Below are 115,343 nucleotides of genomic sequence, written 5' to 3'. Positions count from 1 at the left end.
TTTATCGTCAATGGCGTACCGATTAATGCTAAAGGTGCCAACTGGATCCCTATTGACGCAATGCCGGGGCGAGAGTACGAAACACGTTATCGCAACCTTTTGCAAAGTGCGGTTGACGCCAACATGAACATGATTCGCGTATGGGGCGGTGGTCAGTACGAGAGTGAAACCTTTTATAACCTTTGTGATGAACTTGGCTTGTTGGTGTGGCAAGACATGATGTTCGCCTGCTCGTTGTACCCATCAAACGACGAGTTTTTAAAAGAGGTAGAAGAAGAACTTAGATTCCAAATCCCGAGGCTCAAGGAGCACCCATCAATCGCACTTTGGTGTGGTGACAATGAAGTGATTGGAGCTATTGGTTGGTATGACGAATCTAAGCGCAGTAAAGTCAAATACACGGTTAACTACGATCGCCTCAACCGCATGATTGAGAAGGAGATTACCGAGCAAGATAGCACTCGCCGTTTCTGGCCAAGTTCCCCATGTAATGGTGAACTGGATTTCGGTGATGCGTGGCATGATGATAGTAAAGGCGATATGCACTTTTGGGACGTTTGGCATTCAGGAAAATCATTCAGTGCCGACCTTGACGTGAATCCTCGTTTTTGCTCTGAGTTTGGTTTTCAATCTTGGCCATCTTTTGCTGAAGTTAAGCGGTTTGTCCCTGAGCAAGACTGGAATATTACATCCCCAACTTTCGAACAACATCAGAAGAACCCTCGTGGTAATAGTATTATCACAGAGATGTTCACGCGCTATTTTCGTTTTCCCTCTGGATTTGAGAGCATGCTGTATTTAAGTCAAGTTCAGCAGGCAATCGCGATCAAAACTGCTTGCGATCATTGGCGTGCCATTTCTCCAGTTTGTCGCGGCATGCTGTACTGGCAACTCAACGACAATTGGCCTGTCAGTTCTTGGTCTAGTTTGGAATACAGTGGTCGATGGAAGCAGTTGCACTACCATGCAAAACGCTTTTTTGCGCCGCAGTATTTGGTATTTTCCGAGCATACAGGCAAGTTGAGCCTACATTTGCTCAATGATGCAAAAGAGTCCGCAAGCGTCAACGCACTGCTTAAGTGGGTAGATTGGCAAGGGGAAGAAAAGCAATGTTGGAGCTTAGAACAAACAGTCATAGCAGACAGCAATACGATTTTGTGGCAGTTGGATGAATTGATCGAGAAGGATGAACTTACGTCAGGCTTCTTCTATGTTGAAGCGCAAATCGGTGAAGACAGAATAAGCAACACATGGTTTAGTACTCACGAGCTAAAAACCTTGCCGATAGCGAAAGCCAATATAGATGTCTCTATTGAAGGGAGGCGAATTACATTGATTGCGGATAAGCCTGCGTTTTTTGTTCATTTGGAGAGTGATGCTGATGGAAGGTTCAGTGACTCTAGTTTTACTCTGTTGGCCAAGGTTCCAATGACGGTTGAGTATTTAGGTGATCATGTTTCAGGTATGCAGCAGTCGTTGAGGGTATACCACCTTAATGATTAAAGCGGGCATAGAACATCTATATGCTGATAACTAAAAAGGGAGCATTTGCTCCCTTTTTAGTTATTAAGTATCCGTTATTAAGCTCAGGTTGAGACAGAAGTTTATTTAAGTTTCTGATGGACCCGATAGCTAACGACAAAGCCAATGTAGAATAGTGCAGCAAGAGTAATCACTGCCGTCGCGTACGCCAGCAGGCTGTTTAACCCTAAACCAAAAGCCAAAGTAAAGGCGATACCATGAATGGCTTCCGCAGGGATTCGGTACCAAGCAGAGTGGACGGAAGATCCGAAGAGGATAAAGGTACTAAGTAAGACAATCGTGCCGCCTATAAAGCCGACCCATCTGCTGTTGTTCATGTTGCAGTCTCAGGGGTTACCGAGGTAACGTAACAAAATATTTCAGGATCGTATTATACAACCGATCATCGCGAAAAGCGCTAGAGAAATTTCGCGGATAAAACAGAGTGTTTTAATTCGAACAAAAGAATACGACATAGCCAACTTAATACAGGAATAACAAAACATGTTGAGATTTATACAACGTCGCCGCATTAAGAAAGTGATTAAGCTAATGAGTACCAGATTGATAGTGGGATACGGCAGTCGTGAGTACTTTTCGGTTGGTCAGGTAAAGACGAGCACCAGTGAGTTAAGCGCGTGCCAACAAAAAATTGCGTTGGCATTATATGCGGATCCGCAAGATCTTGATTTGGAAAATCAACCAGAGTTGCAAGCAATACGCTCTGACGTGGCGCATGATTTCTTTTCTGGTGCCGACTATACCGCTCAAGATGTGCTTAATTTACTCGGCTCTGGTGGCTGGAAAGGCGGCCGAATGGAAGATGGAATGTCTCATCATTTTGGTATGCACAGTCGCTATTAAAAACATGCGTTAATTTTATAAATTCGATAAATATTTTTGCTGTTAAAGATTAATTAAATTTTCTTTCAATTGGGTAACAATTACCTAATTATGCACCCGAATCCCAGCGCGTCGCTGGACTGGTTGGATTGCATACCATGAAATTAATCATCAAAGGATTGGGGCTGAGTGCTCTTGTGCTCAGCATGTTTGCTCATGCAGATAGCAAAACGTTGAACGTTTATGCATGGGGTGGCTATTTGCCGGAAGCATCGTTAAAAGCGTTTGAAAAACAAGAAGGCGTTACGATTAATTATTCGACATTTGAGAATAATGAATCAATGTACACTAAGCTGAAATTGCTAAAAGGTTCTGGCTACGATGTGGTTTTTGCTTCTGCGTACTTCATTGAAAAAATGGGTCGAGAAGGGCTGCTTTCGAAAATAGATCACGCTCAAGTGCCAAACATGCAAGACACAATGGACGGCTTACTTGGCCAAGCGCACGATCCGAAAAATGATTACTCTCTGCCTTATATTTGGGGCATTACCGGGATCAGCTACAACGAATCCATGGTTGAGCAACCAGTGAAAAAATGGGCTGACTTATGGGAGTCGCAATACGAACAACAAGTCATGTTGATTGATGATGTCCGCGACGTGTTCGGTATGGCGCTGAAGAAAAATGGCCATAGCGTGAACACCAAAGATGAAGCTGAAATCGAGCAGGCTTTTGATTCTCTAGTCGCGCTGAAAAACAACGTATTACTGTATAACTCAGATGCGCCGCAAGTCCCTTACGTGTCCGGTGAAACATCGGTCGGCATGCAATGGAACGGCAACGCATTCCAAGGACAGGTTGAAATGCCTGAGCTGAAGTTCGTGATGCCGGAAGAGGGCGCGGTATTGTGGATGGACAACTTCACTATTCCGTCTGGCAGTAAAAACAAAGCATTGGCGCATAAATTTATTAACTTCATGTACCAATCAGAGAACCAAGCGGAAATCGTGACCAGTTTGGGTTATGCGTCGGCAACGAACGCTGGGCGTGACAAATTGCCAGAAGAATTGAAAAACAACCGTACTATTTTCCCTTCATCAGAAGACATGAAAAAAGGCGAGTTTATTAATGATGTTGGCGCAGAAACGTTAGCGATTTACGAAAAGTACTGGCAACGTTTAAGAACGCAATAAGCAACGCCTTTGCCTATTGTTAGGCTTAAAATCGTTCAAATTTGAATTCCCCTCATCACGAAAGCGGTGAGGGGAATTTTTTATGGGCTTTGTACTTCGAGTGTTACTACGCGGCACGCTTCACGACGCAGAAGTGCTTTTTACCGCGTTGCAGTAACCAATATTGATCAAACAGTGGGAAGCTTAAACTCGGGTTATCAGCCGCCACTTTTTCACCGTTTACACTGATGGCGTTGTTGCTGATGTGTTCGCGTGCAACACGCTTCGAACTTGCTAAGCCCGACTCAATCAACAGCTCAACCAAATCTTGTTGTGTGCTCTCAATGCTTGGTAAACCATCCAACTCCAACTGTTTTAATTCACCCAAACTCAGTTGTTGCACATTACCGCTGAATAAAGCTTGAGTGATACGCTCGGCACTGGCTAGGCCGTCTTCGCCATGAACAAATCGCGTCATTTCCTCAGCGAGAATACGTTGTGCTTGTGGCTTGCTTTGGCTTGCTTGGTCTTGCGCTTCAATGCTGGCAATTTCTTCGCAGCTCAAGAACGTGTAGTAACGCAAGAAGTGGTAAACGTCGGCGTCTTCTGCGCCAAGCCAGAACTGGTAGAACGCGTAAGGAGAGGTTTTGCTAGGATCTAGCCATACTGCGCCGCCTTCGGTTTTGCCAAATTTGGTACCATCGGATTTGGTGATCAGCGGCAGAGTTAAGCCAAATACTTGCTCACCATTTTGACGGCGAGTTAAATCGATCCCGCTGACGATGTTTCCCCATTGGTCATTGCCACCGATTTGCAAACGGCAACCGTATCGACGGTTTAGCTCGGCAAAATCGTACGATTGCAGTAGGGCGTAGCTAAATTCGGTGAAGGAGATACCTTGGTCAGGTCGTTGCAGGCGTTGTTTTACCGATTCTCGGTTGACCATAGTATTGATCGAGAAGTGCTTACCCACATCGCGGAAGAAGTCGATCACATTGATCGCTTTCATCCAGTCAGCGTTGTTCACCATGATCATCGGCTTGGTCAGTTGGTGGTTCATCAACTGCTGAATTTGATTAGAAAGATCGTTTACCCAGCCTGAGACGATTTCCTCTGAGTTCAGACTGCGCTCAGTCGCTTTAAAGCTTGGGTCGCCAATCATGCCCGTTGCACCGCCAATCAAGGCAACAGCTTGGTGTCCGGCATCTTGAAAGCGCTTAAGCATAATCAAAGGCACGAGGTGGCCGATATGCAAACTGCCAGCTGTAGGATCGAAGCCGCAGTAAACGGTTTGTGGCTGTGAGAGAAGTGTCTGAATTTCTTCCAAATCGCTGGCTTGTGCAATCAAGCCACGATCTTGTAAATCTTGCAGTAATGGTGTCGTCATTCTTCTTGTCTGTCTTAGTGGTTGTTACATTCAGACTAAAACGCGACACCTTTTCTCGATATATCCCTTAAGGGACAGTTTTTTATCTTGAATGGAGAATGAGGTGATTGAGGAAAAGCTGGAATAACTCACTCAATGAAGACACATTTAATTGCGAGTAAATTCGCTTTCGATGATTTTTGACCGTGCCTTGAACTAAGTGTAACCGCGCGGCAATTTCTTTTGTGTCAAACCCTTGAGCGAGAAGCGAAGCTACCTCTTGTTCGCGACGGGTGAGTGATTCTACGCCAAACGTTGCTAAAGCTTGCTCAATGGCTAATCGCATACTGCCAGAATAAGCACTCTGTGCAAAAACAGGCTCAGAAAAGGTAAATTCCGTTTGTTTCCAATGCTGCTGACAAAGCGACTGAATTATCGGGAAATAGGGCTTTAGCTTATTGATTTGTTGCTGAGAAAAGTATTTTCCATCAGTCATATATCCGAAGTACAGCATGACCCAACGGCCAGATTCAACTTCGACTAGCATGCTAAGCTCGTCTTTCCACCCTGTTTGATGATAGAACTGCTCGCAGTATGAGGTGAAGTCAACGCCTTTACGCGCCACGTCTTTGAGCGTAAATACGCCTTGTTGCTTTGTCTCGTTTAGTTTGAGAAAAAAAGGGTCATTTTGAAATGAGTCAGTAAGGTAGCGTTGAAAAAGTAACTCTCGCTCGTTCTCAATTGAGTCGTAGAGATAAATAGGATGTTTACCTTCTCGGTAACCTAAAATAACTGCGCAATCAAAATGAAAAAGAGTGCGAATGACACGCATAAGTTTAGGAGTAAAGTTAGGCGTGTTAAGAGCAGAAATTGCTTCTGCTAGCAGATTATTAAAGTTATTGTCAGGCATGGGATACCGAATTGCAGGTGGTTTTGCGCAAGCATAACCAAAACCAATCCAACGAGAAAGGGAAGTCGCCATCTTCTGGTGACTTCCATAGAGAAAGTTGTGTAAGTGCTCAGTTTTGAGGAATCATAGCCCCGTTAACTTATTGATAAGGGTGCATAACAACGGTTTTATTTAAGCAATTAGTTGCTATGCATTACTGCGAGTTAGTGAGCTCTTCATTAACCCAATATTTAGAACCAGACACGTTAGCATCGATGAGCAAACCTTTAGCGTTCAGCTGATAGACGGCGACGCCGCTGTTAAATTGTTTTGAAAGTTGCTCTGAATCTTCGCCCGCAACAGCAGAGGCTTCACTTGTGGCCTCCCATCCTTCGTTGACGAACGTATCAAAGTCTTCTTTGCTCTCAAACAGAACCACTTGTTGGTAAAATTTGCCGCCAGCCCCAAGTGCAACGCCCAAACCAAACATATTCATATAAGTGCGTTCTTCTGTTTCCTTATTCACTGCGACTCCTGACCCTGAGTTGGTGTGAAACAGCAAAGATAATTTACGAGAATCAAAGACCGCGTAGCCGTACGCGTTGTCGTAAATAGCTTTTGCCTCCGGCTTTTCATTAAATAACTTGAGCAAAGCGCTATCTGCCATTAAGTCCACGGCTTGGCGAGCTTCTTCTGGCGTATCGCCTTCCATCAGCTCATCAATTTTTTTGTCGGCAGCATCTATCCATTCTTTGCTTTTCTCGATGCTGGCTTCTGTCCATTCGCCTGCGGTATTGATCGCTTCCTCGGACCAATTCGTGAAATCTTGCCACGCTTGTTTTGAAAACGCTTTGGTGTCGTCCCAAGCATCTTGGGCAGTATCAGAAACTGCGTCGCCAAGCTCAGACATTTTATTGGAAATTTCATCCCAATCGGCATAAGCAGGGGATGCCAGGAGCATCAATGTAGTAAGGAGTGCGATAGGCTTTTTCATCAAATTCTCTCTGGAGTTATCGATATACCATTCATTTTAGGTCATCAGACTTTGATAATGAAATTGACTAAATGACGAACTTGAGAGAGGAATCACGAACTGATTGTGAAATGACGTGTGAATAACAAAGCCCTCACAAGGGGAGTGTGAGGGCTAGAGTTTATCGTGTGTTACTTGCTGCTAACTTTACCGAGTTTTAACCAAGTATCGATAACCGTATCTGGGTTTAGTGATACAGAGCTAATACCTTGATCCATTAGCCATTCCGCTAGGTCGTCGTGGTCTGATGGGCCTTGACCACAAATACCAACGTATTTGCCTGCTTTTGTTGCCGCATCAATCGCCATCTGAAGCATCACCTTAACCGCTGGGTTGCGCTCATCAAATAGATGTGCGACATCGCCAGAGTCACGGTCAAGACCAAGCGTTAGCTGAGTCATGTCGTTTGAGCCAATCGAGAAGCCATCAAAGTACTTCAAGAACTCATCGGCAAGGACCGCGTTGGATGGCAGTTCGCACATCATGATGACTTTAAGACCCTGATCGCCACGGCGCAGATCAAACTTCGCTAGCAAATCAATCACTGATGCTGCTTCGCTTGGTGTACGCACAAATGGGATCATGATTTCAACGTTTTTCAGACCCATTTCGTTACGAACGCGTTTGATTGCTTGAGTTTCTAGCTCGAAGCAGTCTTCAAACACTGGAGAAATGTAACGAGACGCGCCACGGAAGCCAAGCATTGGGTTTTCTTCATGCGGTTCGTATGCTTTACCGCCAACCAAGTTGCTGTATTCGTTAGACTTAAAGTCAGACATACGAACAATAACGCGTTTCGGCCAAAATGCCGCAGCAATGGTTGCGATACCTTCTGTCAGTTTGCTTACGTAGAAATCGATAGGATCTTTGTAACCACGAATACGCTGAGTGATTTCTGCTTTTAGCTCATCGCTTTGTGCATCAAAGTTAAGTAATGCTTTCGGGTGGATACCAATCATCTTATTGATGATGAATTCAAGACGAGCAAGACCAACACCTTCATTTGGAATTTGTGCGAAGTCAAACGCGCGATCAGGGTTACCCACGTTCATCATCACTTTTGTTGGTAGCAGTGGCAGTTCATCAACAGAAGAGCGTTTTACGTCAAACTCAAGTTCACCTTGGTAAACGTAGCCCGTTTCACCTTCAGAACAAGATACGGTCACGGTTGCACCATCGGTTAACTTGCTTGTCGCATCGCCACAGCCAACGATCGCAGGAATACCAAGCTCACGAGCGATGATGGCAGCGTGGCAAGTACGGCCACCACGGTTGGTTACGATTGCAGATGCTTTTTTCATCACTGGTTCCCAATCTGGGTCAGTCATGTCTGTAACTAGCACGTCACCTTCTTGGACTAGAGACATTTGGTCCAGAGAGTCAACCAAGCGAACCACGCCTTTACCGATGCGCTGACCGATTGCACGACCTTCAACCAAAACATCTGCTTTGTTTTGTAGTTCGTAGCGCTCAATCACATTTTGTTCCGTTTGCGAACATACGGTTTCAGGACGCGCTTGAACAATGTACAGCTTGCCATCAATGCCATCTTTTGCCCATTCAATGTCCATTGGACGCTGATAGTGCTTTTCGATGATCATTGCTTGCTTTGCGAGCTCTTTGATCTCGTCGTCGTTCAATGAGAACGTGTTGCGCTCTTCATCAGAAGTATCAACGATATCAACTTGTTTGCCGATTTCTTGGTTATCTGAGTAGATCATTTTGATCAACTTAGAACCAAATGTTTTCTTAACGATTGGGTGTTCGCCTGCTTCAAGCATTGGCTTGTGAACGTAGAACTCGTCAGGGTTTACTGCACCTTGAACGACCATCTCGCCTAGACCCCATGAAGAGGTGATGAAGACAACTTGGTCGAAACCCGATTCAGTGTCTAGTGTAAACATAACACCCGACGAGGCTTTATCTGAACGCACCATACGTTGGATACCCGCAGATAGCGAGATGCCACGGTGGTCGAACCCTTGGTGAACGCGGTAAGAAATCGCACGGTCGTTAAATAGAGAAGCGTAAACGTGCTTAGTTGCTTCTAGTACTGCGTCGATGCCTTTCACGTTCAAAAACGTTTCTTGCTGACCAGCAAAAGAAGCATCAGGTAGGTCTTCTGCCGTAGCAGATGAACGAACTGCGACTGAAAGCTCAGGATTGCCTTCGATCAGTTCTTGGTAATTTTCACGAATTTCTTGTTCAAGGTCCGCAGGGAAAGGGGCCTCTAATACCCATTGACGAATGTTTGCACCTGTCTTACGCAGAGCTTCTACATCTTCAACGTCTAGTTCATCGAGTAATTGGTGAATACGCTCATCCAAACCTTCGTGGTCAAGGAATTGGTTAAACGCGTATGAGGTTGTCGCAAAACCATTTGGTACAGAAACGCCTGCGTTTGCTAGGTTAGAAACCATTTCGCCAAGTGAAGCATTCTTACCGCCGACTTTGTCGACATCATCCATGGATAGGCCATTGAACCAGAGGGTGTTCTTTTGCATGTCTTTCTCCAGAAACATTGCAGCTTAGTAGGGGGACTTAAATCGATCTAAACAATCGCATGTTGGCTGTTATTACACGTTGACCATACATTGCTTCATTTAGATTGATATCAAAGGCAAACGATTACGTTCTGGCTGAAAAAAATTCAAAAGAATTTTTAAAGCTGTGGTGAACCTAACTGAAAGCCAAACTGATTTATTAATATTATGTGTACCATCCTACTCAAAAGATTTTGAAAAATTAAACAGAAATGCAAATAAATAACCAAAGTCGTGATGTATTCTATGTTTCTGACGGTACGGCGATAACATGTGAGACATTAGGGCATGTTGTTCTCGGTCAATTTCCGTTCATTCCTAACGAAAAAACCTTTCCGTTTGTAGAAAGCCAGGACAAAGCTACTGACGTAGTCAAAGAAATTGAAACTTCCTACCAGCGCAATGGCGTCAAACCTCTGGTCTTTTTCTCAATTGTCGTTCCAGAAGTACGTGAAATGCTGCTTGAAGCGCCGGCATACAGTTACGATGTGTTGGAGAGTATTGTGCAGAAAGTGCAAGACGACATTCAGATGGCACCAAAGCCTAAGTTGCAGCGTTCTCGCAGCGTGGGGAAAGATTCCGACACCTATTTTGACCGTATTGCGGCTATTGAATACACATTGGCGCATGATGATGGCATCACGCTAAAAGGGTTGGAACAAGCCGATATTATCCTGCTGGGAGTATCGCGCAGCGGAAAAACGCCGACTAGCTTGTACATGGCGATGCAATTTGGTTTACGTGTTGTGAACTATCCGTTCATTGCGGAAGATGTGAAGATGATGCGTTTGTTGCCTGAGTTTGAGATCCATCGTCATAAGTTGTTTGGGCTGACGATCGATCCCGAGCGCTTGACTGAAATCCGTGAGAATCGTTTGTCTGGAAGTGATTACGCTAGCACAGAGCAGTGCAAGCTGGAGCTAGACACTGTTGAGGCGTTGTTTAGAAGAGAGGCGATCCCATATATCAATACGTCCTCTCTATCTGTTGAGGAAATTACTACGCGTATTCTGGAAAAAGCAGGAATGAAGCGTCGCTTGTTTGGCTAACAAGAGACGCTCATGTCGCTATGTGTAAGAGGAGGTGAGGTGTGTACCTCCTCTATCGAATGAACCTTAGACAGAATTAATAGTATTGGAACATCTTTTGGATGTCTTGATAGTTTTTGGTCTGAGTCAGTGACAGCATCAGTAAGATACGTGCTTTTTGTGGGTTCAATGTACCAGCGGCAACAAAGCCGTATTTTTCGTCATCAATTTCAGCATCCAAAGTGGTTGAGCCGCTAGGCGTTCGGGAGCTTCTTACAACAACAACGCCATCTTTACTCGCTTTCTCTAGCTCATCAAACACAGTGTGGTACAAGTTACCATTACCGACACCAGCACTTACGATGCCGTCAAACTTCGCATCCACAAAGGCTTTCACTGGCAAATTGGAGGCATTTGCATAGTTATAAACAATACCGACCTTAGGCAACTTAGTAAGCTTTGATACATCGAATGGGGTTTCTGTCGTATGTTTACGCTCTGGGCTTCGTTGATATTTGGCATCGCTATTATGAATGTAGCCGATAGCACCAAAGTTGGGTGACTGGAAAGTGCTGACGGAGGTTGTATTGGTTTTTGTCACATCTCGCGCATCGAAAATCGTGTCATTCATTGCGACTAGCACGCCACGTCCTTCTGAATCTTCATCGGTGGCTGTTACGACTGCATTGTATAAGTTGACTGGTCCATCAGCACTCATTGCGGTGGAAGGACGCATTGCACCGACGATCACGACAGGCTTTTTGCTCTTGACGGTCAGATCAAGGAAGTAAGCGGTTTCCTCTAACGTATCCGTACCATGAGTAATGACGATGCCGTCAACATCATCTTGAGCGAGTAGCTCATTAACTCTTTTCGATAATTTTAGCCACACTTCATCATTCATATCTTGTGAACCGATACTGACCACTTGCTCTCCAGAAATATCGGCAATCTTGGTCATACTCGGCACCGCAGAAATCAATGATTCAACGCCGACTTTACCTGCTGTGTAGTTTGACTCTGTTGCAGATTGACCTGCGCCTGCTATGGTGCCGCCAGTGGCAAGAATTTTAATGTTCGGAAGATCGGATTGCGCGAAAGACAAAGAACTAAGGCACAAACCAAGGGTTATCGTACTGAGGCGGAAAAGATTTTTCGTCATGGGAATCACCTGCTGTTAGGTTGGATGTTGGGGAACTCATCTATCCTAAAAACAGCGGGTTAGATTTTTTGAGTACTAGTTCAACAAATTGCAGATGAAGATCGTGATCAACTAATCACTTAAAGAATATCAAATCAACCAGTTAACCTAATTGACGTGCTTCTTTAACAAGTGAGATGTGCTAGTAACGTGCACAACGTGTTAAGTCCTATAATTTATTGATTTATAAATAAAGGAGGTAGGAGTCTCGTGATGAGGTTATTAAACATGAATTTAGCCGTGCAATTTTCCAAAGTTTACAGTGTAAAAAAAAGCGGCTTTACCCCGGAACAGATAAAAGCCGCTTGCCAATGATGTGTTAATTCACATCTTATCGCATAATCATTTGTTCACGACCAGGACCCACAGACACCATTTTTACTGGTACGCCCATGAGTTCCTCAATGCGTAGAACGTATTTCTGTGCTGCTACTGGAAGCTCTTCAAACTTACGACAACCTGTGATGTCCTCGCTCCAGCTTTCCATCTTCTCGTAGATTGGCGCAAGAGAGGCAGTTTGAGGCCAGATTGGGTTTTCGCTGTGGTCGCCTTCGTAGCCAACACAGATTTTCAGATCGTTAAGGCCAGTCAAACAGTCTACTTTCGTTAGTGCAATTTCAGTTGCTGCTTGCAGTTCAACGCCATTTTTCGTAGCGACTGCGTCGAAGTAGCCCATGTCGCGTGGACGACCCGTAGTTGCACCGAACTCGCCAGCAAGTTCGCGGAAAGCGTCTTGCTCTTCCATTGCAGTGATCAACGTACCAGTACCCACTGATGAGCTGAAGGCTTTTGCAACCGCAATAACGCGTTCAGGACGCAGTGCCGGAAGGCCACTACCGATACCCGCGTACATTGATACAACGTTAGAAGATGTTGTCCAAGGGTACTCACCGTAAACAAGGTCACGACCCGCGCCAAGCTGCGCTTCGAACAATAGAGTTTTGTCTTTCGCTTGTAGTTCTTTTAGAGGAAGCGTTACGTTGCAAATTGAATCGCGCCAAGGTGCAGAGACTTCTAGCAGCCAGTTCGCCAGTTCTTCAGCGGTTTGTTCAAACTCGAACGTCGGGTAAAGTGCACGCAGTTGCGGCAGTTTCCAATCCATCATGAATTGAAGGCGTTCAACCAATACTTCTGGTTGCTTCAACCAACCAACTAGGATGCCTTTCTTCATTACGCGGTCACCGTAAGCAGGTGCAATACCTTGACGAGTTGAACCGTATGCTTTGTCGCCTAAACGTTGTTCTTCTAGCGTATCTTCTAGTGCGTGTAGCGGTAGACACAGTGTTGCGCGATCAGAGATGCACATATTCACTTTTACGCCTGCTTCTTCAACTTCCGCAATCTCCTGAGACAGCAACGCAGGGCTGATAACCATACCCGGACCTAACACTGCCAAACAGTCTGGGTTGAATACGCCACTTGGTAGCTGGTGCAGCTTAAACGTACCTAGATCGTTAACCACGGTGTGACCCGCGTTGTTACCACCTTGGAAACGAATGCTCGCAGAAGCTTGCTCTGCCAAAAAGTCAACGATGCGGCCTTTGCCTTCATCACCCCAGTTTGCACCCACAACAACGATAGACGACATAATTTAATCTCCAAAAACAGATGCAAAAATCTTAAGGTGTTCGCCATAATAAGAGAAATTAATTATACTCATTAACTTGATAAGAATCTCATATCGGAATTGGCAATGTTAGATTTGAACTGGCTGCGAACCTTCGTAACTCTTGCAGAGGTAAAACACTTTGGTAAAACAGCGACGGAACTCCACATGACACAGCCGAACGTAAGTTTGCATATCAAGCAGCTGGAGCAAGCCACGCGCACGAAATTGATTGAGCGAAATCCTGTGCAGTTGACGCAAGCGGGGAAGCGTTTGTTAGCTACGGCGCAGCGGATGCTTAATGAGCTGCAAATTTGTCAGTCGGATCTCAATGCCATCAACGATCTTACGCAGGGGACGCTTTCTATTGCGGCGAGCGATATTGTTTCACGTTTACTGCTTATCAAACCATTTCAGCAATTCAAAAGTGAATATCCGGGGATCGACTTGGCATTGTTCAATACCACATCTTCTCAAGCGGTGGATTTGGTGAAAAGTGCGCGTGCCGATATCGGCTTTGTTATCGCACAAAAAGAGAGTCAACCGCTGCATTTTACGCCTCTCACGCAAATTCACTGGTGTGCGTTTGGCGATAACATTTTTGAGTGGCAAGACAATCGAAAAGAGAGCCAGACGCTGATCCTGCTAGGGCACGATACTCGAACCCGAGAGCTGATTGATGCGTCTTTACCTGAACTAAATCTGCCTAAGCATCGCGTGATGGAAGTGGGCAGTGTGGAAGCACAAATCGACTGGGCGGAAGCGGGGTTTGGGACTGCTATTGTGCCGGATTTTTCGCTCGATCCGAGATTAAAGCTTTCTCGAGAAGTTACGCCTTTGCCAAGTTTTCCAAACACTGATTTCGGCTACATCGTGCGTCAAAATCAGGTGTTATCCAAAGCGGCAAAACAGTTGTTGGCTTGGGTTGGCGAGAATGTGTCGGTGGTTGAGGGCTAAGGCGATGAAAGAAAAGGCCATGAAAGAGACGAAGATTACGATTTCGCTCCCATCCTTGATTCACCGTATTGGGGGCGACCATGCCAAGCGAGCGAAAACACTCGCAGCAGAAAAACAGTGCGATCTTAAGCGAATTAGACGATCTCGTCATTGGCAAATCTCAGGCGAGGCTTTGGATGTAAAAGCGTTTTTAGAGCATCTCAAAAACGAAGAAGCAGAGACGATGCGATTTGCGATCAACAAGATCGAACAAGCTCTACTTGCTCACCAAGACAAATTGGAACCTTTGGACGTGAAGTTGATACGTTTGGTGAGACAAAACCCAAACATCACCTTAGCGGAGCTGATGGCTGAAACGAACTGCACGTTAGTTCAAGCTCGCACGGCACGATTTGATGCTGAGTTGCTTTAAGATCGGTTTGTGGTTTACTCACTTTATTAACAGATGTTAGGGTACCGATCAAAATCACTCACTAAGACCATTTTATTATGGATATTTGGCAGCTTCTCCTTTTTATCCCTGCTTGCTTTGCTCTAAATATGGCTCCAGGCCCAAACAATTTATTGGCAATGAATAATGCTCGTTGTTACGGCTTTAGGGCCGCGTTTACGGCCAGTTTAGGCAGAATTGCTGCTTTTTCAGCGATGATTGCGTTGTCTGCATCAGGTCTGGCTGTGATTTTGTATACGTCAGAAATGCTATTTTTGGCAATAAAGCTGGTAGGGGCGCTGTATCTACTGTGGATTGCGTTCAACCTTTGGCGTTCAGAGTCCAGCCCGATCTCTGACTTGGACAATTCGCGCAATTACGCAGGACTTGCGAAGCAAGAATTTACGCTTGCTGCTGGCAACCCGAAAGCGATACTTATTTTTACTGCATTCTTGCCGCAATTTGTTGATGCCAATGCCAACGTTCAAGAGCAGTTTTTTGCCCTTGGCTCCACGTTTTTGATATTAGAAATGGTCGCCATTTCAATCTATGCCATCTTTGGTTTGTACTTGAGACACTGGTTTTCAAATCCAAAAATGGCGAAACGTTTCAATCGCGGATGTTCGTTGTTTTTAGCAGCATCAGGTGCGAATTTGCTACTAAGTAAGCAATAACAACACATCATCTCTGTAGATTATTTTTCTATAAAAAGAGCCGCTGATGTTACATCAGCGGCTCTTTTCGTTGATGCATCGATTATTTATTGTTACCACATCAAATCGTCAGGCACGACGAAATCTGCGTATGGATCGTCTTCTGCTGGAATGTCAGATTCTGCTTCTTTCTGTTCGATGATGACGGACTCATCACGTTGAGCAATTTTATTCGCTACTCCACGTGGAATGACAACATAGCTTTCACCAACAATTGCGATTGCCAAAATACCTTTGATCAACTGCTCGCGGATAAGTGAATCTACATAAAGTGATTTCACTAGCGTACCGTGAGTGAAGTTGTATTTGATGTCGCCATCTTTTAAGTCGATCTTGTTCATCTCAATCAATTGATTGATCTGCGCTTTGATCTCTTTATTTAATCGCTCAGCATTTTGTTGCTCGCTCAATTGTTTATCACGCTCTAACTGTTGGCGTTTATTCTCTTCAACCGCCGCTTTTACTTCGCGTGCTTGAACGCGTGATTTTTTTGAGCCTTTCTTCGCTTTCTTTAGTTTCTTTTCATTAACTAAGCCAGCTTTCAGCATTTGTTCTTGAAGGGTAAGTTTTGCCATGTTTCATCCAGTTAGTGCGCAATTTTGGGCATTTTACCCACTATTGCCACTTGTAGTAAATAATAGTGCTTTCTATGGGTCTAAAATGTTTGGTTGGCTTGTTGTCTCTTTAATGGAAAGTGCAAAGCGGGCCTTCTCCAAAGCCCGCGAGCATTACTGAAATCTAGGTGGGTTATGGCTGCCACTGTTTAGATGTGACGAGGTTATCCATCACTTTGTTTACCGCTTGATGCGCTTTGTCGACAATGGTGTCTATATCGTTACGGTTCGCGATAAGCGGTGGAGCAAATCCGAGGATGTCACCATGTGGCATGGCGCGAGCGATTAAGCCTTGCTCTAAACAGGCCGCCGCGATTTGCGGGCCTACTTTCAAGTTTGGATCAAAGTGTGCACGGCGGAGCTTGTCTGAAGAAAACTCCAACGCATGCAACAAGCCAACGCCACGAGTATCACCGACCAATGGATGATCGTTAAACGTCTCCGCCATGCGTTGCTGCAAGTAAGCGCCGACTTCGGCTGCGTTTTGCACCAGGCCTTCACGTTCAATGATATCGAGGTTGCAGTTCGCGGCTGCCGCTCCCATTGGGTGACCAGAGTAGGTATAACCGTGTCCGATAGCACCCCATTGGTCGGTGCCGTTTTCTAGCGCACTCCAAACTCGTTCACCGACGATCACGCCAGACAGCGGTTGATACGCTGAGGTTAACCCTTTCGCTACCGTGATGAGATCTGGTTTCATGTCGTAGTGGAGTGAGCCAAAATCGGAGCCGAGGCGACCAAAGCCACACACCACTTCATCCGCAATCAAGAGTACATCGTATTTGTCGAGTACTTTGCGAATCGCCTGCCAGTACCCTGCTGGTGGTGGCACAATACCGCCAGTACCGAGCACTGGTTCCGCAATCATTGCTGCTACCGTTTCTGGGCCTTCTTCCAAGATCATCGCTTCGAGTTGATCTGCGCAATATTGAGAGAATTCAAGCTCAGACATACTCTCGTCTTCACGGCGATAATAATATGGCGCGATGGTGTGTTTGATACGCTCAAGTGGTAAATCAAAATGGGCGTGGAACAGCGGCAAACCTGTCATTGAACCGGACGCGATACTTGAACCATGGTAGCCGCGGTCACGCGAAATGATTTTTTTCTTCTCTGGTAGACCACGAGCATTGTTGTAATACCACACCAACTTAAGTTGAGTTTCGTTCGCGTCGCTGCCTGACATGCCGTAGTAAACTTTGCTCATGCCTTCAGGCGCCATTTTGATGATGCGATCTGACAGTGTCACGAGCGCTTCGTTCGTATGACCGACGTAAGTGTGGTAGTACGCCAGTTCTTTGGCTTGCTCATAAATCGCATCGGCCATTTCGGTCCTGCCATAGCCAATGTTTACACAATACAACCCGGCAAAGCCGTCTATCAGCTCGATGCCTTCTGAATCGGTGATGCGTATTCCGCTTCCGCTCGAGATAATTCTTCCCGGAAGCTCCCCGGCCGCATACTGCTTCAGGTGGGTTGAGGCATGAAATACTCTCTGACGATCGATCTCTAAAAGTTGTTGGGTTTTGTTACTCATGATCCTTCTCCTCGAATAATTGGATATCCATATTTCGTGCCTCAACTGCCACTGACGGTTGGTAAAGCGCCTAAGCAGCAGTATTTGATTTCACTGTATTCTTCAAATCCGTGACGGCTTCCTTCTCGTCCAAGACCAGACTGTTTCACGCCGCCGAATGGGATAGGGTGCCCTGTCATTTTGACGGAGTTCACGCTCACCATGCCAAACTCCAAACCGCGCATGCAGTGCCAAATTTGGTGAATATCGTGACCATAAACATAGGCAGCTAAGCCGTACTCAGTGTCGTTGCTCATTTCAATCACGGTATCTAAGTCTTGGTAAGGCAATACGCCTGCCACAGGACAAAAATTCTCTTCGCGATACACCGCCATTTCAGGGGTGACATCGGCTAGCAATGTCGGCGCGAAGAAGTTTTCGCCTGGTACGGGCTGGTGGTATCCCGCTACCAATCGTGCGCCTTTGTCGAGCGCGTCACGCACCAAATCATGCGCTTTATCCACCGCAGTGCGATTAATAAGCGGTCCCATGGTGGTTTTTTCGTCTAAGCCACTGCCCAAAACGATGTGGCTCATTTTTTTGGCAAATGCTTCCAAAAATGCTTCGTACTTATCGTCAGGGACGAAAATACGGTTTGCGGCCAAGCAGTCTTGTCCTGCGGTTTGAAACTTCGCATCCACGGCGGCTTTGGCTGCTTGCTCGACATCCATATCTGGCAGCACGATGAAAGGGGCGTTACCACCTAGCTCCATACTGCACTTCTTCACGGTTTGTGCCGCGTCGCGTAGCAATAGTTTGCCTACTCGAGTTGAGCCTGTGAACGAGAGCGCTTTGACTTTATCGGAGTGGCACAAGGTTTGTGACACCATCACCGCATCGCCAGTGATCACGTTAAATACACCAGGTGGAAAGCCAGCTCGGTCTGATAACTCTGCCAACGCTAACGCAGAAAAAGGCGTTTCACTGGCGGGCTTAATGATCACCGGACAGCCTATTGCTAGTGCGGCAGCGGCTTTGCGTGTGATCATGGCATTAGGAAAGTTCCAAGGCGTAATCAGTGCTGCGACACCAATTGGCTCGCGCACCGTTGATAGCTGCGCATTCGGAATATGACTTGGGATGGTTTCACCATAGCTGCGGCGTGCTTCTTCGGCAAACCAACGAACAAAGGATGCGCCGTAGTCAATCTCACCTACAGCATCACCTAGTGTTTTTCCTTGCTCCATCACCATCAAATGAGCAAGATCTTGCTTTGATTCTAGAATCAGGTCGTGCCAACGCATGAGAATTTCAGCGCGCTCTTCTGCTTGCATTTTTCGCCATTGACGAAAGGCTTGGTCGGCTTCATCAATCGCTTGATAGAGTTGTTGCTGAGATAGCTTAGTGATGTAACCGATGACCGTGCCATCTGCTGGATTATCCACCGGATGAAATTGATCACCACTTACCCATTTGCCATTCACGTACGCTAAACCTCTCACCAAACGTACGTCTTTCATTATCGCCATCATGTCGTGCGAGGCTTTTAATTCTTCAGCGTGTAAGCTGTGCAGTGCTGTCATGAGTCCTTCTCCCAGCATCGTTGTCCATAATGAAACTGTAATGGAGAAGTGACCGAAATAATTTCTGATACCGAGGTTTAAAACGTCAGAACTTTCTTTTTAGTGCCGTTAAATATGGTGTTTTTTCTGTTCACGCCTGATACGCATTTTCCCTTTTATAACAAAGCGTTTTGGTTTACTTCGAATGTGTCCGCATCACGTTTGATTGTTTTTGTCACAATGTAAGTAAAGTAGCGCTCAATGCCCACATCTGAGTCTAACCAGTTGTCGATAAGCCGCTGATATTGGTCGATATCTTCTGACTGAATTTTAAGGATGTAATCGACACCACCGCCCGTGGCATAGCAATCAGTGACTTCTGGTGAATGTTGAACCAGTTGCTCGAAGCGTTTGAACGCTTGGGCGTTGTGTTCTTTGAGCGTAACTTCAACCATAACCGACGTTCGTTTGAACAAAATATCGGTATTTACTTTTGCTCCATAGCCTTCAATGATGCCTGCTTCTTCCAGTTTTTTGACGCGCTCCCAGCAAGGGCTCACGGATAGGTTGATGGCCTCGGCAAGGTGAGATTTGGTGATACGACCATTATCATGAAGTATTTGTAGAATTTTTACGTCGTAGCGATCGAGGCGCATTATGAGTCTCCCTGTTGAATACTAATCATTTCATGAAAGGCTGATGACTGGTCGCTGTTATAAGGTGCTTTCCAGTTTGCTTCTGGTATGCCATTTGTTTTGATTTCTTTAGTTGGCTTTTCAATCAGCCTATCTCGCCGCAGTCTTCGGCTATAACTGCGATAGTGTCACCGATATTCACCATAGCAGGAAAACGACGTGCCGCGAAAATACCATTGCGCTGTGACTTGTACTCAACGGGGGCGGTACCTGTGCGCTCGGTCGAGAAGATTCTCACTAATACATCGCCCTTTTTGACGGTATCGCCAAGATCAAATAAGTATTCTGTGATGCCGTGGTGTTGGCTTTGCACATAACAACTTGCATCAGGCATATCTAATAACTTAGTTGGTTGGGTTGGTTGTTCGTAGTCACCGGGCAAGTTGCCTGAGAAGCGCAAGAAGTTGCGAATGCCACGGTCGGAATAAGCGATGGTTTCTGGAGTGCTGGTTCCGCCTCCTCTTAGTTCGGTGGTAACAAAGATTTTTCCCTGAGACTCCACGGCAGTGTCATACAGGCTGGTGGCGTCCATTTCGAGCAAGATCATGGTGTAAGGTGCGCCAAACAGTTTTGCACCTAATATGCAGGCTTCTTCTTGATCGAGATTGTTGAGACGATGGGCAGCGGCGAACGGAACGATATCTAACGTTTTACCACCTGAGTGAATGTCTAACGCAAAATCGCACTTAGGAACTAGGTAACGAGTAAAATAATCCGCAATTTTCTCGGTCACTGTGCCTATGGGGTTGCCGGGAAAGCTGCGATTTAAATTCCCCTTATCGATAAACGACGTACGTGAGGCATTTTGTACCGCAGGTAAGTTCATCATGGGTACAATAATGACACGACCTTGGATTTGATCTGCCTGAAGCGAGTTCGTCAATTTTAGCAGGCTGGTGATGCCTTCGTATTCGTCTCCGTGATTACCGCCAGTAAGCAGTGCGGTTGGTCCGTGACCATTTTTGATCACGGTGATAGGTATCATAATACTTCCCCAAGCGGAGTCGTCATGTGAATAGGGCAGCGTTAAAAAGCCGTGCTGTACACCTTCTCGGTCAAAGTCTATGGTGGCTGTGATCGAGCTTTTTTGCATATCAAGTCCTTTTAGTTCTCAGACCTAGCTCAACAGAGCCTGAGGTTTGAAAAATTAGTGTTTAACAAATAAGTGGCGTGGAAAGTCACACAGCGTTTTTGCTCCATCATGGGTAATGACGATACTTTCCGTTGTTTCTAACCCCCAATCTTTGAACCACAGTCCCGGCATAAAATGGAATGTCATGCCTTCTCTCAAGATGGTTTTATCGGTGTCTCGCAAACTCATGGTTCGTTCCCCCCAATCTGGCGGGTAGCTCAAACCTATTGGATAGCCACAACGGGCGCCTTCGCGTGAGAATCCCGCTTTATCGAGAACCTGGTTTAGTGCATTGGCGATGTCGGCGCAGGTATTTCCGGGCTTTGCCACTTTTAGGCCTGCTTCAAGTCCTAAAGTTAGGGCTTCGTCGGCTCGTTTGAACTTGTCGTCAGGCTCGCCAAGAAAAATAGTGCGTGAGAGTGGGCAATGGTAACGGCGGTGCGCCCCTGCGATTTCAAAAAACGTCCCTTCGCCTTTCTTGAAGGGTCTGTCATCCCAAGTCAGGTGAGGTGCGGAAGCATCAGAACCTGATGGCAAAAGCGGCACAATCGCGGTGTAATCGCCAAAGTGGTCTTCATGCCCGAGCACGGCTTGGCGGTTAATCTCGGCAACAAGGTGGTGTTTCGGTAATCCTGGTTCAATCATGTCGAACGCGACGCGGTGCATATTTTCAACAATGCGAGCGGCACGGTACATGTACGCCAGTTCTTGATCGGATTTAACGGCGCGGCACCAGTTGACTAGTCCAGTTGCATCGAGAAGTTGAGCATTCGGTAGGTGCGTAGTGAGTGATTCGTAAGCGGTGGCGCTAAAGTAATAGTTATCTTTTTCTACGCCGATGCGACCACGATCCCAAAGGCGCGAAGCCAGTACGGCTTCGACCAGGAAATCCATCGGGTGTAGCGGCGGATTCATTACATAATGGTCTGGATAGTAGGTGATGTTTTCTGCCGACATATACGCAGTCCTGTATGCTCCGTTGGCATCTTGGCAGCGTCCAAACCAAACGGGTTCATCAGATGGACCAACAACGACACATTGTGGCACGTAAAAAGACCACCCATCATAGCCTGTTAGCCACGCCATGTTAGAAGGGTCATGAATGATAAGGACATCCAATTCTCTTTCTTCCATCGATTGCCGAACTTTCGTTAACCGATCCTGGAACTCATCCAGTGTAAAATGCAAAGCAACGCCTCTCATATTTTCTCCTTGTTAGAAATCCGACGCCTTATGGGCCTTCGGAGACGCTGAGGTATTTCTACCTTCTACCAGCTAGCCAGATCTGCGTTAAAAATGATTGCAATTTACCTCTGGGGTTGTATTTGGATTGAACGATGCTGTTTAACATGTTTGTTTAACCCATACATTTCATGTCAATCATTACAATTGTGGTTTATTTTTGTGCATTTCACCTCGTTTTGTGAGTTAAAGTTCGCCAATTGTTAAATGGAAGTTACAATGAGGTTAAAAATGAATCAATTAAAATATTGTGTCATGACAATTTCTTTGAACCCGATCATTCGGCCAGGCATCGCTAAATACATCTCCATTGGTAACTATCTTGTCGAATGTGTCCGCAGTGGTTATCTAAAACCGGGGACTCGATTACCCACACATCGTGAGTTTGCAGAACAAATTGGCGTCAGCGTACAAACGGTGAGCCATGCATATGGTTATGCAGAGAAAAAAGGGGCGATCGAGTCTTGGGTTGGGAATGGTACTTTTGTCAAATCAGGTTTTGTGGATGAAAGTACGGACACGGAGTTCATGCTGACACAAGAGATGAAAGAAACGCCGGATGAAATTGATATGTCGATTGCACATCCGGTGGTGACCGATCGCCACATTACGCTTTTTAATCAGGCGTTAATGGAGATTGCTGGGCAAACAAACAATCGTGGTTTGATCAGTAAAGCAAAGCCGGTAACAGGTCAGCCTCATCATATTGAGTCAGGAGCACGATTTCTAAGTAGCCAAGGGCTGGATGTGGGTGGCGATCAAATATTACTCACAAATGGAGCATGCCATGGTTTAACGTTGGCTTTAAGCACAGTTGTTGAACACGGTGATTTAGTTGCTTGTGGTCACTTGGTTGATCATGGCTTGATCTCTCGCTCGAGAATGCTTGGATTTAAGTTGCAACCACTTGAAATGGATGAGTTTGGTATAACGCCGGATGCATTTGAATGGGCATGTAAACACAAACCAATCAAGGTATTGTGTTGCACACCGAGCATGGCTAACCCGACTAGTGCGCATATGGATGTTGAACGCCGAGAGGCGATAGCGAATATTGCGCAGCAATACGACATCTATGTCATTGAAGATGACGTGTATGGAGCACTAGAACCTAACCGTGTCCCACCCCTTGCCACATTGTTACCCGAACAAGCTTTCTATGTCACCAGTTTAACCAAAGTTGTAGCGCCAGGCATGCGCACTGGCTATCTGACGGTCCCACGTCATTTTTTGCAGCACGCGATTGGTCGTTTAGCGGCAACGAGTTGGTCCGCGACTCCATTACCATTTGAAGTCGCCCATTTGTGGATCGAAAACGGTACGTTAAATCGACTTATTCGCTTTCAAGTCAATGAGTTTGCTAAGCGACAGCGAATAGCAAAAGCCGCTTTAGAAGGGCATGTTTATAGCTCGCACCCGAATGGACAGCACATTTGGTTGAGACTACCCGAGCAGTGGAATAGCGATGATCTGGTTGCTTCGGCTAAGCGTTCAGGGGTGCAGATCACGGGATACAAACCGTTTGTTCTCGATACTAATCAGCCAATGCCTTACGTGCGAATCAGTTTGGGAGCAGAAACAAACCGAGGCTACATCAAACACGGGTTATCTGTGATTGCTGAAATTCTCGATACCAACCCTCCCACCTCACATTTTTTGGTTTGAGCGATAGGTTATTTATGCTTTTATCTGATGGACTTAAACGTTTGTAACTGAGTTTTTTCTTGTCGCCATTGCCTCGGCGATTTCCCCGTCCAACGGCGAAAGTGGCGGCTGAAGACCGCAGTTTCTGCATAGCCCAGTTGCAACGCGATATCGGTAATACTCTGAATATTCTCATGCAATCGCTGTTCGGCGAAATCCTGACGCACTTGTTGTAAAAGCTGCCGATAATTTGTGCCCTGTTGTTTCAGCTTGTTTTGCAGCATTCTCGGATGCAGGTCCAATGCTCTTGCAACGCGCTCAACGCTGCATTCTCCGGTTGAGAGCAGACGGCCAATCATATTTGCCGCTTGGTCACTGAGATTATTAGGGTAACGGGTCTGCAGCTCTTTGAGGTGTTGCTGAAAATGGCGCTCTAGTGCGTCTTCATCTTGGTGGTTCTTAGCGTTAAGTAGACTCGCTTTAAGTAGGATACCGTCAAACTTATCACCGAAACGCAGTTTGTTCTGCTGGGCAAATGCGCTCTGTTCTGCCTCGAAGCTGGCGTGTTGGTTGAGGTGTAAAGAGAAGTGGCTCGCTTCAATATCAAGTAAGCTCGTAACAAACATGGCTAAGTGCGACACACTCAACTGCATCAACTGCGCGATACCGCGTTCGCTGTGCACATCAATATTGAGCGACAACCGTACCCAATCATCTTGTGGAGTCATGTTGAGAGTGACTCCTGACGAATGCAGATAGAGAAAATCATTCACCCGCACCAAGGCTTCACCGACCGTTTCTGCGCGGGAAACCAACATCGGCAAATCACCTAAACTTTGCAGGTTTTGGCGCTCGGCGAGCAACGCACCAAACAGCGGTTGCTTACAACGAGCAGCCGCTTCCTCCAGCAATTCCGCCAACCTTGGATAAGCGAGATACGTATCGGGATTGCGAAACTGCGCCGCAGACAGCCCGGCGGCAGCCATAATCTCAACCGGATTCTGCCCCAGTTCGGAAACCAAGCTATCAAATTTATCGGCAGCGCCACTTCGTACGATATACATGTCTCGATTTTTAAATGTTAACAGGTTGTAAATCGCAATGTATCAAATTTACTTCGTAAAAGGTCAAGTGAGTGCCAGTGAGTTGATCTAAGTTACATTTCGATAACAACAACGCATGGATGAGAAGCTGTATGGAACTTATCAATAAAACTGCCATCGTGACTGGCGCTGCGGGTGGAATTGGGCAAGCTATTATTGCAAAGCTAAGAGAGCAAGGAGCCAAAGTGCTTGCTGTCGATATTTCAGAGCAATCACTGCAAATGTACACAAGTTTTGACTCAAAGCAGTTGGGAACCTTTGTCGCGGACGTCACCGATTACCAACAAGTTGAAGCTATGGTGAAGTGCGCGGTCGAACAGTTTGGCTCGCTTGACATCATGGTCAACAACGCGGGCATCGGTGCACCGAAACCTCTGCTTGACCACGACCCAATTGCCGATTTTGAGCCGATCTCTAAGGTCAACCAAAATGGCGTTTACTACGGCATTCTTGCCTCTGGAAGACAATTCCAAGCGCAAGGCACGCCGGGCGTGATCCTCAATACTTCTTCTGTTTACGCACGAATGGCGTCTGAGATGACCTTTACCTACAGCGTCAGTAAAGCCGCAGTCGATATGATGACCAAATGCGCCGCATTAGAACTCGCACCATTGGGTATTCGTGTTTGCGCTGTCGCTCCGGGACGCGTTGATACTCCGATGTTAAGGCAATACGAAGAGATTGGCCTGTGGGACCACATCCGCAAAGAACAGATGCGTCAAAACTTCACACAACCAGAAGAGATTGCTGATGTGGTGGCGTTTCTGGTCAGCGAGAAAGCCAACTGTATCAACGGTTGTACCATCAGCGCATCTGACGGTTTCGAGAATTTTAAGTACCCACTTATGGGATAGGCGAGTACGCCACATTACAGCAATAGCGAGGATGTAAGTTATGTCATTACCAGAAGTTATTCAGCACCAAGATTTCTTATTAACTCTTAATACCAATGAGGAGTCGCTCATCAAAGACTCGTTACCGGGTGTGGATGTTTACCCGTTGTTTCTTGACCCAGAAAACGGTACTTGGGTGATTCGTGCCAAATTCAAACCGGGTATCACTCTGCCTAAGCACTTCCACACTGGCGTGGTGCATTTCTATACGCTGAGTGGCGCTTGGCACTACATTGAGTACCCAGATCAAGTCCAAACTTCTGGTAGCTACTTATATGAGCCGGGCGGTTCGATTCATACCTTTCACTGTCCAGAAGAGTCGGGTGGTGCAGATGGCTTTATGGTGATCCAAGGTGCGAACATTAACTTTGACGACGAGGGTAACTTCATCAACATCATGGATGCAGGTTGGATTGAGCAAGTTGTGGTTGCCGCTGCCAAAGCGCAAGGCTTCACTGCGCGCTATATCAAACCGGGTGCGATTGCTGGCCTAAGCGATGAGCTAGCGGAGTAACCCCATGCAACAGATGAACAGTATCATAATGCAGGATGGTAGTGTCCGCCTGCAGCAAGTCGAAATCCCCAAACCTGCAGCGGGACAAGTGTTGGTTCGCAGCCTTGCCTGTGGCATTTGTGGCTCCGACCTTCACATTACTCGACACGCGGATGAGGTATTTGATGTATTCCACCAGCTCGGGTTGATGCCTGATGAAGCCGGTGAGCACGCTCAAGTGATGTTGGGGCATGAGTTCTGTGCGGAAATTATCGAATACGGTGCCGATACGCAGCAAACGTTGTCCGTTGGTAGCCGAGTCACCTCAGTGCCGATGTTGCTCAGCCAAAATGGCGCGGGCGTTGGTGTTACTCCGGGTACTTATGGCGCTTACTCTGAGTACTTCCTGCTTGATGAAGCGTTATTGCTACCTGTCCCAGACGGAATGCCATCTGAGGCGGCGGCACTGACTGAACCACTGGCGGTCGGTTTGCACGCGGTCAATCGCAGTGAAATCGAGACGGAAGAAACCGCGCTGGTTGTCGGTTGCGGTCCTATAGGGCTGGCTGTGATTGCTGCACTGAAACAACGTGGCGTGAGCAATATTCTTGCGGTCGATCTTCAGGAAGAGAAACTGCAACTTGCTAGTGAGTTTGGCGCAAGTCGATTGATCAACCCGACCAAGGAAGACGAGATCGCCGTCGGGGCACAGTACGCGATGAACTCACGTCTGGTCATTTATGAGTGTGTGGGCAAGCATACCTTGATTGACGATTTTCTGCGCCGCGCTCCTGCCCGAGCGCGAATCGTCATCTCGGGTATCCATACTACACCCGCAATCATCAACTACGCGTACGCGACGGTAAAAGAGCTCGATTTGAGATTCTCTTACTACTACCAACCGCACGAGTTTGAGCAATGCCTACAAGCGATTGCCGAACATAAGTTGCCTTGGCAGAAAATGCTCACCGCCAAAGTGGGAATCGATGGTGTCGAAGACGCATTTACAAAGTTAATGACGCCAAATGACCACATCAAAGTGGTTATCGAACCTTGGCGCAGCGGCGCGTTAGAAGTGATTTAACTCTTAGCCAGATTAAGCTAGCTAAAACCAATTTTAGTTTGGTGACAGCCCCAACCGTAGCAGCTAGGTTGGGGCTTTTTTTGTTAGGCCTGTTCTGCGCATTCCTGTTGCAGAGCAGGGTAATCGGTGTAGCCTCGTTCGTTTCCGCCAAACAACGTTGAGCCATCGAGTTCTGCCAACGGATGGTGATGTTGCAAGCGAGAGACTAAGTCTGGGTTTGCTACGAATGGCCGTCCGAATGCGACAAGATCCGCGTAGCCTTTCTCTAATACTTCGTTTGCTCGTTGAGGATCGTAGCGACCTGCGACAATGATAGCGTTGCGAAAGCGCTTTCTAAGTTCGACTCGAAACGTCTCTGGAATGGTTGGTGCATCGGCCCAATCGGCCTCGGACAAGTGCAAGTAGGCAATGTCGCGCTCCTGTAGTTGCTTTGATGCTTCCAAGATTGTTGGCACGATATCTGGGCAGTCCATATCTTTAAACGTAATGAATGGTGCCAGTCTCACTCCAACTCGATGCGCTCCAACAGAGGCGATAACTGCCTCCACTACTTCGATAAGAAAACGGATACGATTTTCTCGTGGACCGCCGTAGTTGTCTGTTCGATGGTTTGAGTTGGTTCTTAAGAACTGATCGATCAGATACCCATTCCCGCCGTGGATTTCTACACCATCAAAACCCGATTCAATGGCGCGTTTGGCTGCGTTCGCGAAATCACCGACAACTCGGTTGATATCCGCTTGTGTCATGGCGCGTGGCTCAACACAATCGACCATATTGCCGTTGCCTTGTTCATCTGCAATCCAAACTTGCGTCTCTACCGGAGCGAGCGCAGATGGTGCGATAGGCTGTTCACCATTTTGGAATGTTGGGTGAGAGACTCTGCCCACATGCCATAGCTGACAAAACATCGCTGCGCCTTGTGATTTGACCGCTTTGGTCACACCTTGCCAGCCCGCCACTTGCGCATCGGTGTAAACGCCAGGGGTGAACGAATAGCCTTGAGAATCGTCCGAAATTTGTGTGGCTTCGGAAATGATCAGCCCGGCAGAAGCGCGCTGTTGATAATACGTTGCCATCATCTCATTCGGGATGTTGTCCGGCTGAGTGGTGCGTGCGCGAGTCATTGGTGCCATGACAATACGGTTTTGTAGTGACAACGCTTTCAGTTGAGCTGGTTCAAACAGCTTATTTGTTCTTTGTTTCATGTTGCGCTCCTCAGATAAGCACTGGCACGTTGGTCGCTTTACGAGCGCTTGCCATCCAGTGAAGTACGGCTGAATCCCATTGCACTTCGGAAGCACTGAAGAAACCGCGCAAAATGGAGAACATAATGGCTTGATCAACCAGTGATGTTTGCTTTTCTGAACTTAGGTTGAGCAAGGGTTTGGTTTGTTCTATCAAAGCGGCGACTTCTTTCGCAATCGTTGGTGTATCGTTAATCAAGGCTTCAAAATTTAACGCTTCGGTTTCTTTTTTTGCACGCCATGCTTGTTTAGCGCTTTCTGTTGCAAATTCCGGTAACGTCATGTTTGACCAACGCGGATACCCGACTTTTTGTAGCGGTAAAAACGCTTGTTTTTGCCAGTCTAAAACCGGTGCTGAGGGTTGGCTGCTTTCATTGGAAGATGCCAATTCAAGGAAGTAGTTGATGATGTCTAAGCTTTCCGCCATCGCTTCACCATCGTCTTTGATCAAAAGAGGAACTTGTTTTGCGCCGATGATGTTTGTGGTGGTGCTCTCGTCGTCATAAGCAATGTTGATGACGTCGAGCTGAATATTCAGCATGCCTGCGACAAAACGGACGCGGGCGCTAAAGGGGCAATGTTCATAAATGTACAGTTTCATTTTTTGTTTCCTATCTCTGGCTGGGCAGGGCGTGTTGTTGTGCGTTGAACAGCGTTACGGCGTTTAACTTTGCCCTGTCACATAACGTTCTGTGTCTAAACAATGTCGATAGGGTCAGTATATGGATTCGACTTAATTTGATAATTGGGTTATATCTGAATTGATTGTTCAGTTTTTCCAAATAATAAGGGCGCGAAGGTGGATAAGTTTTCGGATATGACGTTGTTTGTCAGCATCGTTAAACATCAAGGTCTGGCAGCAGCGGGAAGGGAGTTAGGTTTGTCTCCGGCGACGGTAACGGCAAGGCTGCAAGCGATAGAAGAACGCTATGGCGTAAAGCTTCTCAACCGAAGCACACGCCATGTATCACTCACGGACGCAGGGGCAATGTACCATCAAGCTTGTCTGAACATCATTGATAGCGTGAAAGAGACGGAAAACTTGCTGCAAACGGGTATTTCGGAAGTGCGCGGAACGTTGAAAATTTCAGCTCCACGAGATATTGGCAAACAAATTATTTCGCCGATGGTGTCGGCTTTTTCTGAGCAATATCCGGATGTGACGCCTTATCTTTATCTTAATGACAATTTATCGAACTTGGCTGAATCGGGGCTCGATTTGGTGATTCGTTACGGCGAGTTAGCGGACAGCAATCTCATCTCGCGCAAGCTGGCGTCGAGTCAACGCGTGCTGTGCGCGTCACCTGATTACTTGGCGAAGCAAGGTGTCCCAAACTGCCCACAAGATCTCGCGGATCATCGCTGCTTAGCCATGGTGCGCAGCAATGAAGAATTAAAAACGTGGCACTTTAAAGATGAAGAGTCTCACCAAACGATCACGGTCACGCCAAAGCGCTTTTCTGATGATGGTGAAGTGATTCGACAATGGGCGTTGGACGGTGCGGGGATTGCGTTGAAATCGATTTTAGATATTCAGCAAGACCTAAAACAACAACGTTTAGTTACGGTTTTGGATAGGTATATGAAAAACTTCAGCGCCTTTTCGCAAGGCGCTGAAGCGGATCTGCATGTCATTTATCAAAGCCGCCAATATCAACCGAAAAGAGTTCGCCTTTTTTTGGACTTTCTAGTTGAGCAATTTAGCGCGCTGAGTGATACCAGCAATCAGATCTAGATGCGATTCAGAGGTTTCTCGGCGGTGGCGATAAATCCCGACGGTACCAGGGTTTGGTTCGTTTTCCATGGTTAAGCATCGTAAGCCAAAGGATTCCAAATACGGTTGCAGATGGCGGGTATAAGACATCACCGCGACGCTTTCTTTCAGTACATCAATACTGGCGAGCAGAGAATCCACTTCGTAAGTCGGTCGGTCATCCAGTTGCTGCCTTTCGCGTTCATTTTGTTTCGGGATTGGGTTATCGATGACGTGAGCGAATTTCTTAGCGTCATAAGTGACCGAAAGAGCGGGGTATTCGTGCAGCATCTCTTCGGTGACGGTTTTCCCTAGCAGTGGATGGTTTGGGGAAACAAAATAGGCATCAACCGTTTGAAATAGCGGAATAAACGTAACATCGCATTTAGACGACAAGCCGACAATCTCGTGGCCGATGAAGAATTCAATCTGTTCGTTGATTAATGAATCCATCAAGCCTAAGTGGTTGCCAAATTCGACGTGCGTAGATGCCGATGGCTGCTTGGTCAGATGGTCATTGAGTGCTTGTTTGACGAACAGCGGCCACCACGCATCGCCAGTACCCATTTTAATTTTTCCGACTTGGTACTGTTTCCGCTCATCAATGCTTTGCATCATTTGGTTGTATTCATGCTGCATCGCGTTGCTATGGCGATAGAGGATGCGCCCGTATTCGGTCAACACCATGCCATTAGGGTGACGTTCAAACAGCGTTACGCCGAGATTCTCTTCCAGCTTCTTTAAATTGCTTGTTACCGTTGGCTGGCTTAACCCTGCCATTCTTGCCGCAGCGCTGATGCTTTGGCAGCGTGCAACCAGTAAAAATTGCTGCAGAGATTTGTCCATTTTCTTTCCCCTCTAAGAACGAGGGGTATTTTGCACAATTTCATTTATAAATCACAAATCTGTAATCTCATTTGATTGAAATTATGCGCATTTCATAGATCTACATCACTGTTGGGGTCTGACGTATAGATGTTATCTATAGCTCGCTCCTGACTTCCTATTTTCCCCTCAAAAAGGTGTTCTTTAGACTGTCGCCAAAACAACAATCTAAGGGATGAACATGAAACCGAGTTTTATTGCGCTTGCTGTCGCGTCTTGTATTGGTCTTGCTGGATGTGGGTCAGATTCCTCTGATGCGCCAGTGTCAGTCGACAAACCAATTATTTCAGCCGACTTATATTTACGTGGTTTAAATGGGGATTGGGGCACGGCAGAGCATGCCAAGCTAAACTATTTGGGTAATAACGAGTACGAAACCGTACTGCGCGTCGCTCGAGGTAGCAATCAGTTCAAGATTGCTGATCCGGGTTGGCAGATCCAATACACCTACTTTGAGGAGCCCGCGGCGTTCGATAAAGCTCAGGAGTACCTGCCAAAACCAGACACGAATGAAGCGTGTATGAACGATGACTGCAACTCTGAGATCACGTTTGAAGACAAAGGGTATTACAAGTTTTCTGTGAGCTTTGCCGATGAAAGTCGCGCGACAATGACTGTGACGAAAGCAACGCAAGAAGAAGCGGAAAAATACTACTCTGATGCGATTCTCGACCCTGCAATGGTGCATCAAGGGCATCAGAGCAGAGAAGTGAAACTGTTCGCCAATTACGATGACTCGAGTGATACCGTGATTTTCTCGGTGAAAGATCCTAAAGCTGAACTGCGTGAATTTGGTATTTCAACGACGACAGAATTGCGTGATGCGCTCGACCAAGGCTTAGTGATTAATGAACAAACAGGGCCGCGAGTGGTGTCGGATGATGTCGCGTTTGATGCGTTGTTTGCGTTGACGATGAAAGAGCTAGACCAGCTTGCTGTTTCTGAAATCAAAGACGGCAATTACAACTACAACAACCCAATCAAAGCGGAAGTTTTTGAGACGGGCGCGAAGTGGCATTACGTGTGGACGCGTGATTTGGCGTACGCAGCAGACCTTTCGCTTGCATTGATGAATCCAACTCGCGTGCAGAATGGTTTGAATTTCAAATTGTCTGCTTTCCGCGACACGACCGATCAGCAATACGATGGCGAGCAGATTGTGCAAGATACGGGCACTGGCGGCAGCTGGCCAATTAGTACCGACCGCACGACTTGGGCGCTTGGTGCAGAACGCTTACTTTCGGCATTGGATGGAGAAGAGTACAACCAATTTGCCGAGCGCGCTTACAAAGCGATCAGTAATACACTTGAAGCCGATCGCCTGGCGGCTTTTGATGCGAAATCTGGTTTATACACTGGTGAGCAATCATTCCTTGATTGGCGTGAGCAAACGTATTCAACGTGGACGCCAAACGATGTCAATGCGATTGGTAGCAGCAAAGCGTTATCGACAAACGTGGTTCACTACCGCGCGATTCAGCTCGCGGCTAAGTTGGCAGAGAAGTACGATTCAACCAACGCGGTCAAATACACCGAGTGGGCTGCACAGCTAAAAACCGCTATCAACGAGCAGTTTTGGAATGCCGAACGCGGTATGTACGTAAGTTATTTGTTTGATAATGGCAAAGACATCGCGGTCGACAAATATGACATGTTGGGCGAAGCACTGGCGATCATCAGTGGTGTGGCAAGTGATGCGCAGGCGAAACAAATCATGGCCAATTACCCACACAGTGAGTTTGGCGTGCCGGTTTATTTCCCTCAACAACCAGACGTGCCTGTGTACCATAACCGCGCAATTTGGCCATTTGTTACCGCGTACAGCTTGCGCGCCGCGCATCAAACACAAAACGTGGCAGCAGCGAACAATGCCATTCAATCGTTGGTTCGTGGTACAGCGACCAATTTATCCAACATGGAAAACTTAGAGTGGCTTTCTGGTAAGTCATTCATCATCCATAGTGATCATGGCGAAGATCCGAGCTTGGATGGCCCAGTGATTAACTCTCAGCGTCAGCTTTGGTCTGTGGGTGGCTACTTGAACATGGTGGTAGAGACCCTATTTGGCATCCATACCGAAACAGGTAAGTTGGAAGTGAAGCCATTTATCACAAGTTGGGTGCGCAATAACTTGTTGGCTCAGTCTGAACAAATCACGTTGGAAAACTTTGCCTTCAAAGGAAAGAACTACTCGGTAACGATTGACTTGCCTGAAGTAAGCAAAGATGAAACAGGTTACTACCCAGTTGAAAATGTCACGATGGACGAAGAGGGGCATTTCCACGTGACACTGGGCGCGCTTGTGAATGTAGATAGCAGCATTACTTTAGTTTCTGGGGTGAAACCGTATGTGAGTGAAGATAGCCGCGTTTATTCTCCGCAAGAGCCAACATTGGTGGTAAAAAGCGTTGATAATTCGGTTTCGATTGACGTGATGAGCAAGTACAACGTGAACTTGTATCGCAATGGCGAGCTGATTCAAAAGAACGTGATTGCTCAATCTTATTCCGATACGCCAACAGGTTTTGCGTGTTATTTGGCTGAAAGCATTAACGATAAAGGTTTCCGCTCTAATCCGAGCCAACCAGTTTGTGTCGGTGAAGAGATCCGCATCAAACTTGATGGCGAATATCAGCCACTCAAAGACAATGTCTCAGTGGTTACGGTGAGCAAAGAGAGTGCCATCGTAAAAGGTGCAGAGTCGTTTACAGCTCCTGTAACGGGCACTTACCAGTTCGATGCTTGGTACAACAATAACCTGGGGCAACTTAATACTGGCATCACGAACACCGTGAAATTGTTAGAGGTATTGGATGATGCAGGTAAAGTGGTTGGTCAAGGTTACTTGCAGATGGGCCATATTGGTGAAAACCAAGGTATGCGTTACTCAACGCCAATTGAAGTGACGTTGGAGCAGGGGAAAACCTATCAGATCGCGCTGAAGGACCACTTCAATATGAGTTACCTCAAATCGAATGAAACCTACATTTACGCTGGTGGTATTGAGGGTGAAAAAAACGAAGCGCAAATCGCAGATATTCGAATCACACCTTTAATGTAGGCTGTTTTAACAAAGCTGCGTTCTAAAAACTGTGTTCTAAGAAAAACAAAGCCGCTGAGATTATCAGCGGCTTTGTTGTATTTGCTATCGGGGGCCGTTTACAGGTTAGTTTGCCGCCTGCGGACGAGGTTTACGGCGCTGACCTGACGGTTTGTTTCCTGCAGGTTTAGCATTGTTTGGCTTGCGGTTACCTGACGGTTTACCAGCGTTGCCACTCTTATTACCGTTTGGTTTATTTCCATTCGGTTTATTGCCATTTGGCTTGTTGCCGTTAGGTTTGCGGTCATCTGGTTTGCTGTTTGCACGACCTTGGCCTTCACGGTTGCCTTTAGGCTTGCCCGCACCGCCTTGGTTGGTGCTGTTTTTGTTGCCGTTGTTACCACCGTTGAAGCGACGTTTAGGTTTGTTTGCACCATTGCCTGCTTTCTTTTCGGCTGCTGGGGCGTTTTCACTTGCAGCATTTGGCGCTTTTGGTTTTTTCGGCTTCTTAGGTTTTTTCGGTTTGATTGGGCGAGTATCCAGTTTAGATTCTGGCACCACATTGGTTGGCGCAAAACCTTCCAACTCTTTACGTGGTAGTACTTCTTGAATCAAACGTTCAATCGCAAACAACTCAGATGCTTCTAGCGCACACACCAGTGAAATCGCTTTACCTACTTCGCCCGCGCGGCCAGTACGACCAATACGGTGAACGTAGTCTTCTGCCACTTTCGGTAGCTCAAAGTTCACCACTTGCGGTAATTGCGGAATATCAATACCGCGCGCAGCAATGTCCGTCGCGACCAAAACACGAATTTCACCCGATTTGAAATCCGCCAGTGCTTTGGTACGTGCGCCTTGGCTCTTGTTGCCGTGGATGGCAGCAGCCGGTAGATTTTGTTCGATCAGGAACTTCGCTAGACGGTTTGCGCCGTGTTTCGTTTTCGTAAACACCAGCACTTGCTTCCAATCGCCGTCTTTGATCAATTTAACCAACATCGGTGCTTTTTTCTTCACGTCTGCTGGGTAGATGCTTTGCTCAACCGTTCTCGCCGTCGAGTTTGCCGGGTTCACTGAAATCTCAACCGGGTTGTTCACCAAGCCTTTCGCAAGATCGCGGATCTCATCCGAGAAAGTCGCCGAGAACAGTAGGTTCTGACGTTGTTTTGGTAGCAGAGCTAGGATCTTACGAATGTCACGGATAAAGCCCATATCCAACATGCGGTCAGCTTCATCCAGTACCAGAACTTCTAGTTGGTCGAACTTCACTGCATTTTGGTTGTACAAATCCATCAGGCGGCCTGGTGTTGCTACCAACACATCCGCACCTTTGCGAAGACGCAGCATTTGCGGGTTGATCTTCACACCACCAAAAACAACCGCACTGCTTAGTGGAAGATGACGGCCGTACATAAACACGTTTTCTTGCACCTGAGCTGCAAGCTCACGTGTTGGCGTTAGGATCAGTGCTCGAACTTGGTTAGCACGAACGCGAGGGCCGTTCGATAAACGCTCAAGAATCGGTAGCGTAAAGCCTGCAGTTTTACCTGTACCAGTCTGCGCTGCTGCCATTACGTCTTTCCCTTCCAAAATAGCAGGAATTGCTTTTGCCTGAATTGGCGAAGGGGTGTCGTAGCCTTTCTCTTGAATAGCTTTAAGGATTGGAGCAGATAGACCTAACGAGGTAAAACCCATATGTATGATTCTCAATTGTAGAGTTAGATAACAACGCGCCGAAAACAAATCGGTGCGAAAAGTGCGACATTCTGAGGCTTTTACGCGCAGGCTTCAACTAATTCCGTCATGGATAAATATTTGAACTGGATCTCATTTCTTTTTGGCAGGCAAAACTGATAACTGGTTTGGTCGATCGATTGAATGGTTTTACGTTGGCGATGCCCATTCTTACATCGCTATCACGGTATGCAGTTTTAGTTTATCAAATGCTGTTCGGAGTGTGGGGGAGGCTTGCTCCTTTCATTACTCCGCTTTTGCATGCGTTAAAAACGCACTCGTCAATTGCTGAAAGAGCGAATCTACCGATGGGCGGTCGGATACATGATGGAAGAGCGGTGTGTGGACATCACCACGAATATCATCGCTGTGACCGCAAAGCTGATTACACATTCGTACTGGTTCGACAATCTTCTCGACGTCGGCATCAATCAGAATGCATGCTTGTGACAATACCACTTGTCCGCCGCCTTTTTTAAGTAAAACACGCTGCGCGGTTCCCACGACTTTTTGCCCGCCAATGTTGAGGTTGTACTCGCCATCGCAGTAGGAATAAGGCGTAGCATGAACATCCACTTTCACGCCGAGCTGTTTAAAGAAAACCGTTAATATTGCACATAAATCGAGATACGCTTTTTTGATGTTGTAAGGCTCGCCTTCTGGCCAGTGGTAAATGTGGGATAGATTGATAATACCTGGCACCTGAGGGACTGGGGCACCACCGGTTTTACGAGAAAAGAGCTTCCAGCCAGACGTATTTAACGCATGTTCTAACTCATTAGACACTGGCCATTTCTTACCCGCGGGAAGCACGAGCGTTGGACTTTTTACTTGCCAAAGCAATAGCACTTGCGAGAGTTGGTTGGACTGAACTTGTTTAATGAGCTCATCTTCTTTGTCAAATGCATCAGCGACTTCCGTAGCTGTGTAGCGAATTAGCTTATTTTTAGCAACCAAACTCTATCCCTCGCGGCTATTTAATCGTTACTGTTGTATCTCAGATACAGCTTTATTGCTAGGTCTGAGTGATTAGGCTTTTGCTCGCTAGCTGCATGATCACCTTTTGGATCTTTTCCGTTGTCCATTAATTCTGCTTGAACACGCGATAAAAAGTTTTTGCTAGTCATCACATCAGCCATTCATAAAATCTGCCATCTATGAAAAATTTTGGCGATATAAGTATGAAAAAGCGAGTGATGACTCTCGCGTTAGCGGCATCATTAACGGGATGTGTGACGTCCCCAACTCAAGAATCTGAGCAAGTACAGGTGCTTTGGGACAATGTGAATGCGATTGAAAACTGTGAACTAATGGGTACCGTGATCGGCTCAGAAGGACACTTTTACGACTACTGGTTTCACGCAGATAAAGACATGGTTTGGGGGACGCTAAACCAAATGCGCATCAAGGCGGCGGATTTAGGCGCAGATACCTTGTACTTGTATCAACCGTTGAGCTTTTCTACGTCAGTGACGATGTTTGCAAATGCTTACAAGTGCAAACAGTAGCGATTTTCTTGCTCATAATTGAAAGACAGGCGCTGCTCGCCTGTCTTTGATGCGTTCTACAAATACTGGCGACTTTGCGTTAATTGACGTTTGCTGTCGCCACCGCTGATGTATCAGAAAACGACAACGTAAAGTCTCGCTCGGTATTAAGTACTTTGGCTGGAAACTCTAAGCTCAACTGTGTATGTGGCGCGACTTCTGAAGCAATGCTAGTAACGAATTTTCGGGTTTCTCCAGGAGAGATCGATATGTCACTTCCACCTTGTGATGAGAGCTCAGCGATACCCATTGTTTCAAGTGTGTTACCTGCAGTATCCGCCAGGTGTAATAAAGATTCTGACTTGTAGATTAATTCTCCACTTTCTGTGCGATATGCATTAAACGAGTTGAAATTTGGTTGCAATGATCCTTGTGAACCAATGTTAGTAACGGAAAATGTCACATTAGCGCCATCAAAGTTCTCGACTCTTACGAGTACGTTACCGTCTTGGTAACGAGCGGCTGCAGCCGCGGTTGCTTGCTGTTTCTGCCTCTGTTTCTCTTTTTCAATGTCGCTTAACTGTTTCTGCTCATTAGCGATTCGATTCTTTGCCATGTAGTACGACTGATCGACCATTGCTATTAAAGCGGGGATTGAATACAAAGTGAGGCCTTCCAAATGGTCAAAGTCGATTTTGGCATGTTGAGTACGTTTATGATTAGAAAATTGGCAGTAACCATCAATCAAACTGATGAAAGCCACTTCAAAAGTGCCCTGTAATCGGCTTACTTCCTGTGCTGCTTTCTCTAGATTTGAGCGGACTTTCCGAATCTCTTCCAAACTCTTTTGTGAAAGACGACCGTTTGGCGATACGTCGTTAGAAACCGAAACCAGTTCTTCGGTCACAAATGGATTGTTTTCGGCTGGAATCACCGTAGTGATACGGTTGGATTTGGTGATGTCTTCGCCCAATAAAACCATCATTTTTTGCGATGCGGCAGTTGTGTTGCCCGCTAATACGTCACTACAGTTTGGCGACGTATTGGCATACACGGCGAATGCGGTAAAAAGTGAAAGTGTAACGGACCAGCCGATGGTGACGAGTCCTGTCGTGGTTCGAGTATTCATCCTGATAACCCCTCTGTCATTTGGTGCGATTCACTGACGTAATTGCCAATCAAAAGATTGGCTCGCGACATTCAGAATGGTTCTGGTCAACCCTTCGTAGTGGGTATGCCCACAGATGCTTTTTTAGTCGTTTATCAACCGCTAAGCCACGATTGATAAAGTGTCTGAAATTGAGAGCATTAACGCTGCGAAGTTGATGTCTTTGACTGAAAGATAGACGTAACTTTTCTAACCATCAAATACGTGATTGAGTTCTCATTTTTATATGAGTGAGAGGTTCAAGAGAAAACAGGCACTTACTGTAGAGAGTTGATTTGAAGGAAAAATATAAATTTTTTTGGGGAACTTTTTTGATGCTGCCTTTGAGACTTTTTTTGAATCTCAAAGGCAGGTTCTTACACTCGCGTTCAATTACAACGTGTTGAGGACATCCGCGAGTCGAGAGACAGCTGTCGTCAGTTCTTCTGGTGTGGCATTGGTAAAGTTAAGACGCAGAGCGGCTTTTACCTTTGAACCTTCTGGATAAAAGACCGGGCTAGGCACTACAGCAACCCAGTTTGCGAGAAGGTTTTTCGCCAGTTCGAAGGTGTCACATTCTGGAATCTCGACCCAAACGAACATACCACCATCGACGGGTTTGAGTACGCAACTTTCTGGCAGCTGTTTTTGTAGTTCAGCAAACATGACATCGTAACGTGATTTGTAAAGCGCACAGATGGTTGAAATGTGCGTTTCGAAGTTGTCATGTTGGAGCAGGCCATGCAGCAAAGCTTGCATAGGAATACTAGAGTGCAGATCGGCACCTTGTTTAATTTTGATGAGTGGCTCAAGGTAGCTACTCTTGCCCGTAACTACACCAATACGCAAGCCTGGTGAAGCTATTTTGGAGAAAGAGCGCAATACGATGGAGTGCTGTGGGCAGAAGTCCGAAACCAGTGGAAGCGCTTCACCAGAAAAACGCAGCTCGCGGTATGGTGCGTCTTCAATGAACGCCACGTCGTATTGTATACAAAGCTCGGCAACTTTTTGGCGAGTCTCTAGCGCCCAGCATACGCCCGTTGGGTTGTGAAAATCGGGTACGGCGTAGAACATTTTTGGTTGCTGCGTGGCAAAGCACTGTTCGAGTTCTTCAAGGTTTGGGCCACACTCGGTTTGTGAAACGGTCACGATGTTGGCTTGCACTAGACCGAATACTTGCATAGCACCAAGGTAGCTCGGTGCTTCCATCACCACTTTATCGCCCGGATTTACGTACGCACGCGCAATCAAATCTAGCCCTTGCTGAGAGCCCGTTGTGATCATAGCCAAATGAGATTCCGGCAGCTGGTAATAATCGGTCAAAAAGTTAAGTAGCGGGGCGTAGCCTGCTGTTGCGCCATATTGAAACACCTCTGGCATATTAGCGAGGTTTTCGAGCGTCGGTTTCATTAAGTCGATCGGGAAGGTTTTTTCGTCCGGCAAGCCACCTGCAAGAGAAATGACGTTCTTATCGCTCGCTGCTGCGAGGATCTCTCGGATGTAGGATGACTTAGTTTGTTGTAATGACTGTGCGATTTCCATGTGCTGTGCTTCTCGTAATTGTCTTTTTTTATGTCAGAAATAGTATAGGTAAATTGCCAAGCTTGGTGTGTCCATTTATGCTGTTAAATATGTCCATTTATGCTATTTAAGCGAAAGTTTACTCCGTGAGCCATCAACAAGTTTCCAGAATCAATGACGTGCTGTTTTACATTCACCAGGACATTAGCAGAGATTTATCGGCTAAAGAGCTAGCAGATGTAGCAGCCTATTCTGAACAGCACTTCCATCGTATTTTTAAAGATGTGGTAGGGGAGTCTGTCCATCAATATATCCGTCGAACAAGAATGGAATACGCCGCCAATCAACTGATGTTTGATACCAGCTCATCGGTGTTAGACATTGCTAACAAGTGCGGCTTTAGCTCGGTATCTTCTTTTAGCCGAGCGTTTAAAGCAACGTTCGCTATGTCTCCTGGTGCGTGGCGAAAGCATGATTTACAAGTCGCAGAAAAGCCGTATCTAAAAGATCCGGAAGTGGCTGCGGGTTATCATCGGGTTGCTAAACGCGAGTTGCCAGAACCTAAAATTATGGAGGTTCCACAACGCTTTGCGGCTTATGTGCGGCATGAGGGTTATAGCCGTTCCATTCGCAATGCGTGGCTGATTTTGAAGGCGTGGGCAAGCTCTGAGAATCGGGACTTTTCGGTTCAATATGGTTTGCATCACTCCAACCCCGCTTGGGTCGAGCTAGATAAGTGTCGCTATGTGGCTTGTATGGCGATTGATAAGCCGCTTAAAGTACGCGGTGTCGTGAATCAAATGACGATTCCGGGTGGTTTGCATGCTGTTTTTCGCTTAACAGGCGTATATGGAGAGCTTCTTCCTCAATTGAGTATGGTGTTAGAGAAGTGGTTGCCGAATTCAGGCTTTAAGCAGCGTTCTACACCCGCTTATGTTCACTATCAGAAAAACCATTTCCTTAGCCATGATGAGGCGTTTGAGCTGGACTTCTATCTGCCCATCAGCTTTTTCTAATTGGAGTATTTATTTACTATCCGTAAGGAAGAAAATGCTAAGCTCTATATGGTGATTTTTTACAAATAATTGAAAATTAAATGAACATCGATCATGTAAAGCTATTTGTCCGTTTGGCTTCGACACACAACATCAGCATGGCTGGTCAGGAGCTTGGACTTTCTCCTGCTGTCGCTAGCGCACACATCAATAAACTTGAGGACAGCTTAGGAGTTCGTTTAGTTCATCGCACCACACGCAAAGTTTCCTTAACTGAAGAGGGGCAGGCTTTTTTACCTCACGCGGAGGAGGTCCTTGCAACAGTGGAGGCAGCAAGGGGAGCTGTTGGCTCAGGGCAGAGTGCGCCAACGGGAGTATTACGTATAACCGCCTCTGCAACTTTTGGTCGCTTGCATATTGTGCCCGCATTAAAAGGTTTTATGGCGCGTTACCCAGGGTTAACCGTGGACTGCCGATTTTCTGATTCCATTATTGATCTGGTTGAGGGAGGTTTTGATGTCGCCATTCGTGTCGCTGAGTTGAAAGATTCTTCATTGGTTGCAAGAAAGCTTGCGCCAGATCGTCGTATTATCGTTGCATCACCAGATTATATTGAACAATTTGGGAGACCTAACAAGCCCCAAGACTTGGCGAATCATGAATGTATTAACTTAGTTGGAATGAATAATTGGTCATTCAATACAAAAGATGGAATGTTCAATGTAAGAACTTCTGGTCGTTTTAAAACCGATAATGGTGATGCGATGAGAGACGCGACGGTAAACGGGTTAGGTATTTCTATCAACTCGGTTTGGAGTGTTTATCAAGAATTACAAAGTGGTCAGCTAGTGGAAGTACTCGAAGATCACCCTTTAGCGATGGATGCTGGGATTTGGGCTGTGTACCCAAGCTCTCGTTTAATTGCGCCTAAGGTGCGTGCTTTTATTGATTACTTTGCTGAATACTATGGCACGCCACCTTATTGGGAGTTTGCGGAAAAGTGATAATAAGTTTCAATTATCGAATACATTGTTTTTAAGGTCCGAATAAAAACGAACCTCAAGATAATTCTTAATTGTTATTAATAGAGTTTGCTTAGGATTAATTCAATACTATCAATTATCTGCTGTGTTTTGCTCTGATCTAATGCATCAGGGTGTGGGGGCGCGAATGCTTCAATGTCATTATCGAAGTACATACCATGCGCTTGAGCAAACTCTTCTGATAGCGCAGCGCGAGTTAGAATATCTGCTCCTAAGCGGATATCACCACCAGCAACCCCATAAGCATCTTTAACCATCTTACTACCTAGGAATGATTTTGGGTTTACTGATACCAACATAGGGCCAGTGTTCTTAAGCTTTAGTCCGATTGCTCGTGACCACATCGTTAATGCCAATTTGCTTTGGGCATATGCTTCGCCATCTGACAATGGTTTATTACCGACTAAAGCGCTAGTGTTTACTGTTGTTTGTGCAGCTGAAGACAAATTAACCACACGACCCGTATCACCGAGCAACGGCAATAGCTCTCTAGTGAGTAAGTAGGGAGCAATGGTGTTGACTGCGAAGCGTACATCAAGACCCTCTTTAGTTCTTGGATTTGGTGTTGCGTACACACCAGCATTGTTAATGATGACGTCTAAACGATTGAACCGTTCTGTTATCTCCATCACTATCTGTTTTACCGCATTGGGAGAGGATAAATCAGCAACAAGGCTTTCAACTTTACCACTTTTCATCTCCCTCAAAATTTGCTCAACTTGTTGAATTTTCTCTATATTCCGGCCATGGATTATTACGTGTTGTTCACGGTTAATTAACATTTTCGCGGTTTCTAAACCAATACCGTCAGTAGATCCAGTAACTAGAATTGTCTTTCGCATGATCGCTCTCATTGTTGAGGGTTATTATAGAACGATCATAGTGGCATCTTTTGCATTCGACTATTGAGACTAAAAAGAAAACACTTTCTAGGAAAAATTGAAAATAACTTTGTTGTTCTTTTTGTGGACGGTGCGACGAATTAACGTCTCATTAGATGCTACGGTTATACATGTGGTGCTCAAAAATTAGGCACTGTTTTGTACTCAAATAATAGCCAAGAGGTCTCTATGTTAGGTGAAAATCACTCATTAACTCATGAATTCCCAGAACATTTGGATACCATTACTCAGCTTACCGAAAACGATGCATCATTTGCTGAAACCGTTAAAAACTACAATGCTTTAGATAAGGAAATCCGCGTACTAGAACTTCAAGGAAGCCCGATTGATGATCACGAAATGAACGTGTTAAAACATAACCGGGCTGAGCTCAAAGACTGGCTCCACTCGCGAATAATGGGTTCTTAGTAACGAAATGATCATCGGCTCGTAAATTGCGGGCCGATTTTAGTTCCAATGGACGATGCCAAGTTTGCAAACATTAGGAGTGCTGAGCAGGAGCTTGGAGCGGCAGGTGACCAGTTTTTACCCAAATGATCGTTTCTTGCTCTACAAAAGGAAAATGCTCGCTCATATGTGGGCTTCGGATCCAAGAGAGAGCGGGATAGGTACCTAGCTCGTCTCTAAACTCTCCTGACAATACGAAAATCTCTTCACCACCAAAGTGACGGTGTGGTTGAAATTTCTCACCTTTTGGCCATTTAACCAACGCGACATGTTCGTGCTCAAAATTATGTAGAGGCATGACTTGCAACCCACCGACACCACTCTGCCAGCTCGCTTGGTTTGTATTAATGCGAACTGTTTCAAGATCCTCAGATTCGAACTGATTTAGTTTAACTAAAATCACACAGCCTTCTTCGCTAAATGGTGCGTGTTGACTTCCTGGAGGGTTACGAAGGTAAGTGCCGGCAGGGTAGTCACCGTATTCGTCAGAGAATACTCCCTCGAGCACCAATATTTCTTCTCCTTGAGGGTGAGGATGAGTCGAAAACTGCGAATTTGGCTCGTATTTAACGACGCTGGTGGTATGCCCTGATTCTTTGGCTTCTCGTTCCAAAGGTTTGCGCCACACACCTTTGGAAGGGCTGGCGATCCATTCCTGTTGAGCAGTATCTATCACGATTCTTTTTGAAAAATCCATATTCAACATATTGAAATTCCGTTACTTATTTAATTACTAATTCTCATTAGTATACGTTTAAAAAACATCAATTGATTCATTTGTTGATAGCCTAATTCATGGATTGAGTACGAACATGAAATCGGAACCTAATTTAAATTTCTGCTTGTGTAATGAGAATTGTTATATTATAACATCGCAAAATTAAATGTTATAACATAACAAAAAGGAAAAAGTAGTGAATAAGAAATTGGTGTCTCTCGTGATCGGTAGCATTTTTGCATCCCCTGTTTTTGCCGACACACTATCGAACCCACAGATTGGTGTTGTTGTTGATGGCTACTACCAAGATGGCCAACGTCATAATTCTGAGCGCGAAGAAGGCTTTGGTCTAGGCCATACGGAATTAAACTTCTCATCGAATATCGACGACAAGTTTTACGGCGCATTGACCGCGGTTCTTGAAAGTCACGGTGATGAGACAGAATTAGAGCTTGAAGAGGCATTCATCGAAACTTTGGCATTGCCATATGGTGTAAATGTGCGCGCTGGCCGATTCCTATCTGACTTTGGTTATCTGAATAACCAACACATGCACACCGATAGCTTTGTCGAGCGTCCAATTGCTTATCGTACTTTCCTTGGCTCGCACTACTACGATGATGGTGTACGTGCAAACATCGTGTTGCCAACCGACCTTTACGTAAAATTTGGTGTAGAAGCGCTTAGTGGTAGCAAAATGTCTTCTGTCGAAGATGGTTCTGAAGTTGGCGTGTACACCACGACGCTGAAGCTTGGGAATGACTTCTCCGAATCTTCAAGTTGGCAGTTTGGTTTAAGTTACCTGCGCAACGAAAACGGCAAGGTTAAAGAGTTCGAAGATCACGACCACGGTCATGAAGAAGAGCATGATCACGATCACCATCACCATCATGGCGCAGCAGTGACAGGTGCGAACCTTTACGGGGCTGATTTTGTTTGGAAATGGGCACCAGACGGTAATTACAAATACAGCAACTTCACGCTATCGGCTGAATACATGCTGTTAGACGGTGTGGTAGACAGCAAATATAAAAACGATGCAGAGTCACCAGACAACTTAAGCGCTTACTATGTTTCGGGCGTTTATCGCTTCAACCCAAGCTGGTCAGCAGGTCTACGTTACGGCGAAGCAGAAAGCTACGATGGTCATGCACACGGTGACCACATGCATTTCACTGAGCTGAATGATAAAGAAATGGATGCGATGATCGCATGGGATTCTTCTCATTTCGGTACTATCCGTGCGCAATACACTCGCATTGATAACCAAGACAGCGAGACAGACAACGTGTTCACTCTGCAATATGTGATGACATTTGGAGCGCACGGTGCTCATGCATTCTAAGCTGACATTGAATAAATGCAGTTTGGTGATGATGGCGGCAGGAGCTGCCATCATCTCTTCGCCTGCTTTGGCTCTCAACATCTTCGTTTGTGAGCCAGAATGGAAAGCCTTTCTTGAAAGCCACGCGCCAGATGCCAGTATTTATTCAGCGACAACGGCTAAGCAAGACCCACATTACGTACAAGCTCGCCCTTCTTTGATTGCGAAGATGCGCCAAGCGGACATGGCAATGTGTTCGGGCGCAGAACTAGAGGTGGGGTGGTTACCTATGCTGCAAGTTCGTAGCAGCAATGCGGCGGTGCAAAATGGTGCGCCGAGCATGATCTACGCGACGGACTTCGTGCGCATGTTAGATACTCATGCTCACGTTGACCGTAGCATGGGAGATATACACGCTCACGGTAACCCACATGTTCAATTTGCGGCAAATGACATGATTCCATTATCTCGTAAAGTCACGGAGCGCCTAAAAGCGATTGATCCCGACAACGCACCAAGTTACCAAGTGAATGGTATGAAGTTTCGTGCTCATTGGCGTAAAAAGCTTAAAGAATGGAATGAGAAAGGGGCTGCTTTAAAGGGTAAGCAAGTTGTCGGTTATCACGCGACGTATCGTTATTTGTACGATTGGCTCGGAATGAAGCAGATTGCCGATCTCGAACCTAAACCGGGCATTTCACCGACCACATCTCACCTGCAATCACTTACCAAGTTAGATGCTGACAGTTTTGATGCGATTGTTTACTCTTCTCATCAGGATCAGCGTCCAGCGAACTGGTTGCAAGATCATACTGACAAACCTGTGATTCAACTGCCATTGACCGTTTCTGAGGGTGAAAGCTTGGATGGGATGTACGATCAGGTCATTGATGATTTACTGGATGTGTTAGTGCCGCCCGTTCCTGTGAAGATCTAAGTATGGCGGATTATGCATGGCTTTTACCTGCGGTTTTGTGTGGTTTAATTGCGTTGGTTGGCAACATCGTTCTGGGGCAACAAGTTCTTAATCGTCAGATCATCTTTATAGATTTGGCGGTGGCGCAAGTCGCGGCATTGGGGGCCGCACTAAGCCACTACTGGTTAAGCCAATACGCGCTGTTCTCAGGCTCATTCTTTGGCGAAATGATTGGCCCTTGGGTGATGTCTTTGATGCTTTGCGGTTTGATTGCCTTAATGGAGAAACGATACCAGCAACATTTAGAGCCTATGATTGGCAGCTTGTTTGTTGTGTCTGCATCGCTGGCGATCCTGCTAGTGAGTAAAGACCCACACGGCGGAGACTTTATTCAAGGCATTCTTAATGGGCAATTGTTATGGGCGACTTGGGCAGACGTTTGGCCTTTGGCACTCATTACCGCTGCGATGTTGCTATTGGTTTGGTTAAAACCTGCGTTTATGCGCGGTAGTGGTTTTTATCTGATCTTTGCTATTCTGATGCCCATTACGGTCAAGTTAACCGGCATTTATTTAGAATTTGCTTTGTTGGTGATTCCAGCTTTATGTGCGGCAGCATTGAAGGGAACTCGATTCTTTGTCGCCAGTATCAGCATTGGTATTGTTGGGATCTTATCGGGTATTGCCGCATCGGCTCGCTATGACTTACCGAGTGGTGCGAGTATTGTGATCACCCTGTTTATTGCTGGCATGTTGTTTAATCTCTTGCTTCAGCCTTTTCTGGTGAAAGTAACAAAACCAACTTTTGTAAGAGATTAAGAGACAAGTAATATTGGTCTGATGAAGTAGTATTTGATTAATCAGACCAATACTTTTCTATCCAAGTCCTCCAATCGCGTAACTTTGCGCCTTCCAACACACTTTCTTACGTTGATCTTGCCATAGTCATCAAGTTGCCTTGATTAGTTCACATCCGACTCCCAGACTGTTTCTATAGTTTTTATAAGATATAAAAGACCCTGCGTATGAGAAGCGCAGCTGTAACGCGACTAGGCATAAAAACAAAAAACGCTAGGGATACAAGCGAATTTGTAATCTCAACATTTAAGGAAGACCAAGATGAAACCGGAAAAAGTAGCAGTAGTCACTGGTGCGGCTCGTGGTATTGGCCAAGCGATTTGTGAGCAATTACTGGAGGATGGATTCCACGTAATCGGGCTAGACATATCTCCCGTGGAATGGAGTCAGTCGGCGCAGCTAAGCAGTTATCAAGTCAACTTGTGTGATGCCGAAGCCGTAAGTGAAGTAGTAGAAAGTGTTGTAGAGCAGCACGGAAGAATCGATGCTCTGGTTAACAACGCAGGCATCACTCGAGATGCACTGTTGCCAGACATGTTAGAGCAAGACTGGGACAGCGTGATCGACGTGAACCTGAAAGCGGTGTTCTTACTCACCCAACGTGTTGCTCCTGTCATGCTAGAGCAGGGTGCAGGTAGTATTGTTAGCATTTCTTCTATAGTGGGAACGGATGGTAACATCGGCCAGAGCAACTATGGCGCAAGTAAAGGCGGCGTCATCTCAATGAGCAAAGGTTGGGCGAAAGAACTTTCAAGAAAGGGTGCACAGATACGCGTCAACTGTGTCGCGCCAGGCTTTATCGCCACCGATATGACCAAGAACCTGCCAGAGAAAGTCATTCAAATGATGGAAGGCAAAACCCCATTAGGGCGCATGGGCTCAGTTCAAGATATTGCCAATGGCGTCTCTTTCCTAACCTCAGACAAGAGCGCCTACATTACAGGCCAAGTGCTCAAGATTGACGGTGGGTTGGTCTTATAGCTCGTTAATCAAAATCTAAAATAAAAATGCCTTTTACTTATGTAAAGGGCTTTTTTCTTTGAGGAACCCGACTTATGCGAGTACTACTAACTAATAGAAAGCTTCGATGCCGCTTCGAGTTCGCACTCTCATCGAATTCTTGAAGCAAAAGACCGATGCGTTTGAATAACGTCTCCTATGAAACTCAGTAATCCCTAAGCACAGTATTCCCAAAAGAAAAGCCCACCGAAAAGCGGGCTTTGCTCTCTTTTAGTAACGAGAAGAATAACTAGTAGCTCGCTTGAATGCTGACACCGCTATAGTTTGAGTAACCTTGAATCATGACGTGATAACGTCCACTTTGTGTCGCACTGACCGTACATGTTTCATTGTTACCGTATTTGAAAGGTCGGCAGTCCCATGCATTCAGTGCTGGTTTTGCTCCAAAACGGAGATACAAATCCGCATCACCACTTCCACCATACATTTGTACGGTTAAGCGCTGCCCAGCTTCTACATCAACATAGTAATACGCTACTTGACCAGTTGAACCACTTAAACCACTTACTGGCACGCCCGAGGTTAATTTGCCTTCTGGGTCCGGTGTTGGATCTGGGCCACCGCAGTCTTGGCCACAATCTGTATCCGTTAAGCTATAAAGTAGCTTGTTCACGCTGCCTCTTGTGTCCGTCACTTTTCCGCTAGTTGCGCGGCTAACGATCAAGGCCTCTACTTGGCTTGGAGACAGTGAACGGTTTTCTTGAAGATACAATGCTGCTACACCCGCCACATGTGGCGTCGCCATCGAAGTGCCACTAATGGTTTTGTAGCCACCGTCATACCATGCAGATTTGATTTGTGAACCTGGCGCAAATACATCCACACAACTGCCCCAGTTTGAAAAACTCGAACGTACGTCCGTGTTGGTGGTCGAGCCGACAGTTACTCCGGAAGCAACGCGTGCTGGAGAATAGTTACATGCATCGGCGTTGGAGTTACCTGCTGCAAGCATAAAGCTGACACCTGACTGAACCGCACTTTGCACCGCACTATCCAGAGCGACGGATTGGCCGCCGCCTAAACTCATGTTGGCGACTGAAGGTCCGGAAGCGTTCGCAGCCACCCAGTCCACACCGGCAATAACACCAGAAGTAGAACCCGATCCAGTACAGCTCAATACTCTCACGCCGACAAGGTTGACGTTTTTCGCAACACCATACAAGCTGCCGCCAATGGTGCCAGCTACGTGTGTGCCGTGTCCATTACAGTCACTTGCATCTGCATCGTTATCGACAAAGTCATACCCTGAAACTGAGCGACCACCGAACTCAACATGCGCGTTATTCACACCAGTATCGATAACATAAGCCGTTACCCCAGTCCCATCAAAGTTGGCACTGTAGTTGTTATCGAGTGGCAAGTTTCGTTGGTCGATTCGGTCTAGTCCCCAAATGGCATTGGTTTGATTTGCGTCTGCCGAGACTATTGGGTCAAGCGATAGGATTCTGTCTTGCTCAATGTAGTCCACACGAGGATCAGAACGCAGATCTTTTAGTTGCTCAGGACTCAAGTTAGCGACAAATCCACTTATCGAGTGGTCAAAAACCGACTCCACTTGTATCGAATACAAACCAGACATGCGGTCTACGGATTGTTGCGTGAATTGCTCGAATTCCGTTGAATTGCTCACCATCATTTGCGGCTGTTGAAATACCACAATATAGCGATCTGCAATGGCGATGTCGTCCGGTGCAAGCATCAAAGTGGCAGGCAATGTGTCGGGAGCTTGTTGTAACTCTGTACTGTCCGCAATCTCATTGGGTTGCGAAAAAGCGAGAGAAGAATGAAAACAGAGCGCGGAGGTGATACAACAACTTAGTAGTTTCTTTAACATAAAATGTTCCTTGAAATCATAGTCTTGTTGATTTTTACCTAGTACCAAACTGTCAACACGAAAACACAGACAATCAGCGTAGTGCGTGCTGAAGTGACGTTACACAAGTCAAACTAGACAATGAGCAATCATATGCATAACTGGTAATAATTCGCATACTCAGAAACATGATCAATAACCAAGCTTTATTGAAATTGAAATGCAAAGATTCATTTATACTTAGAGCAAAATCCCTAAAATAGAATAATTCTACACACCTGACATATTGCCTGTTATATGACTTCATCTTACCGATAATTTACGCAATAAAAACCTAACTATCCTTTTATTGGTCATAACTCAAATCGGTTGATAGATGTTAATATAGCCACCTGATTTCTGATGTTTTTAACTCATGGTTACTATCCAAGTTCAATATCGTTTCTGTAATAAAACAGAGCCCGTTCGTGAACATGGAAAAGGGCATTCTGGCTCTCCTCGCTCCAGATGTATCGAGTGTCGAAAGAGCTTTAACTCGATTACGTTTACGAAGCCCGCAAGCCAGATGTAAAAGAAAAAACTGTTGATATGTCAATGAATAGCTCTGGCGTTAGGGAAACAGTACAAGTGTTGAATGTCGTATACAACACAGTATTGAGTACTTTAAAAAATCTCGCCAAGGTAAGTAACCTCAATGCCTTTCGATAAAGCAAATATAAGACTAATTTGTAAACTTGAAAGGCTAGCTGTATTGGTTGAGGTATATGAGGAAAACACTTCCCCATTTAAGAACTGAAACACACTTTTGCCCCTTTTCGTGTTAGCACGGAAACTGTCCTGCTACCAGACTTGTGTTTCAATTGTGCCTTGTAGTATCGAAAACACTTACCACAAACTCTAGAGATTTATGTACTATACCACCTACTGGAAGCTTGATGGGTGGTATTGACGTGAACTTATCTCAAATTGATCTGAATTTGCTCTTTGTTTTAAAGCACTTGCTCGAAGAGAAGCATGTATCTAACACCGCTATGGCTTTAAATATGAGCCAGTCTGCGGTAAGTCGAGCACTGCAAAAAATGAGAGTTTTCTTTAATGACGAATTACTGGTGCGCAAGAAATACGGCTATGAACTGACTCCAAAAGCAGAGTCAGTAAGGCAAGACATCAATAATGTGATTACCAGTTTAGAAAAACTTGCCCATAGAGACTCGTTTGATCCGAGCACTGTATCAAGCACCGTTAAGGTTTACGGCCTTCTTCCTCAGATTAATACCTTAATGCCTAAGGTTATCGCTAAGATTCGGCAAGAGGCTCCAAACCTTAAGGTCAGTTTGGACTCAGCACCAAAACGTCATTTTGATGCGTTGGTGGCTGGAGATGTTCATTTCGCACTTTCCTCTCATCAACCGCCAAGCTCTGAGCAAAATATCTATCGAATGGTTGTTGCTAAGCGTACTTTCCGTTTGCTTATGAGCCGCTATCATCCACTGGCCGATTTAGAGCTAACTCCAGAGCGTTTGGCCGAATTTGACTTTGGACAAGTCTCTTTGCAGGGTGAGAAGCGATTGTCGTTTGAGCATAAATACCAAGAGCTAGGGTTAGCGAACAAAAAAAAGCGTTTATCAGCGCCAGTGCAACTGAATAACTTTAGTTCTGCTCCAAGTATCGCTGCGGAGACTGAGATTATATTTCATCTACCGACACCTTTTGCAGAGGCAGCTTGTCAAGACCCTCGCTTGATCGTTCGAGAAGTACCTGCCGAGCTACAGTTGGACTTTCAAGAAGTCTTCCTATATTGGCACAAACGCTTTAACGATGATCCTATGTGTGAATGGGTACGAGAGATCTTTAAACAGCTCTATGTTGGAACCGATACTTTAGCTTAAATGCTTATATCGGGTAATTCGTGGTTAACTATTCGTATATTGGATAGTGATATTCTCTTTTCTCGATAGTGATTAACTTGTCAGTGATTATGATAATCAGGTTTAATTGATAATAATTATTAAATGCAATTACATTTTAAGCCTATTCAATATGAAGCCTCTTTTCACATACTTTCTATTTTCTACATCAGTTGTTTCTGCTTGTATTACTGTACCTATGGTCGTTGTTGCAAATGACCAGTTACCTGAGACTGGTATCAATACAACAGCAATGGAAACCGTAGTGGTTACAGCCTCTGGTTACGAACAGAATGTCACAGAAGCGCCAGCAACAATAAGTGTTCTCACCCGAGAGCAACTTGAAAATCGCTCATATAAAGATTTGACTGATGCTTTAAGTGATATACCTGGGGTAACCGTTACAGGAGGTGGTGATGGCCAAGATATCTCAATTCGAGGTATGCCTGCTCAATATACGGCCATTCTTGTTGATGGCAGGAAGCAGTCTGGTCGAGAAACTCAAACTAATGGTAGTACGTTTACTGAACAAGACTGGCTTCCCCCGTTGAGTGCAATTGAACGTATTGAAGTTGTACGTGGCCCTATGTCAACCCTTTATGGGTCTGATGCTTTGGGGGGTGTGATTAATATTATTACGCGTAAAAATTATCAAGAGTGGCACGGAAGCTTGCGTGCAGAAACGACGCTTCAAGAAAATTCAAAATCTGGAAATAGCTATCAAGGGCAGCTTTACCTTGCTGGCCCTGTCATTGATGGTCTGTTGAGTACTTCTTTGACTGGACTGTATCAGGAAAGAAAAGAAGATGAAATTGAAGGTGGTTATGCAGGTAAGACACTCGACAACTATCGAGCTTCTTTGTACCTCACACCTACCTCGGATGACACTTTTACTCTGGAGTTCACCAATCATAACCAAGAGCGAGAGACCACTCTAGGTAAATCAGTGGAGCGAGAGTCTCAAGTTGCAGTACGAGAATATGAACGCCAATCTATTGGTTTTAGCCACGACGGAAACTACTCTTGGGGTACAAGTTCTTCATTTATCAGTAATGAAACAGTAAAAAATATCGGTGCAGATAAAGAAGTCGAGAATAGTCAAATTAATACGCAATGGGGTCTGCCTCTTAATGCTCACTACTTAACACTGGGCGCATCTTTCGAGCAAAAGGATCTGACTGATAATAAACTGTCATTGACCTCTAAAAACAAGCAATGGGCAGTATTTGCTGAGGACGAGTGGTATCTCACGGATACATTCGCTCTCACCCTTGGTTTACGTTACGACGACAATGAGATCTTTGACGGGCAATTTAGCCCAAGAGCTTACGGGGTCTGGTCTATTGACCCTAGTTGGACGCTAAAAGGTGGTGTGTCTACGGGTTATCGAGCACCTAGTTTGACACAAATGGACGAAGAGTGGGTTCAAGAGAGCTGTAGAGGGCGTTGTTCTATTTACGGTAATCCAGACTTAACAGCAGAAACCTCCATCAATACAGAGATGGGACTGTATTACGTTAATGAGCGAGACCTTTCTGCAAACATTACTTTGTTTTACAGCGACTTCAAAGACAAGATCGAAAGTGAGTTTGTCGATCCGACGTGTACTGATAGCAGAAGTTGCGACCGCACTTACGTCAACATTGATGATGCGAACAGCTATGGTGCAGAAAGTTCCGTATCTAAGGGTATTACAGAGTCAATTACACTAAGTGCAACCTACTCGTATACTCGTAGTGAAAAGAACACTAATGACGATGATGATGGCTTGCCTCTTGTACAAGCACCTGAACATATCTTCTCACTTAATGGTGATTGGGCAGTGCGTGATGATGTTGCTTCATGGGCCCGCATGAACTATCAAGGCAAAGAGAAAAACAACATCACTAGTGATAGCACAAGAACGTTGGCACCTTCTATTACTTACGTGGATCTCGGTGTGAACTGGCGTGTAACTAAGAATGTGAAGTTAATGGCAGCGGTTTATAACTTGTTCGATGAGCAAATCACAGAGGAAGAGTTTGGCTACATTGAAGATGGCCGACGCTACTGGTTAGCTGCTGAAGCGACTTTCTAATCTACTTACTTTTTTAAGCGAATAACAAAACAATGAATACGAAAATTAAGTCTGCGATGACCTCTCTGCTACTTATGCCCTTTGTCTGTTTGGCTGGGGAGTTCAATGTAGAGAAGGATATCTTGTTCAAAACTGTAGGTGAAAGAGAGATTAAACTCGATCTTTATACTCCTTCGGTTGAATCAAATACTCAGTACCCGTTATTAGTCTGGGTACATGGTGGTGCATGGAAACGTGGGAGCAAAGACGCCATCCCAGAAAAGAACCCATTATTACTTCAGTCTGTGTTGAATGAAGGTTATGCGCTAGCTTCAGTTGATTATCGTTTAAGTGGAGAAGCGATCTTTCCTCAACCAGTACAAGACATTAATGATGCACTGAACTATTTGTACGACAATGCTGAAAAGCTCGGTATTAAAGCGGACAATGTTGTGATAATGGGACGCTCTGCTGGCGGGCACCTCGCTGGCTTTATTGGTGCGACTAACTCGGCATACAACCAAGTAGATTTCTATGAGCCACCAAAGTACAAGGTCTCAGCCGTAGTAAGCTTTTTTGGCCCTACCGATTTACTTGAGTTAAGTAATAAAGGTGGCAAGAAAACCAGCAAAAAATCGTCTGTATCTCGTTTCTTAGGAGATATTCCAAACAATATTCCAAAGCTTGCCAAGAAAGCATCAACGACGAGTTATGTGAATGAAAATACTCCACCATATATACAGTTACACGGCACCTTGGATAAGCGAGTGCCTCTATCTCAAAGTGAGATACTTAAGGCTAAGCTTGATGAGCATGGAGTTACCAACCAACTTTTCATTGAAGAAGGTGTAGGACACAGTGCACCTGTCTTTGATACCGAGAAGTACGTTACTCATGTTTTGGACTTCTTAAATAAACACTTTCCGAACTAACGCTCTAGTCAATATAAGGCTTAAAAGTTCAAGGGGAAATACTGAGCCAACTGTGATTACAGTTGGCTTTTTCATGTATCTCTATTGGGCATTTTATCATTCTGATTAATGGGAGCGGCTGGCCCATTTTCAGGCAGTGGTTGAATAAATCTATGACTACTTTAGGGTATGTATTCTAACGTACTTCTGTCCAAAAAAGTGTTTCGTTAGCTTGAATTAGAACAACAAAGCGCTCTTCACAGAAAATGAAGGTCGTTTATCTCGTCTTAACAGCCTTTCAAGTTGTTTGAAATGAGGTATCGAGATCCGCTTCGCTCTTAGTTACGTTCAACCTTAGCTGCTACTTTTCATCAACAAATAGAGATGAGTTACCATCAAGTAGCATAGGGAAGCGAGTGAGCACTATTCTCTCAAATGAACACTAAACCCCTTCTTTGTAGCCTGTCACCTTCAAACTACTTCCTCTAGCGCTAACAATTAATTCAAATGTGCGCTGGTTAATGATTTTTCTGTAAGTAACACAATTGAACGTGATAGAAGTAACAAAATGGCCTCTTAACGGTAACGTTCCCGAAAAGTTTATATATTATCGCCCTCATTGATACAAGTGGTAGATACGCTCTGAGTACGAGCGCTCTGAAATTCAGACTTTAGATGGGTATTTAAAGTCACCATAAGTTTGCAATTTTACTTGGGAACGTTTGCAAATAACCTAAGTATAAATTTACGTGAGACTATGGAAATGAAACTACACACTTTGACGATGGCAGTAGCGCTTGGGCTGGTTACAGCACCTGCATTCGCAACAACAGATGTTGACGCTCTTGAAAAGCGAATTAATGAATTAGAACAGAGACTTGAACAGACAGAAAAAGTATCCACAGAAGTAAATGAGAAAGCCTCAAGCTTTGAGTTTCATGGCTACGCTCGTTCCGGGCTGCTCATTAATGACGATCTGAATGGTGCAGTGGGCACTGGTCCTTACATGACGGCAGCTGGTGCTATTGGCGCTCCAGTTGGGCGATTAGGGGTAGAGGATGATCATTATGTGGAAGCAAACCTTATTCACAAACGTTTTGCAGATGATGGTTCCAGCGCATTGTTCCGAATCATGTTGGCAGATAGTACGGAAACCAATAACGAATGGACGGCGAGCGAGAGTCAATTAAACGTTCGTCAGGTATATGCTGAGCTAAACAAGTTGAGCATGTTCTCTGAATCAAGTGCGTTTGCTGACGCGACGTTTTGGGCTGGTAAACGATTTGACCGTGATAACTTTGACATTCACTTCTTTGACTCGGATATTGTTTTCTTATCTGGCACTGGTGCTGGTGTGTATGACGTCCAAATGAGCGAATCATGGAAAGCAAACTTCTCGATCTATGGTCGTGATTTTGGTGAGATTGATAGCTCGTCAACGGATGTTGAAAACTATATCGCGACAATGAACAACCGTTTTGGTAATTGGCAATTGATGCTGAGCGGCATGACGTCTGCTGATAACAATGATCGCGTAGAAGGTGCAGCAGACAAAGGTTTACATGCGATGTTTGCCTACCATGGCGATAACTTCTTTGGCATGAGTGAAGGCTTCTCTAAAACTGGTATTTTGATGGGTGATGGACTGGGTGCAGAACTTAAAGGCATTGGTTCAAACGGTGATTTGCTAGAAGACGCAAAAGCCGTACGTTTGTTCAGTTATGGTGTAACACGCATCGGCGACAACTGGCGTGTAGCACCTGCGTTGCTAGCAGAACATAGCCAAGATCGCTTTGCTAAAAATGATGAATTTACTTGGGCATCGTTCAACATCCGCTTAGCGCAAGAGTTTACGCAGAACTTTGAGATGGTTTATGAAGGCTCATACCAATACATGGACCTAGACAATGCGATTGATAAAGCAAGTGGCAGTTTTTACAAAGCGACAATTGCACCAACGCTTAAGATGTCTACCGCTGCAGGTTTCTTTGACCGTCCGGAGCTACGTTTTGCAGTTAGCTACGTTGATTGGAGCGAAGACTTGAATGGCTACTCGATTAGCCAGGATGCGGGTGCTGCAACGATGGGTGATGGTGGTGAAGTTCTGTTTGCACTGCAAATGGAAACTTGGTTCTAAAGGGACCTAACCTACAAAGAGTAATAAGAAAAGCGCCAACTGATTTCAGTTGGCGCTTTTTCATTAACAGGACTGACGCTCAATAGTTTTGAAGGTTAGTACCATCTTACTCATTTCAAAACTTCTGTTGGCAATTCTATCTAGTAACAGTTTCGCACCATTTTCCCCTGCTTTATCAAATGCATAGTTAAATGTTGATAAGGTTGGGGTGCACACTGATGCGAGCTCATCATCACCAACGCCTAGCACTAAAACGTCTTTACCCGGTGTTAACCCGAGCTCTTGAATCGCTCTCATCGCACCGATAGCAATACGGTCTGTCGCACAGAACAAGCCATCTAGCTTAGGGTTCTTTGTTAAGTGTTGTTTTGCCAATGAATAGCCAGAATCGATGGTAAAGTCACCACGAGCATGGAAGTCGATCTCAAAACCATGGTGTTGCAGCGCTTGAACAAATCCTTCAGAGCGTTGCTTATCTACCGCGATATCGTCACCTTGCACACCAATAAAACCCATAGTTTGGCAACCTTTTGCAACCAGTCTATTTCCCGCTTCAAACCCTACTCGTGCGTCATCATGAATGATGCTTGGAATGTTAAACATGGAACCATCTTGACCGACGAGCACAACTGGAACGGCTGAGTTTTGAATTGCTTTTACCAGCTTGGAATCGAGGTGGGTGGCGTAAAGAATGATCCCTTCAACCCGTTTTTGGTTAAAGATCTGAATGTATTCCAGTTCTTTTTCGTGGGCTTGGTGAGTGCTAGCAAGTAAGACATGTTTCCCGGCTTTTTCAAGGACATCGGTTAATCCATCGACACCTTGGGATGTGGCATGAGAGGAAACCCGAGGAACAATGACACCAACCAGATTGGTCTTTTGAGATTTTAGATCTTTAGCGACTTGGTTTGGCACATAGCCACACTCCGCTACTGCTTGGCGGACCTTCAGTTTTGTCGCTTCTTTTACGCCATATTCATCGTTTATAACCCGTGACACTGTTGATTTTGATACGCCAGCCAGACGGGCGACATCATGCAGACTCGCCATTGTTCCTATCCATTCTGTTTTTCGTTTTTGGGATTGTTTGCAAAGAGAAGATGAAAAGCTCTTTGATAAGTAGCGATTCTAACCTCCTATACTGCTCTTAGGGAGAGAATTTGACGATCATTCTCACATTCTCTCTGCTTTATCTTTGATCATTTGGTTTTATTGAGCAAAAATCTGTTTTGCAAACGTTCCCGAAAATATCGCAAGCTCAGATAATAATCCAATGGGGTATGAAATGAATTATCCGGCAGTAGCAAAAGAGTTGTTAACTCTATTAGGTGGTAAAAGCAACATCACCGCACTTGCGCATTGTGCGACACGCTTACGCCTTGCCGTTGCAGATGAGCAAAAAATAGATGAACAAGCGATTGATAACCTTGAAGGGGTCAAAGGGCAGTTCAAAGTTGCGGGTCAGTACCAAATCATTTTTGGATCTGGCATCGTAAACCAAGTTTATGCAGAAATGGCGAAGTTGACGGGTATGAGTGAAATGTCCACCAACGACGTTGCGTCTGCTGGCGCAGAGAAACAAAACATCGTTCAGCGCGCGGTGAAAGGGCTGTCTGATATTTTCGTCCCAATCATTCCCGCAATCGTCGCTGGCGGTTTGTTGATGGGTATCTATAACCTATTGACTGCTCAAGGTTTGTTTATTGATGGCAAATCTTTGATTGATGCCAACCCAGGACTGACAGACTTGGCGAACATGATCAACACGTTTGCGAACGCGCCGTTTGTTTACCTGCCTATTCTGCTGGCATTTTCAGCCAGTAAGAAGTTTGGCGGTAACCCATATTTAGGGGCGGCGCTAGGTATGTTGATGGTTCACCCTGACTTGCTGAATGGTTGGGGATTCGGCGGCGCATCTGTGTCTGGCAACATTCCGGTTTGGAATATTCTTGGCTTTGAAATCCAAAAAGTGGGTTACCAAGGTTCGGTGTTACCGGTTTTGGTATCGGCATTCATTCTTGCGAAGGTTGAGCTAGGCTTACGTAAAGTCATCCCTTCTGTTTTAGACAACCTTTTAACGCCATTACTGGCGATTTTCATAGCGGGTTTGCTGACGTTTACTGTCGTCGGTCCGTTCACGCGTGATATCGGTTTCCTATTGGGTGATGGTCTGAACTGGCTATACAACACAGCTGGCTTTGTTGGTGGTGCGGTATTTGGTCTTATTTATGCTCCGTTTGTTATTACTGGTATGCATCACAGCTTCATTGCGATTGAAACTCAACTTCTTGCGGATATTGCGACGACGGGCGGCACCTTTATCTTTCCTATTGCGGCGATGTCTAACGTTTCTCAAGGAGCGGCAGCGTTGGCGGTGGGCGTGATGAGCAAAGATAAGAAGATGAAAGGTATTGCGATTCCATCGGGTGTTACGGGTTTGCTGGGTATTACAGAACCGGCTATGTTTGGTGTTAACTTAAAACTACGTTACCCATTTATTGCGGCAGTTTGCGCTGCGGCGTTATCAAGTGCGTTCATCACAATGTTTAATGTGAAAGCTCAGGCATTGGGCGCAGCTGGTCTTCCAGGCATCATTTCCATTACGCCAGAGAAGATTGGGTACTACATCGCGGGTATGGTGATCGCGTTCTTGACCGCATTTGTTCTCACCATTGTTCTTGGTATGCGTGACCGCGCTAAAGTCGGTAAAAAAGCAGCGGCTTAATCTGAACTCCTTAAGGGTGGAGTCCCCCAAAATCCACTTCTTTTCCTAAATGTTTGGGGTGCTAGCCAAGCACTAATGGCTTGGCTAGCCTTTTTCAATTTTTACTTGGTAGTGAAGGTGTTCAACACGTTGGACTATCAGGGCTTTAATTTTAAGGTAAGCAAGATGAATCAAGTGTGGGTAACTGGTGATGCTGTTGTCGATCTAATACCGGAATCCGAGACTTCTTTACTCAAATGTCCCGGTGGTGCACCAGCGAATGTCGCCGTAGCAATTGCTCGTCTATCTGGTAAGAGTGCGTTTTTTGGACGTGTAGGTGATGACCCATTTGGTCGCTTCATGCAATCAACGCTCGATCAAGAGGGCGTGAGCACGGAGTTTCTCGTTAAAGATCCCGAGCAAAGAACATCAACAGTGGTGGTGGATTTAGACGAGCAAGGTGAGCGCAGCTTTACGTTTATGGTAAAACCGAGCGCTGATCAGTTTATGTCTGTTGAAGACATCCCAAACTTTAAGCAAGGTGACTGGCTACACGTTTGCTCAATTTCACTGGCAAATGAGCCAAGTAGAAGCAGCACATTTGAGGCGATCAAAAGAGCAAAAGCCGCTGGTGGTTTCATTAGCTTTGACCCTAACTTGCGTGATGAAGTGTGGCAAGATCAATCAGAAATCCAAGCTGTCGTGATGAAGGCTGTAGCGATGGCCGATGTGGTTAAGTTCTCTGAAGAAGAGCTTTTGTTCTTGACTGACTCAACGTCGATGGCGCAAGGTTTACAACAAATAGCCTCTTTGAATATTGCTTTGGTCTTGGTGACACAAGGTGCGAAAGGTGTTTGGCGCGTCTTTGAAAGTCAGAGTGAACTGATCACAGGTCAAGTCGTTAGTCCGATTGACACCACAGGTGCGGGTGATGCTTTTGTCGGAGGGCTACTGGCATGCCTGTCTCGGCATGACGATTGGAAAAATCATCCTGTTGTTAGCTCTGCGATTCAATGGGCAAATGGCTGTGGTGCATTAGCGACGACGCAAAAAGGCGCAATGACCGCGCTTCCGACCCAGACAGAGTTGCTGCAATTTATTGGGCAATGATCTTCAGATCCAATTTCAGTTGAGAAAAATTATGAGCTTAAACAACCGTTGGACTGTAGAGCAAAGATATCGTCGACTTGAGCAAATCCCTCAGTGTGATATCGAAGAAATGACACTTTCACGTCAGCAAGATAAAGGCTTTCCTAGTTTTCATATCGCCCCTAGATTTGGGCTGTTAAATGACCCAAATGGGTTGTGCTATTTCAATGGTGAGCACCACATCTTTTACCAGTGGACGCCTGTGGGACCAGTCCATGGAATGAAGTATTGGTACCACCTTTCTACTAAAGACTTCATCCATTTTAAAGATCATGGCGTGGGTCTTCATCCTGACCAAGACTACGATTCACATGGTGTCTATTCGGGCGGTGCTTTGGTGGAAAACAACAAGGCTTTGCTGTTTTTTACTGGTAATAAGCGTGACCAAAACTGGAATCGAATTCCAACACAGTGCTTTGCCACCATGGATTCAGATGGCAACATTGAAAAGCATGGTGTGGTCATTGAGAACGAACATTACACGGAGCACTTTCGTGATCCAAAAGTTTGGAAGAAAGGCGACGACTATTTGATGGTGGTGGGTGCTCAAACCAAAACCGAGCATGGTTCAATGGCGCTCTATCAAAGCAAAGATTTGAAAACGTGGCAGCATAAAGGTCCTATCAAGACCAAGTTTTCTGACCTTGGGTACATGTGGGAGTGTCCTGATTTCTTTGAGATTAATGGTCAATCGGTGATGCTGTTTTCTCCACAGGGCGTGAGCAGTAATAATCCTTATGATTTCAAAAACATCTATTCTGTTGCGTATATCGTGGGTGATCAGTTGAACCTAGAGTCGATGATTTTAGAAAACCACCAAGATATTTTGCAGCCAGATTATGGGTTTGATTTCTACGCCCCACAAACCTATTTAGATGAGAATGGGCGTCGCATTCTTATTGCATGGATAGGGTTGCCAGAAATCGACACACCATCGGTCACACACCAGTGGGCAGGAATGTTGTCTCTTCCTAGAGAACTAACGTTGAAAGATGGTTTTCTTGTTCAAGCTCCGCTCCCTGAGCTGAAGAGTTTAAGAAAAGAAGAGGTGGTCTTTGCACAATCCCATACACTGGAAAGCACAAGTTGTTTGATCCAATTAGACCTTGAGGGCGATGGCTTTGAACTTGAGCTGAGTAACCTCAAAGGTGACAACATCGTCTTTAGTGCGACAGAGCACGAGTTTATGCTGGACCGTCGTCACATGTCTCATTTGTACGCAGAAGAATTTGGTGGTATTCGAAAAGCACCAAGATTGGACGCTAAGCAGACGATTGAGATGTATATCGACAATTCTGTCATCGAGATTTTCATTAATGGCGGCAAACACACGATGACCAGTCGTTTCTTTATTGATGACCTCAATACGGTAACGTTGAGAGGGTTGGAGCAAGCAAGGCTTTTCCCTTTGAAAGGTATTTCTGGTTTGTTTGAATCAGCTAAGTAACGGTTTCGAATACATTAAAACGCCCTTCATTGATTTAGTGAAGGGCGTTTTTCTTTCTAACTATCTAACTTAACTGCCTATCACGCACGTAAGTTGTTTGAACTAAGGTATCCAGAACAACTTCATTCTTGGTGACTTTGAAGTTTAGCGGTTGTTCTAAATCCCCAAATAGTGGCGCGCCGCCGAGTGTCGCTTACTCATCGCTGGCATCTCGAACCTAGTTCACATTATCGCGACGTTTTTACTTATAGCGTGAAAGAAAATCCCATAACCAAAGGTTCTAACTAAAAGAGATTGCAGGACTTTTATTTAGCGAATTCGACCTAATATCTTGAGTATGCCTAATCGCAGTTGGCGAAGAGGTGATGTTAATAATGCTTGCTGGCGCGTAAGACCCGTCAGTTTGAAGATGCATTCAAACACAATAAGGGAAAACAATGGCTAACGAATACATTCCACCAAAAGTTTGGACAAACGATAATGAAAACGGCGGTCAGTGGGCGAGCATCAACCGTCCGGATTCTGGCGCACGTCATGAGCAAGAGCTTCCAGTTGGTGAGCACCCATTCCAACTTTACTCAATGGGTACCCCAAATGGTCAGAAAGTGACGATCATGTTTGAAGAGCTTTTGGCGGCTGGCGTAACGGCAGCAGAATACGATGCATACCTGATTAAGATTGGCGATGGCGACCAGTTTGGCTCTGGCTTTGTGGCTGTTAACCCAAACTCTAAAATTCCGGCATTGGTTGACCGTTCGGGTTCTGAGCCAGTGAACGTGTTTGAATCTGGCAACATCTTGTTTTATCTAGCAGAGAAGTTTGATCATTTCTTACCAAAAGAAGGCGCTAAGCGTGCTGAGGTAATGAACTGGTTATTCTGGCTGCAAGGTTCTGCGCCATATCTAGGCGGTGGTTTTGGTCACTTCTACGCGTACGCACCAGAGAAGTTCGAGTACCCAATCAACCGCTTTACAATGGAAGCAAAACGTCAGTTAGATGTATTAGACAAGCGTCTTGCGAACAATGAATTCCTAGGTGGCGATGAGTACAGCATCGCTGATATCGCAACATGGCCATGGTACGGCAACCTTGTGTTGGGTCGTGCTTACGATGCGGCTGAATTCTTAGACGTAGAAAGCTACAAAAACGTTGTGCGTTGGGCAAAAGTAATTGATGAGCGTGAAGCGGTAAAACGTGGTCGAATTGTGAACCGTTCATGGGGTGAAGAATGGGAGCAGTTACCTGAGCGCCACAGCGCAGAAGATATTGATAAAGTATTGAAACTTAAACCATAAGTAATCTTGGCCTAGCTACGTCAAATGAGTTTAGTTTTATCTATGCTTATACAGTGACCTTAATCAAATCTATAGCGCACCATATACGGTGCGCTATTTTTATTCTCATTTAGTCTCGAAATGCTAATTTATATCACCTCTTGAAGAGCATTTAGTTCGTAGATGAATCTTTAATGTATTTATATATTATGATGCAAAACAAAGCTCATATTTCCATGTTAAATATGGACTGGTCATACTGCTTTGTAATAATTAAATTATTTAAAAATTATAAACTGATTTTATATCCATTATAAATAAAATTAATGATAATTAATATTTGACATAACCACTAAATTTATGTGGAATATGCGGGTTGATTTGTTTTGAAGAAATAAAATTAATTTCTAGTACTTTTATTTAAGACAAGCTTAGCTTTTAGCGATGTTTAATTATTAATGCTTATATCATGAAAGAGGATATGTATGATGTCGTCGTTTGAGTCGTACTGGGCTGGGATACGTCAAAGAATAGCCGCACAAACCGAAGGTAACCGCAGTTTAAAGTCTCTAGTCATTAAAAAGCAGCGTGTGAACTTAAATAACAGTGGGTTATCCTTTCGCGCTAAGTCCGGATGCCTTATCCCTCACTGTTATACCAAGTTCTCTGATGAGATAAACCTAAAAACATCGAAAAAATCGTCTCTTAGTTTTAAAAAAGGAAAGCTGTATTTTTCTCCAGTTTAATAATAAATGAAATTTGCATAAATTATAATATTAGGTTTTTAAATTTATCGATAATTAATTACGATTTTATGATGCGTTTTAAATATGTTTTCTTGGTAAATAATTAGCTGGGCTTATTGTTGCTTGTTTTTGTTGTTTCCTATTTAGATATGGATAAAAGCTCAACTACTTTTCCTATACCAACTTACTCCCTGAATTGGCTTGCGCGCTTTTTCTCCCCTCTAAAAAAACATAGCGTTACGGAATTATTTTTGCTCCTGTTTCATTCTTCAAGACGAAAGCTCTACCTACCTCTCATTATTTTCGACAAACATTGAGTAAAAGTAACCAATCGTAACAAGGTGGCTGTAACTGAGCGCCGTTTCAATATACTCGTTTTTTAACTAGGTAATCCCGCGCTTTGAATTCATTCGGGTACCGTTTGTAAGCCTTAAATGCTACTAAGATAAGATGTCATGATGAGAAAAAGTACTATATTACACACAGTGTTAATTACAGGGTTCGCTGCTGTATCCTCGTTGGCTTATGCTGCGCCTTCAGTTGTGCCAAATGCGCCGGAACTCAGTTCTCGTGGTTATGTTTTGATGGACTTCCATACGGGGAAAGTACTGGTTGAACGTGATGCCCACAAACGTTTAAACCCCGCGAGTTTAACGAAGTTGATGACTGCTTATGTAGCTGGTCAAGAAATTAATACAGGCAATATTACGTTGAATGATGAGGTTGTCATCAGCCGAAATGCTTGGGCAAAAAATTTCCCAGATTCTTCAAAAATGTTTATTGAAGTCAATACTTCCGTTTCTTTGTCTGACTTATACCGTGGTCTGATTGTTCAATCTGGTAACGATGCCAGTGTCGCTATTGCTGAGCATGTTGCGGGAAGTGAATCAGGGTTTGTGAGTTTGATGAATAGTTGGGCCGCCAAGCTTGAATTGTCTAACACGGCATTCACCAACCCTCACGGCCTAGACAGTGACGGTTTATATTCGACACCTTATGATATTGCCAAGTTGGGCCAAGCGATTATTCGTGACTTACCTGATATCTATCCGCTGTATAGCGAAACCTCGTTTACTTACAATGGCATCACTCAATACAACCGTAATGGCTTGCTTCGTGATCGTAGTATGAATGTCGATGGCATGAAAACTGGTTATACAAGCGGCGCGGGTTATAGTCTAGCGACTTCTGCAACACAAGGTGATATGCGTTTGATTGCCGTAGTGATGGGAGCGAAGAGTGAGAATGTTCGTGAATCAGAAAGCAAGCAGCTGTTGAGTTATGGCTTCCGCTTTTACGATACGGTAATGCCGACTGAGGCGGGTGCGGAACTTGCGAAAGCTCGAGTTTGGATGGGCGAAAAAGACGAGCTTACTGTCGGCGTAGCTAACGATGTTTATCTCACTTTGCCAAAAGGAGATGTAAAAAATCTGCAAGCGGAAGTTGAATACAACGGTGATTTAGTTGCGCCAATTTCTGAGCAACAAGTGGTTGGTAAAGTGCTTTACAAAGTCGACGGTAAGGTCGTAAATGAAGCCGAGCTCGTTGCATTGGAGTCCGTGGAGGAAGGCAGTTTATTCAAGCGAATTTTAGACTGGTTTAAGCAATTGGTCGCTAGCTGGTTCTAAACAGTAGCGAACTTCTGTCTATATCACTCTATCTTGTTAATGTTCTATTAAATCAATTTACTAAGACGACCAACGTGGTCGCCTTACGTTTTTGGAATACTCGTTGCGTTAAAACACAGGCCCTCTTGTAAGAGTGTGTTTTTACCTGACCAAGAGCGTTTTGTGTTTTTGGGTGCGAGAGAAAAGAAACTAGAACAAGAATGGAGTGACACGTGCACAAGATTTTATCTTTGACATTGATTTTATCGCTCATGGGCTGCGCTATGCCTTACCAGCAGGAGGTCGATAGCGGCCAATGTGTTGGAGTCATGACCTCTCAGGATGCATATGGTTATTTAAACCCAAACCATTACACGATGCAGGTACTCGCGCTAAAGCAAGAAAAAGATGTGAAAGATTATATTCGCTATATCGATCCTAAGCATCCGGTTTGGGTTAACTGGAAAAACAGCCGAGGCACGCGTTGGTATACGGTAACTGTTGGTGATTTTAAAACGAAGCAGGATGCCTACAATGCGCTTTCTTCATTACCAAGCCGTGTAAAGCAGTCATCCCCGTTTGTGCTGACTTTTGCGGAAATGCAGCGTAAGCAACAAACGAGTGTTGTGAGAATGCGTTAACCAACAAAAAACGGAAGCGATGGCTTCCGTTTTTGTATTTAGGAGTAAGCTTAAAGCGCCGCTAAAATCGTTTCTGCTTTGCTTGCTTCAAACTCTTTTGGCTCTTCAACGTTTAGCTTAGTCACTGTGCCGTTTTCAATGATCATTGCGTAACGTTGTGAGCGAATACCACCAAAGCCGCCTGTATCCATTTCAAGACCTAATGCTTTAGTAAAGCTAGCGTCGCCATCACCCAACATCAAAATCTCAGAAGCGTTTTGAGCTTCGCCCCACGCTTGCATCACAAATGCATCGTTTACAGAAACGCACGCAATTAAATCAACACCTTTTGCCTTTAGCTCATCAGCTAATACCACATAGCCTGGTAGATGGGCTTCTGAACAGGTAGGGGTGAATGCGCCAGGTACAGCAAAGAGTACGACTTTCTTGTTCGCAAACAGTTCTGTAACGTCGTGGTTCACCATACCATCGGCAGTCAACTCACTTAGAGTTGCAACTGGTAGAGCTTGGCCTTGTTGAATCATGATTATATTCCTTTTTGTGTGCTAGTTTAGCTTTCTCAGTCTAGCGTTTATAAATGCGGTTAACCACAGAGTTTTTGTAGGGTTTTAATACCTACGCGTTTGGCCTAAGGCGTGGCACTGATGCCTTTATTGCAAAGCTTCGTGCTGGTTTACGTATTGGCTAACAAGGTGACGATATTTCGCCTTTAACTCGTTATCGATAAAGCTGGCATCAATCGCGTTCATTGTAAATTGGGCAAGTTCACTCTTACTCATTGGATGTGCGTTGTTGACGGCCAGAAAGTTATCCGTCATGTAGCCACCAAAGTACACAGGATCGTCTGAGTTAATCGTTACAGCGACACCTTTTCGTAGCAAATCCACAATATTGTGATCTTTCATATCGTCGAATACACATAGCTTAAGATTCGATAACGGACACACTGTCAGTGGCATTTGGCTTTCGATTAAGGATTCAACTAATGCTTCATCATCAACACAGCGAACACCGTGATCCACGCGGCTCACGTAAAGCATTTCAATTGCATCGCTAATATTTTGTGCGGGGCCTTCTTCACCTGCGTGAGCAACGGTAAGTAAGCCTTCTTCTACTGCTTGTTTAAATACGCGCTTGAATTTAGCTGGCGGATGACCTTGTTCTGAAGAATCTAGTCCAACACCAATGATCTTATCACGGTGTTTCAGAATAGCCTGTAGGGTCTCTATGGCGCTCTCTTCTGAAAGGTGACGGAGAAAACACGCAATAATTTGCGAGGTAATGCCAAGTTTTTCGTGACCATCTTTTAGCGCACGAGCGATTCCATTGATAACAGTGTCAAAGTCTATGCCGCGTTCTGTGTGTGTTTGAGGGTCAAAAAAGATTTCGGTATGAATAACGTTGTCTTCTTTACAGTGCAGTAAGTATTCCCAAGTGAGATCGTAAAAATCTTGCTCCGTACGCAGAACTCCCGCTCCTTGGTAATAGAGGTCGAGAAATGATTGTAAGTCTGTAAACTGATATGCGCTGCGTAGTTCACTCGGAGAAGAGTAAGGGATCTCGATGCCGTTTCGTTTTGCTAATTTGAATAAGAGTTCCGGCTCAAGTGAACCTTCGATATGTAAGTGCAGCTCTACTTTTGGAAGACCTTGAATAAATGCGTTCATATTCCACCTTATGTGTATTGTGGATGCAGTTACTCTAAGAATAGGTATAGATAGAAATAAATCGAACGCTATCACAAAGAGTAAGACCCACGATGATCTCAACTCTTCGTAATCAGCACTTTGCGGGAACTGGTAGAGACCCCCAAACCATATCATTGGGGTTATACGAAGCAAACGAGAGGGATTATACGCAAAAATATCGCTTTGGCTATACGCAAATAACCTAACTGTCATTAGTCACGGGTTTTCCTGTGAGCGAAACGACTATTTGCAAGTCACTTGAGTATAGAGGAGCCAGTTGTTTTTGCGCGTGTGAGAGGCACGTGTAATTAGAAGAGTAGTCTAAAAGAGTGGAGATTCGTTTGAGCAAAGGTAGGTGGCGGTACCTTGCACAACGATAAAGGCAGAGAAAGCACTAGAGAGCATTTATAGATCGAATAACTTATCAAATTCTCTTTGTTCCATAATGTCTTCTATGCGGCGTCGAGTTTTCTGCTTTACCGCCGCCGCGTTTTGTTCAGACTCTTTTTTGTCTTTTTCTGACTGCTTCTTACTTTTTCTAGCCATTGGATACCTTCCAAATTAGTTGCATTATCCATTAATGCATGAAAACTGAATCAGTTAACAGTAAAACTTCCTAACTTTGAACCTGAATCACAGAGAATAGTTCCAGATTGCGTTTTCTCACAATATTCAAAATCGATCATGAAGCTATGAGAAAGAAGTTTCGGTAATACGTGCCTTCGTAAAATATCACCATTTAATTGATGTATTTTAGCGTTCCAAGAGGTTTGAGGTTGTTCTAAATTAAATTCAATTTCTAACATTTATTCTCCTGTTTTTTAGTGATTTTCTCTTTGTTAAGTAATTGATACCAATGCCTTTGACGGCCAGTTCTTTTTGAGGACATGATTTTTCCTATAAATAATAAATTAAGCAGTACTATTCAGTTTATTTTAGATAGCACAAAGCAATGCCTAAAATTAGGCTGAGTGATTGATGAAAGAATATTTTTGAAGGAGAGAGGTTTGGTGCAGCATGGGCATGCTACACCAAGAAAAGCAGTCTTATAGAGGAGTTACTTCAGTCGCTTGAGGACCTTTTTTACCTTGCTCTACATTGAAGCTTACTTTCTGACCTTCAGTCAGTGTTTTGAAACCGTCAGAAACGATAGCGTTAAAGTGTACGAATACATCTTGGCCGCCGTTGTCTTGAGATAGAAAACCGAAGCCTTTAGTTTCGTTAAACCATTTTACTGAACCAGTTACTTTAGACATAAAAATACCTTTGAATTAAACATTAAAATTATGATTTGTTTTGTGGATCTTTTCTAAGCTATTGAATGTTCAATCAAGAGGAAGTTGTACGCAGGTGTCTGAATTGGGGATTCAAGATTTTACTGAGAGGAAACTTAAACTAAATGTTGCATTAACAGCTCTCTTCTAAGAGCCAAGGCACACTATACACCTTGTTTAGAAAATAGCTACATTTATTTTAGATAAATTAAATGTGCTCATTATTAACTCGATAAATTGTATTGTTCGAAAAAGTTGAATAAGTAGAACGAATAGTATGGCTCATAATTTTAGCTCATCAACCTAAAATAGAACCTTATCGATAGCCATAGATTGAACATGCGACTTGCAAGCGGTCACAAAGATAAACTAGGAGAACTAGTATGAGTACATTCAGAGAAATTCGTCAGCTTATTCCTGCGCAACCTACTGCTGATGGTGATGGAGTGAAAATTCGCCGTGTAGCGGGTTTCAATCATGCTAGCTTTTCTCCATTTTTGATGATGGATGAACTCAAATCAGAAGACCGCGCTGACTATATCGGCGGTTTCCCTCCGCATCCGCACCGCGGTATTGAGACGCTTACTTATATGTTGAAAGGTCATTTCCAGCATCGTGATCATATGGATAATGTTGGTGAGCTTCGTTCCGGTGGTGCACAGTGGATGGCGGCAGGAAGAGGCGTCATCCATAGCGAAATGCCTATTATGAAGGAAGGCGAATTGCATGGTTTCCAAATTTGGATTAACCAGCCTGCGAAAAATAAGATGCAGCCAGCTCAATATCATGACTTTCAACCTGAAACGATCACTGAGTTTGATACTCCGAATACGGGGGTTGTACGTTTGATTGCGGGTCATATGACTATAAACAACGAACGAATTCAGGGGCCGCTAACAGAGACAGGTGTTGCTGCCACGGTAGCCGATTGGAGAGCGATGGGGGGGCAAGCTTTGAATTTGAACACGGATCAAGACAACAACATGATGCTCTATGTCTATAAAGGTCGTATTCAATTAAAAGGTCGTGAGATCAATCAAGGCGAAATGGCCATTTTATCGAAAGGTGAATGGGTTGAATTGCAGGCCGAAAAAGAGAGTGGTGCACTGATCTTTATTGGTGAGCCAATTAATGAACCCGTGGTGCATTATGGCCCTTTTGTCATGAATAGCATGGAAGAGATAGAACAAGCCATCCAAGATTACAACTCTGGGTTGTTTGAAACTTACTAGTTTGGACTGCCTACTCGCTTTTTCAGTTAGCGAGCAAATTAAAACAGTTTTGAGCCTGAATATTGGGCTCGACCAGAAGCAAATACGATAATCCACTGCCATCGAATTTGCGTTAGCCACGTTTAATCCACGTGGCTTTTTTCTACTTCTGACTCCATCGTATGATGGCTTCCTTTCCTGCTTCAATTCCTAACTCATAAGCATGACGCAGTGGTGCTGGCGATCGACTCAGCCGTTTCAACTTGAATGTTTCAGGAGGACACACTTGAATGATTTCGATACCAGGTGGTGGGTTGTTGATCAGCGCTAAGGTCTGATTGTAGCGAACTTCACGTGTCAACATCGGTTCAATTAATCCGGGCGTTTCTTTCAACATCCTCCTAGTTAGGGCGCTGAATCTTCCTCTTGGCTTTTGATAGCTTGCGGGCTGACTGCGTAAAACCATAATCTTTTTGGCTCCTCGATTTATTGCTTCTGCAACAGGAAGTGCGTCTGAGACGCCACCATCAACGTATCTAATTCCGTTCAGTGATACGCCATTTCGGTAAAGTACAGGCAGTGCGCTGCTGGCTTTCATTGTTTCTGCCAAGTCGTCGACATCAGGAAGGTGGTACTCCGCTTGCCCATTGTCTTGACGCGTCACGCCTAAAAAGAAAGGTCGTGAATCAGCTTTGAGCGCAGATTTATCGATGCCAAGTTCTTCGAGGGTGACATTCCACATCCAGTCTAAGTTCATCATATCACCACCACGTAGAAGTTGAGATGGAGAGATAAATTCTTTTCTTAAGCTGTAATCGAGGTAGATTTTTAAGTTACGTCCGGGCATTTTAGCTAAGTAGGCAGCCAAGTTGCTAGCACCCGCAGACACTCCCCAAAAGCTATCAAATGGAGAGAACTCGCTAGCAAGAAAATGATCGAGTATGCCGCATGAAAATACGCCTCGCATGGCTCCACCTTCGACAATCAATGCTCGAGAGCCTACTTTTTCCATCACTTCGCTCCACTCTTTATCAATCGGATAATAGCGTGCAGCTTAACGCATAATGGTTTTATACCCAAGTGGGCCAAAGGTCTAGGTTGCGTTCCTTTGAATAAAAAGGGCATCAACGGATGCCCTTGTCACTTTTAGCCTATGGAATTGCGGGTAATTGAGTCGCTAATTTAGTGAAGGAGACCGAGCGAATTAGCCCCCTTACATAGAGCCATACCTGTAGTCCCATACTGATCGTTGTTGGAATAGTTTGATGATCACTTGTTAAATAGGCATACAAACACTATCCAGAGCGTTGTAAGCAAAAGTAATGGGGTGAATACTTTCTGGATAGAAGCGCCATCAGTTAAATTGTAAATTTTGATGGATTCATTATAGAACGCTCGTTTGAATTCTTTGAAGCTAATGTCGCTCTTCGCATGCGACTGTTCATAGTGCTGGTGCGCAGCGTCCGATAGCTGGTATTCCAAGTCTTGGAGCTCGTACTCCTTGTTAAAAAACGCATCCCAAGCCGAAAGGCGGGCTATCGTTTTAGGAGATGGATCCCCATTTAGTTTCTCTAGACGCTTAGCATAAGCTGCTTGATATTTATCCACGGTATATTCCTGTCTGAATAGACGTTGAGTTAGAACATATGTAAAAAGAAAAATAAGTAATAAAAGGTTTTTTACGTTCTATACCTGTGATAAATGCTAAAAAGTTCAATGCTCTAGCACTCCGATGTCGCAAATGATATTGATGGAATTGCTCTGCGACAAATAAAATAATTACTCTAGATAACAACGAATTTTTGTTGTTTTTTAAAAAAACTGATCATGAGATTGAGTGGGGAGTTTTACCGAGAAGAATTTCGCTACTGTAACTCTCTATATTTACTCAAAAAGAGAAAATCTTAGAAGCTTTCTTTGATTGATGTGAGATATTTTAGGTCGAAAAGCATTAATTTTGGCTATGATTATAGTTCGTCTTTTTGTTGTTGAACTCTACTTCGAGGGGGAAAGAATCCATATTTCGAGCATAGGATAGCTCGCTTTTTCGTTACGTCGTTCTTGGAGTTTGAGTCAGTGACGACGCTATGAGTCTAGCATCTTGAACTCGATTGGGCGTATTAATTAATTATAAAAGTAAAGCAGTGCTGAGCTAGGATAAACTTCAACGTAAAGGTGACGGTATGAATATACAATCAGCCATTATTGAATATGCGATAGCGATTATAGGCTTACTTTTGACGGGCGTTACCCTCTGAGCATGACTGCCCAGAGGATAGAAAGCGCATTAGCTTTTTGCTAACGATTGATGTTGTATCGAGCCATTGCAGCTTCTTCTGACGATACAACCGTTTTACCAATTGGTGCGAGTGAAATAACCGCTAGCTTGAGGTGTTGGAGCGCAAACGGAATGCCGATTATGGTGACAAAGCATGCTGCGGCAGAAAGTACGTGACCGATAGCTAACCAAAGGCCTGCAAATACAAACCAAAGGACGTTACCAATAACGCCGAGCGGACTCGTGCCAATGTCCATTTCATTGGTCAATTCATCGCGTGAGATGGCCTCTTTACCGAATGGGAAAAAGGAAAAATTACCCATAACGATACACGCACGCCCCCAAGGTATTCCGATGATGCTAATAAAGGCCAAAATACCAAAAAACCACCATAGCAACCCCATAAATACGCCACCAAATACAAACCAAATGATGTTACCAAGTGTTCTCATTCTATTTCCTTTATTCTTGAATGTGATGATTCAGATACCTGAGAGCACCGTAAAACAAATCTAAACCGTCTGTTTTGTCGATGTGTGCTTTTGTGCCCTCATTCACCTGATTGATAGAATAATCGCCGTAGTCTTAACAGAGAATGAATGCCTTCCTTAAGGCAAGTCTTTTTAGTATAGAGCGTAATACTCAATCAAGCATATAGCCAAGAATCGCATTATCTAGAGACAACTTTCTCGAGATATTGACAAATTTGCTCTGCCAATCGATGGCTAGCAATGTTGCGTGTTACTACTTCATCAGCAATATTTCCAGACTCAACGACGCCAAACCAATCGAGCAACATCGAATGGAAACCTTTACTCGTTAGCATTGGCGTCCAGTCTTTCAAATTGATTTTTTGCTCTTGGTTAGCTTGCCATAGTTTGCCTTCAACGAAGGAGTCGAACTCAACTGCCTTGTTTGCATAACAAGCTTGAACGCGCTCTGTAGTGATACCGAAGTGGCGATTCATCGAGGCGTGGAGCAAAGTATCTCCATGTTGCCACTGAATATCTAAACGCGCCAACTGACCACCTTCAAGTTGATGAGTTACATAAGCATCTTTTAGATCGGCTTTGGCTGTGACGTTAACGCTGTCTAATGGGTGAATAAAATCATCAAATATAAAGGTACGAACATCCCCCGGTAGTTGGTGACGGTTCTTTTCCCAGCGTAGCGACTTTAAGTCAGATATGTTGCCTTGCTGCACTTGTGGCATATGTTGGTTGTAAAGTGGAATGTGACGACGGTTAAAGCCCACATAGAGTGGCTGTCTCTCTTTTTCGGCAATGTCGTACAGCTTTTCCACGTCATCAGCACTATTCGCTAATGGTTTGTCGACAAAGGTTGGAATTCCATGCTGCAGAAAAAATGCCGCTATTTGAGGGTGTACGCTTGTTGCCGCATGAATCATGACGGCATCGACGCCAAAGTGCAGAAGTTGCTGGTAGTCTTGGCAGATCTCTGAGATTCGATACTGCTTAGCCAGGCTCTCAAGTGTGTTTGGGTTGCGGGTACAAAATACAAGTTCGATATTTGGAAGCTGAGTGATAACAGGAAGGTATGCTTTCTGAGCGATATCCCCTAGACCAATAATACCAATTTTCATCCTAGTCCTTATCTCGATGTATGGATCGCGGACTGTCAGTATAACGCTTGGCGCGGCGATGAGTTTAAATACCTTGTTAGAAAAAGCCTGATTCACACTTTGAGCCAGGCTTTATTGAATGATTTAGGAAACGGCTCGGCAGGCTTTGAATATATCTAACTTGCTATCGTAGGCTTGAGTTTGTACATCCATAATGCCTAATAAAGAGTGGAACACGTTATCATGTGAGTATTGGCCTGCATTCTGTGCTTGTATATACAAACAGTCGGTATTGATCTGCTTCGCTTGTTTAAAGCCCGAAGACAGCCACATAATCAAAGGAACGCGTTTTTGGAAATCTGGTGCAAGGCCATAAGGCATACCATGTAAGAACAATCCGTTTTCGCCTAGTGACTCACCGTGATCCGATATGTAAATTAGCGCGGTATTATACTCAGACTCTAACGCTTTAAGTTTTTTGATGGTTTCTGCCAATACAAGATCGGTGTAGCGTATTGTATTGTCATATGTGTTCACTATTTGTTCGATGCTACAGTTTTCGATATCTGCACGTGGACAGTCTGGTTTAAAGAAGGCGTTGTCTCTTGGGTAACGCTGAAAGTAGGTCGGACCGTGGCTTCCTATAAGGTGCATGGCGACCACTCGGTTACCGTGCATATCCGCGACTTCCTGATCAAAATGATCTAATAGCGCCATGTCGTAACAAGTTTGGCCATTACACATAGGGCTTACTTGCTTTCGATCCACTTCGATTTTCTTGATCTTGTGGGCTACTTCTTTATCCCCACCGTCATTTTCTTTCCAAATGAGGTCAACCCCGGCGCGCTGCATTATATCGAGAGCATTGTCCTGGTTATCCGCTCTGGCGCGTTCAAACTCGTTTCGCGTGAGCTGTGAAAACATACAAGGCACAGATACAGCAGTCGCGGTGCCACAAGATGCGACGTCTTGAAATGAGATAACATCCAATTTACTAGTATAAGGGTTTGTCTCTCGTGTATAGCCATTGAGTTGGTAGTTCTGAGTTCGAGCGGTTTCTCCTACGACAAAAACCAGTAGTGTTGGTTTGCTCTGTGCTTGCTGTACGGCGCTATTTGACTGCTTTGCATCTGTGCCGATTTCTCGATATGGCTCTGGCGTGGTGAAATATTTCTCCTTCACATACCCGGTTGCGCTGTAAACGAACTGGGTGGGTATGATGATTTTTTTTAGGTGGCTATTGTTGCGCCCTACAGATGCGTAGTCTTGATAGTACACGCTGGCAATGACGGCGATGACAGCTAGCGACGACAGCATCGATACTAATTTGGTAACAGAGAAGTACAGTAATTGGTGACGTTGAGATTGCAGCTTGACCTTAAAGACAATTATCGATGGGATAACTCCCATAATCAGCGTCCAAATTACAGAGTGAGCACTCAGGTAAGAACTCGCCTCGCTCGAATCGGTTTCAACAATATTGGCAATCATTCCAGAATCGAAAAGTGTGCCATAGTTATAGCTTGCGTAGCTCACCATACTTGAAACAATGATTAAAATTATAAAGAACGGCTTGCCGATCCAAGGCCAACTAAATAAATTAAAAAGGAAATTGAGCGCGGCAAGAAAGAAAATTGGTATTGTGATAATAAATCCAATCTTGACATTATCTAAGTGTGTAAAGATGCCGATCAGTTCTTTATAAATAGGGATATTTACGACGAGAGCGAAATACAGCGCCAACAGGAAAGTAAAGGTAACGTAAGAGATACCTCTCTGTTGTAAATCATGTGTCTTCATAATGAGTGTCTTGAATAAAAATTAGAGCAAGAACGAAGCCCAAATAAAAAGGGCAAGAGTTAACGCAACAAATACTGCTGCTGAGCCAATATCTTTGGCTCTACCACTGAGCTCGTGCCAGTCATCGCTAACACGGTCGACAACCGCTTCTACGGCGGAATTAATGAGTTCGACGATCAATACCAAGAACAGGCTACTGATCATCAGCACTCTTTCGTATGTGGTGACAGGAAGGAAAAAAGCACAGACGGAAAGCACCAAGGCGAGAATCAGTTCTTGTCTAAAAGCGGCTTCGTGTGTCCATGCGGCTTTCAATCCTTGAAATGAATAGCCGGTCGCATCCATGACACGGCGTATACCTGTTTTACCTGGCTTCAAAATATGACCTTACTATTTAAGCATTGGGATGGAACACATATCCCAGAGAGGTAACGAGATTAATCGTTACAGCGTGAAACATTTGTGAATAGAATCCATCGCGCGATAATTTAAGAAAAGTGCTTATTTAATCAAGATCGTAGACGGTATAGCCTTTGTGCTGGAGGCATTTACGCAATACGAGAGATTGAGTTTTGGTTGAATCATTTGTTCCACTCAAAGCACCAGCTCCAGCTCCTACAGCACCGCCGGCAGCAGCACCGACAGCCGCTCCACCTAATCCGTCTTCTAGCGCACCAGCAGCTGCGCCGATCAATGCGCCTGTAACTGCCCCATTAGTGGCTTCAGATTTCGCTGCCTCTGATTTGTCGACATTTTCTGCATAGCCTTGGCAGTAAAGAAAGTCTTGTTCATATGTACTAGGGTCAACATTGGTCATGTCGACGACAGGTTTTTGGTTGTAGGCGCAAGCTGTAAGCGTAGAAGTAAGCGCCATAATCAGGATAAAAGATTTATACATGAGTACTATCCATTTAGTGTGTGAATCTTATGGATTAAATGTACACTGTTTTATTGTTGGGCTCTGTCGCTTGAGTGTATTGAAGTGTCGTCTTCTGTAAATGGGGTAGGAAGGATAAGTTAACTGTCTGATTTTTTGAGGCTAAGTGTGAAGCAAGCTCCTCCAAGAGGGCTATGGCAAATCGAAACTTCTCCACGTTGAAGCTCCATTATCTGTCTGACAATCGCCAAACCGAGCCCAAACCCGCTCGTCTTTTTGTTGCGAGATTCATCCGCGCTGTAAAATGGTTCGAATAGATGAGGCCAATGCTTTTCTTCAATACCTATGCCATCATCATGAACATTGATGAAGCAGCGGTGCTGATCGTGTTTTATCTCTACTAAAATCTGCTTATCCGCGTACCGCATTGCATTGCGCAGCAAGTTATCTAAGGCTCGCTTTAACAATTTTGGGTCAGCAAACGCGAGAACGTTTTCTGAGTTTACTTCTTGAAGCGAAATACCGAGCGTAGTCTCTTTTTGCCATCTCTGTCGTAATTCTTTGACTAAGTTGAATAGGACGACTTCTTCTTGAGTTTGTAATGCTGTGTCAGGACGCTCCATCTTTGCGTAGTAAAGCAATTCTTCAACCATTTCTTCCATCTCGTCAATGTCTTCGACGATACTGTAAACATACTTTTTCTGTTGTTCAGTTAAGGTTGAATCCGATAACAAATCTGCTTGCCATTGTAAGCGGAAGATTGGGGTACGCAATTCATGTGCAACGGCGTTAGTTAGCATTTTATTGCTAGTGATCAAGCGAGATACTTTATCGGCCATCGTGTTAAAGCTTTTGTTTAACGTCCCAACAGACTTAGCGCTTGAGGTACTAGCTCGAGCCTTGAAGTTACCTGAGGCAAACTCAACGGTCACTCTCTCTAGCTCTCGAATCCGACGGCTTAAGAACCAGATCAACAATATGCAATACAGAGCAAATCCAGCTAAAAAGAACAACCAAACGATATTGTCATCAAAGTTGGCTGCTTTAACCACAGGACTATTCGGATTATCGCTCATTTTAAAGATAGGCGTGCTCGCATCTAGGCGGAACCAGATATCCCTTTCTTCATCGTAAGCGACGTTAACGGAGGTATCACTTTCAAACGCCTTTTTGATGTCTGTTGGAAGCTCTTCAAGCGTATGAGGCACCAACAAACGATGGCTTGATGTGGCAAATTGTTCCAACTGTTGTTGAGTATATTCTAATCCGTGTTCTTTATAGATAGGGTAGATCAGATCGTGAAAAGCTTGACCCTCATGCTCTTGTAATAGGTAGTCATAATCTGTGTTGATCTCATAAACTAAGAATTCGTATCCCCACAAGCTAGCCATAAACAGAATGATAAGGCCAACAAAGCTTTCCAGATAAATCCGTCTCATTATTCATTCCATGCATCAGGCATAAATAGGTAGCCTTTGCCGCGAACGGTAATGATTTTTTGTGGTGAGCAAGAAGCATCGCCTAGCTTCTTTCTCAGTGTCACTATGCGATTATCAATGGTGCGGTCTGTTCCATCGTATTCAATACCACGCAGTGTTTTGGTCAGCCACTCGCGTGATAGTGTTTTTTCAGCATGCGTTGCAAGAACCCACAACAAATCGAACTCGCCGTCTGTCAGCGCAATTTCTTCTTGATTCATTACGCACGATTTACGCAATCGGTTTAAACACAGAACACCAATTTGTAGGCCGTTTTCGGACTCGGTAGGCGCCGCCTCTTTTCTTCTTAATAGCATGCGAATACGAGCCAGCAATACGCGAGGTTTGATGGGTTTAGTAACAAAGTCATCTGCGCCTATTTCTAATGCGGCGACATGATCGAAGTCATCATCACTTGCTGTTAGCATCAACACTTTGCCTTTGTAGCATTCTCGGATTTGACGACATACACTCAGACCATCTTGCCCGGGTAGCATCAAATCTAACAGCACCACGTCTGGTTGTGTGTCAATAATCGCATTGGGTGCGTCCGTCCCATTGTCGATACATTTGACCTGAAAACCTTGTTCAACAAAATACTCACCCAACATAGTTTGTAATTTGGGATCGTCTTCCACAATGATTAGAGATGGTTTGATTTGTTGTGCGTTCATTTAAGTGATGTATACAATATTTAATATCAATGGAACTTAAACAAATTTACGAATTATTTCAAATAAAGCTTTCTCAGAATAAGGTTATCGGATGAGTTAATTGGATAAAATTGCCAATTAATGATTTAAATCTAATCACCAATCACATTTCGAGAGATGCAAAAAGGCGCAACGTTTGCGCCTAGGTATGGAATCTTAAAGCGAAATTACCGCTTATTCGGTGGTACATACGACGCTGTTGTCGCTGCCAAATGCATTTGGAACGTAAGCATCAGCTTGTGGGTCATTTTCCCACTTCGAGTCATCGAGCAAGTAACGGAACTGAACATTCCGCGCTTTAGGTAAGCGGGTTTTAAATTTAAACTGACGACTTTTCTTCACTAATTTCATCGGCTCTGGCTGCCAGTTGTTGAAGTCTCCAGCAATTTGGACAGAGTCCCACTGATCTTTATCTAGCTCGAACGTGACTTCGACTTCATCTTTTGTCTTAAAGAATCTTTTTTTAAGCATTGATCTTTCCTTGTTCGTACAAAAACCGTTCTAACTATTACTCGTGTTTCATAATGATTTCAAGTTTTATCGAATTGTTGCTGGTATCTGATGAGGGGAGTATCCGAACGGTGAATAGCTCGTTGTGCTGGTTTCGTGTACTGAGGGAGCGTTAGAGAGAAAATTCACTAGCCTAAAATAGTCAAAGAACAGAGTTTGTTAGCGAGCCGAGAGTCCGTATCTTGAAGTCAAACCGTTATCATGTATTATCTTAAATCACCATTTTCCTTGATGTAGCTATGTTGAAGTTTAACCGTACATTGTTGACTGCGATAGTTTGCTTAGTTGCTATGCTTTTGAGTAGTGTCGCTCCTGTGGCGCAGGCTTCCGCTCCGATGAAAACAATTGAAGTACGCGATCTTATTGTTCAACAGGCTGCTCTGCACAAACAACTTGGCGTCAATGACGACTGCGTAGAATCACATCACGATGAGTCAGCCATCAATAAGGCACAACAATCTCACACGAGTTGTAGCTCTTCCTGCATGGTCAAAATTCCCGCCAACTTATCTCAAAACGACTTACTGCTTCTTCCTTATAGCCTTGCATTGATTGATAGGCCTCTAGTCGAAAAAGTAGTGACTGTGATCACCAAGCTTTATCGTCCTCCGATTGTTTAATTCCTCATCTCAAATTACTTGGGGTTTACCCCTTTTTACCAAATGAAATGATTTGGCATTTGAATGCCACAAGGAAATAAACAATGAAAAAACTACTTGCCTTATGTAGTGCACTTTTACTGACTTTTACCGCTCATGCAGCGCAATTTGAAGAAGGGAAGCACTACAAAGTTCTGGATGTTAAGAAAGCATCGAAACCTGTTGTGACGGAATTCTTTTCTTTTTATTGCCCACATTGCTACAAGTTTGAGTCGCTTATTGAGCGTTTAAAACCTGCTCTGCCAAAAGAGGCAAAGTTTGAAAAGGTGCATGTGGGCTTCATGGGCGGAGATATGGCGATTCCGATGGCCAAGTCCTACGCGACGATGGTGTCGCTAGGAGTTGAAGATACAATGATTCCTGCCATGTTTGCCCAAATTCATCAAAAGCGACAAGCGCCAAAAGACGAAGCTGAGCTGAAACAGCTGTTCGTTGATAATGGCGTCGAAGGTAAGAAGTTTGATGCGGCGTACAATAGTTTCGCCGTAAACTCAATGCAGAAAGGTTTTGATAAGCAATTCTCTGCTAGCACGTTGAGAGGGGTTCCGGGTGTGGTTGTGAACAATAAATACATTGTTTTGGCCAACGAAATTCGTACTTACGACGAGTACAATCAATTAGTTAATTACTTATTGACTCTGTAACTATAAATAGCATTGAAGCTTAAAAATGGCGACGGTAGAGTCGCCATTTTTTATGCTTATCACTTTCGTATTATCTAAGAACGCTTGTACATGCTTGAGTCGGAACACTAGTCATAAATATGGCATGCGGATAAAACAAGCTAGCAGCAGTGATTGCAACATTACATGGCTGAGCAATCGTAGTTTTAATCACATTGGTAAGCACAGCGCCTGTATTATTTACTGTTTGAGCGGCGGCTTGTTGTGCCTGGTAAGACACGCAACCTGTCGTTGCATTGATCATCGCAGTGCTAAACAAAAGTTTGCGAAAAAACATATTCATATCCTTTGTGAATGCTTTGAATTACTTATATGTGGATTGATTCATAAATGAAACAAAACAGTGTTCAAAATATGTGTGCATTCACGAAATGAACATTGTTTTATAAAAAGACGTTTTTTTGTGATCTTAGTACTGGACAGACCAGGTTATGAAACTAAAGCCAATCCGTGCATTACGATTACGCCGAAGGTCAGTTTGCTCCTCATTCCTTGATATCCCTTGGGCTCGGCGTCTTGTTCGACTTTCCTCACGAGCTTTTCTGCATACCAAACAGCAAGGTACCCAATTGCTAAGAGTAGGGTTGCGACTGCGTAATGTTTGTGGCCCTGCAGTAGTGCGCCCCAAGCTAGTAAGACAAAAAGGTTGCTGAGAATTAATATATTTCGGCTAAGGCGGTGGTAGTAATGCTCAATGCCATTACCCCAAAGGATGCCGGATAAAAAACTTAATATAACGGCGCTATATGCGATGAAAAATTGCTGACCACTTAAATTGAAGAGTGAGATGTCAGTGAAAATCAGCCCTAAACTAAACACAAATGGAACCAGGCCTAAGTAACCGAGTTGTAGCATGGTTGAGCGTGTTGTCATGGTCGTCACCTTACAATTGTTGCTCTATCATATTGGTAAGCGTAGTACTTGTCGGTGATGTGGAGCTTGGAAAAGTAGCAATAACTTTACCTTCAGAGCTAATTAGAAACTTGTAGAAGTTCCATTTTGGTTTTATGCCTGCTTGGTTAGTAATCTGGTTGAAGACTGGGTTCGCATCTACACCTAATACTGAAGAGCGAGCCATCATTGGAAAGGTGACCCCGTAATCGAGATAACAGACTTTCGCTGTGTTTGTTTCGCTTCCTCTATCTTGTCGAAAGTCATTGCTCGGGAAACCGATAACGGTGAAGTTTTGGTCTTTGTAAGTTTGATAGAGGGTTTCTAACTGTTCGAACTGAGGAGTGAAGCCGCACTGGCTTGCTGTATTGACGATTAGTAGTGTCTTTCCCTTAAAGCTTTCGCATAGATCGACTTCTTCCGTTGAGTTTAACAACCTTTGCTTACCTTGAAGAATATCAGGGCACTCAGATGCAAGAGTAAGCGAATTCATGGAGAGAAAGCTAACGAGAGCGGCGAGTTTCAGTAATCCTTTCATGGTGTTGTTCCCCTTGTTTTCAATAAGTATAACTACTCAAGTGCAAAGAGGATCGATCAAAAAAGCCGCACAAATGCGCGGCTTTTTTCAAGAGCTGAGATCTGACTATGCCAGTTTCAACTCGAACTGGTTTAGGTACATTACCATATCTTCAATCGTCAGTACCGGCATGTTGTGCAGGCGACCGAATGCTACGATCTCCGGTGCCTTTGCCATCGTGCCATCTGGATTGGTCACTTCACATAGTACGCCAGCGGGTTGAAGCCCTGCCATTTGCATCAGGTCAATCGTACCTTCTGTGTGACCACGGCGAGTCATTACACCACCTGGACGTGCGCGCAGAGGGAATACGTGGCCCGGGCGAGCAAGATCTTCAGGTTTCGCATGCGGGTTTGCCGCCGTTTTAATGGTCGTCACTCGGTCTGCTGCTGAAACCCCCGTTGTTACACCAACTTTCGCTTCAATAGAAACCGTAAATGCGGTTTGGTTTGCGCTGTTGTTGTTTACTACCATTGGAGGCAGTTCCAGTTTGTCTGCTTGAGCATCTGTCAAGCACAAACAAACGATGCCGCTACATTCGCGGATCATCAATGCCATTTGCTCGTTAGTGAGGTGCTCGACTGAATAAATGATATCGCCTTCGTTTTCGCGATCTTCATCATCAAGAAGCAGTACGCCACGGCCTTCTTTTAAAGCGATAAGTGCGTTTTCAACGCGAGTAATTGGGTCGCCGAATTCGGCAAGTAGTGATGACTGATTCATGGTTAACTCCTAAATTTCACCAGAATCAGGGCGGTATGAGAGATCGCCGTAAAATACGATCAAAAAGAAGTGCACCAGCATTCTTAGCGATCTGACTCGCTATGCTGGTGTATTCTTATTCTCTTTCATCCGGACTATAACCGTCGGCTCTGGCATCTCACCAGATCTGCTGACCTCGACGAATCGAGCGCTCGCGGGCTCACTTGAAAAAGTATACCGCCGGTGGGGAATTTCGCCCCGCCCTGAGAACAATTAAAAATGTACCACTTCATCTAAGTTGTGAAGAAGTGGAGCTAGGATAGTACTGCGAACTGAATAGCTTGGAAAGTCGATTCCATCTGTATGATGGAAAAGTGTGCTATCGACGGAAATAATCTGTGCGAATAAAGTGATCAATCTGCTGCGGCACGAAGGTGTTGTAAATCAGGCTCGTATGCGTTTGCTTCACTTCGATATGATCTTGCATACCGTCCAGTCTTGTCTCTTCTACGGTAACGGTACCGTCCGACATGGTGTTGTCATTACGGATCAACAATGGGCGAGCGCCAATCGGCATCGTTCCTGCGATACTGCCGAGTTTTTGAGGGAAATCCCAAGCGTCATCATGTTTGTTTAATCCGTGGTGTGGCGAATTGCCTAAAATTGCACCCAATCCGAGATCTTGAATTCGACCTACAATGGACGCGCCTTTCAGAGGCGAACCGATAGCGACAACATGAGAGATTAAGTTAGTGCTCGGTTTTCTGTTGGCGAGATAGCGCTTAATCATCAAGCCTCCCAAGCTGTGTCCCACGAGCACGTTTGTGGTCAGTGGATTAAGCGAATGATCAATAGAATCAAACAGTGAAGACTCATCGATAGCAACGGTGTTATAGCTGAGTACTTGCGTTTCGTATCCGAGTTTTCTCAGCTTTTGGCTAAGAGGCTGCATGACCAGCCCATGCATATAAAGACCATGTAAGATGATGATTTTCATAATACCTCCTAGATTTATGACGTCGTAGATATCCTACTCTAATTGACAAGAAACTACTTGTGCTTTGTGGTGCATATTTACGTTTTGCTGCAAAGTTTGACTGCTGTAGCAAGCGACTCAGCCCAGTAAATCCTGTACTTGTTGTTGCAATTGATGACGATTTAAAGACGCAGGACTTAACACTTCACCGATAACAACATCCACTTTTGACCAAAAACGAGTCGGTCGTTTTGTGAGAGCATGTCCGCCTTTGTGGCTGAAAAAAGAACCCCAAAGCCCTTTTAACGCCATAGGGATGACAGGAACAGGGTTACGTTCAAGGATTTTCTCTACACCAGGGCGAAACTCACCCAATTGACCGTTAGACGTTAAACGACCCTCAGGGAAGATACAGACAACCTCACCGTCGTTAAGTGCTTGTTCAATCTGTTCAAATGCTCGTCGGTAAGTGTCGGCACACTTACGTGGAGAACAGATCGGGATAACACCGGCATGACGGAATACATATTTAAGAACAGGTAGCTCGCTGATGGATTTGTCCATCACAAAACGAACCGGGCGAGTAGAGGTTCCCATCAAAATCAATGCATCGACATAGCTAACATGGTTAGCCACGATTAACGCAGCACCTTGTTCAGGAATATGTTGGCGCCCCTTTACGGACACACGATACATACAATGGCTGAGTAAATAACTGATAAAGCGTTGTGTGAATTCCGGTACTTGACGATAGACATAGATTGCCACGAAGAAGTTACCTATTGCCATCATGACAAACAGTTCCACAATAGAAAGCTCTAGTACGCTGAGTACAACGATCGAAACCAAAGCAGACACCACCATAAACAACGCATTCATGATGTTGTTAGCAGCAATGGCACGTGCACACTCCCCTTTGTTTGAACGCGATTGGATGAACGCATAAAGAGGAACAATAAAGACACCGCCGCTTACACCAACAAGGAACAGGTCAATCATGACGCGTAGATGTTTTGATTCAGCAACGAAGCTTTGAACATCATAAAAGTGCACCGGAAGTGATGGATAACTTGGGACTGCCCATAGCAAGTCGACGCCAAAGACTGTCAGACCAAGGATACCGAATGGCAAAATACCAAGCTCAACGTGGTTGAAAGAAAGTTTTTCACACAACCAAGAGCCTGTCGCGATACCAATCGAAAACAATGCCAACAGTAAAGAAACGACAGTGCTATCTGCGAACAAATGTTCGCGTGCGAAGTTAGGGAATTGAGTTAGGTAAGTCGCACCCATGAACCAGAACCAACTGATGGCAAGAATAGACATCCAGATGCCTCTCTGTTTTTTTGCCACTTTTAACGTGTTCTTTAAACCAGAAATCGGTTCAAATTTCGCTTTGTCATTCGATTGGCTAGGCATCGTTGGAATATTCACGCTGCTCATGAACCCAAGCAAAGACAAGGCAATCACGGTACAAGAAGCAATCAAGGTACCATTAGGAATGGCTAGCAGCAGGCCTGCGCTAAGCGTACCTATAAGAATCGAAAGAAACGTGCCCATTTCAACCCAAGCATTTCCTTTAACAAGCTCATTTGGTTTGAGCGCTTGTGGTAACAAGGCGTATTTCACGGGACCAAAATAGGCCGATTGAGTGCCTGTCATAAACAGCAGAACCAGCATCAGCATGGCACTTTGGGTGGCAATAGCGGTTGCTGCGCAAGAAATGATAGCCAGCTCGATGAGCTTTAGACGTCGGATTAAATTGGCTTTGTCCATGCTGTCAGCGACGGCACCAGCATGCGCTGAGAATAGAAAGAAAGGTAGGATGAATAAGCCTGCCGCCAAATTAACGAATAGATTGACGGATATTGGTAGGTTATCAATTTGGCTGTATGTCACCATCAATAACAGAACGTTTTTGTAGATGTTGTCATTGAGTGCGCCAAGGCATTGCGTCACAAAGTAAGGAAAAAAGCGTTTTGAGAAAAACATACGGGCCCCGATTAAACAAAGTCGAATGAGATGGGAGCACTTTATGCTCAATGAACGATTAAACCAGCTTTCTCTTTCAAGTGACGTTGTATGCCACCAAAAGTAACGAAATTCGTTACTTTTATTTCCATTTGTTTATTGAGTTACTAATTGCGAGACTTCTGAGCAGGTTTTCTTTCCCATGGTTCAAACAAAGGGAACGTCCAGCGACGCATCGCAATAATCAGAGAGGTGCCGTGTTTTTCGTCCATATCGAGAGAGCTATCACTTTGGCAAGCCTGATAAAACTCATCGATGACCTTTTGCAGTTTCTGTTGTAGCTTCTTGTTGCTTGGTACACTCATCAGTCCTGTTGCCATGGAGAACTTTTCATCTTCACCAGAAAAGTAGCTTTGGAAAAAGGCGTCTTGAACTTGCTGTTGGAAGAACCGTTGAATAGGGCCGCCCATCTGCCACTTAAATGTCGGAGATATACGCAAACGAATTTTGTTATTTGGCTGCAAGTCGATGATGTTCAGCCGATCCAAATGAGCAAGCTTTTGCACCAGTTCAAACTCATTGAAGGTGTATTGCTGAACGATTTGCTCAAACTGATAGCCATTTACAACACAGATCGCCACGAGCAGCAGGGCTTTATCGTCAACCAGCTGCTTTTCTTGCTCTAACGTTAGCGACTCTAGACCCTTATTGTGCGCAGCCGCGAGCTTAAATAGTTCCGCCATTTCTAAACCAATCAATTGGCAAATGCGTTCTAAGCGCTCAAGGCTAATGTGCTGACCTTCAGCGAGTAAACGTTTGACGCTTCCTTCACTTAAATTAAGGTGTTGTGCAACATCCGCATAATGCAGCCCAGCTAACTTTAGTTGGCGTTTAAGCTCTTTAATTAACGTATAGCTTTCTGACATTTACGCTGTTACCTCGTCGTGTAACTGCTCTAGGTACGTTTGCATAAAGGTTTTGCGTTTTTGCGCTTCGCGTCTCGCTGACTCCGTGTTCATGGTTTCAGCGATTTTGAATAACTTGGTTTGAAAGTGATCCAGAGTGAATTGTTTATCGTTAAGTTCACGTTCTTCGGCAAATATATCGCTGTCGTTGTAAAGTTGCGCGTTAAATTGAGTGCTGACTTGAATGCATCGCGTCACGCCAATTGCGCCTAAAGCGTCCAGACGGTCGGCATCTTGGACGATTTTGGCTTCTAACGTATTTGGCCTGATGTTGGCGCTAAAGCTGTGTGCCTCTATCGCATGAGCAATGGCATCATGATATTGCTGCGGATAATCGATACTCTCTAAAAATGCGACCGCTTTTTTGGCTGCGATGATTGAGCTCTCTTTACGATTTGGGTGATCTTTCGGGTAAGTAAAGCAATCATGCAAATAGGCAGCCGGTAATACAATCGCGATGTCTGCATTTTCTTCTTTGCAGAGCTGTTTCGCTGTTTTGACCACGCGTTTTACGTGTTTAAGATCATGAGCTGCATCTACTTGCATCTCTTGCTGCATAAATTCCAAAAATTGCGGTTCTATCTGGCTTAATGACGTCATGGTTCATATCTACAACTAAAATGAAGTCAGAAGTATGCCCAACGCTTAGAATAATTTCCAAGTGCGATGGTGTAATTGAGATTCAGCCACCAGAACCTTTTGCAACGTTTGGTACTGAGCCGTTTTATATGGCCTTTCAATGTGTTCAGTGGTTTATGAGACAAGAATAGACAGAGCGAGCAGTGATGTTTACCAGTAGAAAAAAGGCCTGACGATGTCGTCAGGCCTTTTTCGTTTCGCCGATCTTTTTAGCGTTTGAACGTTACTTGCTCTGCTTGTTCAAGATGAATATAAGTTGTCGCAGGCTGTGTTTCTGCAATCACTTTACCGTGACGAACAGAGTAACGAACCGGCACTTGGCGACGTACTGCGTCAAAACCATTTTCTGCGGGAAGAATCAGTAAACTACCTGGTTTGCCTTCTTCAATGCCGTGCTTGTCTTGAATGTTCAGTGTACGTGCTGAATTGTTGCTGATCAGATCCAGTGAGTTGTTGATTTGGTCGTAACCCATCACCTGACACACGTGCAGACCCATATGCAGCACTTGCAGCATGTTTGCAGTGCCTAGTGGGTACCAAGGGTCAAATACATCATCGTGTCCAAAGCAGACGTTGATGTTGGCATTCAGCATCTCTTTCACTCGTGTTACGCCGCGACGTTTTGGGTAATCATCAAAACGGCCTTGTAAGTGAATGTTCACCAATGGATTTGCCACGAAGTTGATACCGGACATGCGTAATAAACGGAACAGGCGAGATGCGTATGCACCGTTGTAGGAACCCATCGCTGTGGTGTGACTGGCCGTGACTTTATTCCCCATATCAAACTTGTGCGCTAATGCTGCCAGTGTTTCAACGAAGCGAGATTGTTCGTCATCGATTTCATCACAATGCACGTCGATCAGGCGGTCGTATTTTTGCGCTAACTCGAATACGTAGTGCAGCGATTCAATGCCATATTCGCGTGTGAATTCAAAGTGTGGAATCGCGCCAATCACGTCCGCACCTAATTTGACGGCTTCTTCTAGCAGCTCTTTGCCATTTGGGTAAGAGAGAATTCCTTCCTGCGGGAAGGCGACGATTTGGATATCTACCCATTCTTTCATCTCTTCACGCACTTCTACCATCGCTTTTAGGGCAATTAGGGTAGGGTCTGAAACATCGACGTGGGTACGAACGTGTTGTACGCCGTTTGCTATCTGCCATTTTAAGGTTTGTTTTGCGCGCGCTTTCACGTCTTCAATCGACAGCATTTCTTTGCGCTCAGCCCAACGTTCAATACCCTCAAACAATGTGCCAGAGATGTTCCAGCTAGGCTCGCCTGCGGTTTGAGTTGTATCTAAGTGAATGTGTGGCTCGCAGAAAGGCGCAACCGCCATACCGCCTTCAGCATCGATGATGTCACCGTTATGACTAAGCTCCACATCGTTGCTTTCAATGCGCTTGAATTGACCATCTTCAATCAAAATTTGCTGCAGACCTTCTTGTCCTTTTAGCGTTACGTTTTTGATCAGTAGTGTTGTCATGATGGTTCCTTACGCTGGCTGTGTAGCCAGTGCTTTTTTGTTAAGAATAGGATTAAGAATCAGGAAGCTAATTGCGCCGCCAAGTACAGCGTTAATCGGCACTACGCCAGGCAGGAAGTGTCCCGCACCAACGCCAATCACGACAGCTATAATGCCAGCCCAGTTAACGTTTTGGAATTGGGCGGCTTCAAAGTTTGCGTAGCGTTTACGGTTCGTGAAGAAGTCAGCGATGATCACACCGCCAATCGGTGGAATTGCCAAAGATAAGAAGGTCAGCCAGCCAACAAAGTTATTGTAGAGCCAGAGAGCGCAAAGTGTGCCAACAAGACCGTTCGCCATTGAGATGTATTTACTTGGTAAGCCTGTGATGTTGGAAAATCCAAGACCCGATGCGTAGAGCGCGTTGTCGTTGGTCGTCCAGATGTTCAAGCCAAGAACGATGATAGCTGGAACAAGAAGACCTTGCGCGATCATCACTTCAGAAATGTCTGATTGACCCGTCACCGACGCACCTGCCGCGCCAAAGATAAACATTAACGAGTTACCGATGAAAAATGCCACCATGGTGATCATCACGGCGCTGCGCGGCTTTTTACCAAAGCGTACGAAATCCGCCGTTAATGTACCAGCACTGACAAAAGAGCCGACAACCATCGCGAGAGCTATTGAAAAATCGAGTGGCTCGGTTGGTTGAACTTGTTGTAGTTCGCCAATACCACCAACGCTATTTACTGCCTCGATGACAGAGTAGCCGCCAAGTAGTGCAATGGCAGGAACGGCGATTGCTGACAACACCATCAGTGCGGAGATGCCAAAGTAAACGGTCGCGGTCATGAGCAAACCGGAGACGAGGATCAAAGTATTGGTATCGATGCCCGTTGCTTTGTGCACCGGAATCGCAAACATCGCGACACCAACTCCAAACCACCCAACTTGAGTACCGCCAAGAAGAGCAGAAGGAAGCCAAGAGCCTTTAGAACCAAAAGAGAAACGAGCAAGAAGGTGAGTAGAGAGACCAGTAGAAGCGCCGATGTAACCGAGGAAAGAAGTGTAAATACCGAGGATTAGGTTACCGATGAGAACAGCGAGGAAAAAATCATTAAAGGAGAGCCCAGTACCGAGAGAACCCCCAGTCCACATACTTGCGGAGAAAAAAGTGAGTCCTAACATCACCATGGTTAGTGACGCCACGCCTTTTCTGGCCGTGTTGGGAACTGGTCCAAGACTGTAGTTATTGTCTCCAGCCATTATTACCTCCGCACATTTAAACATTAAATTATAGCACCTGATTTTCAGGCAAACGGCGCGTATTATCGTGATGTAAATTTAATAGTCAATGATAAAATTGCAATTTAAACGTTTGCTTAGTTTTTTGTGTTTATTTTTTTTCTTTAATAACAATAGCTTAGTTTTTAATTTGTAAAATTGAAAAGATTGGTTTTACGTATTTTTTATGATTTATAGACAGGTTTTCTATGTAAAATGAATGTTTTGAATTGCTATTTGTTTTTATGGATTAAATTCATCTATAACTCTGGATTGTTCAGTCGATTTCTATGAAAAGAAAACGTTTTCATGATGAGATTTTTGGTTTGGACGTTATTTGTTCTTTTCTTGGGTGTGCTTTCTTGGTTTTATTTTGTGTAGGTGATTTATTTTTGTTGAAACTAGTATTTCTAATGGTTTAGTGGGCAAATATTTGAATTTTATAAACAGTAAACAATCTGTTGTGGGCAAAAAAAGTACAACCGAGCTCGGTCAGAGGATAAGAGAGCAATAGCCACATAAAAAAATAGCCAACCGCAAAGAGTGCGATTGGCTTATATACATGTGAACAAAGTCAAGTTCACTAACAACGTCAGTTGGCTAGGTGACCCTCGGCTTAAGAAGGGTCGATTTATATAATGCAGTTACTGTGCCAACTTTAATATGCCCTAAAATACGTAGTTTCTGTGACATGCGTTGCTTAAAGTTTGAGTGTGTTTGCAATTTGCAACTGCGTTATGCAATTTGACTCTATTATGCTAATGATTGATTAATAAACAATGAACCTTTTAAAGCATGACTAAACTCGCCGTTCCTAAAAAGGCGAAAAAACCAACGACATCTGTCACTGTTGTTAGAATCACCGAGCCAGCCAAAGCGGGGTCCAATTTAAACTTATCCAGAATAATGGGAATCAGCACACCAAATAAAGCTGCGGTAATAATATTGACGATAATGGCGAGCGCGATGGTTCCCCCTAGAACCGGAGATTGAAACCACAATCCGGCGAGCCCGCCGATGATTAACGCCCAAGCAATGCCGTTCAGAGAGCCAATACCCAACTCATTTTTCAAAAGCTTGAAGCGGTTACCTGGGGTGATCTGATTAAGCGCCATCGCACGAATCATTAGAGTGAGCGTTTGGCTGCCAGCAATGCCCCCCATGGATGCAACAATTGGCATGAGCACCGCCAAAGCCACTACCTGAGCAATTACATCTTCAAATAGTCCGATAGTGACAGACGCCAAAATCGCAGTAAGCAAATTGATGCCTAACCAAACACCGCGCTTATGCGAGCTTTTTAATACTGGCGCAAACAAGTCATCGCCTTCATCCATACCTGTACCGGCCATCAAACGTGCTTCGTAGATTTCACGCTGTGTACTCAATGCAAACTGCCAATCGACTTCACCGATCAGTGTTTGGTCTGCATCAGTTACAGGGAGAGCGGGCAGTGTGCTGTGTTCTAATGCCTCTACCGCTTCAGGAAGCATCATTTTACTGTCTAGCACCGTCACAGCCTCAATAACGAGTGTTTTTAAGCGAGTATCGGGGTCACCACGCAAGATATCGAAGTAGTTGACCGTTCCACGATACTGTTTATTACGATTAATCAGATACACCTGTTGAGGCGTGTCGTAGCTATAGCGCTCCATTAACTGCTTAGCTGTCCCAATCGTAATGTTGAAGGGCAGGGTGATGATCTTACGTTCAGCCCAGTGGCCGAGTTCTTCATCAGCATACTCGTTTGCTTGATCGTAAAGTTCCAACTCATCTTTTTCTATCAACGAGAGCGCTTCGTTGATGATCGACTCTGGCAACGAATCGGCCCATTCGATGAGCGACAAGTTGTCGAGTTTAGCGAGAGTGAGCTTTAGCTCGACTTCAGATAACGCATTGATGATAGAGAAACGTACGTCCGCACGCATTTCCGTTAACACGTCGATATGTAGCTCTAGTGGTAAAGCTCGCCATAAGCGAACACGATCGTCGATTGGAAATGCTTCTAGAATCAGGGCAACCGCGCCGGGCTCGAGGCCCGCTTCAATAGATTCATTGAGCGTTGCGACTTGATCCGCTTCTTCGGCTTGGCCAATTTGCTGGATTAGAGTGGAGAGATCTTGAAACTTGCTCACCGAGTACCCCGATAGTTAATTCGTTTTATGGAAGTATGGCATGTTATTGAGATGCACAACTATGCATCTTAACCTTGCTCAAGGTACTTGAAAGTAACAGAAAAACAATAGGCTATTCGCTGTTGATGGTGAGATATGGCTGTACCAATTGGCGAATGTTCACTTTTGCGCCAATACGGGCTGCCAGCAAGTACATTCCGCCGATTTTTCTGTGTAAAAATAGGGCATCTGCTGGTGGAGTATGCCAGTATTCTTGCTCCATGCTTAGAATGGTGCCAGCCTCGCGAAGCTTTTGTGCTAAGCCGCTGGCTTTGAAATCATAGGGCTCATCGACCAACATAGGTTCACATGCCATTTTCACTAGATCGAGAATCGCTTGGCGTTGGTCTGGAAGGATGGTTTGGCTGAAGAAGCCTATTTGTTCAAGCGCATTATTCAAGCCTTGTTCGTCATTGTTAACGACAGATGCGAAAGCTTGGCGATAGCCGGTACTGAACCGTTCGCTGTATTCGCGGGTCGCACCAAAGTCTAGCAAGCCGATTTGACGAGTGTTTTCGATATATAAGTAGTTGGCGAAGTTAGGATCGGTTTGCACCATCTTAAATTCGAACAGCTCCCTGAACAGTAATTCGAGTAGGCTGTGCATGACAAAATCTCGCGTACTCTGATCATAATGTTCGATTTGCTCAATCGGACTACCATCAATGAATTCCATCGCGAGAACGGAGTCTGAGCAACTTCCAGTATGAATCTTTGGTACGACAAAATGAGGGTGCTCCTTCAAAGCGTCATGATAACGAATGGCAAATTGCGCCTCTCGTGCGTAATCGGCTTCATCATGTAGCTGCTTTTTCGCTTCTTCGAGCAATCCTTTGTAGTCGACAGACTCGGGAATCAACCCAACGACCTTGAGCAGTGTACCGACATTGTCGACGTCGCTATCGATACTTTTCCGTATGCCCGGATATTGCACTTTGACGGCTAGGTTATCGCCCGCATCGCTGTAGGCTTGGTGCACTTGTCCTATTGATGCACTGGCGATTGGTTTGAAGTTAAATGACAGAAACTCAGCTTTCCAATTCGTTCCTAGCGAACTTTCCATTACTGCGTTGAGTTGTTTTGCAGGCATTGGGTCTGCGTCGGAACGAAGACGGGAAAGAATATCGGCAAGTTCAGGTTCTAAAACATCACCAGCATCCATTGAGAGCATTTGTCCAAGCTTCATTGCAGCGCCACGTAGGTGAGCAAGTTGGTCAGTTAAACGCGCGATGTTCTGTGGCGTCAGCAAGAGGTCTTTCGCTTTTGGTTTGTTGCCTTTGGCTATCTGCTTTGTGCCTTCTGCAATCACATTGCCTGCGACACGGGTAGCAAGTGAAGCGAACTTGCTGAATCTTGAGATGCGATGGGTAGGTAGGCTTCTTTCCTTTGCCGACATGAATCTTCTCCGCTATTTACTAACTAATTGTTATACGGGAAAAGGATATGTTTGGATACAAATGAAAAGAAAACCGCCAGCGTAACTGGCGGTTTGCGAGTTTAGATAGAGTAGAAGAAGTACAGTTGAGACTTCATTCGGATGATGATCCCGCGAATCACATCTAAGAAGGCCATGAAGCCTATCGGTTTTTCACCGCTGACCCATGCCAGGCCAACAGAGCCAACAGGGATATCGTAGCCTTCTGGCTCATCAATCTTAAGACGAACAAAGTGATGTTTGTTTTGTAAGTTCTTGCCGGTTGTCACGCGAACAGAATCATCGAAACCCAGTAGATTACCTTGTGACTCACCTGTTGCTTCAACAATGCCTTCGACGGTCGCTGAGAAGATCTTACCTGGGTAAACGGACGAAGAGAATTCCGCTGGCTGACCCGGTTTGATGTTACGAATCGCCTGGTGGTTCACTCGCATTAGTACGTACTTTTCGTTGGTGTACATGTTGATACGCGGCATCATTGATACACGCTGACCTTCACGCAGGATAAAGTTGGTGACAAAGCCATCTGTTGGGGCATGAACTTTTGTGCTATTCAAATCCCATTGCGCTTTTGCAATTTGCTCTTCAGCTTGGCGTAGTTCGGCTTGTTTGGTTTCAACTGCAAGTTCCGCTTTATGAATCGCCAGTTTTGCTCGGGAAATATCGACTTGTTTCTTCTTAATTTGAGACTCAAGAGTTAACACGTTGTGACGTGCCATATCAACCGCACTCGATTGTTTGTCGATGTCGCTTTCCGTGATGGTGTTTTGCACCACTCGGTTTTGCTCAACATAACGATCTAGCATTTTTTTCTGCAATTTGTAGTCAACTTTGGCCGCTTCCAACTGGCTCTTTGATGTTTCTAGATCTTGCACTAGCGCTTCGTGATTAGCTTCTTCAATCTCGATGTCGCCTTTTGCTGTAGCTAATGCAACGCGAGCAGAATCAGCGGATACGTTCGCTTGATTTAATGCGATTTTGTATTGCGTTGGGTCAAGTTCATAAATTAGCTGACCTTCTTTAACTTTCTGATTCGGCTCAATGTAAATGTGGTCAACTTTACCTTTTACATTGGTTGAATCTGGACGCAATTGGATGTGTGGTGACTGCACGACAGAACCGCCGGATAAATCCATCGGGGTGAAGTTAATCAAACCTACCCAGACGAACATTAGCCAACCCAAGCCGCCAAGATAAGCGAACGATTTGGTTGCTTTGTTCCAAGGCATGCCAACCAAACGCAACAGATAGATGAAGAGTGCCCATACCGCTAAACCTTCTAACATTATGCTTCCTCTTTTGGCTGTGTTTCTGTTTGCGGTTTACTTTTCCATGTATCACGCAGATTGATGATGGCTTTTTCCATATCAACAAATGCAAAGATCACGGCTAGCACCCAAACCCAGTGCCAGACAAACCCTATCCAGGTCAGCGCAGTGATGAGCCCTATCTGATGATGGTCTTTGCTGTGTGCTTTATTGATAGGCAATTCATGGATTTTCCAAAAGCCGTAACACGCGCCCGCGACACTCGCAATTAAAACGACAGCAGCGACAACATGTAACGCCGTATCTGCGCCTGTACCGACAAATGGGACACTCAGTAAACTCATTAAACACTCCTCTATCAAACTGTTGGCGTATTGTGATCTGAATTTGATTTGCGGCTTTCTTTGTGACAGATTCAATCACTACAGGATTAAATTTGATGTGATTGGTTATGAAAACGGTTCGGTTTATTCGCGCGATGGGCATTCTAAACATGCATAACCTCGCGTTATCTAAATACAATTTGGACTCGGATGAGTTAGGGATCCCAGCATCGGTGTTTCGTAATCCAATGACACTGATCCCGCTAAAAGCCGTTGCGGAATGGTACCGTTGTGTTGAACAAGCCAGTGGTGACCCGGATGTGGTGTTGAGTCTCAGCCGAGGTATTGAACTGCAAAAGCTAGGGCCAGTGGGACGCTGGTTATTCTCCGGCAATGATTTAGCCAGTACCATTCGGCGAGTGAATTATGGTGTGAGCAACCTACAATCAGGGGCGTTTTTTGCTGGCGAACAGTCGGGTAAAATCATCAAATGGACTTACCACAACCCGTTTATAGAAACGTCAGTAAAGGTGCACGATAGTATCCGCTGTGCGGTATTTATGATTAAGGTGTTACGCGAATTTCTTGGCAAAGATTACCAGCCTTTACGTGTCAAGGTTTCAGGCTCGAGAAAAAATACTGAGAGATACCGGGAATATTTCGGCTGCGAGGTGGAATGGAGTCAGCCAAAAACAGAGATATGGATCCCGGGAGATGACCGACTAGCTTCTCGCCAAGTGAGCCATCGAGAAGACAACCGTCTAGCGATGAGTTTTTCCGATTTGGATGATTTGCTTAATATGCCCGACCCAGAAGATGAGTTGAAAGTGATTTATGAAGTGGTGAATTACAGCAGCCATTATGGATTGCCAACGTTAGAGCGCGTTTCTTCTCTGCTTGATTTATCTGAACAGCAGTTTCAACGTCGTTTGCATAAATTAGGACTCAATTTTTCGACGGTTTCTGGCTATGTATTGAGTAATATTGCAGCTGGTTTGTTGAGTAAGCGCGTGAGTATTGATGACATTGCCACGCGCCTTGGTTACACCAATGTGGCGAGCTTCAATCGTATGTTTAAGAAACATCGTGGATTAACGCCCAAGCAGTATACGGGAAGATTAGAGAAGTAGTGCTCCACTTATCTCTATGAGTACAAGCAATAAAAGCCCTCAAAGTTGAGGGCTTTGTTATTTTTTTGTGTCGTTTTATGTGGTGGCTATTTCTTAGGACGCCAACTTAGTGCACTTGCAACAGCGCCGATGGCAATTACATCCTTTTTTTGTTCGCTAAGTTCAGGGAGCATCTGTACCGCAATGGTACCGTTCGTCTGCACTGCGGCAATTTCTTGTGTGCCTTCCTTAAAGCTATAACCCAATGGAATGTCTACCGCCATCATGGCGTCAGGACTAGTATGTACAGTTTCTACATTAAAGTGGGTGCTACCAATACGCACTACGCCTGTCTCTTTTTTTTCAAAGCTGATGTCGATGAGAGCCGATTTTGGCTCCATCGCAAACTCACCGACTTTTTTACCATCTTGAGTAATGTCACAGGTGTAAGGATCATTCCCACCAAAATCGACGCCCATGTAGTTAACCGACATACCGCCTCCGGTGCAGTTCAAAAGCCAAGTTTCTCCGCTGTCGATACGAGTCACTTCTGCGCCCATTGAACCTTCTTTGAAAGAGATACGGTTAAACCAACTTGAGTTAGAAGCACTGCGTGAATACTTGCCTTTGTACTTACCAGCAAAATCAAAATGGCCATCTGCACCGAATCCCCAAAAATCACCGTCGGTTTTGATCAGCATTTCTGGTTGTGCTTTTACGGCATCAGTACGATCCATGACGGCTAGGCCACCACAACCAGCAAGGAGCAAGGGAGCGAATAGAATAAGTTTCTTCATGTTTTTCATTGTTTATAGCTTGGTTACATCTAGGGTTTGGTCGGTGAATTGGATGTTCTGAATGTCGTACAACTCGTCAGTGCCTGTATTTGGGCACTCAACAGAAACGCTCTTTGCTTTGATAACAGTACATTCCGCCAGTTTGTGTGGCACGATATAGGTGTTGATACCGCCTTCACCATAAATGCTGTTGTCTTTGCTGTTGCCTTCAAAAGTATTGTTTTGATCATTACCGATCACATTCATCGCGTCGTCGCCAATGATCTTCACTTTTGTTAACCACTGAGATTTGTAGGTGTACGCTTCTATCAAACCGTCTTTGTTGGGAGCCATACGGAAGGTAGGTACTGTGCCTGGATTTGTCTTTTCTGTGTAGAGCTTGACGCCCGCAGAGTCGATATTCGCGGTATATTGCAAGTATCCGTGGAATAAGCCACTGATCCAATCAACGGCTTGTGGATCTTGGGTTTGCATTTCTTCACGCGTTAACGCTTGGTAGCCATCTAAACCATGTCCGTTTGCTTTTGCTACACCCATGTAAGCTTCAAAAGCGGCAGCAAAATATTCGTGAGAATATGAAGGGCCCGTTTGTTTAACACTTTCAGGATCGAAGTCGTCTGATTTCCAATCGTCCCAGTCATACTGAGTAGGGCGCCACACCGTCGGTTTGCCCGATTGAATATCGTTATAGATGCTTAACGCATGAGCTTGAATGTCATTTTGCAGTGCCGCAGTCGCCGTGTTAGGTGCAATACCTTGCGCTTGGACCAAGTGTAAAATTTCTTCAAAAGCGGCGTCTCGTTCGGCTTTTTTGCCAAGATTGGCGCAGTAATCGGCAAAATTACTCATGTAATGGCAATCGCCTTCAACTGTCAGTTCTCGATACATTAAAGATTGGCTATTCCTTAGCCAGTTTGGTGTTTCTTTACTAGTTACTAATGTTGACGCGATAGATGTGACAAGTGTATCCATATCATCTTCGTTAAGTACCATCATGCTTACAACAAACTTTTCTAGAGAACTCGTATCAAAAGAGTGTGCTAAGCCCGAGTTTGTAACTGCGTCGTTCAGTTTGTCTTGGCGAATCAGTTCGTTGATAAAGATTTTGGTTAACATCTCATCATTCTGTTCGTCGTTTTCGGTCAGCATTAGTGTGGCATCACGCTCGGCTAATGTCTTAGCGATACGAGACTTGTCTGCACCGTACTTAGAGTCTGGTTGGTTTGTGAGAAGGTGTTGGATGATTTTGGCTGCACGAAAGATTTTTTCATTATTCGCACCGTCATCAACAGCCACAATGTGAAATGTATCGTTGTTGTTTGCTTCGGAAAGGGAGATTTTCACATAGTGGGTGAAGCCCGAATCAGCAGCCACTTTTAACTTGGCTGGAAACTTTGTAGAAACGACAGTTGGGATTGTGACAGTGCTCAATGTTGGCACTGGTGGTGTTGGAGGTGTCGTTGTCGATGGTTTCGAATTAGATTCACTGCCGCCACAAGCAGTTAGACTTATCGCGCAAAATATGGCTAAAGGTGTTAATTTGGAATATCTCATTTCATGTTACTCGTAGACTTTATTAGAGCAAGAAACTTAGAAGCAACATAAAGTCCTGTCTATATAAGCAAACTAAGTCATATATGTTGATATTGTTTTTTGGTAAGACCTATTATTCGATATATTTAAAAATATAGTGGATTTTTATTCCGAATTTTATTTTCTATGTGAAGCTATATTCTGATAATGAATAAAACCTCAGGTTATTGCATGGCTTTAGGGGTATAGAATGATTAGGATTATCGTATATGTATGGTTTGTAAGCGTATGTAAGCCTGCGTTTTATTAAAATTATCATTTAAGTAGGTTGCGCAGTATAGGACGAGCGATATACTCCCTCCATCATATTGGTGGAGTAAATGATTCATGGTGGGTAATACAATCTTACTGGTAGAAGACGACTCAGAGATTGCTCGATTAACCAAAATGTACCTCGAAGCCGAAGGATATACGGTAACTGTCATCGATAACGGTCAAAATGCATTAGAAACGATTAAGGGGCTCAAGCCGGACCTAGTGCTGTTAGATTTGATGTTACCAGGAAAAAATGGCGCAGAAATATGTCAAGAGGCGCGTAAGTTTTATCATGGTATTATCATTGTTTTGACTGCGACCGATGATGAAATGAGCGAGGTGAGCTTATTTAAGTTTGGTGCTGATGATTACCTTACCAAACCGATAAAAGGCAATATCCTTCTCGCCCGTATTGAAGCAGCGTTGCGTCGCTATTGTCGTCAAGTTGATATCGTTGAAGAAGAAAAGCTGAGCCGATATGGCATTAGTCTTTGTCTTCGTCGCTCCCAAGCATTTTATTTGCAAAAAGATATTGGTTTAACGAGTTCTGAGTTTGAAATTTTAGAGCTCCTGATGCTGAATGTCGATAAGCCAGTATCTCGTGAATCATGTTGCCGTCTTGCCCGAGGCATTGAATACTGTATTACTGATCGTTCGATTGATATGCGTATATCCTCACTAAGGAAGAAATTCTCTAAGGCTCATATCCATACGGCTACCATTAAAACCATACGTCACCACGGCTACATGCTGACAGGTAAATGACGCATGTTTTCCCTGTTTACTCGTCTATATGTGGGGTTAGTGACTGGCCTTGCGCTGACTGTTGCTTTGTTTCTCTTTATGGGGGAAGAGTACATGCGCAAAACAGAAGTCGGTGTTTTTTTGAGTGACGGTGCTTATTTTGTCGATCAATACATTGAGCAACGAGGCACTCCGGATTCTCTCTACAAGAAGTTAACCGAAAACGGCAAGCAAGATTTCTTTATCTTTGATTTAACATTGGTTGAAAACTGGGACGGATCACCGCCTTGTCGAGATTGTAATCTGCTGTACCGTATGCAAGGGATACCTGTTTATCTTATTGACGGCAGTACCTATGCTGCGGTATTCCCTTTGCCTAACACTTCGAAGAGTTTAGTTTTCAAAGAAAAAACGGACTTCTTTAGCCCACACGTTGATTGGAATGAAGATTCTGAGATTGTATTTATACTTACTCTGCTTTTGGTTGTTGTATGCAGTTTAGGCATTATGGTTTACATACCTGTACGACGTCTTGACCGCCAAATTCGGCAATTAACGGCTGCGCAACAACAATTTGGTTCTGGTGAGTTGAATACGCGAGTCGATCTAAAGCAATTTTCGCAACCCGTAAAAGAGCTCGCCCAAGGCTTCAACTGCATGTCTGAAGAGATTGAGAGACGAGTGCGCCAAACACACATCTTTACTCAAGCTATTCCTCATGAAGTGCGCACTCCGCTGAGTCGTATTCAGCTAGCGACGGATTTAGCTCGACGCACGAGTGGTGAAATGCAGGCAGAGTTACATGACGATATTGAACGATACGTTGATGTCGTGACGGATTTAACATCCGACATCGTCATGCTGTCTCGCTTGAGTGTGAAAAACCACTCATGGATCGATTCTGTTGAAACCATGGAACTGCCACTTTGGTGTAAAAGCCGCATGAATTACCTAGGCTTAGAGTCCGCCATGTTGAGAGCAGAAAATGAACTCGCGAACCGATTGATTCACTTTCAGCCTACTTTGGGTAACCTCGTCCTCGATAATTTACTGCAAAACGCCAAGCGTTACGGTGAATCCTGCGTTGAGGTGACGATTCGAACGGTAGCGGATTGCTGGAGCATCGATATTGAGGACGATGGTCCGGGCATCCCTGAGGCGATGCGAGAAGAAGTATTTATGCCATTTTCGCGCTTAGACAAAAGCCGCAACGCCGACATGAAAGGCTTTGGTTTAGGGCTTGCCATCGCTACCAGTGCAGCGCGGCAACTGGGGTGGGAGCTTTCTGTCGGCGAGAGTCACTTAGGCGGCGCACGTTTTACGGTGCTTATTCCTGCCAACGGTTAGAGTAGGCACTGCGGTAGTCTGGCTCTGCGATACCTTCATACAAATCGTCACAAGCTTGCAGCGGACCTACGACGGTTTGGTAGGGTAGGACACCTGCCCAAACAGGGATGTCCATGTCTTCCGCATCGTCGTTGACGCCAAAATTGCTGATTTTCACCGATGCTTCTGTGAGTGGAATACGCAGCAGCATGGTGGCTTTGAGTTCTTTTTCATTACTCAAACGGATTTGTTCTGTTCTCCCCGGAGCGATCTGTTCAATAAAGTGATTCAGCAACCTGTCTTTCTCTTGGTTATCTTCCACCACCTCAAACTGGCCAAAGACCACAGCACTGCGATAATGCGCACTGTGGTGAAACGCACTTCGAGCCAATACCCAACCATCAAACAAAGTAAAGGTTAAGCACGTTTGCACTCCTTGTTTGAGTGAGCGTAACAGTCGACTGTTGTTGGCACCATGGATATACACGTAATCATCGACACGCCATGCCAGCATAGGGATGACCACAGGGCCTGACTCGTTGGTTATCGCAATATGAGCGATTAGGCTTTCATCTATGATGGCGTGCAGTTTGCTAACATCAGAGACGGCTTTATGTGCGCCTTTCTTAATTTCCGTTCTATTGGTGTTGGATAGCATTTTCTCTCCTTGCTTGCTCACGATTACGAGCGATTTATCCTCATTCTTTGATTGCAATGTAGCGTTTAACTGGTAGCTTAAAGAGAGCCAGTTTTAACTAATGGATGGATCCAGTTTGTCTTTGATTGATATCGGTGACCTACATTTAAAAGACAGTGAAGGAACGCGTCAGCAAGCGTTGTTTTTGGCTATTCGCAAGAAAATTGTTCAAGGACTGTGGGTGAAGAATGGGAAGCTGCCTTCTACGCGGAAGCTTTCACAAGAGCTTAATCTAAGTAGGAATACCGTGATTTCTGCCTACGAACAGTTAGTGGCGGAAGGGTACTTGAACAGCCAAAAAGGTTCTGGCTTTTATGTTGCCGTAGAACTGCCAGAGCAGTACTTGCCTGAACCTAGTTCAGTTCAGAGAGACTCATCACCGAAAGCTCACTTTGATATCAACCGCGCATTTGCACCGGGTGTGCCGGATTTGGACGCATTTCCGATGGCGCAATGGCAAAAGTTACTCACTCGCCATATGTCTCGTACTTGCTTGTTGGGGAATCAAGATATTCAGGGTAGTTGGGCATTGCGCTGTGCTTTAGCTGACTACCTCGCATCAAGCCGTTCAGTGAATTGTTCTCCAGAGCGCATTATTATTACCTCTGGGGCGCAGCAAGCGTTGTCGATTGCGACGATGGTAGTGCTCAAACAAGGTGATAAGGTTCTGATGGAGCAACCAGGTTACGCGCAAATGCGGAAGTTGATTCAGTTCCAAAACTATCAATTTGAGCCTTTGTTCGTAAGAGAGACATTAGGTTTTGATGTGGAAGCGGTGACCACAAGCGATGCCGATGCCCTGTATATCACCCCAAGCAATCAATATCCGATGGGCACCACACTCAATACTGAGCAAAGAGGGAAGATCATCAACTGGGCAGTCGAACAGTCACGTTGGATCATCGAAGACGATTATGACAGCGAATTCCAGTTTGCTCATCGTCCCTATACCAGCTTACAGGGGCTAGCGGCTCAAATGGGTCGAGATGAGCGTGTGTTGTATGTGGGTTCCTTCAGTAAAGTGATGTTTAACGGATTGCGGCTTGGCTACCTTGTAGCTCCTGAACGTTTAGTAGAGCAATGTTTGGTGGTTAAGGATGCGTTAAGTGGTGATTCGCCGACGCATACACAAGAAGCATTGGCAGATTTTATTACTGAAGGTGGGTTATTACGTCATATTCGAAAAATGCGTCGACTGTACAAAACTAAGCATGAACAGATGCATTTATCCATTCAACAGCATTTTGGCGACCGTGTTTGCGTCGTTAGCCAAGCGGCGGGGCTTCATATTACGTTGAAATGGCAAGACGGTATGGATGAGCAGCGTTTTACGAAACTAGCAGAGCATGAAGGGATCATCTTGCGACCTTTGAGCTATTATGAACACCCAGATTTTCAAGCACGTCACTGGCATGGTGCCGTGCTTGGTTACGGCAATATCGCGTTAGAGAACATAGACGCTGGTATCCAACGTTTAGCTCACATATTTCGAAATGGGAAGCGATGACTATTCAACTACACGTGTTTGTCGCTTATGTCGCCACTGTTTCCAAGGCAGTAAAAGTAGAGTAAAAATGCCAAGTGCATAAAACATTGACCAGCCTAAACATATAAAAACACCGGTACAAAGCAGTAGGGACAGTCCCGCAAGTGTTTTACCAAATCCTCGAAGCAATTTGAAAGCGGCTAACATCGCCAACATGTAAACCAGAACGAATACACTGTTTGCGAGTTTTAGGAAAAACTCCAGATCGAGCTGTGATAGGGTTCCTATCACACAAGATATCAATAATATGCCGCCAACTAATATGGTGGCTGAGAAAGGGACACCACGACGTGAAATCTTGGCTAGTGGACTAGAAGGACGATGTTCACGAGCTTGAGCCCAGACCATTCGCGCTAGGCTCTGTGTGTATAAGTTAACGCTCGCGAAACAAGCGGAGAAACCTATCAAGCTGATTATCCATTTGGCTCCATCGCCTAGTAGTTGGGCACTAAGCCAGGGGATGGATGCGTTATCAAATTGAGCGTTACCATACGCGCCAAATTTTAAAATAACGACAGAGCATGCCCAATAGGTAGCCCCTGCTACAAAACAACCGACCACAATGGCAATAGGGAAATCTCTTTGAGGGTTTTTGAACTCTTCCCCCATATGGGCAAAAGCCTCTATGCCAACAAAACACCAGAACATCACGCCTAACGCTGCGGTAATAGGCCAAATTGACTCTTGTGTGATGGCGGGCATCACAAGATCGGCGTTGTTAACGTCGCCTTTCCATAAAAATGCGCCAACAAGTGCGAAGACACTCAAAGCAATAAGAGTTTGTAAATGACCTGATGATTTTGTGCCCATCAAGTTGACGAACACAAGAAGTACTACCGTGAGAACTTGTGCAAACAGATTGTTGCTAATAGGCTCTGGCAATATTTGTTGTAGGAAGCCTGCGGCGAGTGCAATCGCGGCCGGAACCCCTACCGGAATGACACTAACAAATAGCCAAGCGACACTACTTTCCAGTTTGGCGTTAAAGGCTTTGCGTACAAAAAAGGCTGTTCCGCCCGCGTTGGGGTATCGTTTACCCAGTTGAGCAAAAGTCAGCGCAATAGGACAAATCGCGATGAACAATAAAATCCAAGCCCATAGTGAAAAATGGCCAGCTATACCTGCTGCGATAGCCGGGATCATAAACAGCCCCGTTCCCATTAATGTGGTGGATAACTGTGCGATACCTGATGTGAGTGAAATGTCTTTTTTGAGCTCTTCCATGCGAATTGATTCATCCAATGTTATGAGGTTTATTACGAAAAAGCTTGTGGCTTCTGGTTATTTCGTTTTATGTGTTTAAGCGATGCTATTTATGTGCTGAGTACTTAAGTTGGGAATTTGATTTCAATGTGTTATCTATTTTCTGTTGAAATGGATAACAGCACTCATCTCATGCCCGCCAAATAGCATATCCAAAATGTTAATAACAAAATGATTTACTAAACCGTCAATATGACGGTTGTTTTAAATAATTCCAACAAAATGTTGGTTTCTTATGCAGTTAGAATCGGTATAGAATGAGAAAAATAAGGAAAGCTTGGTAACGGTATGGACAAGTTTGATCATAAGATTGTGGATCTGCTCAGGCACAACGCTCGGCTGTCGGTGACTGAAATTGCGGATAAAGTAAACCTTTCTCGTTCTGCGGTAACGGCCCGTATTCGTAAGCTAGAGCATGACAAAGTGATTCTAGGGTATCACGCTGAAATTGCGCCTTCGGGTGGGGATTCGATTTGCGCCTATTTTGCCTTAAAGTTCGATAAATCAACCTCTACGTATTATTGCGAATCATACGCGGACGAGTTATACAAAATTGATGGCGTAAAATGGTGTCATGCGATCAGCGGTGAGACGGACATGATGGTTTTTGTCGAAGTGCCTACGATGGCTCGCTTGAACGAAATCAGAGATCAAATTCAACGATATCCAGAGCTTCGAAACCTGATGACTCATACCGTCTTAGCTGAATTCTTTAACACGACTGGGAACCTGTTTGTGAAGTGACCATGAATGGATGCCATGTTGAAAACCCTTCTGAGCGAATATGTTAAACAACATTAATTTGAATCTACTTAGATCCTTGCATGTACTTTTAGAGGAGTGTCATGTCAGCCGGACCGCAGACCGTTTGCACATTACGCAGTCTGCCGTCAGTCGACAGCTTGCACAATTGCGCGATCTGTGTGGTGACCCACTGCTTATTCGTCAAGGTAATCAACTGATACCAACGCCACGAGCAATAGCGTTAAAATCAAAGCTTGATGCATTACTGGCTGAGTTTGACCATTTACTCGATGACCAACCTTTTGAGCCGCGGCAGTGGCAAGGTGAGCTTGTTATTGCTTCTAGTGACTACGTGGCGCAATACGTATTGCCCGATATTGCCTCTCACTTGGGTGAACAAGCGCCACAGTTAGATATGGCGTACCGACTGTGGCAACCCAACTTTCTTGATAAACTTCATGAGACGGGCATCCATATCGCGTCTTCTATGTATCCAGAAAAACCACAGAGTGTGTCGAGCGTTAAAATTGGTGAGGATTCATCAGTTTGTTTGATGAAATCTTCTCATCCGTTAGCAAAGCAGGACCAGATCAGTATTGAAGACTTGATTTCATATTCACACATCAAAGTGACTGGCGGCGGAGACAAAGATTCCTACACTGATTTAGCATTGAAAGAGCTAGGGCACACCCGCCACGTTACCTTTAAGGTTCCATTCTTCTCTGCTGCGATCAATCGCTTAGTTGCAAGTGAGCACCTGATGGTGGCTCCTGAACATATTGCCGTTAACCTCGCTAAGCATTGGGACTTAACCCATAAAGCATTACCACTCGAAACACCTATTCATCAATATTGGTTAATGTGGCACCCCAAATACGACACGGATCCTGCGCATAAATGGGTGCGAGAAGAGATTCGCTCAGTAATGCAAATTTCTGAATATTCCATTCGCTAATACGTACACCGTTTAGCTATGACTTGAAGTCATGATTAGTATGAATAACTTTGATTTCTAATTATACCTCTTCCGTTGATAGAGTGAGCTTCAAAGAGGGGAGATTCTTATGACACTAACAGTTTGGTTATCACTTTTTACCGTGTGTTTATTAGGGGCTATGTCACCAGGTCCCAGCTTAGCTATTGTCGCTAAGCACTCGTTGGCTGGTGGACGTATCCATGGATTAGCTACGGCTTGGGCTCATGCGTTTGGCATTGGTATATATGCGTTTATTACCTTGATTGGTCTCGCTGTTGTTTTGCAGCAAAGCCCGATGCTGTTCAAGACGATTAGCCTTGTGGGTGCGGCATATCTTGCGTATTTAGGGTTTAATGCTTTGCGTTCAAAAGGTGGTGTGGCTGCGAAGTTGGAGTCAGGTGAGGAGACAACGGTAATCCAGTCTGCGCGAGAAGGCTTTTTTATCTCGATTTTAAGTCCCAAAATTGCTTTGTTTTTTATCGCATTATTCAGTCAGTTTGTCGCGCTCGGTAATGATTTGAGTAATCAGATGATCATTGTTGCCACGCCGTTTGTTGTGGATGGGCTTTGGTACACCTTTATTACCCTAGTGCTATCGAGCTCTAAAGTCGTTGACAGAATTCGCTCTAAGGCAGTGTTGATTGATCGTTTGTCAGGGGTAGTACTCATGCTGCTGGCTCTTAGAGTGGTCGTAACGGTATAGACAAGCTCGCAAGACAGAAATACTAAAAGCAGCCCGTGTGGCTGCTTTTTTGTCTACTCTCAGTAACCCTTACTCAATTTACGTAATTCTGACGCTAAATGTTGCTAAAATTAATATTATCAATAGTGTTACTTTGGTTCATATTCTCATTTGCTGTGAAAGCTACTTTCCAACGCATTGTTATAATGAGAACGATAGCCACTTAACGTTAATACTAACAGTGTCGCATATTAAGTCGAGAGTGCTTTATTGGATAAAAACGGACTTTCCTCTTACTTACCCTATGAAAGGGGTAGAGACTTCATGACCGTTTAGAAGGTGAGAGCAATATGCAAAGAATAGTAGATTTAGCTCTAGTAGTAATTTTGACCAGTGTTTGCAGCGTTGCCTGGATATTCTTTTCAACAAAGAGCATTTGGGTGTTTTTTGAACTGTTTGTATTTACGATGCTTGGCTTTGGCCTTTTGTACGGGTTACTACAAAAGGCTGATCCTAAACACTTTGACTTTGTTTTAAATCACATCGATGAAATTAAGAAGGAAGGCAAAGATGCTTGCCTAAGCGGCGCTCCGAAAGAATCCAACCCATACTCTGGTGTCGATGGTGATTTATGGGAGGCTGGTTACACAGCCTCCTACAACAAAAAGATAAAGCAATAAAACGCTAGGTGCTTATTCAATATTGTGCTTTTCAAAAAAGCACCCTGCCATTTTAAGGACAGGGTGAAAGCAAGAAGTTTCTCAGGAGCGGTCGGGGGAGAGAAACTCATCTAAATCTTATTTACTTACCGGCGAACCTCTTCAAATTCACCTTCAATCGCATCTGCTTTACCTGTATTAAATTCATATTCTTCGTGCATTTCTCTCTGCATTTTCTTGACGCGATTTTCAATACGCTTGCCGGTAATTAATGCTGCGATGGTCAACGGAATCGCAATGATCAAGCTAAATACTAACGTAAAAAAGCCGGTAATCAGTGCTAGTGCAGTTACAATAATCCGATTCATAATCATGACCTCTCTGTAATTTATGTGCTCAGATTAATGCTGTGAACATGAACAAAACATGAATGCTGACGTTCACTTTGTCCGGAGAGTGTCAAATGAATGAAACGAAAAAACGCCTGAGGGTGATCAGGCGTATAAACGGGGAAAAATATTAGTAATGCGCATGGCGCTTATTATTTAGAACAAATATGAGATATTGTCCGCTACGCTATGTGGTTAACGTTGTGGAGCAAAGTTCACCTATCGAGGGAATGTTTGGTAACGAACACCCATCATTTGTTCCATACAGTGCACAACTTGGCAGCTGTAACCGAATTCGTTGTCGTACCAGATGTAAAGTACACAACGCTTGTCTTGTGCGATAGTCGCTTGACCATCTACGACGCCTGCATGACGAGAACCAACTAAGTCAGTTGATACAATTTCTGTTGAATCGGTGTAGTCAATTTGTGCCGAAAGCTCAGAGTTCAACGCCATTTCACGCAAGTAATCGTTCAGTGAATCACGGTCTACGTCTTCACCTAAGTTTAGATTAGCGACTGCCATAGAAACGTTTGGTGTCGGTACGCGAATCGCGTTGCCTGTTAGCTTGCCTGCAAGCTCTGGCAATGCTTTAGCAACTGCTTTTGCCGCACCTGTTGAAGTCAGAACCATGTTTAGTGAAGCACTACGTCCGCGACGGTCACCAGAGTGGAAGTTGTCGATCAAATTTTGGTCGTTTGTGTATGAGTGCACGGTTTCAATATGGCCAGAAAGAACACCATATTTATCGTTCAGAGCCTTAAGGACTGGCGTGATTGCATTTGTTGTACAGCTTGCCGCAGAGATGATGGTGTCATCTTCTTTAATTACCGACTCATTTACACCGAATACAACGTTTTTGATGTCACCTTTACCTGGTGCTGTTAGCAGTACTTTCTCTGCGCCTTTACACGCTAAGTGTTGGCTCAGGCCTTCAGAATCACGCCAAACACCTGTGTTATCAACAACTAGCGCGTTATTGATACCGAAAGCTGAGTAATCCACTTCGCTTGGGTTATTTGCGTAGATGATTTGGATGTAGTTGCCGTTAACGATCAGTGCTTTACGCTCTTCATCGATAACAATGCTACCGTTGAACTGACCGTGAACTGAGTCACGACGCAGCAAGCTAGCACGCTTCTCCAAATCGCCTTTTTTACCGCCACGAACCACAATCGCACGTAGTCTTAGTGGGTAACCTGGACCACTTTTCTCAATGAGAAGGCGAGTAAGTAGTCGACCAATGCGACCGAACCCGTAAAGAACCACATCACGCGCTTTCAATGAAGAATCTGCGTCGCGAGCACCATCAAGTGCAGTGATAAGGAAATCGTTTAGAGAGCTTGTATCGTCATGTTCATTCCAGTACATAGTTGCCAATTGGCCAACATCGACACGGCATGAAGAAATGCTCATTTCACAAAGCGCTTGAATAATAGGCATCGTGTGCTCAAGCGAAAGTGGGTTACCGGTATAACGTCTTGCAACGCGATGAGTTTTGAGAATGTCTATAGTAGTAGCATTAATAAGCGTTTTACCAAACAGAACCACTTCGATTCCTTTTTGACGATATAGCTTACCAATTAGAGGGGAAATAGATTCAGCAATCGTTTGGCTAGTTTGCCAGTCTTGGAGATATTTCTCTGGACTCATTGTTGTATTAGACCTTTCACGTTTTGGGGGCTAACCATACTCTCTGCTGTTGCCTCTTCGGCAGCGTGCAAGAGTGTGGTGGGTTATGTAATCGGGTTGTAATAGTTATGTGTGCGGATTCTAAGGTCGGAGTCCTTATTCTGCTAGGAAAATTAAATCCAGTGTAAAACACTACTTAAGGGGACGTTAGTGGTGGATTAATGTGACTAAAGCAGTGGTTTTCACGTATTGACATTTAGAAAGTAACTTACTTTTTTTGCGATGATAACGTTTGCTTTCAAATTAGTTTTGTTGACAAAAATGGATATTTTGCATTTTTGTGTGATTTGACTCGATAAGGCAACTCAATAGGTAAACATACAATAGATGATTTCCTGAAAAGTGATGCGACTCTTAGTTGTGAGTGAAACTTTATTGTTTGCATCCAACTTTAAGATCAAAAAATATGACTTGAATCACAATTGCCACTTCATTAGCCGATGATAAAACACTCACAATAACCATAATCTAGGTAGGTGAATGTTGTTTGAAAGTAACAATGTCGTATATGCCTTTCAATGCAAGAAACTAGTCTAATATTAAATAAACGGATGAAATCAACCATTAGGCTGATGGATGTTGAGATTATCAATAAAAACACGCTTAGCACTCCTCGCACTATTACCCGCTGTGGTAATAGTGGTGTTTGCAGTTCAGCAGTTTTCTGATAATGCGTTGCGCGTGAGCCGTCTCAATCAAACGGTTAGCAATATTCAAGGTTTCCAATTGATATCCAAGGCCTCCCACTTTATTTACTCCATAGAGAAAGTACGCCGACAGCCTGATCTTCAAGTCTCTGCAGCCATTAATATTGAAGAACAAGGTGAAGTTATTTCTTCTTTGCATCAAAAGTTTGTGAGTAACCCTAATACTGCTGAGTATGCTGATGAACTGAAAGAAGCCATGCTGGGGGTATTGTCAGGTAGATTGAGTGAGATGGACGACCTGGGTGATTGGGCATTTCAACAGCTCCAAAATATGTCGCGCTCTTTGTTGCAAAATCATCAATGGTATGGCAGTGACGACGGCATTCGCATGCAAAATTTTATTGCCTACCTTGCTCAGCTCTCTTTTTGGACACAGAAAGAAGCTTGGCTGACGAACCGTTTAGTCCAAGACCCTAAGAGTCGGCTAAGTCAAAGTATGTTTTATCAGGCGATTGACCGACAGCAGCAAAATTTGGATGCGTTTTTAAACTTAGGTGGGTCATACGAGCAAGTGGATAAATTGCTTGGCTTGTTTACTTCGCCGAGATATCAGAGAAACTTGGCGTCTCGCGGACAATTAATGTCAGGAGACATGTCACAAAGTGACTACGCCGCGTATTTAAAAGAACTCGATTTTCGTGTGCAGCGCTTACAAGTGCTCATTGATGGGTTCACCAAACAAACTGAGCAGTCGCTTCTCACGCAGGTTCATGAACAAAAGGCCAATATAGCGATGATCAGTTTTGGCGTCGCCTTAGTGGTTATCCTGCTTTGTTGGCTCGGATTTAGTACTTGGTTCCGAGTTAACAGCAAACTCGATGCGATCATTCATACTTTAAACGCGTTGATCAACTCCGAAGAGAAGCAAACAAAAGTCAAAGTTGATGGAAGTGATGAACTGACCATTTTTGCTCAGCAAGTGAATCGAGTGGTTGAAGAAATGCAGAGACAAACTGAAGAAATACTGCATGCAAAAGAGTCAGCAGTATCGGCTAATCGTGCAAAATCTGTGTTTCTTGCCAACATGTCACATGAAATACGCACGCCCCTTAACGGGATCATGGGCATGACAGAAATACTCTCTCAAAGTGAGTTGTCTTCGCATCAACAAGAAGTTGTTGATGACATTGACTCCTCATCTCAAACACTGCTTACTTTACTTAACGATATATTGGATCTCTCTAAAATCGAGTCTGGACGATTGGAGCTGTCACTAATAGAAGCGGATATCCGAGAAGTCGTGTATCAGTCGATGATTTTATTCCAATCCAAAGCAACATCTAAACAGCTAAAGTTAGGTATTAATTTAGCTGAAAATATCCCCATTCGCGTGATGGTCGATGATCATCGTGTCAAACAGGTAGTTACGAATCTGGTATCGAATGCGGTTAAGTTTACCGAAAGTGGGCATGTATGCGTTGATGTTAGTTATGAAGAGTTACTTGAGAAAGAACGTGGAGTGCTGACGTTTAAAGTAGAAGATACCGGAATAGGCATTGATCAAGATAAGTTAACCACGATTTTTGAACCCTTTACTCAGGAAGATGAAGGAGTGTCGAGGCAATTTGGCGGTACAGGGTTGGGTTTGGCAATTTGTTGTCAGCTTGTGTCGATGATGGGGGGCAAGCTCGTAGCAACATCTACAAAAGGAGTGGGCACATGCTTTGAATTCTCGATTGAGGTTGAAGCAATTCCGGTGTTTGGCTGGCGTTCGGAGGTGATTAATAAAGGGCTTTTGATCTGCTCAAATTACGACTACGCCGACCAAATATTAAAAGAGTGTCGCTTAGCGAAAATCAATCTCTTTGGCGTTAATAATGTGAATGAAGTGCAAGCGATAAATGATGACTTTGATGTCATATTTCTGTGCCACAGTAACGACGCTAATACCGATGAAGTTTTGGATAATCTATCATTTAATTACGATCTTCGCCGTGTGATTATTTGCCAGCATCATTTATCCACTCCCTACGAAAATGCAGAAAAAGTACATGCCGTACTCACATTACCTTTCCTTGGCAATCGATTTAAGCATGTCATTGATGATTTAGCTAAGGTTGAAAAGACTATATCAAGTGACAATGTCACCAATAATGTTGTCAGCTCTGAATATCGAGCGTCGCGCTCTCATCGGAGGATCTTAATTGCGGAGGATAATTTGATGAACCAGAAAATAGCGAGTTTTTTTCTGGATAAAGCAGGTTATGACTATTTGATAACAAGCAACGGCCAAGAAGCGTTAGAAGCCATCACAAAGGGAGAAGAATTCGATGCAATTTTAATGGACTGCATGATGCCCGTGATGGATGGACTGACCGCGACGAAAGAAATTCGTCGTTGGGAAAAGAAAGCAGGACGTGAAAAAACGATGATTATCGCACTCACTGCGAGTGTTTTGGAAGAAGACATCCACAACTGTTTTGCGGCAGGCATGGATGCTTATTTACCTAAGCCGTATAAATCGAACCAGTTATTTGAGCTCTTTAGTGAATTAAAACTCGCCTAGCTAACATTTCAACTTAGACAAGGCGTCAAAACGATAAAGCCCCACTTCAGGGGCTTAGTTCTGATTATTCATTGTTGTGCGTTGGCTTGAGCGCCTGCGAGTTTGCGTATGGTTTGGCGATAGGTTAGGTATGCGGAAACACCAGCTAACAGGTTGCCGATACAAGCGCCTAAGAGTAAACCTCGGATTCCATCCATTTGAGTGCCAACCCACAAGCACGGTAGGAAAAAGACAAACAAGCGCAGCGCTGAAATAGTGAGCGCGGTGTAAGATTTGCCTAATGCATTACAAAGAGAAACCATTAGCATACAAACCCCTAATGAACCCAAACTGATCGGCACTATCAGTAAATGCATTTCCAAGACTTGCTCCACTTGCACATCACTTGTCATCAATAATGCGAGTGGGTTTGCGACGGCAAATGTAATGGCAGCAATCAAAAGTTGGAAACCTAGAATGAATTTTACGGCAATACTGACGAGCCTTTGGATATCTTCATAGTTCTTTGCTCCAAGTAAGCGTCCAACCATTGGAGGCATAGACATTGTCAGCGCCAAGACCGAAACGATAGCAAAGAACTCATAGCGTGAACCAAGCGCCCAAGCGGCGACTGCTGCGGTTCCAAAGCTCGCCAATAATTTTGTTGCTAGCATGGAAGACAACGGTGGCAGCAGTTGGCTAATCATCGCAGGGCCCATAATGTTACCGATAGATGCAACACTTTTGGCTACGTTAAGATCTTGCCATTGTGTCGTTGCCCAGTGATTCTTTTTCACGCGAGGAGCGACGACTAAAATACCAAACCCAAAAGCGACGATGGTTGCTATTGCCGCTCCGTTAATACCCAAGTCAAATGTGAAAATAAATAGCGGATCGAGCACAAGGTTCACGCCGCTGGTTATCATCATCATTGTGCCAGGTAACATTGTATTGCCATTAGCTCGGCAGATACTGTAATAAAAATACAAAACCGCACCAGTCCATGAGCTTAATAACCACCAAGGCCAGTAACTGTCGATTATCGGCATAACAGATTCTGGAGCGCTTAATAGAGCTAAAATGGGGTAGCGCAAAAGCCAAATTAGCCCGCCAAAAATAGCGACACCAATTGAGCCGATCATCAATACTAATCCGCCCAGTTGTTTGGCATACCGACTTTCATTCGCCCCAAGAGCTTTAGAAATGACCGCTGTCGTTGCGATCCCTAGACCGACTTGAATGCCGATAATGACCATTTGCAAAGGCAGAGTGAAACCTTGAGCGGCTAACGGTAAAACGCCGAGCTGACCGATAAACGCGCTATCCACAAGCTGAAAGCTCATTAAAGACAGAACGCCAAAAAGCATTGGCCAGGTCATCGTAAATAATTGTTTTGCAAGCGTTGGTTGTGTACTTGTCGTAGTTGAAGACATAGAAAGCTGAATGCGTTAGGAATAAGAGTTAGATTGATTGTACACGGCGGTTAGTTTAGAGACAAAAATAAACCCCGAGGAAGATATTCTTGCTCGGGGTTCGAAAATCTA

At 44.6% G+C, this 115,343-nt stretch carries 104 protein-coding genes, 3 pseudogenes and 2 riboswitches (1 of these 109 running past the window's edge); of the genes and pseudogenes, 45 read left to right on the top strand and 62 right to left on the bottom strand.

Annotation, left to right across the window (positions count from 1 at the left end):
- A protein-coding gene (locus R7E51_RS01435) for a beta-mannosidase (RefSeq protein ID WP_206957456.1) crosses the window boundary here: on the top strand, positions 1-1,503 show its 3' portion. 906 nt of this gene lie to the left of the window's left edge; the window shows 1,503 of its 2,409 coding nt (coding positions 907-2,409); its start codon lies off the left edge, out of view; its stop codon occupies positions 1,501-1,503.
- A 101-nt stretch (positions 1,504-1,604) separates the two neighbouring features.
- Here the strand turns inward: R7E51_RS01435 and R7E51_RS01430 are convergent, their stop codons facing one another.
- Positions 1,605-1,859: a hypothetical protein gene (locus R7E51_RS01430; protein ID WP_017819806.1), complete on the bottom strand. Its 255-nt coding sequence runs from the start codon at positions 1,857-1,859 to the stop codon at positions 1,605-1,607.
- Positions 1,860-2,025: 166 nt separating this feature from the next.
- On the opposite strand from R7E51_RS01430, the gene R7E51_RS01425 reads away from it, so the two are divergent.
- Together R7E51_RS01425 and R7E51_RS01420 are read left to right on the top strand one after the other, a co-directional pair.
- Complete coding sequence (locus R7E51_RS01425; RefSeq protein WP_206957457.1) at positions 2,026-2,385, top strand: DUF6559 family protein; 360 nt, start codon at positions 2,026-2,028, stop codon at positions 2,383-2,385.
- 137 nt (positions 2,386-2,522) lie between these two features.
- Positions 2,523-3,557 (top strand): ABC transporter substrate-binding protein, encoded by a 1,035-nt coding sequence (locus tag R7E51_RS01420; RefSeq protein WP_005387081.1) that lies wholly within the window; start codon positions 2,523-2,525, stop codon positions 3,555-3,557.
- Positions 3,558-3,663: 106 nt separating this feature from the next.
- Here the strand turns inward: R7E51_RS01420 and tyrS are convergent, their stop codons facing one another.
- From tyrS to ppsA, 4 genes are all read right to left on the bottom strand, one after another.
- Positions 3,664-4,923, bottom strand: coding sequence for a tyrosine--tRNA ligase (gene tyrS, locus R7E51_RS01415; RefSeq protein ID WP_206957458.1), 1,260 nt, complete (start codon positions 4,921-4,923; stop codon positions 3,664-3,666).
- Between the two features lie 82 nt (positions 4,924-5,005).
- Entirely contained in the window at positions 5,006-5,812 is an 807-nt protein-coding gene (locus R7E51_RS01410) for a response regulator transcription factor (RefSeq protein WP_021707696.1), read from the bottom strand.
- Positions 5,813-6,005: 193 nt separating this feature from the next.
- A complete protein-coding gene (locus R7E51_RS01405; RefSeq protein WP_005373824.1) occupies positions 6,006-6,785 on the bottom strand; it encodes a hypothetical protein in 780 nt (259 codons plus the stop codon).
- A 170-nt stretch (positions 6,786-6,955) separates the two neighbouring features.
- Positions 6,956-9,328 (bottom strand): phosphoenolpyruvate synthase, encoded by a 2,373-nt coding sequence (gene ppsA / locus R7E51_RS01400; protein WP_005373822.1) that lies wholly within the window; start codon positions 9,326-9,328, stop codon positions 6,956-6,958.
- A 251-nt stretch (positions 9,329-9,579) separates the two neighbouring features.
- Between ppsA and ppsR the strand changes: the two genes are divergently transcribed.
- A complete protein-coding gene (gene ppsR / locus R7E51_RS01395; RefSeq protein WP_005373820.1) occupies positions 9,580-10,416 on the top strand; it encodes a posphoenolpyruvate synthetase regulatory kinase/phosphorylase PpsR in 837 nt (278 codons plus the stop codon).
- Between the two features lie 76 nt (positions 10,417-10,492).
- Here ppsR and ansB read toward each other — a convergent pair whose 3' ends face one another.
- Positions 10,493-11,557 carry an L-asparaginase 2 gene (gene ansB / locus R7E51_RS01390; protein ID WP_115386508.1) on the bottom strand — a complete coding sequence of 355 codons (1,065 nt, stop codon included), beginning with the start codon at positions 11,555-11,557 and terminating at the stop codon, positions 10,493-10,495.
- Positions 11,558-11,927: 370 nt separating this feature from the next.
- The gene (locus R7E51_RS01385) at positions 11,928-13,184 is read right to left on the bottom strand and encodes an adenylosuccinate synthase (RefSeq protein ID WP_005373814.1); all 1,257 of its coding nucleotides are present in this window, start codon (positions 13,182-13,184) and stop codon (positions 11,928-11,930) included.
- Positions 13,185-13,289: 105 nt separating this feature from the next.
- Between R7E51_RS01385 and R7E51_RS01380 the strand changes: the two genes are divergently transcribed.
- The 3 genes from R7E51_RS01380 to R7E51_RS01370 all read left to right on the top strand — a co-directional run bounded on the left by R7E51_RS01380 (position 13,290) and on the right by R7E51_RS01370 (position 15,263).
- A complete protein-coding gene (locus R7E51_RS01380) occupies positions 13,290-14,159 on the top strand; it encodes a LysR family transcriptional regulator (RefSeq protein WP_005373812.1) in 870 nt (289 codons plus the stop codon).
- A 19-nt stretch (positions 14,160-14,178) separates the two neighbouring features.
- Positions 14,179-14,571, top strand: coding sequence for a ribosome recycling factor family protein (locus R7E51_RS01375; RefSeq protein ID WP_017819813.1), 393 nt, complete (start codon positions 14,179-14,181; stop codon positions 14,569-14,571).
- 77 nt (positions 14,572-14,648) lie between these two features.
- On the top strand, positions 14,649-15,263 hold the full coding sequence (locus R7E51_RS01370; RefSeq protein WP_017633575.1) for a LysE family translocator: 615 nt from the start codon (positions 14,649-14,651) through the stop codon (positions 15,261-15,263).
- Positions 15,264-15,355: 92 nt separating this feature from the next.
- Here R7E51_RS01370 and R7E51_RS01365 read toward each other — a convergent pair whose 3' ends face one another.
- The 6 genes from R7E51_RS01365 to doeA form a co-directional block, all read right to left on the bottom strand.
- A complete protein-coding gene (locus R7E51_RS01365; protein ID WP_053307193.1) occupies positions 15,356-15,877 on the bottom strand; it encodes a DUF2058 domain-containing protein in 522 nt (173 codons plus the stop codon).
- A gap of 172 nt (positions 15,878-16,049) precedes the next feature.
- The gene (locus R7E51_RS01360) at positions 16,050-17,453 is read right to left on the bottom strand and encodes an aspartate aminotransferase family protein (protein WP_053307194.1); all 1,404 of its coding nucleotides are present in this window, start codon (positions 17,451-17,453) and stop codon (positions 16,050-16,052) included.
- Positions 17,454-17,494: 41 nt separating this feature from the next.
- Positions 17,495-19,015: an NAD-dependent succinate-semialdehyde dehydrogenase gene (locus tag R7E51_RS01355; protein ID WP_206957459.1), complete on the bottom strand. Its 1,521-nt coding sequence runs from the start codon at positions 19,013-19,015 to the stop codon at positions 17,495-17,497.
- 155 nt (positions 19,016-19,170) lie between these two features.
- Complete coding sequence (locus R7E51_RS01350; RefSeq protein WP_033906328.1) at positions 19,171-19,650, bottom strand: Lrp/AsnC family transcriptional regulator; 480 nt, start codon at positions 19,648-19,650, stop codon at positions 19,171-19,173.
- A 124-nt stretch (positions 19,651-19,774) separates the two neighbouring features.
- Entirely contained in the window at positions 19,775-20,782 is a 1,008-nt protein-coding gene (doeB, locus tag R7E51_RS01345; RefSeq protein WP_115386511.1) for a N(2)-acetyl-L-2,4-diaminobutanoate deacetylase DoeB, read from the bottom strand.
- Positions 20,783-20,836: 54 nt separating this feature from the next.
- Positions 20,837-22,024 (bottom strand): ectoine hydrolase DoeA, encoded by a 1,188-nt coding sequence (doeA, locus tag R7E51_RS01340; protein ID WP_017819819.1) that lies wholly within the window; start codon positions 22,022-22,024, stop codon positions 20,837-20,839.
- A gap of 270 nt (positions 22,025-22,294) precedes the next feature.
- Between doeA and ehuR the strand changes: the two genes are divergently transcribed.
- Positions 22,295-23,728, top strand: a complete 1,434-nt coding sequence (ehuR, locus tag R7E51_RS01335) for a MocR-like ectoine utilization transcription factor EhuR (protein WP_017819820.1) — start codon at positions 22,295-22,297, stop codon at positions 23,726-23,728.
- A 20-nt stretch (positions 23,729-23,748) separates the two neighbouring features.
- Here the strand turns inward: ehuR and R7E51_RS01330 are convergent, their stop codons facing one another.
- The gene (locus tag R7E51_RS01330) at positions 23,749-24,771 is read right to left on the bottom strand and encodes a helix-turn-helix domain-containing protein (RefSeq protein ID WP_017819821.1); all 1,023 of its coding nucleotides are present in this window, start codon (positions 24,769-24,771) and stop codon (positions 23,749-23,751) included.
- Positions 24,772-24,902: 131 nt separating this feature from the next.
- Here R7E51_RS01330 and R7E51_RS01325 point away from each other — a divergent pair, with 131 nt between their 5' ends.
- From R7E51_RS01325 to R7E51_RS01315, 3 genes are read left to right on the top strand one after another with little or no spacing between them, the layout of a single operon-like run.
- The gene (locus tag R7E51_RS01325; protein ID WP_017819822.1) at positions 24,903-25,664 is read left to right on the top strand and encodes an SDR family NAD(P)-dependent oxidoreductase; all 762 of its coding nucleotides are present in this window, start codon (positions 24,903-24,905) and stop codon (positions 25,662-25,664) included.
- 40 nt (positions 25,665-25,704) lie between these two features.
- Positions 25,705-26,217 (top strand): 2,4'-dihydroxyacetophenone dioxygenase family protein, encoded by a 513-nt coding sequence (locus R7E51_RS01320; protein WP_206957461.1) that lies wholly within the window; start codon positions 25,705-25,707, stop codon positions 26,215-26,217.
- A gap of 4 nt (positions 26,218-26,221) precedes the next feature.
- Positions 26,222-27,280, top strand: coding sequence for a zinc-binding dehydrogenase (locus R7E51_RS01315; protein ID WP_017819824.1), 1,059 nt, complete (start codon positions 26,222-26,224; stop codon positions 27,278-27,280).
- 83 nt (positions 27,281-27,363) lie between these two features.
- Here R7E51_RS01315 and R7E51_RS01310 read toward each other — a convergent pair whose 3' ends face one another.
- Positions 27,364-28,488: an alkene reductase gene (locus tag R7E51_RS01310; protein ID WP_017819825.1), complete on the bottom strand. Its 1,125-nt coding sequence runs from the start codon at positions 28,486-28,488 to the stop codon at positions 27,364-27,366.
- A gap of 10 nt (positions 28,489-28,498) precedes the next feature.
- On the bottom strand, positions 28,499-29,128 hold the full coding sequence (grxB, locus tag R7E51_RS01305; protein WP_206957463.1) for a glutaredoxin 2: 630 nt from the start codon (positions 29,126-29,128) through the stop codon (positions 28,499-28,501).
- Positions 29,129-29,326: 198 nt separating this feature from the next.
- Between grxB and R7E51_RS01300 the strand changes: the two genes are divergently transcribed.
- Complete coding sequence (locus R7E51_RS01300; RefSeq protein WP_021035930.1) at positions 29,327-30,262, top strand: LysR family transcriptional regulator; 936 nt, start codon at positions 29,327-29,329, stop codon at positions 30,260-30,262.
- On the opposite strand, the gene R7E51_RS01295 is transcribed toward R7E51_RS01300, so the two are convergent.
- Positions 30,215-31,126 carry a LysR family transcriptional regulator gene (locus tag R7E51_RS01295; RefSeq protein ID WP_017819828.1) on the bottom strand — a complete coding sequence of 304 codons (912 nt, stop codon included), beginning with the start codon at positions 31,124-31,126 and terminating at the stop codon, positions 30,215-30,217. The two genes, R7E51_RS01300 and R7E51_RS01295, sit on opposite strands and share 48 nt — an antisense overlap.
- A gap of 220 nt (positions 31,127-31,346) precedes the next feature.
- Here R7E51_RS01295 and R7E51_RS01290 point away from each other — a divergent pair, with 220 nt between their 5' ends.
- Positions 31,347-34,226 carry an MGH1-like glycoside hydrolase domain-containing protein gene (locus tag R7E51_RS01290; protein WP_017819829.1) on the top strand — a complete coding sequence of 960 codons (2,880 nt, stop codon included), beginning with the start codon at positions 31,347-31,349 and terminating at the stop codon, positions 34,224-34,226.
- Between the two features lie 105 nt (positions 34,227-34,331).
- Here the strand turns inward: R7E51_RS01290 and R7E51_RS01285 are convergent, their stop codons facing one another.
- Complete coding sequence (locus R7E51_RS01285; RefSeq protein WP_171342631.1) at positions 34,332-35,900, bottom strand: DEAD/DEAH box helicase; 1,569 nt, start codon at positions 35,898-35,900, stop codon at positions 34,332-34,334.
- A 148-nt stretch (positions 35,901-36,048) separates the two neighbouring features.
- On the opposite strand from R7E51_RS01285, the pseudogene R7E51_RS24095 reads away from it, so the two are divergent.
- Positions 36,049-36,126 (top strand): annotated as a pseudogene (locus tag R7E51_RS24095) (VOC family protein); the annotation flags it as partial.
- A 59-nt stretch (positions 36,127-36,185) separates the two neighbouring features.
- Here R7E51_RS24095 and R7E51_RS01280 read toward each other — a convergent pair.
- Positions 36,186-36,896 carry a lipoate--protein ligase family protein gene (locus R7E51_RS01280; RefSeq protein WP_005373753.1) on the bottom strand — a complete coding sequence of 237 codons (711 nt, stop codon included), beginning with the start codon at positions 36,894-36,896 and terminating at the stop codon, positions 36,186-36,188.
- Between the two features lie 224 nt (positions 36,897-37,120).
- Here R7E51_RS01280 and R7E51_RS01275 point away from each other — a divergent pair, with 224 nt between their 5' ends.
- Positions 37,121-37,447, top strand: a complete 327-nt coding sequence (locus tag R7E51_RS01275) for a DUF4156 domain-containing protein (protein ID WP_017819832.1) — start codon at positions 37,121-37,123, stop codon at positions 37,445-37,447.
- Between the two features lie 79 nt (positions 37,448-37,526).
- Here R7E51_RS01275 and R7E51_RS01270 read toward each other — a convergent pair whose 3' ends face one another.
- Together R7E51_RS01270 and R7E51_RS01265 are read right to left on the bottom strand one after the other, a co-directional pair.
- Positions 37,527-38,555 carry a hypothetical protein gene (locus R7E51_RS01270; RefSeq protein ID WP_017819833.1) on the bottom strand — a complete coding sequence of 343 codons (1,029 nt, stop codon included), beginning with the start codon at positions 38,553-38,555 and terminating at the stop codon, positions 37,527-37,529.
- A 411-nt stretch (positions 38,556-38,966) separates the two neighbouring features.
- A complete protein-coding gene (locus R7E51_RS01265) occupies positions 38,967-40,115 on the bottom strand; it encodes an aminotransferase-like domain-containing protein (RefSeq protein ID WP_017819834.1) in 1,149 nt (382 codons plus the stop codon).
- A gap of 125 nt (positions 40,116-40,240) precedes the next feature.
- Here R7E51_RS01265 and R7E51_RS01260 point away from each other — a divergent pair, with 125 nt between their 5' ends.
- Both R7E51_RS01260 and R7E51_RS01255 read left to right on the top strand, forming a co-directional pair.
- Positions 40,241-41,110: an AraC family transcriptional regulator gene (locus tag R7E51_RS01260; RefSeq protein ID WP_017819835.1), complete on the top strand. Its 870-nt coding sequence runs from the start codon at positions 40,241-40,243 to the stop codon at positions 41,108-41,110.
- An 80-nt stretch (positions 41,111-41,190) separates the two neighbouring features.
- The gene (locus tag R7E51_RS01255; protein ID WP_017819836.1) at positions 41,191-42,093 is read left to right on the top strand and encodes a LysR family transcriptional regulator; all 903 of its coding nucleotides are present in this window, start codon (positions 41,191-41,193) and stop codon (positions 42,091-42,093) included.
- 77 nt (positions 42,094-42,170) lie between these two features.
- Here R7E51_RS01255 and R7E51_RS01250 read toward each other — a convergent pair whose 3' ends face one another.
- Positions 42,171-42,974, bottom strand: coding sequence for an SDR family NAD(P)-dependent oxidoreductase (locus R7E51_RS01250; protein WP_017819837.1), 804 nt, complete (start codon positions 42,972-42,974; stop codon positions 42,171-42,173).
- A gap of 228 nt (positions 42,975-43,202) precedes the next feature.
- Between R7E51_RS01250 and R7E51_RS01245 the strand changes: the two genes are divergently transcribed.
- Positions 43,203-43,442, top strand: coding sequence for a YdcH family protein (locus R7E51_RS01245; protein WP_005373737.1), 240 nt, complete (start codon positions 43,203-43,205; stop codon positions 43,440-43,442).
- Between the two features lie 73 nt (positions 43,443-43,515).
- Here R7E51_RS01245 and R7E51_RS01240 read toward each other — a convergent pair whose 3' ends face one another.
- A complete protein-coding gene (locus tag R7E51_RS01240; protein WP_005387008.1) occupies positions 43,516-44,187 on the bottom strand; it encodes a cupin domain-containing protein in 672 nt (223 codons plus the stop codon).
- Between the two features lie 208 nt (positions 44,188-44,395).
- Between R7E51_RS01240 and R7E51_RS01235 the strand changes: the two genes are divergently transcribed.
- The 4 genes from R7E51_RS01235 to fabG all read left to right on the top strand — a co-directional run bounded on the left by R7E51_RS01235 (position 44,396) and on the right by fabG (position 48,277).
- A complete protein-coding gene (locus R7E51_RS01235) occupies positions 44,396-45,544 on the top strand; it encodes a hypothetical protein (RefSeq protein ID WP_167416168.1) in 1,149 nt (382 codons plus the stop codon).
- A complete protein-coding gene (locus R7E51_RS01230; RefSeq protein ID WP_206957464.1) occupies positions 45,534-46,460 on the top strand; it encodes a metal ABC transporter solute-binding protein, Zn/Mn family in 927 nt (308 codons plus the stop codon). Before R7E51_RS01235 ends, R7E51_RS01230 begins: the two co-directional genes overlap by 11 nt.
- A 2-nt stretch (positions 46,461-46,462) precedes the next feature.
- Entirely contained in the window at positions 46,463-47,257 is a 795-nt protein-coding gene (locus tag R7E51_RS01225) for a metal ABC transporter permease (RefSeq protein ID WP_206957465.1), read from the top strand.
- Positions 47,258-47,557: 300 nt separating this feature from the next.
- A complete protein-coding gene (gene fabG, locus R7E51_RS01220) occupies positions 47,558-48,277 on the top strand; it encodes a 3-oxoacyl-ACP reductase FabG (protein ID WP_033906346.1) in 720 nt (239 codons plus the stop codon).
- 268 nt (positions 48,278-48,545) lie between these two features.
- Here fabG and R7E51_RS01215 read toward each other — a convergent pair whose 3' ends face one another.
- Positions 48,546-50,150: a S8 family peptidase gene (locus R7E51_RS01215; RefSeq protein ID WP_206957466.1), complete on the bottom strand. Its 1,605-nt coding sequence runs from the start codon at positions 50,148-50,150 to the stop codon at positions 48,546-48,548.
- A gap of 394 nt (positions 50,151-50,544) precedes the next feature.
- Between R7E51_RS01215 and R7E51_RS01210 the strand changes: the two are divergent.
- The 5 genes and pseudogenes from R7E51_RS01210 to R7E51_RS01190 form a co-directional block, all read left to right on the top strand.
- Positions 50,545-50,868: pseudogene (locus R7E51_RS01210) on the top strand (IS1-like element transposase); the annotation flags it as partial.
- A gap of 196 nt (positions 50,869-51,064) precedes the next feature.
- Positions 51,065-52,018 (top strand): LysR family transcriptional regulator, encoded by a 954-nt coding sequence (locus tag R7E51_RS01205; protein WP_017819843.1) that lies wholly within the window; start codon positions 51,065-51,067, stop codon positions 52,016-52,018.
- 151 nt (positions 52,019-52,169) lie between these two features.
- Positions 52,170-54,113, top strand: a complete 1,944-nt coding sequence (locus R7E51_RS01200; RefSeq protein ID WP_054574569.1) for a TonB-dependent receptor domain-containing protein — start codon at positions 52,170-52,172, stop codon at positions 54,111-54,113.
- 32 nt (positions 54,114-54,145) lie between these two features.
- Positions 54,146-55,024: an alpha/beta hydrolase gene (locus R7E51_RS01195; RefSeq protein ID WP_017819845.1), complete on the top strand. Its 879-nt coding sequence runs from the start codon at positions 54,146-54,148 to the stop codon at positions 55,022-55,024.
- Positions 55,025-55,766: 742 nt separating this feature from the next.
- The gene (locus tag R7E51_RS01190; RefSeq protein ID WP_206957496.1) at positions 55,767-57,140 is read left to right on the top strand and encodes a carbohydrate porin; all 1,374 of its coding nucleotides are present in this window, start codon (positions 55,767-55,769) and stop codon (positions 57,138-57,140) included.
- Positions 57,141-57,203: 63 nt separating this feature from the next.
- Here the strand turns inward: R7E51_RS01190 and R7E51_RS01185 are convergent, their stop codons facing one another.
- A complete protein-coding gene (locus tag R7E51_RS01185) occupies positions 57,204-58,190 on the bottom strand; it encodes a LacI family DNA-binding transcriptional regulator (RefSeq protein ID WP_170890199.1) in 987 nt (328 codons plus the stop codon).
- 235 nt (positions 58,191-58,425) lie between these two features.
- Here R7E51_RS01185 and R7E51_RS01180 point away from each other — a divergent pair, with 235 nt between their 5' ends.
- From R7E51_RS01180 to R7E51_RS01170, 3 genes are all read left to right on the top strand, one after another.
- Positions 58,426-59,865, top strand: a complete 1,440-nt coding sequence (locus R7E51_RS01180; RefSeq protein WP_206957467.1) for a sucrose-specific PTS transporter subunit IIBC — start codon at positions 58,426-58,428, stop codon at positions 59,863-59,865.
- Positions 59,866-60,030: 165 nt separating this feature from the next.
- A complete protein-coding gene (locus R7E51_RS01175) occupies positions 60,031-60,954 on the top strand; it encodes an aminoimidazole riboside kinase (protein WP_017819849.1) in 924 nt (307 codons plus the stop codon).
- Between the two features lie 31 nt (positions 60,955-60,985).
- Positions 60,986-62,440: a sucrose-6-phosphate hydrolase gene (locus tag R7E51_RS01170; protein WP_064376209.1), complete on the top strand. Its 1,455-nt coding sequence runs from the start codon at positions 60,986-60,988 to the stop codon at positions 62,438-62,440.
- Positions 62,441-62,504: 64 nt separating this feature from the next.
- Here R7E51_RS01170 and R7E51_RS01165 read toward each other — a convergent pair.
- A pseudogene (locus R7E51_RS01165) lies at positions 62,505-62,624 on the bottom strand (dihydrofolate reductase family protein); the annotation flags it as partial.
- A 253-nt stretch (positions 62,625-62,877) separates the two neighbouring features.
- On the opposite strand from R7E51_RS01165, the gene yghU reads away from it, so the two are divergent.
- The 3 genes from yghU (at position 62,878) to R7E51_RS01150 (ending at position 66,708) form a co-directional block, all read left to right on the top strand.
- Entirely contained in the window at positions 62,878-63,735 is an 858-nt protein-coding gene (yghU, locus tag R7E51_RS01160; protein ID WP_005373705.1) for a glutathione-dependent disulfide-bond oxidoreductase, read from the top strand.
- Positions 63,736-64,918: 1,183 nt separating this feature from the next.
- Positions 64,919-66,088: a D-alanyl-D-alanine carboxypeptidase family protein gene (locus tag R7E51_RS01155; protein WP_017819852.1), complete on the top strand. Its 1,170-nt coding sequence runs from the start codon at positions 64,919-64,921 to the stop codon at positions 66,086-66,088.
- Between the two features lie 212 nt (positions 66,089-66,300).
- Positions 66,301-66,708 carry an SPOR domain-containing protein gene (locus R7E51_RS01150; protein ID WP_005373701.1) on the top strand — a complete coding sequence of 136 codons (408 nt, stop codon included), beginning with the start codon at positions 66,301-66,303 and terminating at the stop codon, positions 66,706-66,708.
- A gap of 50 nt (positions 66,709-66,758) precedes the next feature.
- Here the strand turns inward: R7E51_RS01150 and R7E51_RS01145 are convergent, their stop codons facing one another.
- The 5 genes from R7E51_RS01145 to cspE form a co-directional block, all read right to left on the bottom strand.
- Positions 66,759-67,232, bottom strand: coding sequence for a peroxiredoxin (locus tag R7E51_RS01145; protein WP_005373699.1), 474 nt, complete (start codon positions 67,230-67,232; stop codon positions 66,759-66,761).
- A 126-nt stretch (positions 67,233-67,358) separates the two neighbouring features.
- Positions 67,359-68,375, bottom strand: a complete 1,017-nt coding sequence (locus R7E51_RS01140; protein WP_017819853.1) for an adenosine deaminase — start codon at positions 68,373-68,375, stop codon at positions 67,359-67,361.
- Between the two features lie 89 nt (positions 68,376-68,464).
- Positions 68,465-68,564, bottom strand: a riboswitch (purine riboswitch).
- Positions 68,565-68,801: 237 nt separating this feature from the next.
- Complete coding sequence (locus R7E51_RS01135; protein WP_017633782.1) at positions 68,802-68,942, bottom strand: PA3496 family putative envelope integrity protein; 141 nt, start codon at positions 68,940-68,942, stop codon at positions 68,802-68,804.
- A 50-nt stretch (positions 68,943-68,992) separates the two neighbouring features.
- Positions 68,993-69,202, bottom strand: a complete 210-nt coding sequence (locus tag R7E51_RS01130) for a hypothetical protein (protein WP_005373692.1) — start codon at positions 69,200-69,202, stop codon at positions 68,993-68,995.
- Between the two features lie 240 nt (positions 69,203-69,442).
- Positions 69,443-69,652: a transcription antiterminator/RNA stability regulator CspE gene (cspE, locus tag R7E51_RS01125; RefSeq protein ID WP_005373691.1), complete on the bottom strand. Its 210-nt coding sequence runs from the start codon at positions 69,650-69,652 to the stop codon at positions 69,443-69,445.
- 401 nt (positions 69,653-70,053) lie between these two features.
- Here cspE and R7E51_RS01120 point away from each other — a divergent pair, with 401 nt between their 5' ends.
- Complete coding sequence (locus R7E51_RS01120; RefSeq protein WP_017635146.1) at positions 70,054-70,902, top strand: pirin family protein; 849 nt, start codon at positions 70,054-70,056, stop codon at positions 70,900-70,902.
- 142 nt (positions 70,903-71,044) lie between these two features.
- Here R7E51_RS01120 and R7E51_RS01115 read toward each other — a convergent pair whose 3' ends face one another.
- The 10 genes from R7E51_RS01115 to R7E51_RS01070 all read right to left on the bottom strand — a co-directional run bounded on the left by R7E51_RS01115 (position 71,045) and on the right by R7E51_RS01070 (position 80,080).
- Positions 71,045-71,893, bottom strand: coding sequence for a patatin-like phospholipase family protein (locus tag R7E51_RS01115; RefSeq protein ID WP_206957468.1), 849 nt, complete (start codon positions 71,891-71,893; stop codon positions 71,045-71,047).
- Between the two features lie 257 nt (positions 71,894-72,150).
- Positions 72,151-72,489: a hypothetical protein gene (locus tag R7E51_RS01110; RefSeq protein WP_017635147.1), complete on the bottom strand. Its 339-nt coding sequence runs from the start codon at positions 72,487-72,489 to the stop codon at positions 72,151-72,153.
- Positions 72,490-73,179: 690 nt separating this feature from the next.
- Complete coding sequence (locus R7E51_RS01105; protein ID WP_005373685.1) at positions 73,180-73,611, bottom strand: YccF domain-containing protein; 432 nt, start codon at positions 73,609-73,611, stop codon at positions 73,180-73,182.
- Between the two features lie 218 nt (positions 73,612-73,829).
- Positions 73,830-74,762, bottom strand: coding sequence for a Gfo/Idh/MocA family protein (locus tag R7E51_RS01100; protein WP_115386524.1), 933 nt, complete (start codon positions 74,760-74,762; stop codon positions 73,830-73,832).
- Positions 74,763-74,885: 123 nt separating this feature from the next.
- Positions 74,886-76,541 carry a phosphoethanolamine transferase gene (locus tag R7E51_RS01095; protein ID WP_206957469.1) on the bottom strand — a complete coding sequence of 552 codons (1,656 nt, stop codon included), beginning with the start codon at positions 76,539-76,541 and terminating at the stop codon, positions 74,886-74,888.
- A 21-nt stretch (positions 76,542-76,562) separates the two neighbouring features.
- A complete protein-coding gene (locus R7E51_RS01090; protein ID WP_005385571.1) occupies positions 76,563-76,886 on the bottom strand; it encodes a diacylglycerol kinase in 324 nt (107 codons plus the stop codon).
- 160 nt (positions 76,887-77,046) lie between these two features.
- Positions 77,047-77,439 (bottom strand): hypothetical protein, encoded by a 393-nt coding sequence (locus R7E51_RS01085; protein WP_005385575.1) that lies wholly within the window; start codon positions 77,437-77,439, stop codon positions 77,047-77,049.
- Positions 77,440-77,558: 119 nt separating this feature from the next.
- Positions 77,559-78,857 (bottom strand): ATP-binding protein, encoded by a 1,299-nt coding sequence (locus R7E51_RS01080; protein WP_017819858.1) that lies wholly within the window; start codon positions 78,855-78,857, stop codon positions 77,559-77,561.
- Positions 78,857-79,570 (bottom strand): response regulator, encoded by a 714-nt coding sequence (locus R7E51_RS01075; RefSeq protein ID WP_005373673.1) that lies wholly within the window; start codon positions 79,568-79,570, stop codon positions 78,857-78,859. The genes R7E51_RS01080 and R7E51_RS01075 overlap by 1 nt, the downstream gene beginning before the upstream one ends.
- 213 nt (positions 79,571-79,783) lie before the next feature.
- Positions 79,784-80,080, bottom strand: a complete 297-nt coding sequence (locus R7E51_RS01070; protein ID WP_017819859.1) for an isoamylase early set domain-containing protein — start codon at positions 80,078-80,080, stop codon at positions 79,784-79,786.
- Between the two features lie 278 nt (positions 80,081-80,358).
- Between R7E51_RS01070 and R7E51_RS01065 the strand changes: the two genes are divergently transcribed.
- Together R7E51_RS01065 and R7E51_RS01060 are read left to right on the top strand one after the other, a co-directional pair.
- Entirely contained in the window at positions 80,359-80,739 is a 381-nt protein-coding gene (locus tag R7E51_RS01065) for a hypothetical protein (protein WP_005373669.1), read from the top strand.
- 83 nt (positions 80,740-80,822) lie between these two features.
- Entirely contained in the window at positions 80,823-81,422 is a 600-nt protein-coding gene (locus R7E51_RS01060) for a thiol:disulfide interchange protein DsbA/DsbL (protein ID WP_005373667.1), read from the top strand.
- Positions 81,423-81,492: 70 nt separating this feature from the next.
- Here R7E51_RS01060 and R7E51_RS01055 read toward each other — a convergent pair whose 3' ends face one another.
- From R7E51_RS01055 to R7E51_RS00990, 14 genes are all read right to left on the bottom strand, one after another.
- Entirely contained in the window at positions 81,493-81,738 is a 246-nt protein-coding gene (locus R7E51_RS01055) for a hypothetical protein (RefSeq protein ID WP_005373664.1), read from the bottom strand.
- Positions 81,739-81,890: 152 nt separating this feature from the next.
- Positions 81,891-82,334, bottom strand: a complete 444-nt coding sequence (locus R7E51_RS01050; RefSeq protein WP_005396352.1) for a DUF3429 domain-containing protein — start codon at positions 82,332-82,334, stop codon at positions 81,891-81,893.
- Positions 82,335-82,344: 10 nt separating this feature from the next.
- Positions 82,345-82,890 (bottom strand): glutathione peroxidase, encoded by a 546-nt coding sequence (locus R7E51_RS01045; protein WP_115386525.1) that lies wholly within the window; start codon positions 82,888-82,890, stop codon positions 82,345-82,347.
- Between the two features lie 105 nt (positions 82,891-82,995).
- Positions 82,996-83,652: a 3,4-dihydroxy-2-butanone-4-phosphate synthase gene (gene ribB / locus R7E51_RS01040; protein WP_005373655.1), complete on the bottom strand. Its 657-nt coding sequence runs from the start codon at positions 83,650-83,652 to the stop codon at positions 82,996-82,998.
- Between the two features lie 113 nt (positions 83,653-83,765).
- Positions 83,766-83,906: riboswitch (FMN riboswitch) on the bottom strand.
- A 104-nt stretch (positions 83,907-84,010) separates the two neighbouring features.
- The gene (locus tag R7E51_RS01035; RefSeq protein ID WP_005373653.1) at positions 84,011-84,628 is read right to left on the bottom strand and encodes a hypothetical protein; all 618 of its coding nucleotides are present in this window, start codon (positions 84,626-84,628) and stop codon (positions 84,011-84,013) included.
- 117 nt (positions 84,629-84,745) lie between these two features.
- The gene (locus R7E51_RS01030) at positions 84,746-86,599 is read right to left on the bottom strand and encodes an MFS transporter (RefSeq protein WP_206957470.1); all 1,854 of its coding nucleotides are present in this window, start codon (positions 86,597-86,599) and stop codon (positions 84,746-84,748) included.
- A gap of 146 nt (positions 86,600-86,745) precedes the next feature.
- Positions 86,746-87,504 (bottom strand): helix-turn-helix domain-containing protein, encoded by a 759-nt coding sequence (locus R7E51_RS01025; protein WP_017819863.1) that lies wholly within the window; start codon positions 87,502-87,504, stop codon positions 86,746-86,748.
- Positions 87,505-88,143, bottom strand: coding sequence for an HD domain-containing protein (locus tag R7E51_RS01020; protein WP_017819864.1), 639 nt, complete (start codon positions 88,141-88,143; stop codon positions 87,505-87,507).
- Positions 88,144-88,391: 248 nt separating this feature from the next.
- Complete coding sequence (locus tag R7E51_RS01015) at positions 88,392-89,669, bottom strand: cytosine deaminase (RefSeq protein WP_206957471.1); 1,278 nt, start codon at positions 89,667-89,669, stop codon at positions 88,392-88,394.
- Between the two features lie 9 nt (positions 89,670-89,678).
- Entirely contained in the window at positions 89,679-90,917 is a 1,239-nt protein-coding gene (gene codB, locus R7E51_RS01010; protein ID WP_206957473.1) for a cytosine permease, read from the bottom strand.
- Between the two features lie 806 nt (positions 90,918-91,723).
- A complete protein-coding gene (locus tag R7E51_RS01005; protein WP_064369371.1) occupies positions 91,724-93,070 on the bottom strand; it encodes a magnesium transporter in 1,347 nt (448 codons plus the stop codon).
- Positions 93,071-93,182: 112 nt separating this feature from the next.
- Positions 93,183-94,505: an ABC1 kinase family protein gene (locus R7E51_RS01000; RefSeq protein ID WP_017819867.1), complete on the bottom strand. Its 1,323-nt coding sequence runs from the start codon at positions 94,503-94,505 to the stop codon at positions 93,183-93,185.
- A gap of 101 nt (positions 94,506-94,606) precedes the next feature.
- Entirely contained in the window at positions 94,607-95,830 is a 1,224-nt protein-coding gene (locus tag R7E51_RS00995) for an HlyD family secretion protein (protein ID WP_064354863.1), read from the bottom strand.
- The gene (locus R7E51_RS00990; RefSeq protein ID WP_017635162.1) at positions 95,830-96,156 is read right to left on the bottom strand and encodes an MFS transporter; all 327 of its coding nucleotides are present in this window, start codon (positions 96,154-96,156) and stop codon (positions 95,830-95,832) included. The genes R7E51_RS00995 and R7E51_RS00990 overlap by 1 nt, the downstream gene beginning before the upstream one ends.
- A gap of 107 nt (positions 96,157-96,263) precedes the next feature.
- On the opposite strand from R7E51_RS00990, the gene R7E51_RS00985 reads away from it, so the two are divergent.
- Complete coding sequence (locus R7E51_RS00985; protein WP_054574582.1) at positions 96,264-97,265, top strand: AraC family transcriptional regulator; 1,002 nt, start codon at positions 96,264-96,266, stop codon at positions 97,263-97,265.
- Between the two features lie 86 nt (positions 97,266-97,351).
- On the opposite strand, the gene R7E51_RS00980 is transcribed toward R7E51_RS00985, so the two are convergent.
- Together R7E51_RS00980 and R7E51_RS00975 are read right to left on the bottom strand one after the other, a co-directional pair.
- Positions 97,352-98,041: a hypothetical protein gene (locus tag R7E51_RS00980; protein WP_031778833.1), complete on the bottom strand. Its 690-nt coding sequence runs from the start codon at positions 98,039-98,041 to the stop codon at positions 97,352-97,354.
- Positions 98,042-98,053: 12 nt separating this feature from the next.
- Entirely contained in the window at positions 98,054-99,595 is a 1,542-nt protein-coding gene (locus R7E51_RS00975) for a hypothetical protein (RefSeq protein ID WP_206957475.1), read from the bottom strand.
- Positions 99,596-99,961: 366 nt separating this feature from the next.
- On the opposite strand from R7E51_RS00975, the gene R7E51_RS00970 reads away from it, so the two are divergent.
- Both R7E51_RS00970 and R7E51_RS00965 read left to right on the top strand, forming a co-directional pair.
- A complete protein-coding gene (locus R7E51_RS00970) occupies positions 99,962-100,654 on the top strand; it encodes a response regulator transcription factor (RefSeq protein WP_005373624.1) in 693 nt (230 codons plus the stop codon).
- Positions 100,655-100,657: 3 nt separating this feature from the next.
- Positions 100,658-101,980, top strand: coding sequence for an ATP-binding protein (locus R7E51_RS00965; RefSeq protein WP_182039584.1), 1,323 nt, complete (start codon positions 100,658-100,660; stop codon positions 101,978-101,980).
- Here the strand turns inward: R7E51_RS00965 and R7E51_RS00960 are convergent.
- Complete coding sequence (locus R7E51_RS00960; RefSeq protein ID WP_064369367.1) at positions 101,961-102,617, bottom strand: pyridoxamine 5'-phosphate oxidase family protein; 657 nt, start codon at positions 102,615-102,617, stop codon at positions 101,961-101,963. The two genes, R7E51_RS00965 and R7E51_RS00960, sit on opposite strands and share 20 nt — an antisense overlap.
- A 100-nt stretch (positions 102,618-102,717) precedes the next feature.
- Here R7E51_RS00960 and pdxR point away from each other — a divergent pair, with 100 nt between their 5' ends.
- Complete coding sequence (pdxR, locus tag R7E51_RS00955) at positions 102,718-104,163, top strand: MocR-like pyridoxine biosynthesis transcription factor PdxR (RefSeq protein WP_154204235.1); 1,446 nt, start codon at positions 102,718-102,720, stop codon at positions 104,161-104,163.
- Here the strand turns inward: pdxR and yjeH are convergent, their stop codons facing one another.
- Positions 104,164-105,426, bottom strand: coding sequence for an L-methionine/branched-chain amino acid transporter (gene yjeH, locus R7E51_RS00950; protein ID WP_005373616.1), 1,263 nt, complete (start codon positions 105,424-105,426; stop codon positions 104,164-104,166).
- 327 nt (positions 105,427-105,753) lie between these two features.
- Between yjeH and R7E51_RS00945 the strand changes: the two genes are divergently transcribed.
- The 4 genes from R7E51_RS00945 (at position 105,754) to R7E51_RS00930 (ending at position 108,547) form a co-directional block, all read left to right on the top strand.
- Positions 105,754-106,209: an Lrp/AsnC family transcriptional regulator gene (locus R7E51_RS00945; protein WP_005373615.1), complete on the top strand. Its 456-nt coding sequence runs from the start codon at positions 105,754-105,756 to the stop codon at positions 106,207-106,209.
- A 40-nt stretch (positions 106,210-106,249) separates the two neighbouring features.
- The gene (locus R7E51_RS00940; RefSeq protein WP_017819875.1) at positions 106,250-107,164 is read left to right on the top strand and encodes a LysR family transcriptional regulator; all 915 of its coding nucleotides are present in this window, start codon (positions 106,250-106,252) and stop codon (positions 107,162-107,164) included.
- A gap of 109 nt (positions 107,165-107,273) precedes the next feature.
- Positions 107,274-107,888, top strand: a complete 615-nt coding sequence (locus tag R7E51_RS00935) for a LysE family translocator (RefSeq protein WP_017819876.1) — start codon at positions 107,274-107,276, stop codon at positions 107,886-107,888.
- A 329-nt stretch (positions 107,889-108,217) separates the two neighbouring features.
- Complete coding sequence (locus tag R7E51_RS00930; protein WP_169628906.1) at positions 108,218-108,547, top strand: hypothetical protein; 330 nt, start codon at positions 108,218-108,220, stop codon at positions 108,545-108,547.
- Positions 108,548-108,672: 125 nt separating this feature from the next.
- Here R7E51_RS00930 and R7E51_RS00925 read toward each other — a convergent pair whose 3' ends face one another.
- Both R7E51_RS00925 and R7E51_RS00920 read right to left on the bottom strand, forming a co-directional pair.
- Complete coding sequence (locus R7E51_RS00925; RefSeq protein ID WP_021035939.1) at positions 108,673-108,894, bottom strand: hypothetical protein; 222 nt, start codon at positions 108,892-108,894, stop codon at positions 108,673-108,675.
- Between the two features lie 240 nt (positions 108,895-109,134).
- Positions 109,135-110,568 (bottom strand): glyceraldehyde-3-phosphate dehydrogenase, encoded by a 1,434-nt coding sequence (locus R7E51_RS00920; RefSeq protein WP_025767937.1) that lies wholly within the window; start codon positions 110,566-110,568, stop codon positions 109,135-109,137.
- A gap of 615 nt (positions 110,569-111,183) precedes the next feature.
- Here R7E51_RS00920 and R7E51_RS00915 point away from each other — a divergent pair.
- Positions 111,184-113,820 (top strand): hybrid sensor histidine kinase/response regulator, encoded by a 2,637-nt coding sequence (locus R7E51_RS00915; protein WP_167416150.1) that lies wholly within the window; start codon positions 111,184-111,186, stop codon positions 113,818-113,820.
- A gap of 68 nt (positions 113,821-113,888) precedes the next feature.
- Here R7E51_RS00915 and R7E51_RS00910 read toward each other — a convergent pair whose 3' ends face one another.
- Positions 113,889-115,232, bottom strand: a complete 1,344-nt coding sequence (locus tag R7E51_RS00910) for an MATE family efflux transporter (RefSeq protein WP_206957477.1) — start codon at positions 115,230-115,232, stop codon at positions 113,889-113,891.
- Between the last annotated feature and the right edge of the window lie 111 nt (positions 115,233-115,343).

It is taken from the genome of Vibrio sp. Vb1166 (assembly GCF_033338695.1).
GTDB classification, from domain to species: domain Bacteria; phylum Pseudomonadota; class Gammaproteobacteria; order Enterobacterales; family Vibrionaceae; genus Vibrio; species Vibrio alginolyticus.
This window is presented reverse-complemented; position numbering and strand designations above follow the sequence as displayed.

What these genes read in the sequence shown, in the direction of transcription:
- R7E51_RS00925 (WP_021035939.1), bottom strand. Translation starts at nt 108,894, where the DNA reads ATGAATCGGATTATTGTAACTGCACTAGCACTGATTACCGGCTTTTTT.
- yghU (WP_005373705.1), top strand. Translation starts at nt 62,878, where the DNA reads ATGGCTAACGAATACATTCCACCAAAAGTTTGGACAAACGATAATGAA.
- R7E51_RS01355 (WP_206957459.1), bottom strand. Translation starts at nt 19,015, where the DNA reads ATGACAGCACTGCACAGCTTACACGCTGAAGAATTAAAAGCCTCGCAC.
- R7E51_RS01065 (WP_005373669.1), top strand. Translation starts at nt 80,359, where the DNA reads ATGTTGAAGTTTAACCGTACATTGTTGACTGCGATAGTTTGCTTAGTT.
- R7E51_RS01080 (WP_017819858.1), bottom strand. Translation starts at nt 78,857, where the DNA reads ATGAGACGGATTTATCTGGAAAGCTTTGTTGGCCTTATCATTCTGTTT.
- R7E51_RS01085 (WP_005385575.1), bottom strand. Translation starts at nt 77,439, where the DNA reads ATGTATAAATCTTTTATCCTGATTATGGCGCTTACTTCTACGCTTACA.
- ribB (WP_005373655.1), bottom strand. Translation starts at nt 83,652, where the DNA reads ATGAATCAGTCATCACTACTTGCCGAATTCGGCGACCCAATTACTCGC.
- R7E51_RS01385 (WP_005373814.1), bottom strand. Translation starts at nt 13,184, where the DNA reads ATGTCGTCTATCGTTGTTGTGGGTGCAAACTGGGGTGATGAAGGCAAA.
- doeA (WP_017819819.1), bottom strand. Translation starts at nt 22,024, where the DNA reads ATGAGAGGCGTTGCTTTGCATTTTACACTGGATGAGTTCCAGGATCGG.
- R7E51_RS01275 (WP_017819832.1), top strand. Translation starts at nt 37,121, where the DNA reads ATGAAAAAGCGAGTGATGACTCTCGCGTTAGCGGCATCATTAACGGGA.
- R7E51_RS01230 (WP_206957464.1), top strand. Translation starts at nt 45,534, where the DNA reads ATGCATTCTAAGCTGACATTGAATAAATGCAGTTTGGTGATGATGGCG.
- R7E51_RS01195 (WP_017819845.1), top strand. Translation starts at nt 54,146, where the DNA reads ATGAATACGAAAATTAAGTCTGCGATGACCTCTCTGCTACTTATGCCC.
- R7E51_RS00990 (WP_017635162.1), bottom strand. Translation starts at nt 96,156, where the DNA reads ATGAGTTTACTGAGTGTCCCATTTGTCGGTACAGGCGCAGATACGGCG.
- R7E51_RS01050 (WP_005396352.1), bottom strand. Translation starts at nt 82,334, where the DNA reads ATGACAACACGCTCAACCATGCTACAACTCGGTTACTTAGGCCTGGTT.
- R7E51_RS01045 (WP_115386525.1), bottom strand. Translation starts at nt 82,890, where the DNA reads ATGAAAGGATTACTGAAACTCGCCGCTCTCGTTAGCTTTCTCTCCATG.
- R7E51_RS01025 (WP_017819863.1), bottom strand. Translation starts at nt 87,504, where the DNA reads ATGTCAGAAAGCTATACGTTAATTAAAGAGCTTAAACGCCAACTAAAG.
- tyrS (WP_206957458.1), bottom strand. Translation starts at nt 4,923, where the DNA reads ATGACGACACCATTACTGCAAGATTTACAAGATCGTGGCTTGATTGCA.
- R7E51_RS01075 (WP_005373673.1), bottom strand. Translation starts at nt 79,570, where the DNA reads ATGAACGCACAACAAATCAAACCATCTCTAATCATTGTGGAAGACGAT.
- R7E51_RS00915 (WP_167416150.1), top strand. Translation starts at nt 111,184, where the DNA reads ATGTTGAGATTATCAATAAAAACACGCTTAGCACTCCTCGCACTATTA.
- R7E51_RS01325 (WP_017819822.1), top strand. Translation starts at nt 24,903, where the DNA reads ATGGAACTTATCAATAAAACTGCCATCGTGACTGGCGCTGCGGGTGGA.
- R7E51_RS00930 (WP_169628906.1), top strand. Translation starts at nt 108,218, where the DNA reads ATGCAAAGAATAGTAGATTTAGCTCTAGTAGTAATTTTGACCAGTGTT.
- R7E51_RS00980 (WP_031778833.1), bottom strand. Translation starts at nt 98,041, where the DNA reads ATGAAGAAACTTATTCTATTCGCTCCCTTGCTCCTTGCTGGTTGTGGT.
- R7E51_RS01030 (WP_206957470.1), bottom strand. Translation starts at nt 86,599, where the DNA reads ATGTTTTTCTCAAAACGCTTTTTTCCTTACTTTGTGACGCAATGCCTT.
- R7E51_RS01170 (WP_064376209.1), top strand. Translation starts at nt 60,986, where the DNA reads ATGAGCTTAAACAACCGTTGGACTGTAGAGCAAAGATATCGTCGACTT.
- R7E51_RS01320 (WP_206957461.1), top strand. Translation starts at nt 25,705, where the DNA reads ATGTCATTACCAGAAGTTATTCAGCACCAAGATTTCTTATTAACTCTT.
- R7E51_RS00960 (WP_064369367.1), bottom strand. Translation starts at nt 102,617, where the DNA reads ATGCTATCCAACACCAATAGAACGGAAATTAAGAAAGGCGCACATAAA.
- R7E51_RS01185 (WP_170890199.1), bottom strand. Translation starts at nt 58,190, where the DNA reads ATGGCGAGTCTGCATGATGTCGCCCGTCTGGCTGGCGTATCAAAATCA.
- R7E51_RS00965 (WP_182039584.1), top strand. Translation starts at nt 100,658, where the DNA reads ATGTTTTCCCTGTTTACTCGTCTATATGTGGGGTTAGTGACTGGCCTT.
- R7E51_RS01255 (WP_017819836.1), top strand. Translation starts at nt 41,191, where the DNA reads ATGAACATCGATCATGTAAAGCTATTTGTCCGTTTGGCTTCGACACAC.
- ansB (WP_115386508.1), bottom strand. Translation starts at nt 11,557, where the DNA reads ATGACGAAAAATCTTTTCCGCCTCAGTACGATAACCCTTGGTTTGTGC.
- R7E51_RS01430 (WP_017819806.1), bottom strand. Translation starts at nt 1,859, where the DNA reads ATGAACAACAGCAGATGGGTCGGCTTTATAGGCGGCACGATTGTCTTA.
- fabG (WP_033906346.1), top strand. Translation starts at nt 47,558, where the DNA reads ATGAAACCGGAAAAAGTAGCAGTAGTCACTGGTGCGGCTCGTGGTATT.
- R7E51_RS01330 (WP_017819821.1), bottom strand. Translation starts at nt 24,771, where the DNA reads ATGTATATCGTACGAAGTGGCGCTGCCGATAAATTTGATAGCTTGGTT.
- R7E51_RS01215 (WP_206957466.1), bottom strand. Translation starts at nt 50,150, where the DNA reads ATGTTAAAGAAACTACTAAGTTGTTGTATCACCTCCGCGCTCTGTTTT.
- R7E51_RS01265 (WP_017819834.1), bottom strand. Translation starts at nt 40,115, where the DNA reads ATGGAAATCGCACAGTCATTACAACAAACTAAGTCATCCTACATCCGA.
- ppsR (WP_005373820.1), top strand. Translation starts at nt 9,580, where the DNA reads ATGCAAATAAATAACCAAAGTCGTGATGTATTCTATGTTTCTGACGGT.
- ppsA (WP_005373822.1), bottom strand. Translation starts at nt 9,328, where the DNA reads ATGCAAAAGAACACCCTCTGGTTCAATGGCCTATCCATGGATGATGTC.
- R7E51_RS00995 (WP_064354863.1), bottom strand. Translation starts at nt 95,830, where the DNA reads ATGTTAGAAGGTTTAGCGGTATGGGCACTCTTCATCTATCTGTTGCGT.
- R7E51_RS01375 (WP_017819813.1), top strand. Translation starts at nt 14,179, where the DNA reads ATGAAAGAGACGAAGATTACGATTTCGCTCCCATCCTTGATTCACCGT.
- R7E51_RS00910 (WP_206957477.1), bottom strand. Translation starts at nt 115,232, where the DNA reads ATGTCTTCAACTACGACAAGTACACAACCAACGCTTGCAAAACAATTA.
- R7E51_RS01015 (WP_206957471.1), bottom strand. Translation starts at nt 89,669, where the DNA reads ATGACAACACTACTGATCAAAAACGTAACGCTAAAAGGACAAGAAGGT.
- R7E51_RS01420 (WP_005387081.1), top strand. Translation starts at nt 2,523, where the DNA reads ATGAAATTAATCATCAAAGGATTGGGGCTGAGTGCTCTTGTGCTCAGC.
- R7E51_RS01295 (WP_017819828.1), bottom strand. Translation starts at nt 31,126, where the DNA reads ATGGACAAATCTCTGCAGCAATTTTTACTGGTTGCACGCTGCCAAAGC.
- yjeH (WP_005373616.1), bottom strand. Translation starts at nt 105,426, where the DNA reads ATGGAAGAGCTCAAAAAAGACATTTCACTCACATCAGGTATCGCACAG.
- R7E51_RS01405 (WP_005373824.1), bottom strand. Translation starts at nt 6,785, where the DNA reads ATGAAAAAGCCTATCGCACTCCTTACTACATTGATGCTCCTGGCATCC.
- R7E51_RS01270 (WP_017819833.1), bottom strand. Translation starts at nt 38,555, where the DNA reads ATGAATACTCGAACCACGACAGGACTCGTCACCATCGGCTGGTCCGTT.
- R7E51_RS00975 (WP_206957475.1), bottom strand. Translation starts at nt 99,595, where the DNA reads ATGAGATATTCCAAATTAACACCTTTAGCCATATTTTGCGCGATAAGT.
- R7E51_RS00985 (WP_054574582.1), top strand. Translation starts at nt 96,264, where the DNA reads ATGAAAACGGTTCGGTTTATTCGCGCGATGGGCATTCTAAACATGCAT.
- R7E51_RS01060 (WP_005373667.1), top strand. Translation starts at nt 80,823, where the DNA reads ATGAAAAAACTACTTGCCTTATGTAGTGCACTTTTACTGACTTTTACC.
- R7E51_RS01145 (WP_005373699.1), bottom strand. Translation starts at nt 67,232, where the DNA reads ATGATTCAACAAGGCCAAGCTCTACCAGTTGCAACTCTAAGTGAGTTG.
- R7E51_RS01365 (WP_053307193.1), bottom strand. Translation starts at nt 15,877, where the DNA reads ATGGCAAAACTTACCCTTCAAGAACAAATGCTGAAAGCTGGCTTAGTT.
- cspE (WP_005373691.1), bottom strand. Translation starts at nt 69,652, where the DNA reads ATGTCTAAAGTAACTGGTTCAGTAAAATGGTTTAACGAAACTAAAGGC.
- R7E51_RS01360 (WP_053307194.1), bottom strand. Translation starts at nt 17,453, where the DNA reads ATGAGTAACAAAACCCAACAACTTTTAGAGATCGATCGTCAGAGAGTA.
- R7E51_RS01055 (WP_005373664.1), bottom strand. Translation starts at nt 81,738, where the DNA reads ATGTTTTTTCGCAAACTTTTGTTTAGCACTGCGATGATCAATGCAACG.
- R7E51_RS01205 (WP_017819843.1), top strand. Translation starts at nt 51,065, where the DNA reads ATGGGTGGTATTGACGTGAACTTATCTCAAATTGATCTGAATTTGCTC.
- R7E51_RS00945 (WP_005373615.1), top strand. Translation starts at nt 105,754, where the DNA reads ATGGACAAGTTTGATCATAAGATTGTGGATCTGCTCAGGCACAACGCT.
- R7E51_RS01130 (WP_005373692.1), bottom strand. Translation starts at nt 69,202, where the DNA reads ATGTTAGAAATTGAATTTAATTTAGAACAACCTCAAACCTCTTGGAAC.
- R7E51_RS01200 (WP_054574569.1), top strand. Translation starts at nt 52,170, where the DNA reads ATGAAGCCTCTTTTCACATACTTTCTATTTTCTACATCAGTTGTTTCT.
- grxB (WP_206957463.1), bottom strand. Translation starts at nt 29,128, where the DNA reads ATGAAACTGTACATTTATGAACATTGCCCCTTTAGCGCCCGCGTCCGT.
- R7E51_RS01090 (WP_005385571.1), bottom strand. Translation starts at nt 76,886, where the DNA reads ATGGATGCGACCGGCTATTCATTTCAAGGATTGAAAGCCGCATGGACA.
- R7E51_RS01105 (WP_005373685.1), bottom strand. Translation starts at nt 73,611, where the DNA reads ATGAGAACACTTGGTAACATCATTTGGTTTGTATTTGGTGGCGTATTT.
- R7E51_RS01285 (WP_171342631.1), bottom strand. Translation starts at nt 35,900, where the DNA reads ATGGGTTTTACCTCGTTAGGTCTATCTGCTCCAATCCTTAAAGCTATT.
- R7E51_RS01380 (WP_005373812.1), top strand. Translation starts at nt 13,290, where the DNA reads ATGTTAGATTTGAACTGGCTGCGAACCTTCGTAACTCTTGCAGAGGTA.
- R7E51_RS00935 (WP_017819876.1), top strand. Translation starts at nt 107,274, where the DNA reads ATGACACTAACAGTTTGGTTATCACTTTTTACCGTGTGTTTATTAGGG.
- R7E51_RS00970 (WP_005373624.1), top strand. Translation starts at nt 99,962, where the DNA reads ATGGTGGGTAATACAATCTTACTGGTAGAAGACGACTCAGAGATTGCT.
- R7E51_RS01350 (WP_033906328.1), bottom strand. Translation starts at nt 19,650, where the DNA reads ATGCGCCTCGATCGCTACGACGTAAAAATTCTACAAATACTTCATGAT.
- R7E51_RS01175 (WP_017819849.1), top strand. Translation starts at nt 60,031, where the DNA reads ATGAATCAAGTGTGGGTAACTGGTGATGCTGTTGTCGATCTAATACCG.
- R7E51_RS01120 (WP_017635146.1), top strand. Translation starts at nt 70,054, where the DNA reads ATGAGTACATTCAGAGAAATTCGTCAGCTTATTCCTGCGCAACCTACT.
- R7E51_RS01180 (WP_206957467.1), top strand. Translation starts at nt 58,426, where the DNA reads ATGAATTATCCGGCAGTAGCAAAAGAGTTGTTAACTCTATTAGGTGGT.
- R7E51_RS01370 (WP_017633575.1), top strand. Translation starts at nt 14,649, where the DNA reads ATGGATATTTGGCAGCTTCTCCTTTTTATCCCTGCTTGCTTTGCTCTA.
- R7E51_RS01070 (WP_017819859.1), bottom strand. Translation starts at nt 80,080, where the DNA reads ATGCTTAAAAAAAGATTCTTTAAGACAAAAGATGAAGTCGAAGTCACG.
- R7E51_RS01155 (WP_017819852.1), top strand. Translation starts at nt 64,919, where the DNA reads ATGAGAAAAAGTACTATATTACACACAGTGTTAATTACAGGGTTCGCT.
- doeB (WP_115386511.1), bottom strand. Translation starts at nt 20,782, where the DNA reads ATGCAAAAAAGCTCGATCACAGCCACCATAGACTTTGACCGAGAAGGT.
- R7E51_RS01410 (WP_021707696.1), bottom strand. Translation starts at nt 5,812, where the DNA reads ATGCCTGACAATAACTTTAATAATCTGCTAGCAGAAGCAATTTCTGCT.
- R7E51_RS01140 (WP_017819853.1), bottom strand. Translation starts at nt 68,375, where the DNA reads ATGAACGCATTTATTCAAGGTCTTCCAAAAGTAGAGCTGCACTTACAT.
- R7E51_RS01315 (WP_017819824.1), top strand. Translation starts at nt 26,222, where the DNA reads ATGCAACAGATGAACAGTATCATAATGCAGGATGGTAGTGTCCGCCTG.
- pdxR (WP_154204235.1), top strand. Translation starts at nt 102,718, where the DNA reads ATGGATGGATCCAGTTTGTCTTTGATTGATATCGGTGACCTACATTTA.
- R7E51_RS01095 (WP_206957469.1), bottom strand. Translation starts at nt 76,541, where the DNA reads ATGAAGACACATGATTTACAACAGAGAGGTATCTCTTACGTTACCTTT.
- R7E51_RS01240 (WP_005387008.1), bottom strand. Translation starts at nt 44,187, where the DNA reads ATGTTGAATATGGATTTTTCAAAAAGAATCGTGATAGATACTGCTCAA.
- R7E51_RS01035 (WP_005373653.1), bottom strand. Translation starts at nt 84,628, where the DNA reads ATGAAAATCATCATCTTACATGGTCTTTATATGCATGGGCTGGTCATG.
- R7E51_RS01020 (WP_017819864.1), bottom strand. Translation starts at nt 88,143, where the DNA reads ATGACGTCATTAAGCCAGATAGAACCGCAATTTTTGGAATTTATGCAG.
- R7E51_RS01245 (WP_005373737.1), top strand. Translation starts at nt 43,203, where the DNA reads ATGTTAGGTGAAAATCACTCATTAACTCATGAATTCCCAGAACATTTG.
- R7E51_RS01115 (WP_206957468.1), bottom strand. Translation starts at nt 71,893, where the DNA reads ATGGAAAAAGTAGGCTCTCGAGCATTGATTGTCGAAGGTGGAGCCATG.
- R7E51_RS01190 (WP_206957496.1), top strand. Translation starts at nt 55,767, where the DNA reads ATGAAACTACACACTTTGACGATGGCAGTAGCGCTTGGGCTGGTTACA.
- R7E51_RS01135 (WP_017633782.1), bottom strand. Translation starts at nt 68,942, where the DNA reads ATGGCTAGAAAAAGTAAGAAGCAGTCAGAAAAAGACAAAAAAGAGTCT.
- R7E51_RS00940 (WP_017819875.1), top strand. Translation starts at nt 106,250, where the DNA reads ATGTTAAACAACATTAATTTGAATCTACTTAGATCCTTGCATGTACTT.
- R7E51_RS01000 (WP_017819867.1), bottom strand. Translation starts at nt 94,505, where the DNA reads ATGTCGGCAAAGGAAAGAAGCCTACCTACCCATCGCATCTCAAGATTC.
- R7E51_RS01310 (WP_017819825.1), bottom strand. Translation starts at nt 28,488, where the DNA reads ATGAAACAAAGAACAAATAAGCTGTTTGAACCAGCTCAACTGAAAGCG.
- codB (WP_206957473.1), bottom strand. Translation starts at nt 90,917, where the DNA reads ATGGCTGGAGACAATAACTACAGTCTTGGACCAGTTCCCAACACGGCC.
- R7E51_RS01225 (WP_206957465.1), top strand. Translation starts at nt 46,463, where the DNA reads ATGGCGGATTATGCATGGCTTTTACCTGCGGTTTTGTGTGGTTTAATT.
- R7E51_RS01290 (WP_017819829.1), top strand. Translation starts at nt 31,347, where the DNA reads ATGAAACCGAGTTTTATTGCGCTTGCTGTCGCGTCTTGTATTGGTCTT.
- R7E51_RS01425 (WP_206957457.1), top strand. Translation starts at nt 2,026, where the DNA reads ATGTTGAGATTTATACAACGTCGCCGCATTAAGAAAGTGATTAAGCTA.
- R7E51_RS01100 (WP_115386524.1), bottom strand. Translation starts at nt 74,762, where the DNA reads ATGAAAATTGGTATTATTGGTCTAGGGGATATCGCTCAGAAAGCATAC.
- R7E51_RS01250 (WP_017819837.1), bottom strand. Translation starts at nt 42,974, where the DNA reads ATGCGAAAGACAATTCTAGTTACTGGATCTACTGACGGTATTGGTTTA.
- R7E51_RS00920 (WP_025767937.1), bottom strand. Translation starts at nt 110,568, where the DNA reads ATGAGTCCAGAGAAATATCTCCAAGACTGGCAAACTAGCCAAACGATT.
- ehuR (WP_017819820.1), top strand. Translation starts at nt 22,295, where the DNA reads ATGAATCAATTAAAATATTGTGTCATGACAATTTCTTTGAACCCGATC.